Raw genomic sequence first — 95,016 nt, 5'->3', positions numbered from 1 at the left:
TTCATGGCCACGAGCAATTCCCATCGCGCGGCCGGCCGCGCAGTCACCCCCCTTCGCCACAGCGGACGCGCCCTGCGTGGCACCGGAGGTGCCGCCCTCCTCGGCACCGTCCTGCTCGGGTCCGCCTTCGCTGGTGGTGCGGCCCAGGCAGCACCCGCAGCTCCTGCGACCGTGCCGTCCGCGGTCACGCAGGCCGTCGCGCCTGCTGCTCCGGCACCGGCGCAGGCTCTGGACTCCTCCAAGAAGCTCCGCTGGGGATCCCAGGGCGCCTCGGTCGAGCAGCTCCAGTCCGCACTGAACGATGAGGGATCCTCACTCGCCGTCGACGGAAAGTTCGGCCCGCGCACCCACGGCGCGGTGAAGGACTACCAGCAGACCAACGGCCTGCAGGTCGATGGCGTGGTGGGCCCCGAGACGCGCGGCTCCCTGAACGGTTCGGCCTCCCGTGTCGGCGGTGGTGGCGCGTCGGTTCCTGCACCCGCATCCTCCTCCAGCAGCACCGGGCAGGCGATCGTCGACGCCGCACGGACCCAGATGGGTGCCGCCTACTCCTGGGGCTCGAGCAACCCGGGCGTGAGCTTCGACTGCTCCGGCCTGACCCAGTACGCCTACAAGCAGGTCGGCATCGACCTTCCGCGCACCTCCGGCCAGCAGGTCGACGCCGGCACCCAGATCTCCAAGTCCGAGGCCCAGCCCGGCGACCTCGTCGTATGGCCCGGCCACATGGGCATCTACGCCGGCGGCGACAAGGTCGTCGATGCAGGCCGCTCCCCCGGCGCCGTCACCGAGCGCACCATCTGGGGCAACCCCACCTTCGTCTCCTTCCGCTGAGCCCAGCGACTACCGCGGCGCGCACCCCACCATCGCGTGGGGTGCGCGCCATTTTGTCACTCTCCCCTGCAGTCAGGAGGCGATCGGATCCGTAGGCGTTACGTGTGCAGGGGACGTTCGGATTCACCTCGATGCACGGACGGGCTCTCCAGTTGGATCGTGGCATGCTCAAACGCCACAGGGAAGTGCGTCCTGACGCAGACATGGACCTCTTCGAGGATCTGCAGTGCGTGGGCCGATTCGAAGCACTCCTCCCCGACGACGACGTGCGCCGAGAAGATCGGCAGATTGCTCCCGATCGCAGAGGCGTGCAGGTCGTGGACATCCTGGACGTGGTCGAGCGCAAGGATGTGCTCACGCACCTGATCGAGATCCACACCCTTCGGGGTGTACTCCATGAGAATCCGCAGCGTCTCGGCCATGATGCGGAACGCGCGGGGCACGATCAACGCGGCGATGAACAAACCGGCCAGTGCATCGGCCTGCTGGAACCCGGTCACCTGGATCACGATCGCGGCCGTGATCACTCCGAGCGAACCGAGAGCGTCATTGAGGACCTCGAGGAACGCGGCACGCATGTTCAGGCTCGAATCCTTGCCTCCGGCGAGGATGAGGATCGCGACGATGTTCGCGGTCAACCCGATCACTCCGAACACGAGCAGCTGCCCCGAGGGGACCTCTGGAGGGTCGGACAGTCGGGAGATGCCCTCGACGGCGGTATACGTGCCGACCACGATCAGAAGTGTCGCTTGGGCCAGTGCCGCCAGAACCTCGATTCGAGCAAACCCCCAGGTGCGGCTGCTGCTCGCGGGACGCAGCATCATTGTCGCCGCGATCAGCGCGACCAACAGTCCGGAGGCGTCGACGAGGGCGTGCGCCGTGTCCGTGAGCAGGGCAAGACTGCCGGTGACGACGCTCCCTACCGCTTGTGCGAGCACGATGACGGAGGTGATCGCGAAGGCGATGGCGAGTCGCGTTCGGGCGGTGCTCGACCCGTTGCCGCCGTGCGAGTGGTCGTGTCCTGAGCTCATCAGAGGTCCCCGTCCTCAAGGTTCTCGTGGTTGCGGTGGTTCTTCAGGGACAGTGTCGTCCCGGAGGTGTCGAGCAGATCGTCCGCCACCTCGAGCAGGTCCTTCAGTCGGGACAGATCGGCGAGGGCGAACCAGGATGCGCGGCCTTCGGGGCGTGCGGTGACCAGGCCGCAGTCGCGCAGGCACGAGAGATGCTTGCTGACGGTCGACTGGGCAAGGTGCATGTGTTCGACAAGGTCGCGGACCCGGTGCTCACCTGTCGAGAGGTGCTGGAGGAGAGCCAAGCGTGTGGGTTCGGCGAGAGCATGGAAGAGCGCGGCATGACTGTCTGCCACCTCGAACTGGGGCACGGCTAAGATCGTATCAATCGTCACATGGCGATGATATCGCTCTTTGGGGTTCTGTAAAGGGGTGGGGAGGGACGAGTCGATCCTGGGAGATGAGCGAAGGGGTCGCTCGTGGCACGTCGCTACACTCGATGTGCCCCGGTCACGGGGACAAAACGGCCCGCACGAGGGGCCACCCGAGGAGGAGAATTTCATGAGGACGGACACGACTGCTGCTCGCGGAACCACCGGGACGGCGGTGCGGATCATGCTGGCAAGCCTGGTCGGGCTGCTCGCCGCCGTGCTGATGCCGATGGCGGTGCCAGCGCTGTTGCCCGCAGCATCGGCGCACGACACCCTGATCTCCTCGAGCCCGGCAGCCGGCGAGAGCTTCGAGCAGGCTCCCCAGATGCTTGAGCTCACCTACAGCGATGAGGTTCTCAACCTCTCTCCGGTCGTGCGACTGACCACCTCCGCCGGCGAGGAGATCTTCACCGAAACGCCCACCGTGTCCGGCAGCACGGCCACGATCGATCTGCCGCCGCTGCCCGCCGATGACTACCAGGTCTTGTGGCGTGTCGTCTCCTCGGACGGCCACCCGATCGAAGGCACGGTCGACTTCACCGTCACAGTCGGTGCCGAGCCCACGGCCGCAGCAGATTCTGGAGCGGTGGAGCCGACGGAGAGCGAGGAGCCGACCGCCGGGACGGACGAACCGAGCACGGAAGCCACCGCTGTCGAGCAGGCAGAGGCTCCGCAGAGTGAGGGCGGCCTGCCCCTCGGCATGATCGTCGGCGGCCTCGCCCTGCTCCTGCTGCTCGCCGTCATCGGCGCGATCATCGTCCGCCTGCGCCGCAGCCCCGGTCACGGCACCGACTGACCCGCCTCACGACCTGGCCACCAGCAACCCGCTGAGGGAGAAGTCGTCATGAAGGGTCGGGTCGAGGGGCTGAGCGAGCTCGCTGCCGCGCCTCAGCGTCACGACCGGCCGAGAGACCTTCGCTGCGTCGGCGTGAACGCACGATCAGTGCGCCGTGCAGGACCGCCAGCACCAGCACCATCGCCAGCAGCATCCAACCACCGAGTCGTTGATCGCCGAGCGCATCGGCACCCCAGGTCCGCCCCATGACCGCGAACCAGTCGGGCTCCACGACGGGGATCACCAGCACCAGCAGAACCGCCAACGCAGCAAGGATGCCGGTCCCCACAGCCAGGGCCGCCCAGCGCTCCACCCCAGCGACCGTGCCACCGCCCAGCGCCCTGCCCTGGAACGGCAGCGCCACAGCAGCACCGAACACCAGGACAGCTGTGAGGACGACCAGTCGGCCGGGCGCGGTATGCAATCCTGCACCGAGAGCCGGTGTCAGGTAGATCGCTGCGAATCCTGCCGCGCCGAGCAGTGCCAACACCGCCGGATGCGCAAGCCACTGACCCACGCGAGAGCCGGGCCTCCAGTCGACGAGCTCGCGCAGACCCGCAGAACCATCCGACCGAGGAGAGATCCGTTCCCGCACGAGGTCACCGAAACGACCGGCGACCAGCAGAGGCACTGCCACCAGAGCAAGCAGAGCATGCTGACCCAAGTGCACGGAGAACTGCACCGGCGCATACACGCCCGGTGCTCCGCTCGTCACCCAGAAGATGACCGCACACCCTGCGACCCACGCCAGCGTCCTGCCCACGGGCCAGGGACGCGCACCCGTGCCCGTCACAGGGCGGCGCATCCTCACCCAGAGGTAGATGACAACGAGACCGAGGGCAAGCACCATTCCGGCGACGTCCACACGCCAGGCCGTCAGCAGCGTCGTCAGCTCAGGCGGAGCGGGCAGGGGGTAGTCGGTCAGCGCCTCAGCCGTCGAGGCGACCGGTTCGGGCTCGTCCGGCACCGGAGGCGCCGTGTTCGACAGCGCGGCACCGAGTCCGGTCGCCGCGGCGATCAGGAAGACTTCCCCCGCGGCGAGCCACAGGAAATCTCTCCGGCGATCCGAGGCGCGCAACCGGACCAGCACCCGTCGGCGCTGCCACCAGCCCGCGCCACCCAACAGCACCAGCAGCACCGTCTTCAGCACGAGCATCCACCCGTACGCCGTGGTCACGAGGTCCAAAGGCGCGGAGAGCCGGACCAGGGCAGAGGCGATACCGCTGGCGGCCAACGCCCCATAACAAGCAAGCGCCAGGACGCTGAACCGTTCGGCGGCATCCGTGAGCCGTGCTCCGAGCCGCCCCGCGAGCAGCACGAGCAGCGCCAGGCCGCCGAGCCACACTCCGGCAGCCACGAGGTGCACGATCATCGCGCTCGTGGCCGCTTCGTGAGAGGTCTGCCCCGCGGCATGCCCCGTCATCGACTTCGTCACCAACGTCGCGAACATCAGGCTCAGCGCGATCAGGAGCCCCGTGCGAGACCTCACGACGATCAGCATCGTCGAGGCGACAGCGACGAACACCGCGCCAGCGAGCTGGTACTGACCGAGCTCGAGCCGGGTGATGTACATCAGGAGGTCGGAGCCGAAGCGCGGAGAGAAGGGTGCCTGGCCCGCCGCCAGGGCGTAGCCGAGGACCATCCGGACGACCAGCAGCATCGACCACACCATTGCCAGACCCATGCCGATGTCGAGTGCTCGCTCGTACGCCGGATGAAACCGAGACACGGTAGCGCGATCCTGATCAGCCTCCGAAGCGGATGGCCCCGTACGGCGGGGCAGCACGACGAGCGCCAGCACGAGGCACGCCACGGTGGCGGCACCGACCACATCACCGAGGGCATCGACGATCGGCAATCCCCACCGCACCACCGGGCCGGCATCGACGAGCTCCATCGAGATCGGAGCTCCCGCCATAGCGGCCGCGATCACCGTCCACAGCAGAGCCCACGGCGCCGCAGCACCTATGACGAGGACCCTGGTGCGCGTCGAGGTCACCAGGTCGCCCCGCAGCGCATCCCGGCAACCGCAGCGCGGACCGGCGAGTCGATCGACTCGGCGCCGTTGTCTGCCATTCTGTTCGCCGCACGGGAAGCCCCCCGGCGCGCACCGATCATCAACATGCTGTCCAGTCTCCCGTTCACCGTTGCGCCAGTTGCTCCACTAGCCCTGGTCAGACTAGCCAGCAAACGGCGCGCCCTGGAACTCAGACTCGGTCATCATGAGCAAGCCCTCCCCGTTGAACGGCGGGAGTTCGACAGGGCTCAGGTCCGGTCCACGCTCAGACGATGCCGACGTGACGAAGTGTCGCGAGCCCAGGATCCGAGACTGATCTGTCGAGCCCGGGACCTGTGTTCGCTTCGGCTGAGTCAGAGGCCGAAGGCTCCGCCGCTGACGAGGATGACGATGCCGAGGCCGATGAGAACGATGGGGAAGAGGATGTGCTCCCAGCGTTCGAGGGCTTCGGCGATCGGTGGCCGGGTGGCGACGAATCTGGCCAGTACCACCAGGACAGCGACGAGTGCGAGAAAGACGATGCAGTAAGCGACCACTGCGAGAGGCTCCACGCTCAGGAAGACCGGGGTGTAGACACCGATGTTGTCACCGCCGTTGGCAAGGGTGACGCCTGCGACGGTCCACACGCCGACCTTCTTGCCGGCAACCTTGGCGTCGTCGTCATCGTCGTCATCGTCTCCGCGCCATGCCTGCCACGCGGCCCAGAGGCCGAGGCCCAGAGGGATGAGTCCGAAATACGGGATGGCTGCCGAGGGCAGGAACGCTCCGGCGCCGATGGTCACCAGGACCGCGGCACCGAGGATGCCGGCGAACCCGAGGTACTGCCCGACCAGAATGCGGGCGGTGGTGCCGCGCTGGCCCGCACCTCGGGCGAAGAAGAGGGAGAGCACGATGATGTCGTCGATGTTGGTCGCTACGAACAGGCCGATCGCCTGCAGGACGGAGGCGAGGATCATGCGCCCTCCCCTGCTGCATCGCATCCGGGAACGGAGCAGGCGGAATCGACGCACGGAGCGTGCTCGTCCACCGCGAGGGTGGCATCGACCAGTGCTGTCAGAGCCTGCGCCAGGTGGGAATCGGCAATCTCATACCGTGTCCGACGACCCTCGGGCTCGGCGACCACGATCCCGCAGTCCCGAAGGCACGCAAGGTGATTGGACACGTTGGGGCGCGTCAGATCCAGATCTCGGGCCAGTTCCGCCGGGTAAGTGGGCCCATCGAGCAGAGTCAGGATGATCCGGGATCGGGTGGGGTCGGCCAGTGCGCGACCCAGGCGGTTCATCACGTCGAGACGAGAAGCAATAGTCAGCATGCACTGAACTATACATCCACTACTGAACAGATTCTCCCAGGTGCTCGGGGTCAGTTCGCGGCCTGGGTGAGGTCGCTCAGGAGCGCGCGGACGCGAGTCTCGATGTCGTCGCGTACCAGGCGCATGCGATCCATCCCTTCGATGGCGCGCTGGGAGGGTTCATCCGTGTGCCAGGTGGTCACCTGAACGGTCAGGCCCTCGACGGGTTCGATGACGACTTCGCTACCGTGACGCCTCGGCACGGTGAGCCCAGCACGGCTCAGACGTAGCGGCAGACCTGGTCGGGGCCGCAGCTTTCGGGGTGGATGGGGATGGCCGCCTCGCGCAGCTCGGTGACGGTTTCGCGCAGGGCGCTCAGTCTGCGCAGCTGGTGCTCGATGTCCACCAGGCGTTGGTCGAGCAGGTCGCGGACGTGTGCGCAGGGGGCCTGTCCGCCGTCGCGGATCTCGAGCACCTGCCGGATCTGGGCCAGCGTGAGCCCGGCGGCCTGGCCGCGGTGTATGAAGTCCAGCCGAGTGAGCGCCTCGGGGCTGTAATCCCGGTATCCCGCCGGCGTCCGGTCCGGGGCCGGCAGCAGCCCCTGGGCTTCATAGAACCGCAGCGCTTTGGTGCTGGTGCCCCCCGCTGCGGCGAGTTCACCGATCCTCATGGCTACCTCCTTTCGGAGTCACTGACGAACCCAGGCTTGACCTTCCCCTGGACTGGAAGGTCCATTCTGCTCTCAGAATGACGTTTCGCCCAGCCAGGCTGAAGGGGTATCTGCGATGAACCAGCCAGTGGACCTTGCGGTGATCGGTTCGGGTGGGGCGGCGTTCTCGGCCGCGATCCGAGCCCGGAACCTGGGCAAGTCGGTGGTGATGATCGAGCGTGGCCCGGTCGGTGGGACCTGCGTGAACATCGGCTGTGTGCCGTCCAAGGCGTTGCTTGCCGCCGCCGAGGCCCGGCACGCGGCCACCGATGCCCCCGGCCGGTTCCCCGGCATCACCACCGGGACCGGCCCGGTGAACATGCCGGCCCTGATCCAGTCCAAGAAGTCGCTGGTGGAGGGCCTGCGATCGGACAAGTACGTCGATCTCGCTGCTTCCTACGACTGGCCCATCCGGCCGGGCGTGGCCTCTTTCACCGGAACCCCGGAGGCCCCGATGCTGCAGGTCACCGGCCCGGACGGGAACGCCGAGGTGATCGAGGCGAAGCATTACCTGCTCGCCACCGGAGCCCACCCCTGGATCCCGGACCTCCCAGGGCTGGAGCAGGTCGACTACCTGACCTCGACCACCGCGATGGAACTCACCGAGGTCCCCGAGTCCCTGTTGGTCCTCGGTGGCGGGTACGTCGCCCTGGAACTGGCCCAGCTCTTCGCCCGGCTCGGCTCGACGGTGACCATGCTGGTTCGCTCCCGGCTGGCCTCCGCCGAGGAACCCGAGGCAAACCAGGTGCTGGCATCGGTCTTCGCCGACGAGGGCATCACGGTGCTCCGCCATGCTCAGCTTGCCACGATCAGCCAGGACGAGGCGACCGGTGAGGTGACCGTCACCGCGACCGTCGAAGGCCGGACCGGCCAGTTCCGCGCCCATCGGGCGCTGGTGGCACTGGGCCGCCGTCCGGTCACCGACGCACTGCACCTGGAGACGGTCCAGGTCCATACCGGTCCGAGCGGGGAGATCGTCGTCGACGATTCACTGGCCACAGCCAACCCGCGCATTTGGGCCGCCGGAGACGTGACCGGGCACCCGGAGTTCGTCTACGTCGCCGCCCACCACGGGGCAATAGCCATCGACAACGCCTTCACCGGGGCGGGACGGACGGTCGACTACGCCCACCTGCCCCGGGTCACGTTCACCAGCCCGGCCATCGGCGCGGTCGGGATGACCGAGACACAGGCCCTGGCGGCCGGCTACCGCTGCAACTGCCGCGTGCTGCCGCTGGATCACGTGCCCCGTGCCCTGGCCAATCGGGACACCCGCGGATTCATCAAGGTCGTCATCGATGACGACACCGGCCGCATCCTCGGCCTCACCGCCGTCACCAAGGACGCCGGAGAACTTGCCGCCGCCGGCGTCTTCCCTCTCGAGGGACGCCAGACCTATCGGGACGTCGCCGCGATGTGGGCGCCCTATCTGACCATGGCCGAAGGCATCAAGCTCGCCTGCCAGTCCTTCACCACCGACCCTTCCCAACTGTCCTGTTGCGCCTGATCCGGCCACGCGATGGTCCCCGCGGGGCCTACCCCGTGACCATGAACCGGGGGTGGGCCCCTTCCCCGGCTCCCGATGGATCGCCCCGCTCTTCGGCACCGTCATGTACGTCTGGGGTGGCCGTCCCTTCCTCACCGGCGCCGTCTCCGAGATCCGTTCCCGTCAGCCCGGGATGATGCTGCTGATCTGGCTCGCGATCACGGTCGCGTTCATCGCCTCCTGGGGAGCCACCCTCGGGATCCTCGACCACCAGCTGGAATTCTGGTGGGAGCTCGCCCTGCTGATCGTGATCATGCTGCTCGGCCACTGGGTCGAGATGCGCTCCCTCGCCCAGACCACGTCCGCACTCGACTCCCTGGCCGTGACGCCCCCGATGGCGTTCACATCGAGCTTGGACAGGCCCTCGCCGTCTCAGAGCACCTATGCCGTCGACGTGGCGAAGGATCTCGACCGGGAGCAGCGCGCCGGGACCGGACCAGCCGACAGGTGATCAGGCTGGCACGACCGTGATCAGGCCGGCAGGACCGTGATCAGGCGCGGGTGACGGTGGTCGTGACCGGGGTCGGGTTCTGGAAGATGTCGAGCACCGGGCAATGGGCGTCGACGGCCTCGCGCAGCTTCTCGTATCGCTCGCTGGACTCCGGGCCCGAGAGCTCGATATCGAGCCTCACCGCGGAGAACCCGGCGCGCACGGACTCGTCGGCACCGAAGAGTCGCGCCGCGTCCAGATCGGCTTCGGCCCTGATGACGATCTCATCGAAAGGAATGCCGAGCTGCTGCGCGTAGAGGCGATAGACGACGACCTGGCAACCGACCAGCGCGCCGAGCGCGTACTCGACCGGGCTGGCGCCTAGATCATCGCCAGCCAGAGCTGCGGGCTCGTCGACGACGAAGGAGTGCTTGCCGGCACGCACAGTCGTTGCCACTGAACCTGCGCCTGCACCCTCGACCGCGTAGGACAGATGCGCCTTCGAGCGATCGGCAGCCATGCGCTCGGCCCACGCGCTTGCCGCACTCGTGAGGAGAGCGGCGCGATCTTCGGCGGAGATGTCGGGGACGACGGACTGGATGCTTGCCGTGGTGGTCATGACGGCGACGATAGAAGCGCCTGCCGCCGGTACCAAGACCTGCGAAACCTTCCGTCATCGGGTGTCATGTGGTGCCATGAGCACCTCTGCACAGGAGCAGCCGGTAGTCACCGCACCCGGTCCCGCGGGGGAACCCACGCCGAGCTGTTCCTGGAGACGGGTGGTGCGCGGCGCGCGTCATCCACGCCCAGCGCCCACCGAGGACGAACAGGCCCGTAGGCTCGCCGTGGGCATGACCGTGACGGTTCACTTCGAGGAGGCCGACGATGGGCAGTGAGTCCGTGGGCAGAGAGTCAGTGGGCAGTGAGTCGATGGGCAGTGACCACGACCCCCTGGCTGCCTATCTGGCCCAGCACGCGACGCGGGCGCTCGAGGGCCTGCGGCATCTCGATGCTGCACCGTCGGTCGAGTTGGTCCATGACACCCGCACCTCGCTGCGCCGGCTCCGCGCGACCGTGCGCACGTTCCCACAGTCCTTCCCCGACCTCGTCGCCGATGATGCGGACCTGCAGTGGGTCGCTCTCGGTTTCGGCGCCGTCCGTGACACCGACGTGCTCGCCGAGCTGCTGCTGCCCCTGGCGGAGTCACTCAGCACCATCACCGCTGCGGCACCGTCCAGCGAACAGCACGCACTGGCCGCGGCCCTCACCTCCGCCCGCGAGCGGGCGCTCACGGACCTCGCTGTGCACGCCGAGGAAGCACGCTGGACGCGGGCCGTCGGCCAGCTCGAGCGGTGGAGCGGAGCGCCACCATCGCTCGTGACGCCCGCGACAGAGGACACGCTGCGACGCGCCCGCGACACGGTCAGGGGCCGGCTCTCCGCCGCGGACGGGCAGCCGACTGCCCTGCACTTGGCGCGCAAGGCCGCCAAGCGCTGGCGCTATGCGGCGGAGCTGCTCGCCCCGGTGGAGCCTGCCGCCCAGCAGCATCTCGAGGAGGCGCAGCAGGTGCAGGAGGTGCTCGGGGAGCTGCAGGACACCATGATCGGCACCGAGTTCCTGGACGGACTGCAGGATCCCGGCATGAGCGGCATCGGCGCCCTCAGAGGGCGCCTGCTGGACGCGCTGAATGCCTCCCGGTCACAGCTGGTGGCCCGCGCCGAGTCGCTGCTCTGACCGTCGGCACACCGCGGCCGCATGGATCCCTCAGTCGTCCCCTGAGCGCAGCGCGCGCCGCTTGACCTGCACCTGTGCCAGGCGCGTCATGATCTCCTGATGCCGTTCGGCATCCCGCGGATCCGTGCGCTGCAGGCGCTGCTTGAGCACCGAGTACTCGCGGGTGATCGACAGCTCGGAGAGTCGGTCCAGCAGGGAGCCGGCGAGCTTGCGCAGATCCTCCTCGTCCCGGGCCGGCAGGTCGAGGTTCGCGATCTCGACGATCATCGGCCGGATGGTCTCGCCGGCGATCTCGAGGACCTGCTCGAGGTAGCGGGCGGCGTGCAGCTCCCCGGCGACGGCATCGAGCAGGGTGCCGGCGGCGAGCATCACGTCCCACACCCCCTGCAGCGTGGGCACGTGGAAGGAGTCGTCCGGGAGCGAGGCCACCTTCTCGGGGTCCAGCAGCTGCGGTGCCTGGAGCATCACCGCGAGCGACTGCGTCTCGACCTGTCCGACGGGGTCGCGGGGGTTGACCGCATCGGCCAGGCGCGCGGCCGGCAGGGCCTGCGCGGTGCCGTCGGCCCCGGATCCTCGCTCGCCTGGGCGTTCGGGGGCGGGCACCGGTTCCTCGGCCCGGTGGCCGCCGCGTCCTTCGCTGCGGGCCGCGTCATGCACGGCGCGCAGCACGGTGCGCTCCTCCATCCCGAGCCAGCCCGAGAGGCGACGCGCATATTCGGGACGCATCGCGCGGTCCCGGATCTGAGCCACCACCGGTGCGGCCATCCGCAGGGCGGTGACCTGGCCCTCGACGGTGTCGAGGTCCACCTGGGAGATCGCCGAGCGGATCGCGAACTCGAACAGGGGTCGACGCTTCGCGATGAGGTCCCGCACCGCCTGGTCGCCCTGCTGGATCCGCAGCTCGCAGGGGTCCATCCCGCCGGCCTCGACCGCGACGTAGGTCTGGGCCACGAAGCGCTGGTCCTCCTCGAAGGCGCGCAGCGCCGCCTTCTGCCCGGCGGCGTCGCCGTCGAAGGTGAAGATGACCTCGCCGGCCAGGCCCCGGCCGTCGGTGTTCAGCCTCAGCCCGGCCGAGGCGTTGGAGTCCCCCATCACCCGGCGCACGATCTTCACGTGCTCGGAGCCGAAGGCGGTGCCGCAGGAGGCGACGGCGGTCCTGACGCCCGCGAGGTGGGCGGCCATCACATCGGTGTAGCCCTCGACGACCACCACCTGATGCTGGGAGGAGATCTCCTTGCGGGCGATGTCCAGGCCGTAGAGGACATTGGACTTGTGGTAGATCGCGGTCTCGGGTGTGTTGAGGTACTTGGGGCCCTTGTCGGACTCCAGCAGTTTGCGGGCGCCGAAGCCGATGGTGTTGCCGGTGATGTCGCGGATCGGCCACACCAGTCGGCCGCGGAAACGGTCGTAGACGCCGCGCTGCCCCTCGGACACCAGCCCGCTCGCGACGAGCTCGGCCTCGGTGAAGCCCCGGGAGCGCAGCACTCCGGTGAGCGAGTCCCAGCCCTCGGGGGCGAAGCCCACGCCGAAGTGGGCGGCGGCCTCCTGGTCGAAGCCGCGTTCGGTGAGGAACCTGCGGCCCACCTCCGCCGAGGGGGTGCCGAGCTGCTCGCGGTAGTACTCCTCGGCGATGGAGTGGGCATCCAGCAGCCGGCGCCGGGTCCCGAAGTCGGGCCGGTCCGCGCTGCCGCCGCCGCTGTCCTCGTAGTGCAGCTGCACCCCGTAGCGGCCGGCCAGCATCTCGACCGCCTCGACGAAGCTGAGATGGCTGATCTTCTGCACGAAGGAGATCACGTCCCCGCCCTCGCCGCAGCCGAAGCAGTGCCAGTGGCCCAGCTGCGGGCGGATGTTGAACGACGGGGTCTTCTCGTCGTGGAAGGGGCACAGCCCCTTCATGGAGCCGATCCCGCCGGTGCGCAGCGTGACGTGCTCGGCGACGACCTCGTCCAGGCGGGAGCGCTCCCGCACCAGTTCCACGTCAGCGCGCCGGATCAGTCCCTGGGCCACCAGCTCAGAGCTCCGATCCGAGGCCGGGCAGCGGGGTGTCCGCGGCGGTGATGTGCGTGAGGTCCCGGTCGAAGAGCACCGCGTGGAGACGGCGCGCGGTGACGTCGGTGTAGGACGCGATCTGGTCCACGACCACCCGGCGTCGCACGTCATCGTCCGTCGCGCTCTGCCACAGCTCGGCGAACAGCGGGCTGAGGTGCTGGGTGCCGGTGTTCCAGAGCCGCGAGAACAGATCGCGGATGATCTCCTCCTGGGCCTCGTACACCGGTCGCTGCGAGGCGGAGGACATCACGTACGCCGCAGCCAGGCCCTTGAGCACGGCGATCTCGAGGTGGGTCTGTTCGGGCACCACCATCTCCCCTGCGTACCGCGACATGGCGTCCTGGCCATGGGTGGCGCGGGTGGCGGAGATCGCGGAGCGGGTGAAACGGCCGATCAGCTGGCTGGTCATGTCCTTCAGCGCGGCGGCGGAGCGCATCGAACCGTCGAAGGTGGGCATCCAGGAGGGCTCTGCCTCGAGCCGCATGAGGGCCTCATCGAGCGCGTCGAGGGACTCGCCGGGCATGTACCAGTCCTGGACCACGTACAGCGCGGCAGCTCGTTCCATCGGGTCCTGCAGGCCTTTGAGGTCCAGGGTCAGGCCGGTGATGGCGTCCTCGATGTCGTGCACCGAGTAGGCGACGTCATCGGCGAGGTCCATCACCTGTGCCTCGAAGCACTGCCTGCCGGGGACCGCTCCTTCGCGGGCCCAGGTGTAGACGTCGAGATCGTCCGCGTAGGCACCGAACTTCACCGAGCTCGGGTCGGGGCCCTGGCCGCGCGTCCACGGATATTTGATCGCCGCGTCGACGCTGGCCCGGGTGAGGTTCAGGCCATAGGGACGGTCCTCCCCCACGACCTTCGGCTCGAGCCGGGTGAGCAGGCGGAGGGTCTGCGCATTGCCCTCGAAGCCGCCGAAGTCCGCGGCGAGCTCGTCGAGGACCTTCTCGCCGTTGTGCCCGAAGGGCGGGTGGCCGAGGTCGTGGGAGAGGCATGCGGCGTCGACGATGTCGGGGTCGCAGCCGAGCTCCGCACCGATGTCGCGGCCCACCTGGGCGACCTCGAGCGAATGGGTGAGGCGGGTGCGCACGAAGTCGTTCGACCCGGCGCCGAGCACCTGGGTCTTGGCGCCGAGCCGGCGCAGCGCGGAGGAGTGCAGCACGCGGGCGCGGTCACGCTGGAAGGGTGTACGGGCCTGCGACTTCGGGGGCTCGGGGACCCACCGTTCGAGGTCGGGTGCCGAATAGCCGGCCGGAGGCGGGGTGGTCATGCGGTCATCCTCCCGAGGTGTCGAGCTCGGCCTCGTGGAGGCGGGCGGCGTGCTCGGTGCTGAGCTCACGGGAGGTCATCCAGCCGTCGGGGACGTGGGCCTTCTTCGGCGTGCCGGCCCGGCCGCGCGGCCCCTCGACCGCAGCGCCCGGATAGGGGCTCGTCAGGTCCAGCTCGGCGAGCTTGGCATCGAGATCGGCGAGGGACTCCATGGTCGCCAGCCGGTGGCGCATCTCCCCACCGACGGGATAGCCCTTGAAGTACCAGGCCACGTGCTTGCGCAGATCTCGCAGGGCCCGGCCCTCGTCCTCGTAGAACTCGATCAGCAGCTCCGCGTGGCGGCGCAGGATCATGGCCACGTCACCGAGGGAGGGCTGGACCCGGTCGGGCCTGCCGGCGAAGCCTGCGGCGAGGTCGGCGAACAGCCAGGGGCGTCCCTGGCAGCCGCGGCCCACCACCACTCCGTCGCAGCCCGTCTGGTCCATCATCTCGATCGCGTCCTCGGCGGACCAGATGTCGCCGTTGCCGAGCACGGGGATGTCGGTGATCAGCTCCTTGAGCTCGGTGATCGCCTCCCAGCGGGCGGTGCCGGAATAGTGCTGGACGACGGTGCGGCCGTGCAGCGCGATCGCCGCTGCGCCGACCTCCTGGGCGATCAGCCCGGCGTCGCGGAAGGTCTGGTGCTCGTCATCGATGCCGATGCGGGTCTTGACGGTGACGGGCACTTCGGGGCCGGCGGCCTCGACCGCAGCGGTGACGATGCGGGTGAACAGCTCCGTCTTCCAGGGCAGCACGCCGCCCCCGCCGCGGCGGGTCACCTTGGGGACCGGGCAGCCGAAGTTCAGGTCGATGTGGTCGGCGAGGTCCCGCTCGCGGATCATCTCGACCGCGCGGCGCACGGTGGCGGGGTCCACGCCGTACAGCTGCACCGAGCGCGGGGTCTCCCGCTCCCCCATCGTCACCAGGCGCCAGGACTCCTTGTGGCCCTCCACGAGCGCGCGGGTGGTGACCATCTCGCCGACGAACAGCCCACCATCGTCCTGGCTGTGCAGCGCGCCGAACTCACGGCACAGCAGCCGGAAAGCCATGTTGGTGATCCCTGCCATCGGTGCGAGCACGACGGGGGTGTCGATCGTGTGCGGGCCGATGGTGAGGGTGCGACGGGGCCCCGGCACGGCAGCCGACGTGGCGGTCGCGACAGGGTCGCTCAGGCGGGGCGAGGTCTCAACAGTGGTCATCGACTCGATTGTCCCATCTCGCCCAGTCAGGCGGGAGTCACGACAGGGGTGATGTGCATCGAGGCCCGAAGCGAGGAAAGGGGAGGAGCGGTCCAGGAGCTTGGTCCCTGTGCGACCCCGCCCGGTCGCGAGACAATGGAGGCAACGGCGCATCGCCCTTCTCCCCCGCGCCGTCCCGGCCCTCGTCGCAGGAGGCGTGAGATGTCCACATCCGCAGCAGCAGCCCACCGAGCGCCCCGCATCGGCTTCGTCACCCAGGTCGACCACACCGGGATCCATGCCGAGGGCGCGGCCGTGACAAGTTCCGGGATGGAGGAGGGCATCGAGCTCTTCCTCACCGCCGAGGATCTCGGCTACGACACCGGCTACGTGCGCGTGCGCCATCTGCAGGACGCGCTGTCCTCGCCGCTGCTGTTCCTCGCCGCGGTGGGTCAGCGCACCCGCCGGATCCAGCTCGGCACCGCGGTGATCCCGCTGCGCTTCGAGAATGCGGGCCGCCTGGCCGAGGACCTCGCCTCTGCGGATCTCCTCACCGGAGGTCGGCTCCGTCCCGGGATCAGCTCCGGCTACTCGGCGCATGACGCGATGTACGCGCGTGCCTTCGGCGCTCTCCGCGATGATCGCGCCGACCACGTGGACCGGGTCCTGCACGATCTGGTCTCTCTGCTGGACGGCGAGATCGTGGCCGGCGCCGACTCCCACATCGAAGGGGTCGACCCCGGTGCACCGCTGCGGATGCAGCCCCGGGTCCCGTCCCTGCGCAATCGGCTCGCCTACGGCGCGGCAGGTCCGCAGCGGGCGGAGATGGCCGGGCAGCTGGGTCTCCAGCTGCAGCTGGCGACGATGGTCCCGGACGACGGCTCGGGCCGTTCCTTCGAGGAGCTCCAACTGGAGGTGCTGACCGCCTACCGGGAGGCCTCACGAGCTGCCGGCTTCGGTGACGGCACGGTGATGGTCAGCCGCCAGATGGTCCCGGTGCGCAGCGACGCGGAGCTGGAGCGCTATGTGACCCTCCTCCCCCGGGAGCGCACCGCGGATCCACGGATCGTCGGCGAGCACCACGGCCAGGAGATCGGCGGGCACGACGCGGTGTTCAGCGAGGTGGTCCTGGACGAGCCGGCAGCGGTCGCGAGGAAGCTCTGGGAGGACCCGGTGGTGCAGGCGGCCGACGAGCTCGCGCTGGCGCTGCCCCCGGGCGCGCCGCTGGTCGATCAGCAGTCGCTGCTGAGCACCTTCGCCCGCCTGGTGATCCCGCAGCTGCAGATGGTGCTGGGCCGTCGTGGGGCGAGACCGGATCGGACCTGACCTGCGCTCCGCCTGAACCACGCGGGCCAACGCCTGCGCCCCGGCATCCGGGGCGCAGGCGACCGGCTCAGGCGCCGAGCAGACGCGCTGCGAGGTAGGACTCGACCTGGTCCAGCGCCACCCGCTCCTGCGCCATCGAGTCGCGCTCGCGGATGGTCACGGACTGGTCCTCGGCGGTCTCGAAGTCCACCGTGATGCAGAACGGCGTGCCGATCTCGTCCTGGCGACGGTAGCGGCGACCGATGGCCTGGGTGACGTCCATCTCGACGTTCCAGTGCTTGCGCAGCTGGTCGGCGAGCTGGGTGGCCCGCGGGACCAGGTCCTCGCTCTTGGACAGCGGGAGCACCGCGACCTTGACCGGAGCCAGGCGCGGGTCGAGCTTGAGCACGGTGCGCTTGTCGACGCCGCCCTTGGCGTTGGGTGCCTCGTCCTCGCTGTATGCATCCACCAGGAACGCCATCATGGCGCGGGTGAGGCCGAAGGAGGGCTCGATGACGTACGGCGTGTAGCGCTCGTTCGCCGCCTGGTCGAAGTACTGCATCTTCGTGCCGGAGCCGTCGGTGTGCGCGCCGAGGTCGAAGTCGGTGCGGTTGGCGATGCCCATCAGCTCGCCCCACTCGCTGCCCTGGAACCCGAAGCGGTACTCGAGATCGATGGTGCCGGTGCTGTAGTGGGCGCGCTCGTCCTCGGGCACATCGAAGCGGCGCAGGTTCTCCGCGTCGATGCCCAGATCGATGAACCAGTCCCAGCAGGCCTCGACCCACTCCTTGAACTGCTGATCGGCCTCCGCCGGCGGGGTGAAGTACTCGATCTCCATCTGCTCGAACTCACGGGTGCGGAAGATGAAGTTGCCGGGGGTGATCTCGTTGCGGAACGACTTGCCGACCTGGCCGATGCCGAAGGGCGGCTTCTGGCGGGTGGCGGTGACCACGTTGAGGAAGTTCACGAAGATGCCCTGCGCGGTCTCGGGACGCAGGTAGAAAAGGCCCGCCTCGTTGTCGACGGCGCCGAGATACGTCTTCACCAGGCCCGAGAACTGCTGCGGCTCGGTGAACTCGCCACGGGTGCCGCAGTTGGGGCAGGCGATCTCCGCCATGCCGCCTTCGGGGGCACGGCCCTTCTTCTCCTCGAAGGCTTCCAGCAGATGGTCCTCACGGAACCGGTTGTGGCAGCTCTTGCACTCCACCAGCGGGTCGGTGAAGGTCTCGACGTGGCCGGAGGCCTCCCAGACCTGCCTGGGCAGGATGATCGAGGAGTCCAGGCCCACCATGTCGCCGCGGGACTGGACGAACGTGCGCCACCACTGCCGCTTGATGTTCTCCTTGAGCTCCACGCCCAGCGGTCCGTAGTCCCATGCGGAGCGGGTACCGCCGTAGATCTCACCGGCCGGGAACACGAAGCCGCGCTTCTTGGCGAGTGCGATGACGTTGTCCAGCGTGCTGGCAGGGGCCTTGGCCACGGGGATACTCCTGGTGACGGGGTGTGTCGGAACCGCCCCAGCATAGTCACCTCTCGCGCTGTGACGGTCCCCACGCGAGGGCACCTGAGCGGGCGATCGACTTGCGCACCGCCAGATCCGTTGTGAGAATGATTGTCATGTCGCTTCAGCTCCGCCCCTCTCGGCGCTCCCTGCTCACCCTCACCGGCCTCGGCGTCGGCGCCGCCCTCCTCGGGGCATGCGGGAGCGAGGGTGGCGCGGCCGACGGGAAACTGTCGGTCGTGACCTCGGCCTATCCTCTCGCCTACCTGGTCACCAGGGTCGGCGGGGAGCACGTCGCGCTGGAGGACCTCTCCTCTCCGGGCGTTGACGCGCACGGTTTGGAGCTCTCGATCAAGCAGGTCATGGCCATGGAGAAGGCCGACCTGGTGGTGCAGATCCCCGATTTCCAGAGTGCGGTGGACGACGCCATCGCATCCCACCGCGAGGGCAATGTGCTCGACATCTCCACTGCGATCGACCTGCTTCCGGTCGGTGCCGAAAGCGCCCATGAGGAGCACGACGATGCGGACCACGAGGGCGAGACCGAGGAGGAGCACGCCGACCACGCCTCCGACGGCGGCGGCTCCCACGACGGTCACGAACATGGCCCGAACGATCCCCATTTCTGGCACGACCCGTTGCGCATGGCCGACCTCGCAGACGCGATCGCCGCCCACCTGGGAGAGCTCTCCCCGGAGAGCTCACAGAGCTTCACCGACGCGGCGGGCGTCCTGCGCAGCGAGCTCGAGGAGCTCGACGCCGAGCTCGCGGAGTCCTTCGGCGCAGTGAGCGGCGAGAGGCCCTTCATCACCAGCCATGCCGCGTACGCCTACCTGGCGGAGCGCTACGAGCTCCACCAGATCGGCATCTCCGGTGTCGATCCGGAGACGGAGCCCTCCCCCCAGCGTCTGCTCGCCCTCGAGGGAGTCGTGGCGGAGGAGGACGTGAGCACGATCTTCTTCGAGTCCTCCGCCTCCCCCAAGGTCGCCCAGACCCTCGCGAAGAACTTGGGCATCGAGAGCGCGGAGCTCGACAATCTCGAGACCCAGCAGTCCGAGGACGCGGACTATCCTCGCGTCATGCGAGACAACTGCACTGCCCTGGTCGCGAGCTGGGCGTGAGCGGCGACACCGCCCCTGACCTCGGCACTGACCCGGCCGACGGCGCCACCCGCGCCGGCGACCTCGAGCCCGCCAGTGAGGTCGCCCCCGTCATCGAGGTCACCGCGGCCTCCGTCAGCCGTGGCGGACAGCGCGTGCTCCACGACGTCGACCTCCGCATCGTCCCCGGTGAGCTGGTGGCGCTGCTGGGCGCCAACGGCTCCGGCAAGTCGACCCTCCTGCGAGCGGCGGTGGGGATCCTGCCACTGGAGACCGGCTCAGCGCGGCTTTTCGGAGCGCCTGTGCAGCGCAGCCTTGCCCATGACCGTCTCGGCTATGTGCCGCAGGACTCCACGGAGGCGGGGTCCATCCCCGCGACCGCACAGGAGACCGTCGCCAGCGGGCTGCTGGGTGCCCGGTCATGGTGGCCCAGCCGCCGTGATCCCCGAGTCCTGAAGGCCCTCGAGCAGGTCGGGATGTCCGATCTGGCCGGTCGCCCCATCACCCGGATGTCCGGTGGGCAGCGACGCCGCGTGATGATCGCCCGTGCTCTGGTGCGCAGCCCCGAGCTGCTGGTGCTCGACGAGCCCTTCTCCGGGGTCGATCTGCCCACCCAGGACCTCATCTCCCAGCTCTTCCGCGAGCTGTCCGCCGCCGGCACCTCGATCCTGGTGGTCCTCCACGAGACCGGTCCGCTCACCGGCGACATCCATCGCGCCGTCGTCCTCGACCACGGCCATGTGGTGCATAACGGCCCGGTCGAGGACCGCCCGCACCTCCATCCCGGGCATGGGCATCCCGAGGATGCCGCCCCGATCGACCAGTGCCTCGGCCAGGAGATGAACCCCCTGTGATCTCGCCCCTCGACATCCTCGCCTCCGACCTGCTGCGCTACCCGCTGATCATCGCGGTGCTCATCGGGCTCACCGCCCCCGTGGTGGGCACCTATCTGGTCCAGAAGCGGCTCTCCCTCCTCGGTGACGGGCTCGGTCACGTCGCCCTCACCGGTGTGGCCGTCGGCTGGCTGGTGGGGGCCTGGCTCACCGCGTCGCCGGCGGACCTGCTGGCGATCCCCGGCGCCCTGGCGGCCTCGGTGATCGGTGCCCTGCTGATCGAATACGTCCGCGAGGTCAGCCACACCAGCCGTGATGTGGCGCTGGCGATCCTGTTCTACGGCGGTATCGCCGGCGGCGTGGTGATCATCCAGCTCGCTGGAGGCACCTCCCAGAACCTGATGGGATATCTCTTCGGCTCACTGTCCACCGTCACCGCCCCGGACACCGTGATCTCGCTGGTGCTCGCGGTGCTGGTGCTGGCGATCGGGGTGGGGCTCTCCGGTCTGCTCGCCGCGGTCACGGCGGACGAGGAGTTCGCGCGAGCCTCCGGGCTGCCGGTGCGCGTCGTGAACGTGCTGATCGCGGTGATGGCCGCGCTGACCGTCACCCTGTCGATGCGGATCGTCGGCGCGCTGATGGTCTCCGCGCTGATGATCATCCCCGTCGCCGCTGCCCAGCATCTGGTGGTCGGCTTCACCCGCACCATGCGCACCGCGATGGTGATCGCCGTGGTCTGCTCGCTGGGCGGCCTGCTGATCACCGTGTACGTCGATCTGCCGCCGGGCGGCGTGATCGTGCTGCTGACCGTCGCCGCGTACATCCTCGGCCTCCTGTTCCGAGCGCTGCGGCCCGCACGACCGATCTCTGCGCTCGGAGGCCCCGGCCCCGGGCGGGCGCGGGCCCTGCCGCTCGCCGCACGTGCAACGCCCCACGACTGATAGAAGTCCTGCTCGCAGTAAAGGAGAATGTCGGCATGCAACGGAACACCCGCCAGCGAACCGCGATCCTCGAGACGCTCTCGCGGCAGGACGACTTCCGCAGCGCTCAGCAGATCCATGAGCAGATGAAGGCCGACGGCGAGACCGTGGGGCTGGCCACCGTGTACCGGAACCTCCAGGCCCTCTCGCGCTCCGGCCGGCTCGACGTGCTGGTGGCGGGGGACGGCGAGTCGCAGTACCGCCAGTGCGCGGACACCGGGCACCACCATCACCTGGTCTGCCGGGAGTGCGGCCGCACCGTCGAGTTCCTCGCCCCGAAGCTCGAGAGTGCGATGACCGCGATCGCCCACGAGCACGGCTTCACCGATGTGGACCACACGCTCGAGGTGTTCGGGCTCTGCGCGGACCACACAGGGCAATCGGTCGGGCCCGACGAGGACCTCGACGACGACCCGGACGACGAGGATGAGGGCCGCGCACGATGATGGAGTGGGTCGGGAACCTGCCACTGCTGCCTGCAGTGGCATTCCTGTACGTGGTGATCTGGTGCCGCGCAGGTGCCACGTACCTGATCGGGCGCGGCGCCCGGAAAGCCGCGGATCGCGGCCGCATCGCCGCCTTCCTGGACTCGCCGAGCGTCGTCCGCGCCACGGGTCTGGTCAACCGCTGGGGCGCTCCGGTGGTCGCACTGAGCTTCCTCACCGTCGGCTTCCAGACGGCCGCGAACGCCGCGGCGGGCCTCACCGGCATGCCGGCCAAGCGGTATCTCCCCGCTCTTGCGGTCGGGGGGCTCGCCTGGGCCTTCATCTACGCGACCGTGGGCCTGGTGGCGTTCATGGCCTGGTTCGAGCTGTTCGTCGTCTCCCCCTGGGGCGCCGTCGCGGTGCTCGCGCTGGTCGTGGCGCTGGTCGGCGTGCTGCTGCGGCACAGGCGACGTACCGGCGGCGTGAGCGCGGCGCACCCTGGGCCGGAGGCCGCAGAGACCTCGTCCACCACCCACGACGCGCACCGCTGAGCCCTTCCGGTCGGGCGCCCGGGCTCGCTCAGCCCGGTGCGACCTCGTGCCCCGGGGCGTCGATCGCGCCGCCGTAGCGGCGGTCCCGCCGCGCGTACTCGGTGATCGCCCGCCAGAGCACCCGGCGGTCCACATCCGGCCACAGCTCGGGCACGAAGACCAGCTCGGCGTAGGCGGCCTGCCAGAGCAGGAAGTTCGAGGTGCGCTGCTCGCCGCTGGTGCGCAGGAACAGGTCGACGTCCGGCATATCGGGATCGTCGAGGTGGCGTGCGAAGCTCTTGGCGGTGATGCCCCGGCTGCTGAGGCGGCCGGCATGGACCTCCTCGGCGATCTCCCGGACCGCGTCGATGATCTCGGCCCGCCCGCCGTAGTTCACGCACATGTAGAGCGTCATCCGGGTGTTCTCCCGGGTCAGCTGCTCCGCCTCACGCAGCTCCTTGATGACGCTCCCCCACAGCCGCTGCTCGCGACCGATCCACACGATCCGCACCCCCCAGGAGTTCAGGGTGTCGCGCTGGCGGCGCAGCACGGAACGGGAGAAGCCCATCAGGAAGCGGACCTCCTCCGGGGAGCGCTTCCAGTTCTCCGTGGAGAAGGCGTAGGCGCTCAGATGCGTCACGCCGATCTGCAGCGCACCGGCGACCACGTCCAGCAGCGCGGCCTCCCCGGCCTCGTGCCCGGCGGTGCGAGGCAGGCCCTGCTGGTTCGCCCAGCGTCCGTTGCCGTCCATGACCACCGCGACATGGGCGGGAATGGTGGGGTCGGGCAGCTGCGGGGGCCGCGCACCGCTGGGATGCGGGAAAGGCTCCTGGTACCCGTGACGGGCAGCACCGGGCATGAGGTCCTCCTGGATCGATCGTGGCGAGCGATGGGGGTCGGGCGCGTGGTCAGCGCTCGACATAGTGCAGGGAGCGCACGGAGCGCTCGAGGTGCCAGGTCACCGTGTCGGTGATCAGACGGCCCGCCTCCTGCATGACGGACTCCTCGCTCTGCAGCACATTCTCCCAGTCCCCGGCGAGCAGGAAGATCAGCTGCTCGATCGTGGACTGCCGCACCGCGACCGCCCCCGGCCGACGGCAGGGTGTGCAGACCAGGCCACCCGCGCGGATGTCATAGGCGTGGTGGGGGCCCTCCGCACCGCAGGAGGCACAGACCCTCAGCTCCGGTGCCCAGCCCGAGACGGCGAGGGTGCGCAGCAGGAAGGAGTCCAGCACCAGCGGCGGTGCGAGCCGGCCCTCCCCCATCGCCCGCAGGGCCCCGACCAGCATCAGGAAGCCGCGCTGGTGGGGATCGACCATCTCGTCGGTGAGCCGGTCCGTCGTCTCGAGCATCGCGCTGGCAGCGGTGAAGCGGCCGTAATCGGCGCTGATGCCCACGGCGAAGGCCTCGATGGTGACCACCTGGGTCACCGTGTGCAGGGACTTGCCGGCATGCAGCTGGACGTCGACGAGGTTGAAGGGCTCGAGCCGGGCCCCGAAGCGGCTGCCGGTGCGGCGCACGCCCTTGGCGACCGCCCGGACCTTGCCGTGGCGCCGGGTGAGCAGCGTGATGATGCGATCGGCCTCACCCAGGGGGTGGGTGCGCAGGACGATCGCATCGTCACGGTAGAGCTTCTGCTGCATGGTCCTTCGAGCCTACGGCGAGAGCGGCTCCCGGCACCGCAGGCGGGCCCGGTGTCGAGCAGGAGCTCGCTCACGCCTCCGGCCCGCTCCACCGCAGTCATCCCGCAGCCGCTGGCCCCACCGAGTGGTCGGATGCGCGGGTCCGGGCAGCGTGGCACGGCATGATGGGCATCATCGACCGCCGCACCGCCACTTTCGCGGTGCACGACGAGGAAGGAGGCGCCATGGGGATCTTCTCGATGCTGCGCCATGACGAGTCGGCCAGGAGCACTGCTCGCGAGGCGATGAAGGAGGCCCGGCGCGGTGACCGGTCACCGCAGGATGGGGCCCTCGAGCGGGTGGTGACGCTGATCCGCGACGTGGGCCTGGACGGGAAGCTCGCCTATTCCTCGGCCGCGGACATCGCCCGTCACGCCCAGCGCGGGCGGGGGAAGCGCCGCCCGCAGGTCGCGGTGCGCCGTCTCGTGCGCCGCCATCGCTGGGGCGTGACCGCGGGCGGTTTCGTCACCGGTCTCGGCGGCTTCGTGACCCTCCCGATCCTGCTGCCCACGAACGTGGTCGAGTTCTACGTCCAGGCCACCCGCATGGTGGGGGCGATCGCGGCGGTGCGCGGCTATGACCTCGAGGATGAGGAGGTCCGGGTGCGGGTGCTCGCGGCGCTGCTCGGCGAGGAGTCCGGGGACGTGCTGAAGAACGTCGGCCTCGGGCCGATCGCCGGGGTCGCCACGCGCGGCCTCGCCAAGCGCCTGCCGACGACTCCGCAGTCGGAGCTCGCCGGTGCCATCGGCGGCCGCCTGCTGCGCCGCTTCGGGCTGCGCTCCGCACGCCTGTTCGGCAAGGCGATCCCGGGGCTGGGTGCCGTGCTCGGCGCGCTCGCCGACCGCTCGCAGCTGAACAAGATCGCGGCTGCCGCGAAGAAGAGCTTCCCGCCGGTGGCCTGATACGGGTCTTCGTCGCCCTCCGTCCCTCCCCCACGGCGCTCGAGCATCTGGACTCGGCGCTCGAGGAGGTGCGGGCGGGCGCGGGCCGTGCGCTGCGCTGGGGTGATCCCTCCCAGTGGCATCTGACTCTCGCCTTCCGGGCAGATCTGCCCGGTGGGGCGCTCGAGGACACGACCCGGGAGCTCGGCCGGATCGCAGCTCGGCACCGGCCGATGCCGCTCCAGCTGAGCGGTGCGGGGATGTTCAGCGCCCGCACGCTGTGGATCGGCGTGGGCGGCGCGACGGAGGCCTTGGGCGCACTGCTGGGCGAGGAGCTGCTCGAGGGCGAGAGCCGCGAACGGCGCAGAGCTCACCTGACGGTCGCCCGGGTCTCGGCCCGCGCTCCTCGGCCGCGCCGCCGTCGCCGGGGCGAGGAACCGCCGCCGGATCCGACGCAGCTGCTGCTGGCAGAGACGGTCCGAGCGCTGTCGGTCTATCGCGGGCCGACCTGGGAGGTGACGGAGCTCGAGCTGATCGAGTCGCAGCTGGGGCAGGGTCGGTCCGGAGGCCCCCGCCACGAGGTGCTGGCCACGCTGCCGCTGGGCTGACGTCACGTGCCCGCGGTCGACGCAGCTACTGCGAGGCGAGGAGAGCGCAAGGTCGTCATGGCCCCGCTCAACGCGGGACGGCGATGCTCACCTCCATGCGCGGCTGCACGAGCGAGACGTCGTCGCCGGGGGCGACCCAGCCCGTGGCGAGCGTCGGATCGAAGCTCGTCTCGCGCAGCATCAGCTCCGCCCCAGCAGGCACGGTCACGGTCATGCGCACGGCCTGACCGGCACGGACGCCATGGACCGTGACCCGCTCGAGCCCCTCCGCGGACTCCACCGCCACGCCGTCCACGGCGACGGCGGTGAGCAGACCGCCGCTCGCTTCGAGAGTGAGCGCGGACGCGTCCCTCGGGGCCTCGATCGAGATCTCCTGCGGCGCCTCGGCGGAGCCCTGCACGCTCACAGCCGGCACGGCGAGGTCCGAGGTCGCCGACGCCCCATCGAGTGCCCGGCCCCAGTCGGTGCTGCCCGAGACCTCCCAGGTGGTCTCTCCGGTGCCGCCATCGACATGCGCGACGACGCGCTCCTGGGTCGGTTCCGGCGACGCCAGGGTCCACGCAGTTCCACCGATCGCGAGCCCGAGCGCGAGCACCGCAGGCAGCACCGGGAGCAGGAGTCGATGGGGCCGACGGGCCGGGCGGGCACCAGGCGCGGAGTGCGCACGGCCACGGTGTTCGGCGGCGCGGCGGGAGAGCCGGCCATCAGCCCGACCGGTGGGCAGGTCACCGGAACGAGCCTGAAAGCTGCCGAGCAGCAGCGGGCCCGCGGCGCCGAGCCCGATCAGGGCGGTCCCGGCCAGTCCCCCGGCTGCCGAGGCGATGCCGAACTCGGCCAGCGCCGAGAGCTGGATGCCCAGCATCCAACCCGTCGGAAGCACGGCGAGCACACGCGCCACCAGGCCGGTAACCGGCGGCAGCAGCGCGGCGAGCAGAGTGCCGAGAGCAGCGATCGTGGCGGGCAGGATCATCGAGCTGCCGAGTGTGGGCGAGGAGACCCCGAGCACCGCCAGCAGCGTCGTGACCACGAGCGCAGCTCCGAGCAGAACGGCGGCGCGCGAGATCAGCAGCCGGGCCACCACCCAGCCGGCCGTCACCACCGCGGCCGCGGCGAGCATCTCCGCGAGGAGGAAGAGCTCGGCCCGCACAGGTTCACCCATGCTCTGGGAGAGCATCTCGGGAGTCGCCGCAGCGGTGGCCGACCAGAGCTGGAACGCGGCGAGCACCCCGCCGACGAGAACCAGCAGCCCCACCACCGCCCCCACGACAGCACCGGGGAGCGTGACCTCCATGCGGCGGCGTCGCACGAGCATCGCGGCGAGCACGGCCAGCGGTGCCAGCAGGCCGAGCACCGTCATCACCAGCGGCGGCACCTGCACCACTCCCCAGGGCGCGGTGGTCTGCACCGGATGCTCGTCCGCACGGTCCTGGAGGGCGCCGAGATCCCGGTCGCCGAGATCTCGGGTCAGGGCCAGGGTCAGCTCGCCGTAGTGCTGGAGGGTGCCGTCATCCAGATGCGCGGCATCGTCCTGGGCGGAGTGATAGGCCCAGGCCTCGTCGATGATCGCCATGTCCATCCCCCACCAGCCGGCGTCCCGGTAGGAGCTGAAGTCGGTGTAGTTGGGGATGATCCCGAACAGGGCGTCGGTGAAGGATTCGAACTCGGGGCTCGGTGACGAGCCGATCACGGCGTGCATCGGCCCGCTCGCCCGGGTCACCAGCGGCCGGCCGGAGATGCCGCGCGCCTCATGGTTCAGCACCACCACCGGCGCGGTGAGCTCCTGGCCCGGGCCGGCCAGGTACGCATCGGATCCCAGCAGGCCCCGCTCCTCGCCATCGACCAGCAGGATCACCAGGTCATTGCGCAGGGTCTCCGGGCCCAGCGCCCGGGCCGTCTCGAGGATCACGGCGAGGCCCACCCCGGCGTCGGCCGCGCCGGGCGCGCCGGGGACCGAGTCGATGTGGGAGGCGAGCACCACGGTGCCGGTGGGGTCGGTGCCGGGCCGGGTGGCGACGAGATTGCGGACGTACCCCGCCGAGGCCTCGCCGTCGAGGACGCGCGTGCCGATCCCCTCCTGGGTCTCGATCTCGAAGCCGAGTGCGCTCAGCTGCGCGGCGAGCTCCTCATGGGCGCTGTCGTTCTCGGCCGAGCCCATCGGCCGCGACACCGCGACCACAGGAGCGACGGAGGCCGCGGCGCGTTCGGCGCTGAAGACGTCCTCGGGCGCCGCAGCGTCACGTGGCGCCGTCACACCGCGGAAGGCGAAGCCCGCGACCGCCACGGCCAGCAGCACCAGCAGCAGCACCGCGGCATGCCGGCGAGGGGCGGGCCCAGCAATGATGGCGTGATCCGGAGCAGTCGTCATGGGACGGTTCTACCCTGTCCCGGACCCCGACGCTGCCCCCGGACGGAGGAGATGCACGATCGTGTCGGGCCGGGTTCAGGACGGGAACGTCTCCAGCCCCTCGAGGCCGGAGAGGGATCCAGCCGCCTCGAGCAGCGCTGCACGGAAGGCGAGCAGCGAGGGGTGCGCGGCCGCCCCCGCCCGGGCCGCGGTGTACAGGGAACGATGGGGATCCCCCGGCAGCCGCACCACCCGTGTGCCCCCGAGATGCTCGGAGGCGATGATCCCGGGGACGAAGGCCACCGCATGCCCCGTGCGCACGAGGTGCACCTGGAGCAGCGGGTCGGGGGTGGTGAAGCTGATGCGAGGCTCGAGCCCGGCCTGGCGCAGATACGTCCGCGCCCAGAGCCCGGTGCGGCTGCCCGAGGGGTCCAGCGCCCACGGTGCGTCGACCAGGTCCGCGAGGGTGCGGGCGTCGGCCCAGGAACCGGAGTCCGGAAGCACCAGCAGGAGCGGATCGCGCAGCAGCGCCTCTCGGTCGGTGCCGCGCCGCACCACCCGCTGACCCCCGGGATAGTCCTCGCCGAGGATCACGTCGAAGCGATGCGCGAGCAGCCCCTCATAGGCCGACTCCACCTCCTGCTGCGCCATCTCCAGATGGAGGTCGGGGTGCTGCTGCGCGAGCACGCTCACAGCTGCCGGGGCGAGCGCGATCATCGGGGTCTGGAAGGACGCCACCCGCAGCAGTCCGCCGGCCTCTCCCTGGGCCCATGCGAGCTCGGCTTCCGCCGTCTCCAGCAGTCCCAGCATCTCCTCCGCCCGGCGGGCCAGTCGCACCCCGGCGTCGGTGAGCACGACCCGTCGGCCGACCTGCTGGAAGAGGGTGGTCTTCGTCTCCCGTTCAAGGTGGGAGAGCTGCTGGGAGACGGCCGACGGGGACATCGAATGGGCTCCGGCGACCGCCGTCATCGTCTCCAGCCTGCGCAGTTCGTGCAGCAGGAACAGTCGGTGCAGGTTCAGCACGGACACTCCTCCGATCGTGAAGTTCCGCTTCACGGTACAGGTCGGAAACATTCGCTGGACCTGGCGGGACCACGGTGGGCACAGTGGAGGCGTGAGAACCTCGTCCGCTCCCGCTCCCGCTCCCGCTCCTGTCCCCCGGGCCACCGCCGCGCCGACCCCGTCGGCCCCCTCCCGCGGGGTGCCCCTGACGCCGGTGCTGTTCATCCTCGGCTCCTGCTTCTCGCTGCAGTTCGGGGCGGCGCTCGCGACTCAGCTGTTCCCCGCGATCGGCTCCTGGGGCACCACCGCGCTGCGCCTGGGCATCGCAGCGATCGTCCTGCTGGTGATCGTCCGCCCGAAGGTCCACCGCTTCACCCGCCAGCAGTGGATCGCGGTGATCATCTTCGGTGTGGTGATCGGTGCGATGAACGGCGCCTTCTACGCCTCGATCGAGCGGATCCCGCTGGGTACAGCGGTCGCGATCGAGTTCCTCGGACCGCTGACCGTCGCCGCGGTGCTCTCGACGCGCCGCACCGACCTGCTGTGGGTGCTGCTGGCCCTCGGCGGAGTGGGGCTGTTCGGCGTGGAGTCCTTCACCGGCGCGGCGTCCCTGGACCTCCTCGGCGTGCTCTTCGCCCTCGTCGCCGCCGTGTTCTGGGGCCTGTACGTGCTCTCCAGCGCGAAGGTGGGGCAGCTGGTCCCCGGGCAGGACGGCCTCGCCGTCGCGATGGCTGTCGGTGCCCTCGCCATCCTGCCGCTCGGCGCCGAGGGCGCTGTCACGGGTGTGATGGACCTGCGCCTGCTCGGCCTCGCAGCGGGCACCGCGCTGCTCGCCTCCGTGCTGCCGTACACCCTCGAGCTCGCGGCGCTGCGGCGCCTGCCCCGGCACGTCTTCGGGATCATGCTGAGCCTCGAGCCGGTGGTCGCGCTGCTCGCCGGCGTGCTGCTGATCGGCCAGGACGCGACGCCGCTGCGGATCACCGCCGCCGTGCTGGTGGTCGCCGCGAGCGCCGGAGTCACGCTCACCGCACGCAGCACCTCGCCGGATCAGCCGCAGCCCGCCGATGAGTCGCCCGGCTGGGACCTGCCCACGCCCACTCACGCGACGCTCACCGGTGAGATGCCGATGCTCACCGAGGAGGAGCTGCGGGAGTACGAGGCTCGGGACTCGTCAGGCGATGGCGCCCCCGAGGCAGCACCGCGCAGTTGACCACCGGCCTGTCGGCGGCGCCTCCCACGCCGCCGCGGCGCTGGTGCGCGGTGACCCCGACCCCGTCCCACACCCACCCGAACGCGAATGTGCGCTGTGCTTCCAAGAGTGGAAGCACAGCGCACATTCGCGTCAGCTCGGGCCCGGGGGTCGGAGGTGGGGCGGGGGCTCAGGCGCGGGCGCGGTGCGACCGGTTCAGCGCCGAGGTGATCGCCTCGAGGGAGGCACGGGTGATCGAGCCGTCGATGCCCACACCCCAGAAGATCCGGTCGCCGATCTCGCATTCGATGTAGGAGGCGGCCAGGGAGTCGTCACCCTCGGTGAGGGCGTGCTCGGCGTAGTCGAGGATGCGCACATCGATCTTCCGCTCGGCGAGAGCCTTGACGAAGCCGTCCAGCGGGCCGTTGCCGATCCCGGTGACCTGGTGCTCCTCGCCATCGACCACGAGAGTGGCCGTGATGCGATCCGAACCTTCGCCGGTCGACTCCTGGTGCACATCGCGGAAGCCGTAATGGCCCCACTGCCGCGCCTCGTCGTGTGAGGGCAGGTACTCGTCGGTGAAGACGTCCCAGAGCTTCTCGGGGCTGACCTCGCCGCCGTCGGAGTCGGTGCGCTGCTGGACGATGCCGGAGAACTCGATCTGCAGGCGCCGCGGCAGGTCCAGGCCGTGCTCGGTGCGCAGCAGGTAGGCCATCCCGCCCTTGCCGGACTGCGAGTTCACGCGGATCACCGCTTCGTAGGAGCGGCCCACATCCATCGGGTCGATGGGCAGGTAGGGGACCCGCCACACCAGATCATCGACGTCCTTGCCGGCCTGCTCGGCGTCCACCTGCATGCGCTCCAGACCCTTCTTGATGGCGTCCTGATGGGAGCCGGAGAAGGCGGTGAACACGAGGTCGCCGCCGTAGGGGCTGCGCTCGGGCACCGGCATCTGGTTGCAGTGCTCGACGGTGCGGCGCACCTCGCCGAGGTCGGAGAAGTCGATCTGCGGGTCGATGCCCTGGCTGAACAGGTTCAGGCCCAGGGTCACCAGATCCACGTTGCCGGTGCGCTCGCCGTTGCCGAAGAGGCAGCCCTCGATGCGGTCCGCGCCGGCGAGGTAGCCGAGCTCTGCGGCGGCGACCCCGGTCCCGCGGTCGTTGTGCGGGTGCAGCGAGAGCACGAGCGAGTCCCGACGGTCCAGGTGCCGATGCATCCACTCGATCGAGTCGGCGTACACGTTCGGTGTCGCCATCTCCACCGTCGCCGGCAGGTTGACGATCATCTTGTTCTGGGGTGTGGGCTGGAAGACCTCGATCACGGCATTGCACACTCGCAGCGCGTACTCGAGCTCGGTCCCGGTATAGGACTCCGGGGAGTACTGGTAGGTGATCTGCGTGTCCGGGATGGTCTCCTCGTACTTCCTGCACAGCAGCGCACCCTGCACGGCGATGTCGAGGACCGCGTCCTCGTCGGCGCGGAAGACCACGTCGCGCTGGACCACGGAGGTGGAGTTGTAGAGGTGGACCACCGCGCGCTTCGCTCCGGCGATCGCCTGGTAGGTGCGCTCGATGAGGTGCTCGCGCGACTGCGTGAGGACCTGGATGGAGACGTCCTCCGGGATGCGGTCCTCCTCGATGAGGGCCCGCACGAAATCGAAGTCGGTCTTGGAGGCGGAGGGGAATCCGACCTCGATCTCCTTGTAGCCCATCTGGACCAGCAGCTCGAACATCCGCAGCTTGCGCTCGGCGTTCATCGGGTCGATGAGGGCCTGGTTGCCGTCGCGCAGATCGACCGCGCACCAGCGGGGGGCGCGGGTGATGCGGCGGGCGGGCCAGGTGCGGTCCGGCAGGTCGACCTGGATCTGCTCGTGGAAGGGCAGGTACTTGTGGGTCGGCATGCCCGACGGCTGCTGGGGTGCGTCGCCGGCGGGGCCGACGACGGGGGCCGCGGGGTCGCCCTCTGCGGCAACGGGGAGGGTGATCGTGGAGTCAGTCATCTGGAGGTCCTTCTCGCTGGGGTACCGGTCGCCGGACAGCACGTCAGCCGCGGCGGGTTCCCGGCGGTTCAGGACCCGTCGCGGCGGCGAAGCAGAAGCAGCGATCCACGCATGGGCGCCACGTTAGCACCGTCCGCCTGGCGGTTCGGCGCCTCTCACCATACGAACACCGGTCAGATCCGCCCGCGTCGCTCCGAGCGTCCCAGCGCAGAGCGGTGCGGTGCGGTGCAGGCAGTGCAGTGCATTGCCCTGCCGGCGCTGCCTCAGAACCCGAGGCGTCCCAGCTGCTTGGGGTCGCGCTGCCATTCCTTGGCGACCTTGACCCGCAGGTCCAGATGCACCTTGCGGCCGATGAGGTGGTTGATCTCCGCACGGGCCTGGGAGCCGACCTCCTTCAGGCGTGAGCCGCCCTTGCCGATGATGATGCCCTTCTGGCTGTCGCGCTCGACGAACAGGGACGCGCGGACCACGAGTCGTCCGGTGCCGGCTTCGACGGGGGTGAAGGCATCGCCGTCGGGGTCCACCTCGACCACCTCTTCGATGACGACTGCGATCGAGTGCGGGAGCTCGTCGCGGACGCCCTCCAGCGCCGCCTCGCGGATCAGCTCGGAGATGCGGTCATCGCGTGACTCCTCGGTGAGCTGGTCGTCCGGGTACAGCTGCGGGCCCTCGGGGAGCTGGCGGGTGATCACCTCGAGCAGCACGTCGATCTGCTCGCCCTTGACGGCGGAGATCGGCACGATCTCGTCGAAGTCCATCATCTGGTCCACGGCCATGAGGTGCTCGGCCAGACGGTCCCGCGTCACCAGGTCGGTCTTGGTGACGACGGCGATGACGCGCGGTCCCCGTCGGCCGGTGCGCAGCTCGACCAGGTCCTCGCAGATGAAGCGGTCGCCGGGGCCGATCTTCTGGTCGGCGGGAAGGCAGAAGCCCACCACATCCACCTCGCTAAGGGTGTCGCGCACCAGGTCGTTCAGCCGCTCGCCGAGCAGGGTGCGGGGACGGTGCACGCCGGGGGTGTCCACCAGGATGATCTGCGCGTCCTCCTGGGTGACGATCCCGCGGATGGCGCGGCGGGTGGTCTGCGGCTTGCTGGACGTGATCGCGACCTTCTCACCGACCAGGGCATTGGTCAGCGTGGACTTCCCGACGTTGGGCCGGCCCACCAGGGCGACGAAGCCGGAGCGGTGCGTGGGCCCTGCGGTGGGCGCTGCAGCGGAGCTCGCGGCGGGGTCCTCGGCGATATCTGGGCGGGGATCCTGGTCAGCGGTCATTGTCGTCCTCCTGGTCGGTGTCTTGGTGGTCCTCGTCCTGCGGGGCTCGGCGCACCAGCACGGTGGAGAGCCGCTTGCGTCGGCCGGCGGTCCTCTCCCCCTCGAGCTCGAGCCCGAGCGCGATGGCCTGGGAGCCGGGGATCGGCACCCGCCCGGTCGCCTTGGCCAGCAGACCGCCCACGCTGTCGATGTCGTCGTCGTCGAGCTCGAGGTCGAACAGATCCCCGACCTCCGAGAGGCCGGCCCGGGCGGGGACCCGGTAGCGGCCCTCGCCGATGTCCTGGATCTCCGGTTCCGCACGATCGTGCTCGTCGGCGATCTCGCCCACGATCTCCTCGAGGATGTCCTCGATGGTCACGATGCCTGCCACCCCTCCGTACTCGTCGACAAGCACTGTGATGTGCACATGGCTGGTCTGCATCTGCGCGAGCACCTCGTCGGCCGCGACGAACTCCGGGGCGAAGCGCGCCGCGCGCATGATCTCGTGCACCGGTCGCTCGGGACTCGCGTCCCAGGGCGAATGGATCGTCCGCATCACGTCCTTGACGTACAGCATCCCGCGGAGATCGTCGACGCTGTCACCGATCACCGGGATGCGGGAGTAGCCGGAGCGCACGAACAGCCGCATCGCCGTCTCCGCGCTGGATTCCGCGCTGAGGGTGACCATGTCGGGACGCGGGACCATCAGCTCTCGCACCATGGTCTCGCGCAGCTCGAAGACGCCCTGGATCATGTCCCGTTCACCGTCGCGCACGTGCTCGTCCTCGAGCGCTCGGTCCACATTCTTGCGTGCCTTCTCGGCACCGTCCTCGGGCTTCTCCTGACCGCCGGAGCGGGCCGCGAGCGAGGCGCCGACGCTGGTCAGCGCCCCGGCGGGAACCCACAGCACTCCCCGCACCAGCGTGACCAGCCAGCGGTTGGAGATCAGCACGGACTCGGGGCGGCTGCGACCGATGGTCCGCGGCGAGATCGCGAGCACGATCAGCACCAGCAGCCCGGCGACGACCACGGTCGCGATCCCCGGCAGCAGAAGGCCCGTGTGGCCCTGATGGTCGCGGATAGCCACGGTCACCCCTGCCACGGAGGCGACCATCACCGTCTCGGCGAGCATCCGGCCCAGCGATACGGAGGCCAGGGTGCGAGCGGCGTCCTCGCGGTGGGCGAGCACCCGCGCCCGCACGGGCTCGGGACGGGAGGACAGCGCCTTCTCCAGCACGCCGCGCGAGACGGACAGCTGGGCGGCATCGACCGCCGTGAGCATAGCGGCCACCACCCCGGAGAGCACGATCAGCGGGATCAGGACGAGCAGGGCGAGGGTCAGCACTGGACCAGCCCGGGCCTGGGTTGCGGACGTGTCATCAGGGGGCGATCAGCGCGCCGGCCGCGAGGCGAGGAACGTGAGCAGGAGCTTGCGCTGGAGGTCGAACATCACGGTGCGTTCATCATCCTCCATATGGTCGTAGCCCAGCAGGTGCAGGATCGAGTGCACGGTCAGCAGCAGCATCTCCTCGACGGCGCTGTGGCCCGCCTCCGCGGCCTGCTTGGTGGCGACCGTCGGGCACAGCACCACATCTCCGAGCAGCCCCTCGGGGGCCGGGTGCTCGGGGGTGCCGGGGATGAGCTCATCCATCGGGAAGCTCATCACGTCGGTGGGGCCAGGCAGGTCCAGCCACTGCACGTGGAGCTTCTCCATCGCGTCCTCGTCGACGAACAGGATCGACATCTCGGTGGCGGGATGCAGGTGCATCGCCTCGAACACGAAGCGGGAGAGGTCGACGAACTCTCGCTCGTCCACGACCGCCGTGGTCTCGTTGCGGATCTCGATGGTCATGCTCAGTGTCCCTTGCTCGTGCGGTGGCGGAGGTCGCGGGCGCCCCCGGGCTGGATCTCCCAGCGCCCATAGGCGTCGACGATCTCGCTGACCAGGCTGTGGCGCACCACGTCCCGGGAGGAGAGGCGGCAGAAGGAGATGTCCTCGATGCCCGAGAGCACCTGTTCGACGACTCGCAGGCCGCTCTTCTGACCGCCTGGGAGGTCGACCTGGGTCACGTCACCGGTGATCACCATGGTGGAGTTGAAGCCGAGCCTGGTCAGGAACATCTTCATCTGCTCAGGGGTGGTGTTCTGGGCTTCGTCGAGGATGATGAAGGCGTCGTTCAGGGTGCGGCCGCGCATATAGGCCAGCGGCGCGACCTCGATGGTGCCGGCGCTCATCAGGCGCGGGATCGACTCCGGGTCCAGCATGTCGTGCAGCGCGTCGTAGAGCGGGCGCAGGTACGGGTCGATCTTCTCGTTCAGGCTCCCCGGCAGGAAGCCGAGCCGCTCCCCCGCCTCGACGGCAGGGCGGGTGAGGATGATGCGGTCCACCTGCTTGCTCAGCAGCTTCTGCACCGCCATCGCGACGGCGAGATAGGTCTTGCCGGTGCCCGCAGGACCGATCCCGAAGGTGATGGTCGAGGACTCGATCGCCTCGATGTATGTCTTCTGACCCATCGTCTTGGGACGGATGGTGCGGCCGCGGGAGGAGAGGATCGTGCGGGAGAGGACCTGCTCGAGCTTCTTCCCGTTCGCGCGCTCATCGCCGTAGAGGTTCGCGGCGCGCTGCACCGCCTCGGCGGTGACGGCCTGGCCGGTGCCGGCCAGCTCGATGATCGAGCGGATGATCTGCTCGCCGCGCCGCAGCGCCTCCTGCGTGCCGCGCAGCGTCACCTGGTGGCCCCGCACGTGCACGTCGGTGTCGGGGATCGCATCCTCGAGCGCCGCCAGGGCCTGATCGTTCTCTCCGAGCACCTGGAAGGGGCTGAGGTGATCGGGGATCGTCAGCTTCCGCTCACGCACCTCGGGAGGGTGCCCGGGTACCGGTTCGAGGGCGTCTGTCACAGTTCTCCTTCTGCGAGCTTCCCGCCTGCCAGGACGTGCGCGTGCACGTGGAAGACGGTCTGGCCGGCGCTCGCACCGGTGTTGAAGATCAGTCGGAAGTCGCCATCGCCCTGGTCTGCGGCCACCTGGGCTGCGACCTGCGCCGTGTGGGCGAGCAGCGACGGATCCTCGACGAGCTCGGTCACGTCGCGACGATGTTCCCGCGGCACCACCAGCACATGCACGGGGGCCTGCGGATGCAGATCCTTGAAGGCGATCACCTGATCGTCCTCGTGGACCCGTTCGGAGGGGATCTCCCCAGCGACGATCCTGCAGAAGACGCAGTCCGGATCATGACGCTGTGTGACGTGCTCGGTGCGGCTGTTTCCCATGCTGGGGAGTCTACGGGAGCGAGGAAGGCCACCTCGGATTGAGGAACATCCCGGATGTATGAGAAGTTTTAATCACTATGACGAAACTTGGAATCATCCTCGCCAGCGCACGTCCGAACCGCGTGGGCGACCACGTCGCCCGCTGGGTCCATGACGCCATCCCCGCCGGGGTCGACGTGGACCTGATCGACCTGCGCGAGGTGGCGCTGCCGGCCTTCGACGGCACCAGCAGCCCCAAGCAGGGCCTGCCCAAGGAGACGGACCACGCCCTCGCCTGGGGAGCCCGGATCGACGCTCTCGATGCCCTGGTGATCCTCACCCCGCAGTACAACGGCTCCTACCCCGGAGCCCTGAAGAACGCGATCGACTTCCTCTATGAGGAGTGGAGCGGCCTGCCCACCGTCCTGGTCGGCTATGGCTGGGGCTCCGCCGGCGAGGTGCTGCCGCTGCTGGAGACCCTGATGACCCGCCTCGGCGCCGACGTGGTCGGCTCGATCGGCCTGGGCTTCCGCGAGGACCTCTCCGTCGAGGGCGAGCTGTTCGTCGCCGAGGAGAAGACCGCGGCGCTCGGCGAGCATCTCACCGCGATCTCCCAGCGAGCGCTCTCGAACGTCGGCTGACCGTCTTCCCGGGCGTGCCGGGTGAGCCGGGCGCCCCTAGCCCACAGTGCCTTCCCGAGCCGTCCGGACACACCGGGTGACCAGCGCCGAGAGCACCGATTCCTTGCATATCCGGCAGGAATCAGTGTTCTCGGCGTTCTGCTGCCGGCGCGGCGACGAGGTCGAGCCAGGGCAGCGGGTGGGCGCAGCAGACGCGCTGGGCAGCTCAGCCCCAGCGACCCAGCAGCGCGCTGAGCACGGCGATCGCGGCGGGGCCGGCGGTCGAGGAGCGCAGCACCTCGGGGCCGAGCAGCACGGAGCGGGCACCCGTCTCGCGCAGCTGAGCGAGCTCCTCGGGATCGATGCCGCCCTCAGGGCCGACGATCACGAGGATCTCCTCGAGACCGTCCTCGCTCGCGGCGCGCAGATCCTCGGCGAGGCTCATCACTCCCACGGACTCCTGCTCGTGCAGCACCAGCACCAGCATCCCGTCGGCCACTCGTCCTCGCAGGTCGGCGACCAGCTGCGAGGTGGTCACGGGCTCCCCGACCGCGGGAATCCCGGGCCGGCGGCACTGCTTGACCGCCGCGCGCACGGTCGACTCCCACTTGGCGCGACCCTTGCGCAGCTTCTCCCCGCGCCAGACGGACACCGAGCGGCGCGCGATCCAGGGCACGACTCGGTCGATCCCGAGCTCGGTGGCCGATTCCACAGCCTGCTCGTCGCGCCCGCCGGTGGCCAGCGCCTGCACCAGGGTCAGCCGGGGCAGGCGCTGCACGGCGGGCGAGGGGTCCGCGAGCAGGCGCAGGTCCAGCGCCTCCTTGCGGGCGGCGGTCACCTCGGCGAGGACCTGACGGCCGGGGGCGTCGGTAAGCAGCACCTGCTCCCCCACCCCGATCCGCGCCACCTTCGCGGCGTGCCGGCCCTCGTCGCCCGCCAGCACGAGGGCATCGCCCATGACGACGGCGGCGAGGGCGTCGTCGAGGATCAGGAAGCCCGGAGGCGTGGTGGGCATCAGGTGCTCTCCCGTCGGCTCAGAACTCGCGCAGGCGCTCGCGGAGCTTCGCGAACGGGCCGTGACCCTTGCTGCGGCGCGTCGTCTCGTCGCCGCGCAGGGCGGCGAGCTGCTGGAGCAGGTCCCGCTCCTCGTCGCTGAGCGAGGTGGGGACATCCACATCGAGCACCACCCGGATGTCGCCGCGGCGCTCGCGGCGCAGCGGGGTGACGCCCAGTCCCTTCAGGACGATCTCCTCACCGGGCTGCGAGCCGGGGCGGACATCGAGATCCTGGGAGCCGTCGAAGGTCTCCAGCAGGATGGTCGCGCCGAGCGCGGCGGTGGTCATGGGGACCGCGATCGTGGTCACCAGGTCGTCGCCGGAGCGTTCGAACATCTCATGATCGGAGACGGACAGCTCGACGAAGAGATCGCCGGACGGCCCGCCCGCCTCGCCGGTCTCGCCTTCGCCGCGCAGCTGGATCCGGGTGCCGTTCTCGACACCGGAGGGGATCCGCACGGTCACCGTGCGCTCGGAGGCGGTGCGGCCGTGACCGGAGCAGCCGGAGCAGGGGCTCTCGATGACATCGCCGTGGCCGTCGCAGGTGGGGCAGGGCGCCATGGTGACCATCTGGCCCAGCAGCGACTGCGCGACCCGCTGGACGTGGCCGGAGCCGTTGCAGGCGGTGCAGCGGGTGGGGCTGGTGCCCGGCTCGCAGCAGGAGCCTGAGCAGCGCTCGCACAGCACCGCGGTGCGGAAGGAGACCTTCTCCTCGGTGCCGAAGACCACATCACGCAGGTCGATCTTCACGCGGCGCAGCACATCTCCGCCGCGGCGCTGGCGGGGCACGGGGCCCTGGTTGCGGCCGCGCATGCCGGAGGCGCCGGCGAACATGTCGAAGATGTCGTTGAAGTCGAAGCCAGCCCCGCCACCGCCGCCGGGGAAGCCACCCATGCCCGGGCCGCCGCCCATGTCGTACTGACGACGCTTGTCCGCGTTGGAGAGCGTCTCGTAGGCCTGGGAGACCCGTTTGAACTTCTCGGCCGCCTCCGGATCCGGGTTCACATCCGGGTGGAGCGTGCGGGCGAGCTTGCGGTATGCCTTCTTGATCTCTTCGGTCGATGCCTCGCGGGAGACGCCGAGGAGGTCGTAGTAATCGTCGTTCACTGCAGTGGGGTCCTTACCGGGGAGTCGGTGCCGCGAGCCGAGGGCACGGGGCGTCGAGAGGCATGGGAGGCGGGGCGGGTGTGAGACCGCCGAGCCCGCCCGAGGCTATTCGAGAAAGCGGGAGACGTAGCGGGCGATGGCCTGGACGGTGGAGATGCCGGTGACGTAATCCATCCGGCTGGGTCCCAGGATCGCGACATGCGAGCCGACACCGTATCCGGCGCCGACGACCGCGGCCTGATGCAGCGCCCGGTCCTGGAGCTCGGTGCCGATGCGCACCTCGACGGCACCCGGCGAGGCGTGCATCTCGGTGAACAGTCGCAGCAGCACCAGCTGCTCCTCGAGCACGTCCAGCAACGGCTCGACGTCCCGGGCGAAGTCCTCGGCCGAGCGTGCGATGTTGGCGGTGCCGGCCATCATGATCCGGCCCTCGGCCCTGGTCGCCGCGAGCGCGGCGAGGGCTTCGGAGACCTCGGCGGCCGCCGGGCGCTCCGGAGGCGTGAGCGCCTCGAGGAACTCGGCAAGCGGCGCGGCGAGATCGGTGACCTCGCGGCCGGCGACGACCCGGTTCAGCTGATCGCGCAGCACGGTGTAGTACTCGGTGGGCTTGCCGGCATTGATCGGCACGGTGCGCTGGTCCACCCGCCCGGACTCGGTGATCAGCACCACCAGCAGCAGGGAGTCGGCGACCTTGACCAGCTCGACATGGCGGATCCGGGCCTGCCTGCGCGCCGGGTACTGCACCATCGCGACCTGCTGGGTCAGCTGCGCGAGCACCCGCACAGTCCGGGCCAGCAGCTCCTCGACGTCGCCGGAGTCCTCGAGCAGGGCGCGGATCGCTCGCCGTTCAGGGGCGGAGAGCGGCTTGATCGTGGCGACGTGGTCGACGAAGGTGCGATAGCCCTTGTCAGTGGGGACGCGACCCGCAGAGGTGTGGGGCTGATGGATCAGCCCCTCCTCCTCGAGCAGGGACATGTCGTTGCGCACCGTCGCGGCGGAGACGCCGAGCTCGTGACGCTCCAGGAGCGACTTGGAGCCGACGGGCTCGCGGGTGGAGACGTAGTCCTCGACGATCGCGCCGAGGATCTGGAGCTTGCGGGCGTCCGTCTCGCTCACCTCCTGCGCTGCGTGCTTCCATCGTTGCTGTCTCGATTGGCACTCTCTCATGCCAGGTGCCAATCCTACGCGTCCCGGCGCGCTGCGCGGGGAGGTGTTCGCCACGGGTGTACGGTGTCGCGCGTGCCTGCTGACTTCCCCGACCGGTACGGCCGCGACGTGCTCTCCTCCGGTCCGCCCGCCCATCATCGTCGCCCTCCTGCGGCCCGCGAGGTCCCCGCTCAGCGGGGTCTGGTCGCCGAGGAGGCCTCCACCGGATTCACCGGCGCGGTGACGCGGGTGGAGAAGATCGCCGGGGAGCTGATCGTCGAGCTCGAGGACGGCCGCGGGGTGCGCCGCACCTTCCCGCTGGGCCCGGGCTTCATGATCGACGGCAGGCCCGTGGTGCTCACCCGCGCCATCGCGAGGACCGCGGCACCGAGCCGCACCCGCTCCGCCTCCGGCTCCATCTACGTCGCGGGGGCGAAGGCGCGCACCGCCCGCGCCTCGCGGATCTGGGTCGAGGGCACCCACGACGCCGAGCTGGTGCAGAAGGTGTGGGGACACGATTTGCGCATCGAGGGCATCGTCGTCGAGCAGCTCGAGGGAGCCGACAACCTCGCCGAGCGCGTGCGCGAGTTCGGGCCCTCCCCCGGGCGCCGACTCGGGATCCTCGTGGACCACCTCGTGAAGGGCTCGAAGGAGTCCCGGATCGCCGCCGAGGTGATGGCGCTGCCCGGCGCCCGCGGCAATGTCACGGTGCTCGGCCACCCGTACGTCGACGTCTGGCAGGCGGTCAAGCCTGCCCGGGTGGGCCTCACCGCCTGGCCGCACATCCCCAAGGGCACCGATATCAAGGTCGGCTCCCTCGCCGCGCTCGGCTGGCCCCATGCGGATAAGTCAGACATCGGGCTGGGCTGGAAGCGCATCCTGTCGACCGTCCGCTCCTATGCCGACGTCGAGCCGACGCTCTCGGGCCGCATCGAGGAGCTCATCGACTTCGTGACGGTCGATCACGCCTGACCCGGGGGATATCCCCCGCGCGATGCGGCGGCACGCCACGCCGACGCCGCCGGATCGGCTCTATAGGCTTTTCGCATGAGCCCGTCGCCGGCCAGAGAACCGGCCCGTCACGAAGAAGGAACCATGAGCCAGACTCCGCATCCGCACGATCCGTTCGGCACCGAGCCGGGTACCCCCGCCGAGCAGGCCGCCCCCACCTCGGATCCCGCCCTGCATCCGCACGACCCCTTCGCCTACGGTCCCGACGCCTCCCGCGCACCGTCGGCACAGAGCGCGGGCAAGCCCGCGACGCAGGCCCCCCACCTCGCAGCACCGGCTCCCGCTCCTGCCGGCCACAGCGCCTACCAGGCACCGGGTGCTGCACCCTACGGCGCCCCCGGTGGGGCGCCGGGCGGAGAGCAGCCCGACCAGCCGATGCCCGGCACCAAGGGCGTCCATGAAGGACCGCTCTCCGGTCAGCCGCTGAGCCGCTCCGACTCACGCATGTGGGGAATGTTCTCGCAGCTCGCGGTGGTCCTCGGGCACGTGGTCAGCTGGGGTTTCCTCGGCTGGGTCGGCCCGCTGATCATCTTCGTGATGTACAAGGACCGCGACCGCTTCGTGCGCTTCCACGCCGCGGAGGCCCTGAACGGTGCGATCGCCGTGGTGATCGCGCAGATCGCCCTGACCATCGCGGTCACGATCTTCGGAGCGCTCTCCTTCGGAATCGGCTGGGCGCTGTACCCGCTGGTCGGACTGCCGGCCCTGCTGCAGCTGATCTTCTCGATCATCGGCGCGGTCAAGGCCAACCAGGGTGAGTACTGGAACTACCCGTTCAACATCCGCCTGGTGAAGTGACGCTCTCGGCGCCTTCTGCGTCGTGACCACAAGAGCCCCCCGGGATCCCAGGATCCCGGGGGCTCTTGTGCTGCCTTCACATCCAGTTCACGCCGTCGACCTCGAACTCGCGCCTCCGATAGGCGATCATCCGCCGCAGCAGCTCGGTGGGCACCGGCGTCGTATAGGGCAGTCTGACGCTCCCCTTGCCGGTCTCGTAGCCGGCGAGCTCTTCGGCGAAGGCCTCCCGGGTGCTCGGGGTGACGGTGAAGTTCGCATGCCGGCGGTGAGCGCTGCAGACGAACAGGATCGTGCCGCGCGGGTGCAGGTACGCCGGTGAACCCCATTTGAGGGCCTCGCTCGCCTCGGGCACAGCATCCTGCGCCAGCGCCCGCAGTTCACGCATCCGGGCAGCAGCCGGCTCGTCCAGCGCCGCGATGTACTCGTCGGTCGTGGTGGGCTTCGCTGACGGTGCCATCCCCGCAGTCTGCCCGCAGAGGCCTCAGGGCACCAGGTCGCGGATCACGGCATCGGCCAGCAGCCGTCCCTGGCGAGTCAGGACAGCCCGGCCGCCGGCGAGGGCGTCGGCGTCCAGGTGCCCGCGCTCACGGTGCACCGCGAGCATCGCCCGCTTCTCCTCGGGGACCACCTCCACGGCGAGCCCGTCGGCGATCCGGAGTTCGAGCATGATCCGCTCGACCAGCCGGTCCTCGGCGGCGACCTGCTCAGCGTCGGCCACCGGCATCTCACCCTCCGCGAGCATCCGCGCATAGCGGCTGGGGTGCTTGACGTTCCAGGAGCGCAGCCCGTCACGGTGACGGTGTGCACCGGGGCCGATCCCCCACCAGTCGGTGCCGCGCCAGTAGGCGAGGTTGTGGCGGGAGCGCTGGGCCTCGGTGCGGGCCCAGTTGGAGACTTCGTACCAGGACAGGCCGTCAGCGCGCGCGAGGTCGTCGACCAGCTCGTACTTGTCGGCCATGTCGTCCGGGTCCGGGGCCTCGAGCTCGCCGCGGCGCAGCTGCCGGGCCATCGCGGTGTTGCCCTCGATGATCAGCGAGTACGCCGACATATGGTCGACCCCGCAGGCCAGTGCGGCTTTCACCGAGGTCTCGACATCGGTGAGGGTCTCCCCCGGGGTGCCGTAGATGAGGTCGAGGCTGACGTCGAGCCCTGCCTCCTTCGCCCAGGCCACAGCCTGGGGCACCTTCTCGGGGTCGTGGGTCCGGTCGAGCGTCGCGAGCACCGAGGGCACGGCGGACTGCATGCCGAGGGAGACGCGGGTGATGCCCCCGTCGGCGAGGCGGGACAACGAGGCGCGGGTGACGGAGTCCGGGTTCGCCTCGGTGGTGATCTCCGCGTCCGGGGCCAGGGGGATCAGAGTGCGCAGATGCTCGAGCATCCGGACCAGGTCGTCGGCCGGCAGCAGCGTCGGGGTGCCGCCGCCGAAGAAGACGGTCGAGACCTGCTCGTAGTCGTAACCGGCAGCGCGGTCCGCGGCAAGGGTCAGATCCATCTCCCGCATCGCGTTGTCCGCATACTCCGCCTGGGAGCCGCCGCCGCCGAGCTCGGTCGCGGTGTAGGTGTTGAAATCGCAGTACCCGCAGCGCACGGCGCAGAAGGGCACGTGGACGTAGACGGACAGCGGGTTCACAGGCCCATCCCCAATCCCAGCCCGCGCCCGGTGGAGCGCAGCCGGTCAGGGAAATCGGCGCCCTGATCAGCGCGTCGCAGCACGTTCTGGGCACTGTCCACGAGCGTGTCGTACAGCACGGTCTCGCTCTCCAGCGCCCAGTCCAGCAGCGCACGGGACTGGTCTGCGCTCAGTCCGCGGAAGGCATCGCCGATGGTGACCCCATGCGCGGGACGGTGGAGCACCTCGATCGCGTCACCGGCGGAGGTCTCCCCCTCCACCAGCACCCGGAAATAGGCGCCGCAGCGGCCCTCGGCAGTGAAGTGGCGACCCCAGCGGCGGTCACCGATCCAGGCGGAGAACGTGCCACAGGGGTTGCGGGGGCAGGTCGCTTCGAGCTCGGCGGTGCCGATCCGCCAGCGCTCACCGATCACCGTCTCGTCGGTGTCCTGGCCGGTGGTCACGAGGTTCTCCCCGAAGGACCCGTCGGGCAGCTCGAGCTCGCGAGCGGCGGCGTGCGCCTCGCGCGTCTCCCGGGCGAAGGCGTAGACGGCTTTGAAGATCCCGCCGTGATGCTCGCGGTCTCCCTGCACGTCGCCGAGCACCCCGTGGGTGAGCAGTCGCACCGGCCCGTCCGCGGGCCGCTTGTCGATGCCGCTCATCAGTCCGCTCGCCGCGACGGGGAAGAGCTGGGCGACGGTGCAGACCGCCGCGATGCGTCCGGTCTCCATGCTCACTTCTTCTTGCTGTCCTTGGGCATGTCGCCCTCGTCGGAGGAGAGCGCGGCGATGAAGGCCTCCTGCGGGACCTCGACGGACCCGATGTTCTTCATGCGCTTCTTGCCCTCCTTCTGCTTCTCCAGCAGCTTGCGCTTACGGGAGATGTCGCCGCCGTAGCACTTGGACAGCACGTCCTTGCGCATGGCGCGGATGTTCTCGCGGGCGATGATGCGGGAGCCGATGGCGGCCTGGATCGGCACCTCGAACTGCTGGCGCGGGATGAGCTTCTTGAGCTTCCCGGCCATCTCCACACCGTAGTTGTAGGCCTTGTCGCGGTGCACGATCGCGCTGAAGGCATCGACCGGCTCGGCCTGCAGGAGCATGTCGACCTTCACCAGATCGGCGACCTGGGAGCCGGAGACGTCATAGTCCAGCGAGGCGTAGCCGCGGGTCTTGGACTTCAGCTGGTCGAAGAAGTCGAAGACGATCTCCGCGAGCGGCAGGGTGTAGCGCAGCTCGACCCGATCCTCGCTGAGATAGTCCATGCCGCCGAGGACCCCGCGCTTGGACTGGCACAGCTCCATCACGGCGCCGATGAACTCGCTGGGCACCAGGATGGTGGCCCTGGTGATCGGCTCGCTGATCTCGCGGACCTTGCCGACGGGGAAGTCGGAGGGGTTCAGCACCTCGACCTCGCTGCCGTCCTCCATCACGACCTGGTAGACGACCGAGGGAGCGGTCGCGATCAGGTCGAGGTTGAACTCCCGCTCGAGCCGCTCCCGGATGATCTCCAGGTGCAGCAGCCCCAGGAAGCCGACCCGGAACCCGAAGCCGAGCGCGGTGGAGGTCTCCGGCTCATAGAGCAGCGCGGCGTCGTTGAGCTTGAGCTTGTCGAGCGCGTCGCGCAGCACCGGGTAGTCGGAGCCGTCGATCGGGAACAGGCCGGAGTACACCATCGGCTTGGGGTCCGAATAGCCCTCGAGAGCTTCGGTCGCCCCGCGGATGGAGGTGGTGATGGTGTCGCCGACCTTCGACTGGCGCACGTCCTTCACGCCGGTGATGAGGTACCCGACCTCGCCGGGGCCGATGCCCTGGGTGGGATGCGGCTCCGGAGAGCTCACGCCGATCTCGAGCAGTTCGTGGTGGGCGCCGGTGGACATCATGTCGATGCGGTCCCGCGCCTTCAACGAGCCGTCGATCACCCGGATGTAGGTGACCACGCCGCGGTAGGTGTCGTACACGGAGTCGAAGATCATCGCGCGGCAGGGGGCCTCGGGGTCGCCCTGCGGCGACGGGAGGGTCCGCACCACGTGGTCCAGGAGCTCCTCGACACCGAAGCCGGTCTTGCCGGAGACGCGCAGCACGTCATCGGGGTCCACCCCGACGAGCTGTCCGATCTCGGCGGCGTACTTCTCGGGATCCGCGCCGGGCAGGTCGATCTTGTTCAGCACCGGGATGATGGTGAGGTCGTTCTCCATCGCCAGGTACAGGTTCGCGAGGGTCTGCGCCTCGATGCCCTGGGCGGCGTCGACCAGCAGGATCGCGCCTTCGCACGCGGCCAGCGAGCGGGAGACCTCGTAGGTGAAGTCCACATGCCCCGGGGTGTCGATCATGTTCAGGGCGTAGTTCACGCCGTCGACCTGCCAGGGCATGCGCACGGCCTGGCTCTTCACGGTGATGCCGCGCTCGCGCTCGATGTCCATCCGGTCGAGGTACTGGGCGCGCATCGCGCGGGAGTCGACGACCCCGGTGATCTGCAGCATGCGGTCGGCCAGCGTGGACTTGCCGTGGTCGATGTGCGCGATGATGCAGAAGTTGCGGAGCCGCTCCTGGGGGGTCGAGGCGGGAAGGATGTCCCGCGCCTCGTCGGCAGCGATGCTCGGGGTCACCGGCTTACGTCCTCTCGTCGATGGCGGGCCGGGCGCTCGCGCGCCGGGCATCGGCCCATCGTCTCATGGGGAACGCTCCCGGCCCTGCTCCCGCGCTGCTCCCGGACAGAGGTCACAGGGGTGGCCCACCGGGGATCGCAGAGGGAGCTGCGCGCTCCCTCAGTGCGCCGGGTGGAAGTACGTCGTCCCCAGCGCCCGGGTGACGGCGCCGGTGACCATCTGCAGCTGCTCCATCTCCTCGTCGAAGTTCTCGACGATGTCGTCCAGGGAACGAAAGCGCAGGCTCGCCAGGGCGCGGCCGACGATCCTGCGGGCGGGCTCGGCGGCGCCCAGCCGGTCGAAGCTGTTGCCGTGCAGCTTCGCGAGGGTCTCGAGCGCCTCGTCGATCTCGCCGAGGCAGTGCACGGCCGAGCGGGGGAAGATCGAGTCCAGCAGCAGGAACTCGATCGACCGTGCGGAGCGGACCCGGCCGCGGTAGGAGCGGATATATGCTTCGTGCGCGCTGCACGAGCGCAGCAGCGTCACCGTCGCCGCGGAGGAGGAGTCCTCCAGGTCGTGGTCCTGCAGGTTGCGGGCCAGCATGTCGACCCGCTCGAGCAGCTGCCCGATCCGCAGGAACAGCCACGCCTCGTCACGCGTCATCGAGGCGTCCACCAGCCCGTTCACCACCGCGCAGCGGTCCTTGGCGAACTGGAAGGCGCCATGCATGCGGGAGGGACGGACGCCGCGCGGCAGGCCCAGGGTCGTGGTGTTCAGCGACTCCCACACCTCGGTCGAGAGCACCTCGCGCACGCCCCGGGCGTTCTCCCGGGCGGTGAACAGCGCACCCGCCACAGAGGACGGATTCGCACGGTCGGTGAGCAGCCGGTCCAGCACCCGCTGCACGCTGTGATCGGACTCGTCGGTCTGCTCGACCCCGAAGATCTGGTAGACGTCGCGGCAGGCCTCGGCGAAGTCCTCCGGGGTGTCCTCGGTGATCGACTGCAGCTTCACGTCGAGGATGCGTGCCGTCTGGTCCGCGCGTTCGACGTACCTGCCGATCCAGAACATCGCGTCGGCGATCCTACTGAGCATCATGGGGTGTCTCCTCGACGTCGATGATCGGAATCGCGGAGGTCACCGGGTCGGGCTCGGGTGCCCGTTCCTCGGCCTGCTCCTCGCGCGGGTCCTCGAACTCGTCGTAGCTGTCGTCCATGGGATCCTCGATCCCCTCGTCCTCCTGGGCCTGGGCCTGGGCCTGCGCCGCAGGCCCCGCGGCCGCGTCCCGCTCGGGGGCGAGCACCCAGGTGTCCTTCGAGCCGCCGCCGCGGGAGGAGTTCACGATCATCTCGCCGCGGGGCAGGGCCACCCTGGTGAGGCCGCCGGGCAGCACCCAGACGTCATCGCCGCTGTTCAGCGCGAAGGGACGGAGGTCCACATGGCGAGGCTCGGGTCCCTCCTCGACGAGGGTGGGGATGGTGGAGAGCTGGACCACGGGCTGGGCGATCCAGCCACGGGGATCCGCGATCAGCCGCTCCCGCAGCGCCTCGAGCTCCTTCCGAGAGGCGGCGGGACCGATCACGATGCCCTTGCCCCCGGAGCCGTCGACCGGCTTGACCACCAGCTCGTCGAGCCGATCGAGCACCTCAGCCAGGGAGTCGGGCTCCTCGAGCCGCCAGGTGTCGACGTTGGGCAGGATCGGCTCCTCGGAGAGGTAGTAGCGGATCAGGTCGGGCACATAGGTGTAGGTGAGCTTGTCGTCCCCGATCCCGTTGCCGATGGCGTTGGCGACCACCACGTTGCCGGCGAGGATCGCGCGCACCAGGCCCGGGACCCCGAGCGCGGAATCGGGCCGGAACACCTCCGGGTCCAGGAAGTCGTCGTCGGTGCGCTTGTAGATCACGTCCACGCGGCGCAGCCCGGCGGTGGTGCGCATGTAGATGCGCTCGCCCCGCTCGACGAGGTCCGAGGCTTCGACCAGATCAACCCCCATGGTGCGGGCCAGCAGGGAGTGCTCGAAGTAGGCGCTGTTGTAGCGGCCGGGGGTGAGGACCACGACGGTGGTCTCCTCCCCTGCGGTGTCCGGGGCGGCGGCCTGCAGCGCCGAGAGCAGCCGGCCCGGGTATTCGCCGACCCGCCGCACCGGCCGGTCCGCGAACAGCTCGGGGAAGCCCTGAGCCATCGCGCGCCGGTTCGAGAGCACGTAGCTGACGCCGCTGGGGGTGCGCACGTTGTCCTCGAGCACCCGGAAGTCGCCGGCTCCGTCCCGCACCAGATCGATCCCGGAGATGTGGATCCGCACGCCGTTGGGCGGCGAGTAGCCGCGCATCGCGTCGACCACATAGGTGGAGGAGGTGACCAGCTCCGCGGGGATCACCCCGTCGGCGATCGCGGCCTGGTCGTTGTAGAGGTCGTCGAGGAACCGTTCGAGCGCACGCACCCGCTGGCCGACCCCGGCCGAGACCCGGGTCCACTCCTCGGCGGCCACCACCCGCGGGATCGCATCGATCGGGAAGGGACGCTCCTCCCCCGCGTAGTCGAAGGTGATGCCCTGATCGAGGTAGCTGCGGGCCAGGGAGTCGGACCGGCTGCGGAATTCTTCCGTGCCGAGCCCGGACAGGGCGTCGTGCAGCGCCTGATAGGTGGGGTGCACCGTCCCGTCAGGGGCGAACATCTCATCGCCGCCGGAGCCGGTCCGCGCACTGTGGAACAGCGGGGAAGCAGACATGCCTACCATTCTCACATCGACCCCCTCCTCTGTGGCGCACTCCCCCCAGGAAGCGAGAACCTGATGTCCCTGGTCTCCCGACTGACCTCCCTCCTGCGTTCCGCGGCTCGCAGCCCCGCCGTCCGACGAGGAGCCCGCTCGCTGAGCCGGGCGGCGGTCCAGGCGGTGAAGGAGCAGCGGTCCGACACGAGTGGGCACGGTGCTGGAAGGGCTGCCGGAAAGGCTGCTGGAAGGGCCGCCGCCGGCGCGGACAGCGCCCGCGCGCTCGCCGACCGCCGCGGAGCCACGCCCCTCACCCTCGAGTACGCCCCGCGCCAGGACGGCCATCCGGATCCGGGCGAGGTGGTCTGGGCCTGGGTGCCCTATGAAGAGGACCTCTCCCAGGGCAAGGACCGTCCGGTGCTGGTCATCGCCGAAGAGCCGGCCGCGACGGGTGGGTCCGACGGAACCGGCGAGGTGCTGGTGGCGCTCATGCTCACCTCCCGTGATCGTGCCGACGTCGGCGAGGTCACCACCGATCAGCACGGTGCGACCTGGGTGGACATCGGCAGCGGCGAGTGGGACCGGGAGGGACGGGCCTCCGAGGTGCGGGCCGACCGGCTGCTGCGCCTGGCACCCGGTGAGGTGCGCCGTGCGGGCGGGAGGCTGGACCGCGCCCGCTACGATCGAGTCTCCGCGGCGGTCCGGACGGTGCACGGATGGCGATGAGCTGACCGGATCCCCCGAGAGACACGCCGCACATCGGGTACGCCCGGGGGCGTTGCTCTGGTAATGTCTTGCCCCGTATGTGTGACATACCGTTCGGTGTGCGCATGATAGTCCCGCCGTGTCAGGGGCGACGATTCGTGCGACCCGGGCGAGTACCCGTGGCAGCGACCCGGTACCGACGTCTCAGGCGAATCCCCACCGCCGTCCCTGTCGGCTCCGATCCTCGGCCGTCGCGGAAGATCCACCGCAGCAGCACAAGAGAAGAGTCTTCGTGGCAAACATCAAGTCCCAGATCAAGCGGAACAAGACGAACGAAAAGGCGCGCCTTCGCAATCGCGCCGTCAAGTCCGAACTCCGCACCTACACCCGCAAGGTGAAGGCCGCCGTCTCCACCGGTGACGCAGAGGTTGCCGGCGAGGCGCTCAAGACCGCCTCGCGCAAGCTCGACAAGGCCGTCTCCAAGGGCGTCATCCACCAGAACCAGGCCGCGAACCGCAAGTCCGGTCTCGCGAAGCTGGTCGCCGCGGTGAGCGCCTGAGCATCACCCGCTCGCGTCTGTGACGAGCCCCCGCACACCACGATGGTGTGCGGGGCCTCGTCGTCTCGGAGGATGCTGTTCAGCCGGCGCGACGGGCGCGGCAGATCCCCATCACCATCCTCTGCACGGACCAGCGAGGATCGCGTCCCGCACCCTTGACCTCATGATCCGCACGGGCGATGGCCTCCAGGGCTCGAGCCAGGGAGCGATCGTTCCAGTTCCTCGCCTCACGCGAGAGGTTGCGCGCCATCCAGTCCGGCATCCCCAGGGTGCGGGCACTGGCGCCGGGCGCGCTGACCTTCGCCAGGGAGCGCATCTTCGAGGCGATCGCGGCGACGATCGGCACCGGATCGGCGCCGGCCAGCTGGGCCTGCTGGAGCAGCTGGAGTGCCTCCTGCTCGCGGCCGGCGATCGCGGCATCGGCGACGGCGAAGGCGGTGGACTCCACCCGGCCGGCGGTCAGCGCGTGCACCTCCGCGAGGGTCACCTGGATGGCCTGCTCGCCGGGGTCGGCGGTGGTGTCCTCGATGAGCTGATGGCTGATGGCGGCGAGCTCGGCGAGGTCGGTGCCGAAGGCGTCCACCAGGGCGACCAGTGCCTCGGGCTGGATGCGGCGCTGGGCACGGGCGAACTCGGCGGCGACGAAGGTCTGCTTGTCTCCGGCTCGTTTGACGGGGCTCGCATCCACGCGCGGCACCCCGGCCTTCTTGAGCGTGTCCAACAGCTTCTTGCCGCGGTTGCCGCCGCGGTGGACGAGCACCACAGTGACGTCCTGCTCAGGGGACTTCACGTAGTCGAGCAGCTCGGCGACCAGGGCGTCCGGTGCGGCCTGCAGCTCGGGGACGACGACGAAGCGGGGCTCGCCGAAGAGCGACGGGCTGGTCACCTGGGTGAGGGCGCCGGGACCGAGCGCGTCACCGGAGAGGTCATGGACCGCGACCGAAGGATCCGCCTCGCGGGCCATGCCGCGCAGTCGCTGGACAGCACGATCGGCGATCAGGGTCTCGGTGCCATGGACCAGCACGATCGGTGCGAGGGCGACGCTGTGCCACTCGACATCGCTCACGGGGGCTCCTGACTGCTGGGAAGGGACTGGTCGATCCTATCGGGCCGGGCCGACGCTGCGAGGCGGCGACTGCTGATCGACCGGCAGCACCACAGTGCCGTGGACGTCGGTCCGCAGCACCTGCGCACCGATCTGGTCCAGCAGCGTCAGGAGCTCCTCGGTGGGGTGCCCGAAGCTGTTCTCCTGTCCCACCGGCACCAGGGCGAGGTCGGGGTCCAGCTGATGGTAGAGCGCGGCGTGCTGGAAGCGGGATCCATGATGCGCGACCTTCACGATCTCCGCCGGACCGGGGGTGAGCGCGGCGAGCTCCGCCTGCGCCGCGGGTTCCAGATCGCCGAGCGCGACCAGGCGGGTGCCGTCCGCCCAGAGCACCTCGAGCGCGAGCGAGCAGTCGTTGGCCGCGTCTCCCTCCCCCGACCCCTGTTCCGCGACGTTCGCCCGCAGCGCATCCTCGGCGGAACCCGGCCACAGCACCCGCAGGAAGAGGCCCGGCCGCTGCCAGGTCTCCCCGGTGGAGGCTGCGGCCGCGGGCGCTCCCGGCACGACGTCGCGGGCGGCCTCCGGCAGCGGGCATATCCATTGCTGGGCAGGTTCACGTTGCCCGGTGAGCGCTTCCCGACCGCCGGTGTGGTCGCGGTGGGGATGGGTGAGCACCAGCAGATCGATCCGGTTCACCTGCAGGCGATCCAGGCACTGGCGCAGCGCGGCGGGGTCGGGGCCGGTGTCGATGAGCACTGTGGGTGCGTCCCTGGCTGCGGCCTGAGGGCGCAGCACCAGCGCATCCCCCTGGCCCACGGCGCACATCGCGAGGCTCCAGTCCGGGGCGGTCCCGAACGGCAGCAGCCGGCCGATCCCCGGGGCGAGGACCACGACCAGCAGTGCGGCCATCACCCAACGCACCAGGGGGAAGCGGCGGGCTGCCAGGGCGATCGCGGCCACCAGCAGCACGGCGATCGTGAGCAGAACCCCGGTGGCACCCTCGGGCACGGTGATGCGCGAGCCCGGAAGAGCATCGGCGGTGCGGGCGATCAGGAGCACGAGGTGCGTCCCACCCGCTGCGGCGGTATACAGGACCGCTGCCGCGGGCGGCCAGAGCACCCCGACCACCAGGGCGAGCAGTCCGATCACGGTCGCCGGGCCCACCAGCGGGCCGACGATCATGTTCACCGGCACCGCCCAGAGCGAGATCTCCGGGGTGAGCAGGATCAGCAGCGGGGTGCAGGCGAGCTGGGCGACCAGCGGCACCGCGAGCACCAGCGCGGCGGTGCGGCCCAGGCGGCCCCCGGTGAGCTCGGACAGGGCGGTGGCCAGCGGCGGGGCGGCCACCAGGATCGCGGCGGTCGCGAGGGCGGAGAGCAGGAAACCGACGGAGGCGGCGGTGACGGGGTCGAGCACCGACCACAGGGCCACGGTGAGTGCGAGCGCCGCGACCGGGGAGGCGCGCACACCGGCGAAGCGAGCGGCGAGCAGCGGAGCGGCCATGGTCGCGGCCCGCTGGACGCTGGGCTCGTCCCCGACCAGCCACACATAGCCCACCATCACGATGGCGCCGGCGAGCAGGCGGGGCCGGCGGCGCACCCCGGCCAGCAGCAGTGGGATCAGCACTGCGGCGAGCACGAGGGCGATATTCGCTCCGGAGACCGCGACCAGGTGGGAGATACCGGCCCGGCGCATGATCCCCTCGGTGCGCTCGCTCATGCCGCTGGTGTCACCGGTGGTCATGCCGCGCACCAGCGCGGCCTCGTCGGCCGGGAGATGCGAGGTGGCCTCCCGCGCCAGCTCCCGCAAGGAGTGACGGGCGGACTGCGCCCGGCCGGTCATCCCCGGCACCGGCACAGCCGTCACCTCGGTGGCACGCAGGATCACCAGGGACCCGCTGATCGTGACGGTGCCACGCAGCTGGGCAGCATCGCCGTCCCGTACCCGCGCCATGCCCTTCTCCCCCTCGCCGGAGGCGCGCACCAGCAGCGGCAGCGACGCGGGCAGAGCTGCCTCCTCACGCCCGATGCGGGCGGGGCCGCGGACGGTCCGTGCTCGCATCTGCAACCCGTCACGGGACCATTCCGGGCCGCTGGCGGGGGCGGCGGGGTCCGCAGCGGCGACCACGGTCAGCTCCACGATCAGTCCCTGGGCGGCGGCCTCCTCGAACAGCTCGTCAGTGGTGCCATGGCGCTGAAGGGCCGGGAACAGGAGCACCCCGGCCAGCACCACGATGCCCAGATGGGCGAAGATCCCACTCGCGGTGCGGGTGCCGCCGCTGACCGTGATCACGGTCAGTCCCAGCGTCACCAGCACGGCGCACCCGGCGACGGCGGCCGCGGTGCCGACGGTCACGCCGAGCACCGCGAGGGCCCAGATGCAGGTGGCGGCGGGGAGCAGCCGCAGATCGGCCCGGGTCATGTGGTCGCCCGGTCGCGGATCTCCTCCAGGGTCGATGGGCCGATCCCGGAGACCTCGAGCAGGCCGTCGACGCTGGTGAAGGGCCCGTTCTTCTCCCGATGCTCGACGATCCGCTGGGCGATCGCGGGTCCCACCCCAGGCAGCTCCTCGAGCTCCGCAGCGCTCGCGGTGTTCAGATCGATCACGCCCGGGGAGCCCGCAGCGGGTGCATCCCCTGCCTCGGAGGCTCCGGGACCTGCCGCTGCGGGATCCGCCGCTCTCGGCTCCTCCCCCGGGACGGGCAGATGGATCTGCTCGCCATCACCCACCGGCCGGGCGAGATTCACGGCGGACAGATCGGCATCGTCGGTGGGCCCGCCGGCGGCCTGCAGCGCATCGTCGACCCTCGCCCCCGCGGGCAGCTGCACCACCCCGGGCGCGGCCACCGCCCCGGAGACATGGACCACGAGCTCGGACCCGGCGGCAGGGGGTTCCCCGGCTGCGGCGGCAGGAGCGTCATCCGGGGTGTGCTCCGCCTGCGCTGAGGACGGACCGTCCCCGTCGGCCGTTCCTCCCTCGGTTTCCTCCGGCTGCACCAGCACGGTCGGCTCCGCCTCGAGCGGCACCGCAGAACCCGTCCCGGAGAGGTGGATGACGCCGACCCCGATCAGCACCAGCACCGCGATCCCCACCAGCGCCGAGGGGGACGGTGCGGGCATCGAGAGCCGGCGACGCGGCGTCTCGGCAGTGTGGTCGCGGCGCTCGATCAGCGCCTGACCGGTGCGGCGGTGCGTCCCGGCGCGGCGCTGCGTCGGCCCGTCGGATCCGGTGTGTGCTCCCATGCCCGCGAACCTAGGTGGCCAGGCCCCACCCCGCCAGGCACCGCCCGGCTATGGGGACGCGGAGCCCCTGTGGAGGAACGGTCACGTGAGCTCAGCCTCAGAGGCCGAGCATCGTCAGCCACTGCTGGCGGAACACGAGCGCGATCACGACGATCACGAGCAGGTACCACAGCAGGGTCGCCACCACCCAGTGGCGCAGCACCTTCGCGAGCGGCGTCGACAGTCGCAGGTCGCCGCTCTCGATGGTGCGGGCGAGGGTCGCGAAGAACATGGGGGCCGTGACGGTCCAGACCACCATGCACCAGGGGCACAGCGCTCTGATCAGGAAGATCGCGGAGATCGCCAGGAAATGCACGTATCCGAAGGCGAAGGTCATCCCGCCCAGACGGGCCCAGCGGATCCAGGTGGGCAGCACCGCGCCGGAGGCCATCAGCGCACCGAGGACGCCCATGATCGCGAAGCCGCCCAGCCCGATCGCCATGTTGGGGATCCCCAGTGCCGAGGACTGCCAGGTCATCATCACGCTGCCGCAGGAGATGAAGGGGTTCACGTCGCAGGACAGGGTGCCGCCGGGGTTCGCGAGGAGGAACTCCTTGCCGACCTGCAGCTCGAGGGCGGCGATCCAGCCGACGAGACCGCCGATCAGGAGCACCAGGCCGGTGAGCCGCTGACCGGCCCGACTCTTCGCGGAGCGCTCCGCGGCCAGCTCCGCATCGATCTCGGCGAGCAGCGTCGCGTCGTCCTCCGCGGGGTCTGCGGGGTCCGTGGTGGGGTTCTCTTTCATGGCAGGACCGTGCTCTTCCGTGCGAGGGATCAGGTCTTCAGGTCTGCGGGTTCTCAGGCGACCGGGTGCTCGCGGAACCAGGCGGCGAGGTGCGCGTTGCCCTCGTCGATGCTCACCCGCGGGGTCCACTGCAGGCGGGCGCGGGTGCGGCGCTGGTCGAACCAGTGCGCGGTGGACATCTGCTCGGCGAGGAATTCGGTCATCGGCGGTTCGTCGTGTCCGGGCCTCTTCTCCCAGATCCGCTCGATCACCCGACCGGCGAAGCGGGCCGCGGAGCCGGGGACCTTGAGGGTAGGTGCCGGGACTCCGGCAGCCTCGCACCAGCCGGCGAACACATCGCGCACGGTGCGGGGTTCACCGTTGGAGACCACGAAGCTCTCCCCGTGCACATCCTGGATGCGGTCATGCGCGGCGACGATCGCCTCGGCGGCGTTGGTGACATAGGTGGTGTCGATCAGGGCCATGCCCTGGTCCAGCAGCGGCAGCCGGCCGCTGCGGGCACGATCCACGATTCTGCCCACCAGCTGGGTGTCGCCGGGGCCCCACACGATGTGCGGACGCACGGAGGTGACCAGGAGCCCGTCGGTGCCGTCGGCACCCATGGCCAGCAGCTCTGCGGCGGCCTTGGTCCGGGCGTAGCTGCCGCGGGCGCGGGTCGGGTCTGCGAGGGTCGCATCGAGGCCCACGATCGCGCGGCCCAGATGCGCGACCGACGGCGAGGACACGTTCACCAGTGCTCCCCCACCGTTCGCGCGCAGCGCGTCGACCACGTGGCGGGTCCCCTCGATGTTGATCGCGCGGTACTCGCTCTCCGGGCCGGAGATGGACACCTTCGCGGCGAGGTGGATCACCGCGTCGGCGCCGCTGACCGCGCGGCGCACGTCCTCCGCCTCGGTGAGCGATCCGCACACGTCCTCGACGCCGTCGATCCCGGCAGGACGGCGCTGGAAGGCGCGCACGGTGGCGCCGCGATCCCGCAGTGCGGTCGCGACCGCTCCCCCCAGCATCCCGGAGGCCCCGGTGACCAAGATCGTGGGCGCGCTCACAGGGCGTCCGCCTTCTCGCCCTGCAGGGTCTGCTCGGACCAGCGGGACAGGGCCGCACGGTCGATCTTCGAGTTGTGGCGGATATCCGTCGGCAGCGCGCGGGTGGTGAACACCGCGACGACCTCGGCGCCGGAGCGCTCCCGCACCGCGCGGCGCACCGCCTCCTGCAGGGACGGCTGGGCGGGGTGGGGCCGGCCGGCCTTGCCGGGACGGTAGCCGTCCTCGGTCTCGAGGATCACCACCACCTGCTGGGTGCCGCGGGGGCCCACGACGGCCGCGCCGGCGCGGCGCACCGTCGGCACCGACTCGGCGGCGTCCTCGACCTGGACCGGGGTGAACAGGCCGTCGGCCGTGGCCAGCACATGATCCGCGCGGCCCTCGACCCACAGCCGCCCTTCGGCGTCGAGGTGGCCGACGTCGCCTGTGGCGTGCCAGCCGGTGAAGCGCATCGAGGTGTGAGTGGTGCCCCAGAGCATCAGGTAGCGGTCCCGCACGTGCGGCCCGCGCACCAGGATCTCTCCCACGTCACCGGCTTCGCGGGTGATCTCCCCGGTGGTGCGTCCCAGCTCGTCCATCACGGCGATCGCGATCTCGACCCGGGGCACGGGGCGGCCGACGCAGACGCCGGAGCCCTCGCCCGCCGCGTCGATGCCCTCGAGGTCGATCGCGGCCACGGCGAGGCATTCGGTCATGCCGTAGGGCGTCAGCGCGCGCGCACTCGGCATCAGGTCGCGCAGCTCGCGCAGCAGGTGCGCAGGGATCGGGGCGCCGGCGGAGAAGAAGCTCGCGGCGCGGGCCATCGCGGCGCGGCCGTCCGCGTCGAGCTGGTCGGCGGTGCTCAGGATGTTCCGCAGCGCGGCCGGGGCCGTGAACACGGCCGGCTCGCCGAGGGCGTCGATCGCCTCGGCCAGCGCCGGGGCGGTCAGCTCGCCGGGCCGGGTGATGTCCATGTCCGGCACCACCGTCGGCGCACCGAGCGCCGGGCCCAGCAGCGCGAAGGTCGCGAAACCGGCGACCAGACCGCGCTCGGGGGCCAGCTGCAGGGTGTCCCCCACCGCGGTGAACATCGCACCGAGCTGGCGGTGGGTGAGCACCGCACCCTTGGCGGGGCCGGTGGAGCCGGAGGTGAACAGGATCGCGGCATCGGCCTCCGGGGCAGGCCAGGCGGCGTCCAGCGGGGCGCCGAGCTCACGCTGCAGCGACCCCGAGCGGGCGAGCTCGGCGATCGAGGTCTCCACGCCGAGGGCCACCCGGTCCACGGTGGGCAGCTGCTCGACGGAGAGCCGGCGACCGGGCCAGCCCAGGGCGCGGGCGCCGACGAGCGCCTTCTTGATGCCGATGAACCAGTCGGGATGGGAGCCGATCGTGGCCCGGGTGAGACCGGGCAGGCCCAGCCCGGCGTCGGCCACCACGGCGACGGCGCCGATGCGGAAGCAGGCGTAGAGCACGCCGGTCAGATCTGCGCCGGGGGTGATCAGCAGGCTCACCCGGTCGCCGGGGCGCACCCCATGACCGAGCAGGCCGGCGGCGATGTCGTCGACCCGGCGGTTCAGCAGGGACCAGGAGATCTCCCGCCGCTCGCCGTCCTCGCCGCCCAGTTCCACCACGGCGGGGCGGTGGGCGTGGCGGGGGTCGCCGGCGAGCTCGGCGATGGGCGCTCCGATGTGCCGCTCGGGAGCAGGCTCGGCGTAGGAGGAGACGGCGCGCCAGGCGGGCGCCTCGGTGCGGGGCTCCTCAGCAGTGCCGAAGTTCGTCTCGAGCCAGTCCGCGACCAGTCCGGCGACGTCTGCGTCCTCCCACACCAGGTGGGAGGCCTTCTCGAAGCGGTGCACGTCCGCATGCGGGACCCGCTGGATGAGGTCGCGCAGGAAGCGGTCGTGGAAGGTGATGTCCCGCGGGCCCCAGGCGAGCAGGGTGGGGACGTTCAGCTCCTGGATCCCGGCGGCGACCCGCTCGAGGGTGGGCCGGGAGGGGTGGTTCGCGGCTGCCGGGATGTCGGCGACGAACTGGTCGATGCCGAGGCGGCGCGAGCGACCGCGATACGGGGCGAGATAGGCATCCTGGACCTCGCGCGGCAGCGCCGGCTTCGAGAGCGCGAGAGTGGTGCGCAGGAAGGTGTCGGTCACGGACGTCGAGGGAGTGCGGAACCACGGCGCGGTGGCGAGCTGCAGCGCCTTGGGGAGCGCCTCCTCGAGCTGCTGGTGGACACCGGTGTTGGTGAGGATCATCCCGACCACGTCGTGGCGGTTGTCCAGTGCCCAGCCGGCGGAGATCAGGCCGCCCCAGTCATGGCCGACGGTCACCACCGGGCCGCGCAGGGACAGCGCGTCGGTGAGCAGGGACAGGTCCGTGATGCGGTCCTGGTAACGGCGCTTCATGCCGGTCCGCTCGGACCAGCCCATCTCCAGCTGGTCGACCGCGATCAGGCGCCAGGGGATGTCCGCACGCACCAGCGAGCGGAACAGGAAGGAGTAGGTGGGGTTGCCGTGGACAGCCAGCAGGGTGCCGCGCGGCGTGATCCCGCGCTCCGCGAGCAGCGGACCGGAGTCCAGCAGGTGCCAGCGACGCTGCTCGCCGGAATGGTCGCGCACCTGGAGGATGCGGCTGAGCCGGGGATCCACGCCGGGCATCGCCGGGATCGCAGGGATCTCGTCGGAAGAAGCGCGTCGACGCCCTGTGCTGCCGGTGGTGTTCACCACTGGACCTCCATCATCGCCGTGTTCAGACCTGAGCCGACACCCATCAGCAGCACGCGCTGCCCTCGCTCGATGTCGTTCTGCACGTGCGCGAGCGTCATCGGCACCGCTTCGGCGGCGACATTTCCCCAGTCCCCGAGGGTCATCGGGATGCGATCCATCCCCACGCCGGTGATCTTCGAGAAGTTCCGGATGTACACCGTGGAGACCTGGTGCGGGATCACGAGATCGAGCGTCTTGAAGTCGTACCCCGCCGCATTGGCGCCCTTCCAGGTGTCCAGGATGAGCTGGATGCCGTTCTCGAGCAGGCCGGCGGAGTCGGTGCGCATGTCCTGCATGTCGGCCACGCACAGCTCGTGGTGCTCGGTTCCGGCCCGGGCCTGGGTGTGCTTCAGGCGGTGGCCCTCGGGATGCTCGTCGGCCGGGCCGAGGACGGCGGCGGCGGCGCCCGATCCCAGGGTCAGCGAGGCGAACTGGTTGTTGAAGTCCGCGCGGGTGGAGGTCTTCGCGTTGAGTCGCTCCACCGTGCCGCGCTGCACTTCCTCGACGTCCTCTGCGCCGACGACCAGGGCGTACTTGATCTGCCCCGAATCGATCATGGCCGACGCCATCGTCATCGCGTTGACGAAGCCGAGGCAGGCGTTGGTGATGTCGAAGTTCATCGCACTGGTGGGCAGGCCCAGCGAGTGGTGGATCCCGGTGGACACCGCCGGCTCGAGGTGCTGGCGGGAGACGGACGCATTGATGAGCAGGCCGACCTGGTCGCGCATGATCCCGGCCCTGGCCATGGCGCGCTCGGCGGCGAGCACCACGCCCTGCTTCCAGCCGTTCTCGGTGTCGCGCCACCAGCGGCGCTCATAGACCCCGGCGACCCGCTGCAGCACGCCCTTGGGCAGGCGCAGCCGCTTGCGTGCCGGCGTGAGCATCTCGTCGATCTCGTCCGAGGTGACCGTGACCTGCGGAAGGCTCATCTCGATCGCGAGCAGGCTGGTGTTCCTGTGGACGATCCCTGTGTTCCCGTTCCCCATCAGCGTGCGCTACCTCGTCCGTCTGTGTGTGTCGTTGCCAGATCGTGTCATTCTCCCACCCATGCCTGGGGAGACGCTCAAGGGGTGGCCGATCCCACGTCGCCCTCGTTCCTGTCCTCCAGCAGATGCCCGAGGTGGTGGCGGGCGAAGGCGAGGCTCTGTCGAAGGGTGCGCTCGCGGATCTCCGGCTTGTTGCTGGTGGTCACCTCGAGCAGCACTGATCCTTCCCAGCCACGGTTGGCCAGTCGTCGCAGCACCTCGGCGCAGGGCTGGTTGCCCTCGCCGGGCGCGAGGTGCTCGTCCTTCGTCGAATTGCCGGAGCCGTCGGCGAGATGCAGATGGGTGAGCCGGTCGCCGAGCCGCTCGATCATCTCCAGCGCGTCATCGCCGGCGGTCGCGGCATGCGAGAGGTCGACGGTGACGTGGGCATAGTCCTCGTCGGTGGGGTCGTGGTCGGGCAGATAGTTCAGCAGCTCCCGCACCCCGAGCCGCCACGGGTACATGTTCTCCACCGCGATCGCGATCCCGTGCTCCTCCTCGAGCGCGGCGACCCCCTCGACGAAGCCTTTCGCATACTTCCCCTGCCATCGGAAGGGAGGGTGCGCCACGATCGTGGGCACCTCGAGCTCCTTCGCGATCTCGATCGTGCGCTCGATCTTCACCCAGGCGTCCCGGCCCCACAGGCCCTGCAGGAGGAACAGGGTGGGCGCATGGAGGGAGAGGATCGGCTGCTCGTACCGCTCGGAGTACTCGCGCAGGAGCATCGGGTCCTGGCTGTCCTTCGGATAGGAGACCATCACCTCCATCCCGTCGTACCCGATCTCGTGCGCGAGCCGGAATCCCTCCTCGACCCCGGCAGGGAACACCGAGGAGGTGGACAGGCCCACCGGGATCCGGCGCTGCGGGTCCTGGTCGCTGCGAGGGTCACCCGCCGTGAGCCGCTTGGACAGCTTCTCGCGGGCGGTGCGCTGGGCGGTGCTGGGCCGGGTGTAGGGCTTACGGGCCTTGCCCGGCGAAGCGTCCGTCGACGTACGGTCCTGGCGTGGGCTCACGGCATCTCCTCGGGGCTGAGCGGGCCTCGTCAGTATGCAACAGCGGGCGCGCCTAGACTCCTCAGCATGCCTGTTCGAGATCTCACCGCCCAGGACTTCGTCACCTACAAGACGATGAGCGCCGGCGCCTTCGGAGGGTCCTACGATCCCTCCTCCGCGACCGCCCGGCAGGACTTCTCCCCTGGTGAGACCGCGATCGGCATCGATGCGTCCGGGCTGCCGGGCGGTCTGGACGGGGTCCTCGCTGCAGGCGCCCGGATCCGCCATGACCAGATCACCCTGGGCGGAGGCCTGGCGCGCTGCGGCGGCGTCGCCGGTCTCGTCGTCCACCCCGCCCATCGCGGCGACGGGCTGTTCAGGACGCTGCTCACCGCGGTGATCGCCCGCTGCGATGCGGAGAGCCTCCCGGTCTCGATGCTCTATCCCTCCCATCCCGCGCTCTACCGCCGGTACGGCTACCAGGTGGTCGCGCGGGGTCAGTCGCTGATCGTGCCGCTGGTGGAGCTGCAGCGGATCCCTGCCGTGCCGGACCGGCGCCTGGTCCCGGTCACGGCGGCCACGATGCCCCGCCTGCGGGAGCTCTACCACCGCCTGAGCTCGGGCGACAACGCGATGCTCCGCCGCGAGCCGCCGCTGTTCGCCGAGGGCCTGCCCGGTGCGGGCTGGTCCGCGCTGCTGCTCCAGGACGGGTCCGGCACCGATCACGGCTACCTGTCCTGGACCCGGCACGGCCAGGACCCCCGCGGCGTCGGCCTCGACGTGCACGAGCTGATGGGCCACACCCGTTCCGATCGGCTGGCCCTGCTGCGCTCCCTGGGTTCCTGGTCCACGGTCACGGAGCTGGTCCGGCTGCGGGTGCGCACCGAGGACCCCGTGCTCGATGTGCTCCCCGGCGCCGGGACCCGCCCCAGCCCGGAGCCGGTGCCGCTGGTGATGATGCGGGTGATCGACACCGCCGCGACCCTCCGCGCCCGCCGCGCACCGGAGCAGCTGGGCGGCCGCATCCGCCTGGTGGTCGAGGACGGGACTGTCCCTGCGGGCACCTGTCGCGCCGCCGGCACCTTCCTGGTCTCCGCGGACAGCGGCACGATCGCGGCGGAGCCGGAGAGTGCCGGGGCGGAGGTCCTCGGCACCGTACGGCTCGACATCCATGCCGCGTCCCTGCTGCTGATGGGCGGGCGTTCCCTCGCTGATGCCCGTCGCCTCGACCTCACCGCAGCGGCCGACCCGGCCGCCGAGACCTTCCTGGATGCTCTGCTGGCCGGTCCGCGGCCGAGCGTCATGGACGCCTTCTGATCCCGACATCGAACTCCGGAGCACCCGCATGGCCAAGCTGCATTTCAAGTACGGAGCGATGAACTCCGGGAAGTCCGACACCCTGATCAAGACCGCCTACAACTACGACGAGCGCGGACTGGCCACGCTCACCGTGAAGCCCGCGCTCGACACCAAGGGCGAGGACTGGGTGGTGGCCCGCGGCGGCGCCAGGCGCCTGGTCGATGTGCTCGCCGCCGCCGGTGATGATGTGCGCGCGAGGGTCAATGCGACGGCCGACGAGCGCGGGCTGCGCCCGCTGCACTGCGTGCTGGTGGACGAGGCGCAGTTCCTCGAGCCCTCGCAGATCGACGACCTGTTCAAGATCGCCAAGCAGGACGGCATCTCGGTGATCTGCTACGGGCTGCGCGCAGACTTCCGCACCGCGATGTTCCCCGGTGCGAGCCGGCTCTTCGAGCTCGCCGACAACATCGAGAAGCTGCCCACCATGTGCCGCTGCGGTTCGCAGGCCGAGTTCAACTGCCGCATGGTCGACGGCCGCTTCGTCTTCGAAGGGGAGCAGGTCGCGATCGACGGTGCGGAGGTGACCTATATGTCGCTGTGCGGGCCCTGCTTCATGCAGGAGCAGGAACGCGCCGGCGTCACCGTCCTGGGGTGACACCGGCGCGTTCGGGAACTGCGCTGCTAGGCGGTCGAACTGCTCAGGAGCTGAGCGGCTTGTCCTCGCCCACCTCGGCGTCGCCGCCGGCATGGGTGCTGGTGGAGCTCTCGTCGCCGCTCCTGTGATCTTCACGAGCGCTGCCGATCCGCTCCTTGGCGCTGCCGGCCGCGCCGGCGACCGCGCCCTGGACGTTCGAGGCGACCTCGGGGGCCTTCTCCTTGACCGCACCGGCGGTGTCATGGGCGACCTTGCTCGCGGTGTCCTTCGCCTGCGCGGCACGTCGCTGCACCTCAGGATCGTCGGCCACGTGGCGTGCGGTGCGCTCGAGCGACTCATAGGGTCCGCGACCCGCGCGGGATCCGACCACGAAGCCGATCGCGAGTCCGGCCAGGAAAATGAACTTCTTCATCACTGCCTCCAGCATCGTCCGGTGTCTGTGTCACGCATCGTGCCACAGGAGGCGCGTCGGGAAAGGACTTCACCGACCGAGCGGTCCACAGCGGCTCCGTGTGCGCGCCTGTCCTCAGGCCTGACGCGCTCGTCCCACTTCGGTTCCCTTTCGGTCACAGAACCTCCACGTCCGGGTCGTCGCAGGCTCTCCGGCCGCCACCGCGAGGACCTACGATCGGAGGACCGCAACGCCGCCGTGATCAGTGAACGAGAAGGAGACTTCGTTGTCCCCCGTGCCCCCCTCGCAGTCCCCGCTCGACGACTCCCCCACCACCTCGTTGACCGTGGACGAGGTCGCCGCGCAGGTCCACAGCTGGGTGCACGCCGCGGCACTCCGCCCAGTGCCAGGACCTGCGCAGATGCTCTCCGATCTGCTGCGGGATCCGAAGGGCCTGGACTTCACCCTCGCCTTCGTCGACCGTGTGATCCGCCCTGAGGATCCGCACGCCGCGGCAGTGGAGCTGCGCCGCCTCGCCCAGGACCCGCCGGCCTTCCTGCCGGCGCCGCTGCGCCGGGTGCTGGGGCTCGGCGGCGCCGCCTCCTCCCTCGCTCCGGGCGTCGTGGTGCCCACCGCTCAGGCCGCGATGCGCCGCATGGTCGGCCACCTCATCCTCGATGCCCGTCCCCGCCAGCTGGGCGCCTCGATCGCGCGCCTCACCGCCGACGGCACGGAGCTCAACATCAACCTGCTCGGGGAGGCGGTGCTCGGCGCGCAGGAGGCCTCCCGCCGGATGCAGGGGCTGCGCGAGCTGGTGGCCCGCGAGGACGTCGACTACGTCTCGATCAAGGTCTCCTCGCTGGTGGACCATCTGCCGCTGTGGGCCGCCGCCGAGACGGTCGACCACACGGTCGAGACACTGCTTCCCCTCTACCTCGACGCCGCCCGCCGGGAGCAGCCCACCTTCCTGAACATGGACATGGAGGAGTACCGGGATCTCGAGCTGACCCTGCAGGTCTTCGAGAAGCTCCTGGACCGGCCCGAGCTCGAGCACCTCCACGCGGGCATCGTGCTGCAGGCCTACCTGCCCGATGCGCCCACGGCGATGGCCCGCGTGCGACGCTTCGCCGAGCGGCGGGTGGCGGCCGGGGGCGCGCCGATCAAGGTGCGCCTGGTCAAGGGCGCGAACCTGGCGATGGAGCAGGTCGAGGCCGCGGTGCACGGTTGGACGCAGGCACCGCTGCTGTCGAAGGAGGAGACCGACGCGCAGTACAAGCGGATGCTGCTCGAGGCGCTGCATCCCCGCCGCCTGACGGCGGTCCATCTGGGCATCGCCGGCCACAACCTCTTCGACGTCGCCTTCGCGCACCTGCTGATGCGCGAGCGCGGCATCGGTGCCGGTCCCGGCCACGGCGTCGAGTTCGAGATGCTCGCCGGGATGGCGCCCGGGCAGCAGGCCGTGGTGCGCGAGGCCACCGGCACCATGCGGCTGTACGTGCCGATCGTGCACCCGCGCCACTTCGACGTCGCCGTCTCCTACCTGGTGCGCCGTCTGGAGGAGAACGCGTCCTCGCAGAACTTCCTCTCCGCCGCCTTCGAGCTGGACACCTCCGAGGAGCTCTTCGAGCGGGAGCGGCAGCGGTTCACCGGCGCCCTGGATCGGGCGCTGCGGGAGATCTCCCTGCCCACCCATCGCGACCAGGACCGCATCGCAGAGGTCGCAGGCAGCCGGGGCCGGCTGCAGCTGAGCGCCCCCGGTCTGCCGGCGGTGCCTGGTGCCTTCCGCAACACGCCCGACACCGACCTTTCGACCCCCGCGAACCAGCAGTGGGCCGCGCAGATCACCCATCGCATCCGCGGCTCCGAGCTCGGCCAGGACGAGGCGCGCACCGCGCGGCTGACCACCGTGGACGCCGTCGAGGCGACCGTCTCCCGCGCCCTGGCGGCACAGCCCGCCTGGGCCGGGCTCGGCGTGGAGAAGCGCGCCGGGATCCTGCGCAGGGTGGCGGGCACCCTCGCCGCGCATCGGGCCGAGCTGCTCGAGGTGATGGCGGCGGAGACCGGCAAGACCCTCGAGCAGGGCGATCCTGAGGTCAGCGAAGCGATCGACTTCGCGCTCTACTACGCCGAGCAGGCCGAGCAGCTCGCCCGGCAGGACGGTCTGCAGGGCACGCCCCGCCCGCTGACGCTGATCACTCCGCCCTGGAACTTCCCGGTCGCGATCCCCACCGGCGGGGCGCTCGCCGCGCTCGTGACCGGGAGCAGCGTGATCATGAAGCCCGCTCCCCAGGCTCGTCGCTGCGGCGCACTCGTGGGGCGACTGCTCCATGAGGCCGGTGTCCCCCGGGACGTCTTCACTCTGGTCGACGTACCGGAGGACGAGGTGGGCCGGGCCCTGATCTCGGACCCGCGGATCGATCAGCTGATCCTCACCGGTGCCTCGGACACCGCGGCGCTGTTCGCCTCCTGGCGACCCGAGCTGCGGATCCTCGCTGAGACCAGCGGGAAGAACTCGATCATCGTCACCCCGCAGGCGGACCTCGACCTGGCGGCCCGAGATGTCGCAGCGAGCGCGTTCGGCCACGCCGGGCAGAAGTGCTCCGCCGCCTCTCTCGTGATCACGGTCGGCTCGGTGACCCTCTCGCGACGCTTCACCGCGCAGCTCGCCGACGCGGTGCTCAGCCTCCATGTGGGTCGGCCCACCGACCCGACCGCGCAGATGGGCCCCGTGGTCGAGGCTCCCGGGGAGAAGCTCCGCTCGGGGCTGACCGAGCTCGCGGACGGTGAGGCCTGGCTCTCACGCCCGCGCCAGCTGGACGACTCCGGCACCCTGTTCTCCCCAGGCGTGCGCACCGGGGTCGAGGAGGGTTCCGCCTTCCACCTCACCGAGTACTTCGGGCCGGTGCTCGGGGTCATCCACGCCGAGACCCTCGAGGAGGCGGTGCGGATCCAGAACGGCACCGCCTTCGGGCTCACCGCCGGGCTCCATTCGCTCGAGCCCGCCGAGGTCGCCTGGTGGACGGAGCACGTCGAGGCCGGGAACCTCTACGTGAACCGGGGCATCACCGGGGCGATCGTGGAACGGCAGCCCTTCGGCGGCTGGAAGCGCTCGGCCATCGGCCAGACCGCGAAGGCGGGCGGGCCGAACTATCTGGTCCACCTCATGGACTGGGCCGACGACGCCGGCGCTCCCGATGTGCTCTCCGACCCGGAGACCTGGCTCGCCTCGGCACGGCACAGCGATCGCGAGCACTTCTCGAGCACCTTCGCTCCCCGCGACGTGCAGGAGGTGCACGGGGAGATCAACGTGCTGCGCTACCTGCCGCTCCCGGTGATGATCCGCGCCGCCTCCGGCATCTCCCCGCAGGAGCTCGAGCGGGTGCTGCACGCCGCAGCGACCGTCGGCGCCGAGGTGGAAGTCTCCGTCGCGGACCACGAGCTGGTCTCGATCGCCGAAGCGGCGGGTGCCGCGGTCACGCTCGAGGACAGCGTCGCCTTCGCAGGCCGCATCCCCGCCCTCACCCAGACCCGAATCCGTCTGATCGGCGAGCCCGACGCGGCGCTGCGCCGGGCGATCGCGGAGCGCATCGAGGTGGCGCTGTTCACCGGAGTGGTGGTCTCCAGCGGACGGATCGAGATGCTCCCCTTCGTGCACGAGCAGGCGATCAGCGCCACGGATCACCGCTACGGCAACCCGCTGCCCCACCCGCTGGATCTCACCGGCGGCCAGGGCTGGGCCCGCGGCCCGCGCTGAGCCCCGCCCCAGCACGCGGCTCGCGCCGATTCGACCCCCTCCGGCCCCGGCACGCGTCGAGATCGACGTTCGGTACAGATTGCGCCAAGCATCCTGGTCCGTTCGTCGATCTCGGTGCTTCGGCAGCGCGCCGGAAGCGATTCTGCACGACGGCCGTGGTCACGCCGACACCGTCCATCCCTGCCGAAGAAGGGCGTCGCGGACCCGGTCCACGGCCTTGCGACAGCCGTACTGGAGGTCCTCAGCCGTGGTGCGCACCTCGACCCATCCTGCCCGGGCCCGCCGCTCGCCCCGGGCGATGTCTCTCGCCTGCTGCTGCGGAGTGAGATGAGTGGGCCCGTCGTGCTCCAGCGCAACGCGCCACGTCGCCCAGTGCAGATCGGGCTGGCCGAGATCGATCCGAGCCCCGAGCCTGTCGACTCCACCGACCGGGCGCACATTCGCCAGCGGTTCCGGGAGCCCGGCCCTGACCGGGGCGAGTCGCAGCGTGGTCTCGGCGGGTGAATCGCTGTCGCGACGCACCTGTGCCACCGCCGCCTCGAGCAGCTCCTCGAGGCGCGCATAGGGGACCGACCGCCCCTCGTACTCCGGCCGCGGCTGGCGGACCAGGTGATCTCCGATCGCGACGAGCCCCTCGAGGCGAAGCACCCCGGAGAGGTCGATGAGGGTGCGGATCCGCCTCGTGACCTGCACTGCCGGCTGATGATCCAGCGACATCGGGGTGGTCTCGAGATGACTCCACCGCACCAGCGCGGACCCCCGCCGTGGCGGTGCCGAGGACGCCAGATGGATCCGGATGTCCACCGTGCGGCCCCCGGGCCGATGCACAGATCTCCCGTTCACGCGTCGCGAGGGGAGCGGGACGGAGACCACCTCATCCGCCAGGACTCCAGGCAGCGGGATGCCCCAGAGCCGTGCGGCGGTGAGACCCGCTGCGAAGGTGCCTCGATCCCGCCGACAGAACGCGGCGACGATGTCCACCTCGGTGATCGGCCGCACCGCCAGTGCCCACTGTCCCCGGTCCAGCGACGCTCCACAACCTGCAGGTCAGCGGCAGGACGTGACGGACCCTCCACAGGGAGAGTGCACTGATGCCGCTGATCGTGAGGCTCAACGCTCACCGAGGACCCGGTGCTCATCGAGATCGACGTTCGGTACAACTTCGCTGAGCGAATGTGTTCCGAACGTCGATCTCGCGGCAGGATCCGGAGGGGTCAGCCAGCCGTGGCGGTGCCGACGCGGGCCCCTTCGGGGACCTCGCCGCCCTCTTCGCCGAGCACGGCGTCCCCGACCACGGAGACGTCGGCGCCGAAGGTCCAGTCGCCCTGCACGTCCAGGCTGCTGGCCTCCTTGAGGGAGGGCACGCCGTGCGGGAAGCGCGGCTCGAAGTCCTGGATCAGCTTGTAGGCGCCAGCCTGCAGCGACACCGCCGGCACCGTGTCGACCTGCTGCACGAGCGCGGCCCGTTCGTCGAGGGCGTAGGCGTCCGAGCGCACCAGCAGCAGATCGCTGGTCGCCTTGACCGGCAGGAAGCGGTCGCGGCCGACGACGATCGCGGTCGCACCGTCGAACACCTCGATGGCCGCGCCCATCGCGGATTCGATCTGGAAGACGGGGGTGGTGGTCTTGTCCGCCGGGTTCACGGTCTTCTCGTTGCGGATCAGGGGCAGGCCCATGATGCCGCCGCGCTCCTCGAGCACCGCGGCCATCTGCTCGAGGTCGAACCAGAGGTTGTTGGTGTGGAAGAACGGATGGCGATGCTCATCGGTGAAGTAGTCCATCTCCTCCTCCGGGGTCTGCGCGGTGTCGCGCAGGATCAGCCGGCCGTCGGACTTCCGCACCGCGAGGTGACCGCCCTTGCGATCGGCGGGGGTTCGACGGCACAGCTCGGCGGCGTAGGGCGCGCCGGTCGAGGCGAACCAGGAGGCGATCACGGGGCTCGGCACGGTGCCGAGGTTGTCGGAGTTCGAGACGGAGGCGTATTTGAAGCCGGCGTCCAGCAGCTGCTGGAGCAGGCCGGAGGTCTGCAGCGCGGTGTAGATGTCGCCGTGGCCGGGCGGGCACCACTCGAGCGAGGGGTCCGCCTCCCAGTCCACGGGGGTGAGATCGTCCTTGCGGAGCTTGGGCTCCTTGTTCTGCAGGAAGTCCAGGGGCAGATCGCCAACAGGCAGATCGGGATGCTTCGCGAGCACCTCGAGGGTGTCCTCGCGGGTGCGGAAGGAGTTCATGAAGATCAGCGGCAGGCGGGAGCCGGTGCCGCGGCGCGCGGCGAGGACCTGCTCGACGATGATGTCGAGGAAGCTCTTGCCATCGCGCACGGGCAGCAGCGACTTCGCCTGGTCCAGGCCCATCGAGGTGCCGAGCCCGCCGTTGAGGTTGATGATCGCCAGCTGGTCGAAGACCTGCTTGGCGTGACCGACGTCGATCTTCACGTCCTCGAGCAGGGGCGGGTCGAGGTACGGCTCGATCGTGTCCTCCGGGATGGTGCCCGTGACGCCCTGTGCGAGCTGCTCGTAATAGTGGGAGAAGACGTCGATCGCGGTCTGTGCGACCCCTTCGTCGGCCATCTTCTGCTGCGCGGCGGCGAGTCCTTCTTTGCTCATGGGCCCAGGGTATCGGGACGGACAGTCGGTGCGCGCCGTACGCAGCCGAGGGGCGCAGACGTGCAGACTGCCCTCGTGGCTCTCGGCCGCCCTGTTCGAGCCTCTCGACGACTCCTCACGGCATGTCCGCGGCGCTGCCCGCTGCGGCTGGCAGGCCGTGCTCCACGTCGATGGACGCCGACCAGACCACGGCCTCCTCCGCACTCTCGTCGGAGGGACGCCCCGCCTCCCCTAGAATCGACTGCTATGAGCACAGTCCTGTCCGCGGTCGCCTGGCCGTATGCCAATGGTCCCCGCCATATCGGTCATGTCGCCGGCTTCGGCGTCCCCTCCGATGTCTTCTCCCGCTACATGCGGATGGCCGGCCACGACGTGCTCATGGTCTCGGGCACCGACGAGCACGGCACCCCGATCCTGGTCGCCGCCGACTCCGAGGGCATCAGCGCCCGCGAGCTCGCCGACCGCAACAACCGCCTGATCGTCAAGGACCTGGTGGCGCTGGGACTGTCCTACGACCTGTTCACGCGCACCACCACCCGCAACCACTACCAGGTGGTGCAGGACATGTTCGTCACGGTGCGGGACAACGGCTACATGGTCGAGCAGGTCACCTCCGGCGCGATCTCCCCCTCCACCGGCCGCACCCTGCCGGACCGCTACATCGAGGGCACCTGCCCGATCTGCGGCGCCGGCGGCGCGCGGGGCGACCAGTGCGACAGCTGCGGCAATCAGCTGGACCCCACGGATCTCATCGACCCCGTCTCGCGCATCAACGGCGAGACCCCGCAGTTCATCGAGACCTCTCACTGGTTCCTCGACCTGCCGGCCCTGGCCGGGGAGCTGGGCCGCTGGCTCGACGAGCGCGAGGCCACCGGACTCTGGCGCCCGAACGTCATCCGCTTCAGCCAGAACATCCTCGAGGACATCCGACCGCGGGCGATGACCCGCGACATCGATTGGGGCATCCCCGTGCCCGGCTGGGAGGACCAGCCGAACAAGCGCCTGTACGTCTGGTTCGACGCCGTGATCGGCTATCTCTCCGCCTCGATCGAGTGGGCGCGACGCTCGGGCGATCCCGAGGCCTGGCGGAAGTGGTGGAACGACCCCGAGACCCTCGCCTACTACTTCATGGGCAAGGACAACATCGTCTTCCATTCCCAGATCTGGCCGGCCGAGATGCTCGCCCAGAACGGGCAGGGCGACAAGGGCGGCGCGCCGGGGAAGTTCGGCGAGCTGAAGCTGCCCACCGAGGTGGTCTCCAGCGAGTTCCTCACGATGGAGGGGAAGAAGTTCTCCTCCTCCAAGGGGATCGTCATCTACGTCCGGGATGTGCTCGAGCGCTACCAGCCCGATGCCCTGCGCTACTTCATCTCCGCGGCGGGCCCGGAGCATCAGGATGCGGACTTCACGTGGGTCGATTTCGTCTCCCGCACCAACAACGAGCTGGTGGCCGGCTGGGGCAACCTGGTCAACCGCACCGCGGCGATGATCGCGAAGAACGTCGGCGAGATCCCGGCCCAGGGTGATCTCGAGGAGATCGACACGGCGCTGCTGGACCAGATCCGGGAGGGCTTCACGACCGTCGGCGGTCTCATCGAGGCACACCGTCAGCGCGCGGCGATCGCCGAGATCATGCGGCTGGTGGGCGAGGCGAATGCCTACGTCTCCCGCACCGAGCCCTTCAAGCTGAAGGCGGAGGATCAGCGCCCCCGCCTGCTCACCGTGCTGCATGTGCTCGCCCAGGCCGTCACCGACCTGAACACGATGCTGGCTCCCTTCCTGCCGCAGTCCGCCAATGCGGTCGAGAAGGCTCTCGGCGGTGCGCGGCAGATCGCACCGATGCCGCGCATCGACGAGGTCGAGGATCTCGACGGCGGGCCCGGCTACCCGATCATCACCGGCGACTACACGGACGTGCCCGCCTGGGGGCACCATCCCGTCGGCGTCGGCCAGCGGGTCGTCAAGCCCACCCCGATCTTCGTCAAGCTCGACCCGGCCACGGCCGCGGAGGAGCTCGAGCGCCTCGAGGCCGCTGCCGAGGCCTGAGCAGAGTCCCGTCCCGGAACTGCGGACTCCAGCCCGCCGGCAGGAGTGCTCCAGGAGGCGACCGGCCGCTCGCGGAATCGGGTCCGGCAGCATCCTGGGATGCTGCGGATCCTGGACTCCTGCGCCGGCGAGGTGCGCCGCGCCCGCTGACTCGCAAGGGACCGCCTCCCGAGGGGCTACTGTGGGCCACCTCATATCCTCGGAAGGGAGGCGACGCACATGTCCACGCCCGCAGCACGAGCCGGCGAACCGGCACCGTCCCAGAGCCTGAACCCCAAGGTCGTCGTGATCAGCGTGGCCGCTGCCGTCGGCGGCTTCCTGTTCGGCTTCGACACCTCGGTCATCAACGGCGCCGTCAACGCCCTGTCCGACGAGTTCTCGCTCGGTGCCGGCCTGACCGGTTTCGCCGTCTCCTCCGCCCTGCTCGGCTGCGCCGTCGGCGCCTGGTTCGCCGGCACCCTCTCGAACCGCTACGGCCGCATCCCGGTGATGGTGATCGCGGCGACCCTGTTCTTCATCTCCGCGATCGGCTCCGGGCTGGCCTTCGGCGTCTGGGACCTGATCATCTGGCGCGTGGTCGGCGGTCTCGGCGTCGGTGCCGCGAGCGTCATCGCACCGGCCTACATCGCGGAGGTCGCCCCCGCGAGGTTCCGTGGTCGGCTCGGCTCGCTGCAGCAGCTCGCGATCGTGCTCGGCATCTTCGTCGCCCTGCTGTCCAACGCCCTCATCGCGAACACCGCCGGTGGCGCGGCGGAGTCGTTCTGGTTCGGGGTCGCCGCCTGGCGGTGGATGTTCATGATCGAGGCGCTGCCGGCCGCGATCTACGGGATCATGGCGCTGTTCCTGCCGGAGTCCCCGCGCTACCTGATCGGCAAGGGCGAGCTGGACCGCGCCTCGAAGGTGCTCTACGACTTCACCGGCGAGCTCGACGTGAACCTCAAGATCGAGCAGATCCGCAAGACGCTCGAGCGGGAGAGAAAGGAGAGCCTGCGGGATCTCCTCGGCGGTCGGTTCGGGCTGAAGCCGATCGTCTGGCTGGGCATCCTGCTGTCGCTGTTCCAGCAGCTGGTGGGCATCAACGTCATCTTCTACTACTCGACCACGCTGTGGCAGTCCGTCGGCTTCGATGAGTCCCAGGCGCTGCTGACCAGCACCATCACCTCGGTGATGAACATCGTCGCGACGATCATCGCGATCCTGCTGGTGGACAGGGTGGGCAGGCGCCTGATGCTGCTGGTGGGCTCGGCCGGGATGGCCGTGTCGCTGGGACTGATGGCCCTCGCCTTCTCCTTCGGGGAGGTTGCCGCCGGCACCGAGACCATCACCCTGCCGGATCCGTGGTCCACCGTCGCCCTGATCTCCGCGAACGCCTTCGTGATGTTCTTCGGTACCACCTGGGGTCCGCTGGTGTGGGTGCTGCTGGGAGAGATCTTCCCCAACAAGATCCGTGCCTCCGCGCTCGCGGTCGCGGCGGCGGCGCAGTGGGGCGCGAACTGGGCCGTCTCGGCGTCCTTCCCGGCCCTGTCGAACATCGGACTGACCTTCGCCTACGGCATCTATGCGGCCTTCGCGCTGCTGAGCCTGGTCTTCGTGTTCCTCTGGGTGCCGGAGACGAAGGACCGCGAGCTGGAGGACATGGACACCCTGGAGCTGGGGCGTCTCCGCAAGGGCGACGGCTGAGCCGCCCGGTCGCTCACACTCCGCATTCCGGCTGATCTCCTACCGACTCGTTCCTCGTCAGTACGTCGCTCAGCCCTCCAGGGTGGCCCGCGCCGCGGCGGCGATGTGCGCGGCATCGATACCGGCCCAGTCCAGCAGCTCTGCGGGCGTGCCGGAGCCGGGCACCCCGTCGACCGCGAGGTGCTTGAGGTGCAGGTCGGTGATCGGCTCGGCGGCCAGCGCCGCGAGCACTGCGGCACCCAGACCGCCCTCGGCGTGGTGGTCCTCGGCCACGACGATGCGCCCGCCGGTCGCCGCGACGGCCTCGCGCAGGCCCTCGGCGTCGATCGGCTTGAGGGAGTAGACGTCGATCACCCGCGCCTTGATCCCCTGCTCGGCGAGGATGTCCGCGGCGGCCAGCGCCTCATGGAGCGTCACCCCGGCGCCGACCAGCGTGACGGCATCCTCCGGGGAGCTGCGCAGGGTCTTCGAACCGCCGACGGGGAAGGACTCCCCGGCGCCGTAGAGCACGGGGTACTCCCCGCGGGTGGTGCGCAGATAGCTCACTCCGGAGAGGTCCGCCATCTCGACCACCAGCGCCGCGGCGGAGGTCGCGTCGCTGGGGTAGAGCACCGTCGAGCCCTGGGTGGCGGCGATCATCGCGAGGTCCTCCAGCCCCATCTGAGAGGGCCCGTCGGCGCCGATCTCGACGCCCGCGTGGGAGCCGACCAGCCGCAGGTCGACCCGGGAGACCGGGGCCATACGGAGGAAGTCCGCGGCGCGGGTGAGGAAGGCGGCGAAGGTCGAGGCATAGGCGAGATAGCCGCGGGTCGAGAGCCCGGTGGCCGCGGCGACCATCTGCTGCTCGGCGATGAACATCTCGAAGAAGCGCTCTGGGTGGGCCTCGACGAAGTCGGCGACCCCGGTGGAGTTCGAGACCTCGCCGTCCAGCGCGACCACCCGCGGATCGACCTGAGCGAGGGCCACCAGCGCCGGGCCGTAGGCCTTCCGGGTCGCAACCTCCTCCCCCTTCTCGAAGACGGGCAGCTCGACCGGGCCGCGCGCGGCCCTCTCGGCGCGCTCGACCACGGGCGGCATCGGTCCCCGCACCTGCAGGGACCGCTCGCCGCCGAGCGCGGCGATCGCCTCCACGGACTTCTCCTCGGGCATCGGCTTGCCGTGCCAGCCGCTCTCGTCCTCGACGCCGGGGATTCCCTTGCCCTTGATCGTGCGGGCGAGGATCACCAGGGGGCGGTCCAGCTCGCCGTCGGCCTGCGCGAGCGCGCCCTCGATCTGGTCGATGTCGTGCCCGTCGATGATCACGGCGCGGGCACCGAAGGCCTCGACCCGGGCGGCGTAGGTGTCCAGGTCCCAGCCCAGCGCCGTCTCCCCGCGCTGGCCGAGCCGGTTCACGTCCACGATCGTGACCAGGTTGGTCAGCTGATAGTGCGAGGCGGTGGCGAGGGCCTCCCACATGGATCCCTCGGCGAGCTCGCTGTCCCCGGTGAGGACCCAGACGCGATACGGGGCCTGCTCGAGATGCTTGCCGGCGAGTGCGATGCCGACCCCGTCGGGCAGCCCCTGCCCCAGCGAGCCGGTGGCCACATCGACCCAGGGCAGCACCGGGGTGGGGTGGCCCTCGAGCCGCTGGCCGAAGCGGCGATAGCCCTCCATCAGCTCCTGGTCGCTGACGACCCCGGCGGCTCGGTAGACCGAGTACAGGAGCGGGGACGCGTGGCCCTTGGAGAAGATCAGGTGGTCGTTGCCGGGGTTCTCGGGTGCATCCCAGTCGTAGCGCAGGTGGCGCGACATCAGAGTGGCCAGCAGGTCTGCGGCGGAGAGGCTGGAGGTGGGGTGGCCGGACCCGGCGCTGGTCGAGGCGCGGATCGAGTCGACGCGCAGCTGGGCGGCGAGCTCCGGGACCTGGTCGAGAGCGAATCCTTCGTGCTGAGACGTAGTCATCATGGTTCCACCGTAGGAGCCCGCCGCCGTACCCGGCAATCAGGGGCGACCGAGCGGTCGAGGATCAGCGGTCGACGATCAGAGATCGAAGACCCGAAGCACCACCGCATGTGCGCTCCCGGAGGCCGCTCCCCCCTCGGCGAGGATCGCGGGGATGAACTCCTCGGGCCGCGGATGGTCCTCGACGTGTGCGAGATACGCCTCATGGGCGCGCAGTGAGTCCACCGCCGCCTGCACCTGCGCGGCGTCGACGGCCTTGGCATGGGTCGGTGCGGGATGCCCAGCCACCAGCAGCGCGCGGGCGCTCCACGGCGCGAGCCCCTCGACCTCACCCAGCTCCCGGAACACCCAGGGGTTCGCGGCATCGCGGGTGCCGTCGGCCGCGGCCAGCCCGGCGACCCGATGGTCGACCTGATTGAGGCCTCCGTAGGCCTCCACCTCGAAGTTCGCGGTGAGCACCAGGTCAGGCCGCACCTGCCGCACCACGCGGGCGATGTCTCGGCGGAACCCGAGGGAGCCCTCGAGCATGCCGTCCGGGTGGTCCAGATAGCGCAGGTCGGAGACACCGACGATCTCGCAGGCCCGGCGCTGCTCCCGCTCGCGCAGCGGGCCGACGACCGCCGGATCCTGCGCCATCCCGGCCTCGCCGCGGGTGAGCAGGAGATAGCTGACCTCGATCCCTGCAGCGGTCCACGCGGCGACGGCGGCGGACGCACCGTACTCCATGTCGTCGGGGTGGGCGACGATGCACAGCACGCGCCGCACCCCGTCCTCGGACAGTGGGGGCAGGGCAGCATCGGTAGAGGTCATACCACCCACCCTAGGCGGGCTGGCGCATGGTGGCGAGATCCTTGACCAGGCGCGACACGGCGGCACGGCCCGCGCGGTTGGCCCCGATGGTCGACGCGCCGGGGCCGTAGCCGATCAGGTGGATCCGGGGATCGTCCGCCACGGCGGTGCCGTCCATGGTGATGCCGCCGCGAGGGTTGTGCAGCGACAGCGGCCGCAGATGACGCAGCTCGTGCCGGAATCCGGTGGCCCACAGCAGCACATCCAGCGGAGTGCGGGTGCCGTCGCTCTCCTGCACCCCTTCCGGGGTGAGGGCGGTGAACATCGGCCGACGCGCAAGGATCCCGCGCCGCTGCGCGTCCCGCAGCTCCGGGGTCCAGGCCAGTCCCGTCGCGGAGACGACGCTGCGCACGGGCAGCCCCTGCCGCACCCGCTCGGTCACCCCGGCGATGACCTCGCGTCCCACCTCCTCGGTGAAGGGGCGGTCTGCGAGGACGGGCTCCCGGCGCGTGTACCAGAAGGTCTCCGCCACCTCGGGGATCTCGAGCAGATGGCCCAGCGCGCTGATGCCGCCGCCGATGATCCCGACCCGCTGCCCGGCGAAGTCCTCGGCGCTGCGGTAGTCGGCGGTGTGCAGCTGGCGGCCGCGGAAGCTCGCCGCCCCGGGATAGGCGGGCCGGAACGGCCGGGTCCAGGTGCCGGTCGCGTTGAACACGGCGCGCGTCCGCACCGGGGCCCGCCGCATGCCATCAGCTCCGACGGAGTGCACCAGCAGCGGGAGCTGCCCGCCGGCATCAGGAGCCGCCGACTGATCATCCTCCACCAGCGTCACCCGCACCGGACGCTGGATCGGCACGTCGAAGCGCCGCTCGAAGTCCTCGAAATAGGCCGGCACGGCCAGGTTCGAGGGCAGGTGCCCGGCCGCCTCGACGACGGGCATGCCCGGCAGCTCACGGATCCCGTTCACCGTCGCCATCGTGAGGCTGTCCCAGCGGTGGCGCCAGGCCCCGCCGGCGCCCTCCTCCGCATCGAGGATCACGACCTCCAGCCCGCCTCGGCGCAGCAGGTGATAGGCGGCGGACAGCCCCGCTTGTCCGGCACCGATCACCACCACATCCACGGTGCGCGCTGAGCTCTCCATACCGGGCACAACCGCACCCGCTCACGGGTTCTTCCCCGAGGCGACGGGAGTCACGCCGTCGCCGGCACCGCTGTGCTCACCTCACGGGCAGCCTCGAGCCCCCGCACGAGATCCGCCCACAGATCCTCGAGGTCCTCGAGCCCGACGCTGAGCCGCACGGTCCCCGGCCTGACGCCGCACGCCGAGCGCTGACCCTCGCTCAGATGCGAATGGGTGGTGGTCCCGGGGTGACAGACCAGCGAGCGCGCATCGCCGATGTTGACCGCGATCGTCCACAGCGAGAGCGCATCGCAGAAGGCCGCGGCCGCCGCCTCTCCCCCGGCGAGCTCGAGAGAGAACACCCCGGAGGTGCCCCGCGGGAAGTCCCGCTGCGCGAGGTGCGCATCCGGGCGGCCCGGGATGCTGGAGTGCTCGACCGTGCTCACACCCGGCAGCCCGTGCAACCGGCCCGCCAGGGCTGCGGCATCCGTGCTGACCTTCCGCATCCGCAGGTCGAGGGTCTCCATGCCGACCAGGATCTGCTGGGCGCTCGCAGCGGGCAGGGTGGTGCCGAAGTCGGTGACGTACTTGGCCCGTGCATAGGCCAGCAGCCCGGAACCCCCGCGCCGGTACTCGTCGGCGAAGGTCACGCCGAAGCGCCGGTTCGGGGCGGTGAGCCGCTGCCAGCGCTCGGGTCGTCGGCGTGGATCGAAGCGGCCGGTGTCCACGATCAGCCCGGCGATGGTGGTCCCGTGCCCGCACAGGTACTTGGTGGCGGAATGGACCACCAGATCAGCACCGTGCTCCCGGGGCCGATAGAGAGCAGGGCTCGCGAGCGTCGAGTCGACGACCACGGGGACATCATGCGCGTGGGCGATGTCGGTGAGCGCCGAGAGGTCCACGAGCTGGGCACCGGGGTTCGCGATGGATTCCACGATCGCCGCCCGGGTGCGATCCGTGAAGGCGGCCTCCCACGCCTCGAGGTCCCACGGATCCGCCACCGTGCAGGTGACGCCGAAGTCGGCGAGGGTGTCATCGAGGAGCTCGGTGGTCCCTCCGTAGAGCAGCGAGGAGGCGACCACGTGCCCGCCGGGGGCGGCCAGCGCACACAGCGCGATCGTGGTCGCGGATTGGCCCGAGGCGACGGCGATCGCGCCGATCCCCTGCTCCAGAGCACTGATCCGCTGCTCGAGCACCGCGGTGGTGGGGTTCCCGGAGCGGGAGTAGGCGAAGCCTTCGGTGCGTCGCTCGAACAGCGCCTTGAGCGAGGAGTGGGAGGTCTGGGCGTAGGCGCTCGAGGTGTAGACGGGCGGAGTCAGCGCGCGGTGGCCGTCGGCGGCGGGGCCCCATCCCGCGTGGATCGCTGCCGTGCTCATGACGCCTCCTCGAGGTCTCCGGTGTTCACCGGATCATCGTCGGACGGCGCGGGGACGGCGCGCGAGCTCTATGACGGAATGTGGCCCCCGTCGAGCGCTGTGCCATCCACTGCCCAGACCCCTGAGCTGCCCCGACGATGGGAGCCCAACAGGTGCGTGTCGACCACACCCAGCGCCTCCATCAGCGCAAACATGGTGGTGGGGCCGACGAATCGGAACCCGCGGCGTTTGAGCTCCTTCGCGAGCGCCACCGATTCATCGCTCGTGGTGGGGACCTCCGCCTTGGTGCGGGGACGCGGAGTGCGGGCGGGCCGGTAGGACCACACCAGATCCGCGAGCGTGGTCCCCGGTCCCCGCTCGTCCCGCAGCGCGATCGTCGCGCGGGCATTGGAGAGGGTCGCCTCGATCTTCCCGCGGTGCCGGATGATTCCCGCATCCTCCAGCAGTCGCTCGACATCCTCGGGCCCGAAGCTCGCGACGGCGTCGACGTCGAAGCCTGCGAAGGCCCGCCGGAACCCCTCCCGACGGCGCAGGATCGTGGCCCAGCTCAACCCGGACTGGAAGCTTTCGAGCGCGAGCCGTTCGAAGACGCCGCGCTCGTCGCGCACCGGCATGCCCCACTCGGTGTCGTAGTAGAGGCGCAGGTCGTCGTGCGTGGACGCCCAGGCAGGGCGGGCCAGTTCGTCCGCGCCGATGATGAGGTCCATGGGGGCACCCGGCCTCAGTCGTCGATCCTGCCGACCGGCTCGCGCTTCTCGGCCTGGAACTGGTCCTCGATCCGCCCCAGGGCCCAGTAGGCGGAGATCGAGATCTGCTCGCGCGGGATGCCGTACTCCTTCACCAGCACCCTGCGGAGCCGCTTGGTGATGCCTCGCTCGACGTGGCAGAACACCTGCAGGCCCTCGTGGTCGCTGAGCTCGAGCGCGGCGACCGCATCGACCAGCAGCTCACGCTCTCCGATCAGCCAGCTCAGCTCCACCCCGGCGGGGTGCTCGAGCGTGAGGCGGTCCTCCTCGCTGTCCAGCTGGATCAGCACCGTGCCGACCGCGCCGGGATCCATCACCTCGAGGGCGGCGGCGATCGCGGGCACGGCGGCGTGGTCCCCGATGATCAGGTGGCGACGGGTCTCGGGCAGCGGGGTGTAGCCGCCGCCGGCGCCGGACATGGCGATGAGCTCCCCCGGCTGCGCCTCATCGGCCCAGCGGGCGGCGACGCCGCTGTCCTCCCCGTCGCCGTGGAGGACCACGTCGAGCTCGAGGCGCTGGTTCTCGTCATCCCAGCGACGCACGGTGTAGGTGCGCCGCGCCGGCATCAGCTCAGGGCTCTGCTCCCGCAGCGCGTCCATGTCATAGGGGGGCTGCAGGCCGGAGGCGGGATCCGCGATGAGCAGCTTGACGTAGGCATCGGCGTGCTCGTTGCGGTTCAGCGCGGCATAGCCCTCACCGCCGAGGGTGAGACGCAGCAGGCGCGGCGAGATGCGGGTTTTGCTCAGCACCTCCAGCACGGCCTGGGTCTTCTGGCGGCGCGCGGGGGCCGGCGATTCGGTAGTGGTCAGCATCTGGCCGAGTTTACGCTACGCAACGCTTACGTAAATAAACGGGTGGGAGCACGCCCCTCCTCTAGGCTGGGCAGATGAGCACACAGCCCCTGCCCGAGGTCGACGCGGTCGTGGTGGGTTCAGGGCCCAACGGCCTCGCCGCCGCCGTCACCCTCGCCCGAGCCGGGCTCTCGGTGCAGGTGCTCGAGTCCCAGCCGACGATCGGTGGCGGCGCCCGCACCCTCGATCTGGGCCTGGCGACCGGGATCGTGCACGACATCTGCTCCGCCGCGCATCCCCTCGCCCTGGCGAGCCCCTTCTTCGAGGCCTTCGACGTCCGCGCCCGCGGGGTCCGGGCGGTCGCACCGACCGCCTCCTATGCCCAGCCGCTGGACGATCAGCCTGCGGCGATCGCCTGGCACGACCTCGAGCGGACCGCGGACGGCCTCGGCGTCGACGGCCCCGCCTGGCGGGCCACCGTCGGCACCCTCGCCCGCCATCAGGACCTGGTGGTCGAACTCTCCCTCGGGGACAAGCGCTCGATCCCCCCGGCGCTGCTGACCCCCCGAACCCTTCTGGCAGCGCCCGTCTTCGGCGCCCTGATGGGACTCCAGGGCACCGCGGCGTGGGATCTCCCCTTCCGCACCGAACGGGCCCGCGCCCTGCTGGGCGGCGTGTCCGCGCATGCCATGGGCACGATGCCCTCGCTCGCGCTGTCGGCGACCGCGGGGCTGCTCAGCGCGATCGGCCATGGGGTCGGCTGGCCGATCCCCGTCGGCGGCTCGCAGTCGATCATCGATGTCCTGGTGGAGGACCTGCGTGCCCACGGCGGGCAGATCCTCACCGGGCATCATGTGCGCAGCTGGCGCGATGTGCCGCCCGCTCGCGCGGTGCTGCTGGACACCCCGGCGGGCGCCGCAGCGGACATCCTCGCCAACCGGCTGCCGGCCTCGCTCGAACGGGCGCTGCGCCGCTTCCCCCACGGCGATGCCGCGGCGAAGGTGGACTTCGTGCTCTCCGGCCCGGTGCCCTGGCGGGATCCGGAGGTGGGCGAGGCGGGGACCCAGCACCTCGGCGGCACCCGCGCACAGATGGCGCACGCCGAGGCCCAGGTCGCCGCCGGGCGCGTGCCCGAGCATCCGGTGACGCTGGTCAGCGATCCGTCCGTCGCAGACCCCTCCAGGAGCCACGACGGTCTGCGACCGCTCTGGGCCTATGCCCACATGCCTGCCGGGGACACCACCGACCCCACGGAGCTGGTGACTCGTCAGATCGAGCGCTTCGCACCCGGTTTCCGTGACCTGATCGTCGCCTCCCAGGGGATCCCGGCCTCGCAGATGGTCCTCCACAACCCCGCGCTCGTCGGCGGCGACATCTCCATGGGTCGGGTCACCATGGCCAGGATGATCGCCCGCCCCACCGCGCGCCCGGATCCCTACCGCCTGGCGGAGACCGGCTGGTACCTGTGCTCCCAGGCGACGCCTCCGGGACCGGGGGTGCACGGCATGTCCGGCTGGCACGCCGCACGCCGGGTCCTCGCCCGCGAGTTCGGCATCCGGGAGCTGCCGGATCTCTCCCCGTCACCGGGCGACTGACGTATCACACCGCTCGCCGTCCGTGTTGATTTGCGTCACCGCATGTCACAGGATGGCTCACCGTGAATTCTTCAGACGGTCCAGCACTCGCTCCCACCCCTGCGCGGGCGGATCCGCACAACCCCACCGGCCGCAGCTTCCTGGGCCAGCCTGGGCCGCTGGCGAACCTGTTCAGCGTCGAGCTGTGGGAGCGCTTCAGCTTCTACGGGATGCAGGGCATCCTCGCGATCTACATGTACTTCTCCGCCACGCAGGGCGGGCTGGGGATCGACGAGACCGTCGCACTCGGCATCGTGGGCGCCTATGGCGGCTCGGTGTACCTCTTCTCGATCCTCGGCGCACTGGTCTCCGACCGGCTGCTGGGCCCGGAGAAGACCCTCTTCGGCAGCGCCGTGATGATCATGCTGGGGCACATCGCCCTGGCGGTGCTGCCCGGGGTCCCCGGCCTGATCACGGGCCTGCTGCTGGTGGGCGTCGGCTCGGGCGGGCTGAAGTCCACCGCCGCGACCCTCGTCGGCTCGCTCTACTCCCGTGATGATCCGCGCCGCGACGCAGGCTTCTCGATCTACTACATGGGCATCAACATCGGCGGTCTGCTGGGCCCGCTGATCACCGGCTTCGCCCAGCAGCTGTGGGGCTTCCACCTGGGCTTCGCCCTCGCAGCCGTGGGCATGGCCGTGGGCCTGATCCAATACGCGCTGACCCGCAAGGGGCTGCCGGAGAGCGTCCACACCGTCCCCGATCCGCTGCCGCGCTCGCAGTACCCGCTGTGGGCCGGGATCGCCGTCGCCACCGTGGCGCTCGTGCTGGTGCTGGTCCTCACGGGGGCGCTGAACGCCGGGAACCTCGCCACGGTCGTCGCGGGCCTCGCCGTGGTCGGCGCACTCGTCATCTTCGCCCTGCTGCTCACCTCGAAGAAGCTCGACGCCGACGAGCACTCCCGGGTGCTCGCCTTCATCCCCCTGTTCATCGGCACCGCCGCATTCTTCGCACTGTTCCAGCAGCAGTTCACCGTGATCACCCTGTACTCGGACACCCGCCTGGATCGCGAGATCTTCGGCTGGGAGATGCCGATCTCGTGGGTGCAGTCCTTCAACCCGTTCTTCATCATCGCGCTGGCCCCGGTGCTGGCGGCCCTCTGGACGAAGCTCGGCCCGCGCCAGCCCTCCACCCCGCGGAAGTTCGGCGTGGGCATCATCCTGATGGGCACCGCCTTCCTGCTGTTCCTGCCGATGGCCTCGGTCGTGAAGGTGCCGGTGATGTGGATCGCGATGATCATGCTGGTCGCCACCGTCGGCGAGCTGTGGCTCTCCCCGGTCGGCCTCTCGCTCGCCACCAAGCTCGCGCCGCGCGCCTACCCGGTGATGATGATGGCCCTGTACAACCTCTCGGTCGCGCTGGGCACCTCGCTCTCCGGGTCGCTCGCGACCTTCTACTCGGCCGAGAACGAGGTCGCGTACTTCGGTGCGCTGGGTGCGGTCACGATCGGGATCGGCCTGATCATGCTGCTGATCGCCAAGCCCGTGGGCACCGCGATGCGCGGCGTGCGCTGAGCTCCGCTAGACCCCGACCACGGGCAGCAGGACGCCGATCTCATCACAGACGATGCCCAGAGCCCCCGCTGCCCTCAGCAGCAGCCGGGCGCTGGGATCGTTCCAGCCCTTGAGCAGACCGAGGGCCAGGAAGAGGACGAAGCAGAGCACCGCGAGCGCGCCGACGCTGTTCAGCATCGCTCCCGCCTCTCCGCTGATCGCGAGCGAGAGTTCGACCAAGGAGCTACTTGTCGTCGCGCAGCAGTGCCACCGCCGCCACGAGCAGCGCCTCCGAGCCCGTGAACAGGTCCTGCTCCTGGTCGAGCGCACCGAGCGCCGCCAGCGCCTCGAGGTCATGCCTCACCCGGAACCATCGTGCGATCTCCTCGTGATCCTCGCGCATCGCCGGGTCCGCGCTGCGGAGGTCCTTCATCCGCAGCCCGCCCTCGCGGCAGGCGACCATCAGTGCGGCCAGCGTGTCCGGCATCCCGCGGAAGCCGCCGTCCTCGACATCGCGGGCATCCCTCCCCAGCAGCAGCGCGGTGAGCACCGCGTGGCCGAACTCGACGAACCCCGTCGGATCCTCCGGTGCGGTGACGAAGGGGACCGGCCCGCGCTCGCGGTGCACCCGGCCGCCACTGGCCTCGAGCCAGCCGCCATCACGCAGGGTGACCCAGGGGCCGACGATCTGAGGGTGGTCCCACATGCTGCGGACGCTGCGAACGCTGTGCGCGAACTCGGACCGCGCCAGCAGCGTCGCGGTGTCCACCCGTCCGAGTGCACCGGTGGCGGTGAGCGGCCGCCCCGGGCCGATGAACTCCAGCAGGGCGACGGCGCAGCGCACGAAGCTGTTGGCCGCATAGACCTCGGCATCCTGCTCGAGCTCGAGGGACATCAGCGCCTCGCGAGAGGCGGACGGCTCGGGCAGGAACCACGGAGAGCCGGGCTCCGTCGTCGGCTCCTCCGACTGCTCGTCCTCCACGGCTCTCAGCGCGGCGAGGCGGTCGTAGGGCCGTGCCGGAGCATCGAGCCGACCGGTCTCGCTCAGAGCGACGCGCTCCTCGTCGGCCAGCGAGTTGTACCAGTGCATATAGGCCGCGAGCTCCTGCTCGTCCTCGAGATCGATGCCGAGGTTCATCCCATAGCCGAGGATGTTGGTGGAGAAGGAGCGGCGGGTGGGGTCATCAGCGGCCTCGAGAGCCGCGAACTCGAGCTCGGTGAGCACCGCGGGCATCGCCCCGACGTTCGACGAATCGATGTGCCAGCGCCCCGTCTCCCGCAGATAGGTGAAGAACCTCTTGAGCGTGGGCACCATGTCCATCACCTGCTCCCGCGGCTGGATCACGGTGCGGGGGACCACCTCGGTGAGCAGCGCGGCGACGAGCTCCTCGGTCCAGTACCCGGGATCGGAGCTGTCCATCTGATCCGCCTTGAGCCGCAGCAGGGTCTCGAGCGTGCGGACCTCGTCGATGGCCGGAGCATCGTCGTCAGCGGTGATCCGCCAGGTCCCGTACTCCGACAGCACCAGCTCCCGCTCGCGCTGCTGTGCCTGCTGCTCGTCCGTCATCCCTCCAGCATGACGCCCCGAGCGTCCGCGTGCCAGCAGGTTCTCGGGGAGCGGAGGAGCGCCATCGACCGGCATCGCCGCCGGGGTCGGCTATGCGGCCCTGTTCGGACTGCTGGGCCGCCGTTCGCTCAGCGGCTATCTGGCGCAGTCGGTGGTGTTCGGCTCGCTGCCGGCTGCGTGGGGCCTCGGGCTCGGGGCACATCTGTCCAGCTGGTCCATCATGGTGATCGCCGTCGCGACCTGGCTGGTGACTCTCGCAGGCGCTGTGGTGCTCGAGCGTCACGGAATGCGCGGCCCGGCCGAGGTGCTGCTGCGACGCCTGAGCTATCGCCGTCGTCGACCTGCCGACACAGGGGCTCCGCGCACCGGGAGTTCCTCCACTGTGCAGGCCCCGGTCACCTCGGCGGCACATGGGAGCGGAAGAATTTCCTGGAAACCGGATGCTGAGGCGGCGATACTGCAGATGCTCGGCCCACGAGCTCCTCCCGCGCGTCCGGGCCGCAGCACCCTGCGGCGCCCGACGGAAGGAGGTGTGCGATGCCCCAGGTCAAGGTCTACAACCTCGGCTACGACCCCGAGACCGGGATCGGCGAGCTGCTGCACACCACGAGCGTGCGCCACTGCTTCGGGATGATCCGGCGTGAGGTCGCGAACCCGGTCGAGCTCGCGATCGTCCAGGACAGGATCATTCCCACCGCCCTCGAACTGACCCGCGAGCTGAGCGGGGCCTGGGTCGAGGGCGCCGGGCAGCGCTCGATCGGCTTCTCCTACCGGGCGGTCCATGAGCGAGATCGCTGGACCTGCGCATACTGCAGTCGGCGCGTGTCCAAGACCCCGTCCTGCGAAGGCCTGCTGGCCACGGTCGACCACATCCTCCCGGTCTCCCGCGGAGGCCCGTCGTCCTGGACCAATCTGGTCTGTGCCTGTAAGGAGTGCAACAACCGCAAAGCGGACCGCACCCCGATCGAAGCCGGTATGCCGCTGCTCGTGCGCGCCTATGACCCGGCTCTCGCCCAGAGGCTGCTCGGGGGTGTGCGCCGGTTCCCCCTGCTGCTCAGCAGGTGACCATCACCAGGCGTGATGCGACAACGTGAGCATCGCCGCACTCGCTCTCAACAGCAGATATCTCATCTGTGAGTTACGGTCGCTGGATGACTGAGAATGAGGACTACCTGGCACGGATCGGCACCCTGATCCGTGACGCCCGTCAGCACTCCGGCCTCACCCAGGCCCAGCTCGCCGCCGAGCTCGGCACGAGCCAGAGCGCCGTGAACCGCATCGAGAAGGGCCAGCAGAACCTCACGCTGGAGACCATCTCGAAGATCGGTTCGGCGCTCGACTCGGAACTCGTCGGCCTCGGCACCTCCGGGGCCAGCCACCTGCGCGTGCAGGGCGAGACCACCCTCTCCGGTGCGATCGACGTGAAGTCGTCGAAGAACGCGGGCGTGGCACTGCTGTGCGCGTCACTGCTGAACACGGGGACCACGGTGCTGCGCAAGGTCGCGCGCATCGAGGAGGTCAACCGGTTGCTCGAGGTGCTCACCTCGATCGGCGTGAAGGCCACCTGGCTCAACACGGACAACGACCTCGAGCTGCGCGTCCCAGCGACTCTGGACCTCTCCTCGATCGATGCCGACGCCGCCCGCCGCACCCGCTCGATCATCATGTTCCTGGGCCCGCTGCTGCATCGCGCCGGGAAGTTCCAGCTCCCCTACGCCGGAGGCTGCGATCTGGGCACGCGCACGGTCGAGCCGCATATGACGGCGCTGCGTCACTTCGGCCTCGAGGTGGTGGCCACCGATCATCACTACCAGGCGAGCACCGCCACCGGCACCGGTCCCCGTCGGCCGATCGTGCTCACCGAGCGCGGCGACACCGTCACCGAGAACGCACTCCTGGCCGCGGCGCTGTACGACGGCGAGACCGTCATCCGCAATGCGAGCCCGAACTACATGGTCCAGGACCTCTGCTTCTTCCTCGAGAAGCTCGGCGTCACGATCGAGGGCATCGGCACCACCACTCTGCGCGTGCAGGGGAAGTCCGCGATTTCGACCGACGTGGACTACGCGCCGAGCGAGGACCCGATCGAGGCGATGAGCCTCATCTCCGCGGCGATCGTCACGCGATCCAGCATCACGGTGCGCCGGGTCCCGATCGAGTTCATGGAGATCGAGCTCGCGCTGCTCGAGGAGATGGGCCTGCAGTACGACCGCTCCGACGAGTACCTGGCGGAGAACGGCAAGACCCGTCTGGTGGACATCACCACTCATCCTTCGGATCTGAAGGCGCCGATCGACAAGATCCATCCCATGCCCTTCCCCGGTCTGAACATCGACAACCTCCCGTTCTTCGCGGTGATCGCCGCGACGGCCGAGGGCCAGACCCTGCTTCACGACTGGGTGTACGAGAACCGCGCCATCTACCTCACCGAGCTCACCAAGCTCGGCGCGAACGTGAAGCTGATGGATCCACACCGCGTGCTCATCGAGGGCCCGACTCGTTGGAGCGGTGCGGAGCTGGTGTGCCCGCCCGCGCTGCGCCCGGCCGTGGTGATCCTGCTGGCGATGCTCGCCGCGAAGGGCACCTCGGTGCTCCGGAACGTCTACGTCATCAACCGAGGCTACGAGGATCTCGCGGCGCGGCTGAACAGGCTGGGTGCACGGATCGAGACCTTCCGGGACATCTGAGCACGGTGCGGCCACCACCCCCGGGCCTGGGCTCGGGCTAGAAGGGTGGTTCGGTCTCGTGGTGGGTGGGGCCGGGTGGGATGATGCGGCGTCCGCGGTGTCTGGCCCATGCGGCACGGCGGTCTTCCGCGGCGCGTTCCTGCCGGGGCCTGGTCTTCTCTTCGGCGTGGAGCCGGACAGCGTCCTCGTGGGCGCGTTGGTAGGTCCGCCAGTCCCGTTCGAGGGTCCGGGCCAGGCGTGGGGTGACCAGGTCGGTGTCCTCCCTGGCCCGTAGCCGGATGTCCCGTCCGATATCCCACACCGTCTCCAACGGCCCGGCTGTCGTGGTCCCGTCCCCGTGGGCGGGGTCATCGGCGGGGTCCCGGGCGGGGTCGATCAGTCCGGCGGTCTTCTGCTTGTGGTGGAGCCAGCAGAGGCGGTGGAGGTTCCACAGACTGGTCTGCCCACCCTGGCCTGGGTGGTCGTGGTCGTATTCGATGATGTGGTCATCTTCGGCCGCGAGGACCGTCGCCCGGACACAGCCCGGCACCGCACAGACGGGGTGGCGCAGCCGCAGCTGCAGCCGCATCTGCGCGGTCGGGGTGTAGGTCTCCGCAGTGACGGGCAGGTAGGCGCCGGTGATCGGATCGGTCAGGATCCGCTGCCACGTGCTCTCTCCCGCAGCGAGTTCTCGGGCGAGCTGTGCGGGCAGGGGCGTCATCCCGTCCAGCATCGCGGGTGCGTCACTGTGACCCATCAGGGTCAGCGCCGGGACGGTGACCAGGATCTTGTAAGGCCGGGATGTCTCCTGGACCGGGTCGATATCCAGGACCGAGTGGGTCAAGATCGCATATCTGAGGGTCCGCAACGACAGAGCGGTGCCCCGCTCGGCGAGGTCACGATCGATATCGAACGGCAGCGGCCCCTCGACCCCGGCCTCGAGCGCATGGCGCTGAGCTCTTTGGACCGTACGTGCCGCGACGTCGAGGCGGTGGGCGAGGGCCTGGATCTCCGGGATCGGTCCCGTCACCATCAGTGACGCGGTCCCCGTGTCGGTATCGACCCCCACGATCTCCACATTCCGTGACTGGGACGGCGGGGCAGGGAGGCTCCCGGCGGTCGCGAGAGCCACCGCGAGCCGGACATGCTTCTCGAACGTGTCCTGCGAGACCGACGGGATCTCGATGCCGGCCATGTGCGCATCCACGTCCCTCGCCTGGTCCTCGGTGAGGCGGCGGGTGTGGCGGATGAGGTAGTGATGCCACTGCTCGGGCAGTTCCCCGCGGCGCAGGTACGTGAACGTCACCGGCATCCACTGGACCGCCAGGTGCGCGTCACGGACCTGCGCATGGGCCTGGGGGTAGGTGCAGCGCAGCCCCGCGGCGACCTTCAACGCGGTGATGTCGGCGTCATCCAGCAGGCCCTGTACTTCGGGATCCTCCCGAAAGAAGGTGGAGAGCTGACGGAGCTGATGCGCCCGCAGACTCGCCCGGAACCGCATCGTGCGATGCAGATCCAGCACTCGGCCCGCGTCAAGACTCCCGGGGGTCGCTTCCTCGATGATGCACTCCTCATCCAGCACCCGCCGCGCCCGCACCGACCACGCAGGCAACCCCTCCGGCGCAGTCCCCGGCATGGCAGGCGAACCGGGTTCCGTCGCAGCACCGGGATCGGCCGGGTCCTCCGAGCCGGCAGCGGCGGCATCGCGGTCGGCCGGGGCCTCGGCGGCGCGGCTGTCCTCACGCGCAGGGATGCCTGCCAGCGGTTCGCCCGCTGCGTCCGCGTCATCGGACGCGAATTGGTCCTCCTCGAACTCACCCACCGACACCCCTCCCCTCACCCGCCAGCATCTCCAAGAACCGCTTCTGCGATATCCCTCAATACTAATTCCCACGCTCTGTCTACTGAAGGGTCAGCACGAAATGGGGATGAATCTGTGGATAACCCACGAGTGTGGAGGAACGGTTGCCAAGCACCGCACTACGAAGCAGCGAAATACCGGGTAGAACCGGTGGCACCCGTCAGAAGGACCAGCGAAAAGGGTCCGCACCTGCGGCGGCAGGCCCCGCGGGAGCTGCTCACCGCAAACGGGTCCGGCATTGACGATAGTGAATTTCGGCGGGCCGCGGGAGAAATGCTGGCTTGTCAATACGCGCCATGAATATGTGGATAACTTGTACTGGGGAGGAATGGTGCGCCGACATCGAACATGGCCAGCGTGGCAGACGTGGCAGACGTGGCAGACGTGGCAGACGTGGCCGACATGGCCGACATGGCCGACGTACCGGAGGCATCCGATGTGCCCCACACGCCGATGGGCGCACGGGCACAGTTCGCCGCGCGGCGCCGGAGGCCGGGGGGACCAAGCGTCAGGGGCACGCCAGGTGACCGATCTCGGTCAGCGCGAGCCCATGGCTACGCGATGCTCCCCCACCGTGCCTGTGCGTGCACCCGCACCAGGATCTGCTTCGCCGCGACATCCGCGCCCGCCAGCAGCGGTGACGCCACTCCGGGGGTGGCGCCGATCGCGGAGCCGGGCTGGGTGGAGGCCGCGGGGATCCCGAGCACGACCACGGACTCATCCACCGAGCCATCGGCCGCGACGAGGTTGTGCCCACCGAGCGCCTCCTCGGAGATCTCGGCCCGGGTGGCCTCCATGCTGTGGGTATGCACACCGTCCACGGCATGCACGCGGGCACGGCCCGAGTCGAGCAGCGAGCGCAGCAGCGGATCGCTGGTCTGGGGGATCTTCCCCTTGGACATCCGGGTCTCCAGCAGCACGGAGGAGGTGACCACGCGACCGGTGATCGGGGAGGCGGCCCGGAAGAGTCCTGCGCTCTCGTCGGCCTCGATCACCATCTCGGGCCCGATCAGCTCCACCACCCCAGCCTCGATCAGGGCGAGCACGAGGCGCACCCGCTCGGCGGGCGGTCCGGATGCCAGGGCGAGGGAGTCTCCGTCGAACCAACCGAGCACATCCCGGGCGAGGGACTCGCCGGTGAAGGCGCCGTGCCTGGTGAGCCGGCCGACGCGTCCACGCAGGGCCCCCATGGCCCCGTTGACCGCGGCACGCGGGTGCTGCCAGGGATCGGACATGGAGCCCAGCTCGTCGGTGATCAGCCGCCGCACCAGCTGCGCCCAGCTCCTCTCCCCGACCGGTTCGCCATGGGTGGGGCGGTGCAGTTCGTCGAGGGTCCAGGTCCACCGCGGATCGGAGACGGCCCCTGAGAGCACAGCGTCGACCTCCTCCTGCGTGTCGGCGATGTCCAGGTGGGCGAGCCAATCTCCGGCGACCGCGCCGGGTGCGAACTCGATGAGGGCCTCGAGGTAGACGCGGGCGAACTCGCGGGCGAGCACCGGCCAGACCTCGCTCCGGAAGTCGACATCGGAGCGCTCGGTCAGTGCATCGAACCATTCCGCGCTCGCCCAGCGCGGCGCGAAGGGACGCACGGAGCGGCCGCCGTCGGGCTTGGAACGGTAGGGGACGCCGCGCCGCGACCCGACCACCAGCTGCGGTTCGAGACCGCTGGGGCGATAGCGCAGACGTCCGCGGTCGTCTCCCTCGACGGGCTCGAGCTCTCCACCCCATTCGGCGACGAGCTGTCCGATCACGTCGAAGAAGTTCGCCCCCAGACCCCGCACCAGCACTCTCTCGCCGGCGGGCAGGCCGGTGTACGAGCGCTCTGCGGGCATGCCGGGCTCGACATAGCGCAGCGCGAAGCGATCGGCGAAGTCGGCCAGGGCGGTGACGTCGTGGCTGCGCTGCGATTGGACCATCCCCTGAGCGAGCACCACGGTGGGTGCGGCCAGCCGCTGCCCGTCCTGGAGGATCACGACGGTCTCCTCCCCCACCCGATCGAGATCGACCGCGAGGCCCACCATCTCGGTGACCTCGACGGCGCCGGTGGCGATCGCGGCATCGAGCTGGTCGCGGAAGTACACGCCCTGCAGGCGCCGACTGGGGAAGCTCGCCCCGGTGAGCTCCGAGACCTCCTCGAGCACCCACTCCCCCACCGGGTGGCCGCCGTCGGCGCGGACGCGGCGAGCCCAGTCCACCAGATCGGGCCCGGGAGCGGCCGGGCCGCTCATCCGGGTGGAGTCGTCGGGATGCACGGTCGTGGCGTCGGCCTGGGTGTTGTTCAGGTACTGCGCGGGCTGGTCGATCAGCCAGGTGGCGCCGGGGCCGACGGCCAGCGCGTCGACGACCGCCAGGCGCACGGGTCCGGTGCCCGCGGTGATGACGCGGGCCGCGGTGCGCAGCACGGTCGCCACGCCCCGCGGCCCACCGCCGACGATCACCGCATCGAAGTGGTCCGGCACAGGGGTTCTCATCGGACGGCGGCGGGGATCCGGTCGGGCTCGTCGAGCCGACTGCCGGTGCGGGTGAAGCCGGCCGCATCGACCCGTGGGCGCACCTCGACGGAGTCCTCGCGCTCGGACACCTCGACGTCGACCTCGTAGACGGAGCGCAGGATCGGACCCTGCAGGGCCTGCGCCGGCGTGCCGTCGGCGACGAGGTGGCCGCCGTGCAGCACGATCACCTGATCGCAGTAGCGGGCGGCGTGGTTGAGGTCATGGATCGCGATCAGGGCGCTGATCCCTTCCTCGCGGGTGATCTGCCGCACCAGCTGGAGGGTCTCGATCTGGTAGCGCAGGTCCAGGGCGGAGGTCGGCTCGTCCAGCAGCAGGACGCGGGGATCCTGGGCGAGGGCGCGGGCGATCATGGCGCGCTGCGCCTGCCCCCCGGAGAGCTCGGACATCGACTGCTCGGCGATGTCGCTCAGGCCCATCCGCACGATCGCGTCCTCGACCTTCGCGCGGTCCGCCGCGCCGGGGCCGATGCCGAAGTGCGGGGTGCGACCCAGCATCACGGCCTCGCGCACGGTGAGGTCGAAGGGGGCGTCGCCCGCCTGCGGCACATAGGCGACGAGCCGGGCCAGCTCGCGGCGACCGAGGCTCGCGATGTCACGGCCCTCCACGGCGATGCGGCCGTGCTTGGCACGGTGGACCCCGGCGAGAGCTTTGACCATGGTGGACTTGCCGGAGCCGTTCGGGCCCAGCAGTGCGCAGAACGCCCCGGCGGCGACCTCGAAGGAGACGTCCTCGAGAATCCGGCGGGTGCCGTAGGAGAAGGAGAGGTCGGAGACGGAGAGGCTCACTTCAGGGTGTTCCTTCGCGTGAGGATGAGATAGATGAACACGGGGCCGCCGATGAAGGCGGCCACGATGCCGACGGGCACCACCGCCGGGGCGATCACGGTGCGGCCCACGGCGTCGGCGACCAGCAGCAGCATCCCGCCGGACAGCGCCGCGAAGGGGAGCAGGTGGCGGTGGTCGGCGCCGATCGCGAGCCGCGCGATGTGCGGGCCGACGAGGCCCACGAAGCCGATGATCCCGCAGAAGGAGACCACGACCGCGGCGAGGACGACCGACAGGGCGATCAGTCCGATCCGCACCGGGCCGACGTTGACGCCGAAGCTGCGGGCGGCATCGTCCCCGGCGAAGGCGATCGCGTTGAGGTCCCGGGAGAAGAACAGCGTCACCGGGATGGCGATCACGGTGAACGTGCCGAAGATCAGCACGTCGGTCCAGGTCGCGTCGTTCACCGAGCCGAAGGTCCAGCGGATGATGGCCTGCAGGGTGTTCTCGTTGGCGGTGAACTGGAGGGCCGAGGTGAGCGCCTCGAAGATCTGGGTCATTGCGATGCCGAGCAGCAGCAGGGTGGCCACGGCCATCCGGCGGGCGGTGGCGATGCCGAGCACCACGGCGGAGACGGTCAGCGCCATGATCATGGCGCCGGCGATGGTCGCCCACACCGGAAGCTGGTTGGTGCCGGCCAGGGTGATCACGAGCGCCGCACCGAAGGCCGCGGCCGGGGAGACGCCCAGGGTGAACGGACTGACCAGCGGGTTCCGCAGCAGGCCCTGCATGAGCACGCCGGAGACCGACAGCGCGGCACCGGCGGCGAAGGCGAGCAGCACCCGCGGCAGCCGCAGCTGGGTGATGACGGCATAGGAGGGGGCGAAGTCGGCGCTGATGGTGCCGCCGACGATGCTCACCTGGAGGGAGCGCAGCACGTCGCCGAAGCCCACCCCGGCGGTGCCGATGGTGACCGAGGTGATCAGGGCGAGGGCGGAGACCACGACGCCGATCGCGAGGACGAGGGCTTTGCGCAGCTCGCGGCTGCGGGCCGGGCCAGCCGGCGCCGGGGCCGGGGCCGGGGCGGGCCGCGTCTGAAGCGTCGCGGTCATGCCTGGGGCCCCTGGACGTAGTCGGCCGGGTCGCTCAGCTCGGTGTTCTGGAACTCGGTGACCCAACGCAGGAGGTACTCCTCGGGCGCGACGCCGTCCATCGCCTCGGGGTGCAGCCAGCTGCCGAGGTAGAGGGCCCCGATCGACTTGCCCAGCGCGCTGGTGGCCCAGCCGTTGGCGATCGCGACCCGGCCCTCGGCCACCGCGCCCAGCCCGGCCCAGCCGGGGCGGCCGGCGAGATCCTCGCGCAGGGCCTCGAAGCGGTCGACGGGCTCGGCGGAGGGCTCGAACTCGTGCATCACGAACTGCGGGTCGCGCAGCACCACCTCGGAGGGGTCGACGGTCAGCTCCTCCTGGGCATCGCCCCCGGCGGCGTCATCGAAGATGTTGGAGCCGCCGGCCGCCTCGATCATGGCATGGAAGCCGGAACCGGGCAGGGTGGTCAGATACGGCTCGACCGTCTCGAAGTACACCGTGACCGGCTCCACGTCGGCCAGGTTCTCCTCGAAGATGCCCGCGATCTCGGCGCGGAAGTCGAGGACCGCCTGGGCGCCGTCGGCGAGTCCGAAGACCTGACCGAGCAGCGTGAGGGTCGTATCGACCACCTCGGTGTCCCAGGCGGTGGCGATCACGACGGGGATGTCGAAGGCGGAGAGCTGCTCGAGCGCCTCCTGCCAGACGGCGTTGCGCGGGAGGATCACGACGTCGGGGCGGAGCTCGGCGATGGCCTCGTAGTTGAGCTGGTCCAGACCTTCGGCGATCACCTGGTCCTCGGCGAGCTCGAGATAGGGCAGACGGTCCAGGGAGGCGCGGTCCACGCCGACGACTCGATCGCCGGCGCCGATGGCGCGCACGAACTCGTTGGAGTAGCTGTTGACGACGACGGCGGTCTGCGCGGGGCCGGGCAGGACCACCTCGCGGTCCTGGTCGTCGACGACGGTGAGCTGCTCGGTGGTGTCGGCCTGTCCCTCGACGGTGACCTCACCGCAGGCGGCGAGACCGAGGATGGGGAGGGTGGCGAGAGCGGTGCCGAGCAGGGTGCGGCGACGCAGGGAGGAGGCGGTGGTCATAGGTCCTTCTTCGGGGTGTTTCAGACGGAGTCGGGAAGTGAGGGGTCGCCGAGGCTGAGCATGAGGCGGTTCGCCCAGGCGAAGAAGCCGGCGGCGGTGAGCAGGTCGGTGATCTCG

The 95,016-nt window shown here is 70.2% G+C and carries 83 protein-coding genes and 2 pseudogenes (1 of these 85 only partly in view); 29 read left to right on the top strand and 56 right to left on the bottom strand.

The features are described from left to right. The first annotated feature begins 3 nt into the window (after positions 1-3). Entirely contained in the window at positions 4-831 is an 828-nt protein-coding gene (locus Q0937_RS12460) for a C40 family peptidase (protein ID WP_299304069.1), read from the top strand. A 98-nt stretch (positions 832-929) separates the two neighbouring features. Here Q0937_RS12460 and Q0937_RS12455 read toward each other — a convergent pair whose 3' ends face one another. Both Q0937_RS12455 and Q0937_RS12450 read right to left on the bottom strand, forming a co-directional pair. Then, positions 930-1,862 carry a cation diffusion facilitator family transporter gene (locus tag Q0937_RS12455; RefSeq protein ID WP_299304062.1) on the bottom strand — a complete coding sequence of 311 codons (933 nt, stop codon included), beginning with the start codon at positions 1,860-1,862 and terminating at the stop codon, positions 930-932. After that, positions 1,862-2,212 (bottom strand): helix-turn-helix transcriptional regulator, encoded by a 351-nt coding sequence (locus tag Q0937_RS12450; protein ID WP_299304061.1) that lies wholly within the window; start codon positions 2,210-2,212, stop codon positions 1,862-1,864. The genes Q0937_RS12455 and Q0937_RS12450 overlap by 1 nt, the downstream gene beginning before the upstream one ends. A gap of 190 nt (positions 2,213-2,402) precedes the next feature. Between Q0937_RS12450 and Q0937_RS12445 the strand changes: the two genes are divergently transcribed. Beyond that, a complete protein-coding gene (locus tag Q0937_RS12445) occupies positions 2,403-3,068 on the top strand; it encodes a copper resistance CopC family protein (protein WP_299304060.1) in 666 nt (221 codons plus the stop codon). 46 nt (positions 3,069-3,114) lie between these two features. Here the strand turns inward: Q0937_RS12445 and Q0937_RS12440 are convergent, their stop codons facing one another. The 5 genes and pseudogenes from Q0937_RS12440 to Q0937_RS12420 all read right to left on the bottom strand — a co-directional run bounded on the left by Q0937_RS12440 (position 3,115) and on the right by Q0937_RS12420 (position 7,085). Then, the gene (locus Q0937_RS12440) at positions 3,115-5,106 is read right to left on the bottom strand and encodes a cytochrome c oxidase assembly protein (protein WP_299304058.1); all 1,992 of its coding nucleotides are present in this window, start codon (positions 5,104-5,106) and stop codon (positions 3,115-3,117) included. Between the two features lie 371 nt (positions 5,107-5,477). Then, a complete protein-coding gene (locus Q0937_RS12435; protein WP_299304056.1) occupies positions 5,478-6,080 on the bottom strand; it encodes a cadmium resistance transporter in 603 nt (200 codons plus the stop codon). Continuing rightward, positions 6,077-6,436: a helix-turn-helix transcriptional regulator gene (locus Q0937_RS12430; protein WP_299304054.1), complete on the bottom strand. Its 360-nt coding sequence runs from the start codon at positions 6,434-6,436 to the stop codon at positions 6,077-6,079. The genes Q0937_RS12435 and Q0937_RS12430 overlap by 4 nt, the downstream gene beginning before the upstream one ends. Positions 6,437-6,486: 50 nt before the next feature. Then, positions 6,487-6,651: pseudogene (locus Q0937_RS12425) on the bottom strand (low molecular weight phosphatase family protein); the annotation flags it as partial. Between the two features lie 44 nt (positions 6,652-6,695). Further along, positions 6,696-7,085, bottom strand: a complete 390-nt coding sequence (locus Q0937_RS12420; protein ID WP_299304052.1) for a heavy metal-responsive transcriptional regulator — start codon at positions 7,083-7,085, stop codon at positions 6,696-6,698. 115 nt (positions 7,086-7,200) lie between these two features. Here Q0937_RS12420 and merA point away from each other — a divergent pair, with 115 nt between their 5' ends. Both merA and Q0937_RS12410 read left to right on the top strand, forming a co-directional pair. Beyond that, positions 7,201-8,631, top strand: a complete 1,431-nt coding sequence (gene merA, locus Q0937_RS12415; RefSeq protein ID WP_299304050.1) for a mercury(II) reductase — start codon at positions 7,201-7,203, stop codon at positions 8,629-8,631. 52 nt (positions 8,632-8,683) lie between these two features. Further along, positions 8,684-8,992: pseudogene (locus Q0937_RS12410) on the top strand (heavy metal translocating P-type ATPase); the annotation flags it as partial. Positions 8,993-9,161: 169 nt separating this feature from the next. Here the strand turns inward: Q0937_RS12410 and Q0937_RS12405 are convergent. Beyond that, positions 9,162-9,719, bottom strand: a complete 558-nt coding sequence (locus tag Q0937_RS12405) for an OsmC family protein (RefSeq protein WP_299304048.1) — start codon at positions 9,717-9,719, stop codon at positions 9,162-9,164. A gap of 266 nt (positions 9,720-9,985) precedes the next feature. On the opposite strand from Q0937_RS12405, the gene Q0937_RS12400 reads away from it, so the two are divergent. Continuing rightward, on the top strand, positions 9,986-10,834 hold the full coding sequence (locus Q0937_RS12400) for a CHAD domain-containing protein (protein ID WP_299304046.1): 849 nt from the start codon (positions 9,986-9,988) through the stop codon (positions 10,832-10,834). A 30-nt stretch (positions 10,835-10,864) separates the two neighbouring features. On the opposite strand, the gene dnaG is transcribed toward Q0937_RS12400, so the two are convergent. From dnaG to dusB, 3 genes are read right to left on the bottom strand one after another with little or no spacing between them, the layout of a single operon-like run. Beyond that, complete coding sequence (dnaG, locus tag Q0937_RS12395) at positions 10,865-12,841, bottom strand: DNA primase (RefSeq protein WP_299304044.1); 1,977 nt, start codon at positions 12,839-12,841, stop codon at positions 10,865-10,867. Between the two features lie 4 nt (positions 12,842-12,845). Beyond that, entirely contained in the window at positions 12,846-14,150 is a 1,305-nt protein-coding gene (locus tag Q0937_RS12390; protein ID WP_299304043.1) for a deoxyguanosinetriphosphate triphosphohydrolase, read from the bottom strand. Positions 14,151-14,154: 4 nt separating this feature from the next. Further along, on the bottom strand, positions 14,155-15,387 hold the full coding sequence (gene dusB / locus Q0937_RS12385; protein WP_299304041.1) for a tRNA dihydrouridine synthase DusB: 1,233 nt from the start codon (positions 15,385-15,387) through the stop codon (positions 14,155-14,157). Between the two features lie 201 nt (positions 15,388-15,588). On the opposite strand from dusB, the gene Q0937_RS12380 reads away from it, so the two are divergent. Continuing rightward, positions 15,589-16,692, top strand: a complete 1,104-nt coding sequence (locus Q0937_RS12380) for an LLM class flavin-dependent oxidoreductase (RefSeq protein WP_299304039.1) — start codon at positions 15,589-15,591, stop codon at positions 16,690-16,692. Positions 16,693-16,759: 67 nt separating this feature from the next. On the opposite strand, the gene Q0937_RS12375 is transcribed toward Q0937_RS12380, so the two are convergent. Then, positions 16,760-18,151, bottom strand: a complete 1,392-nt coding sequence (locus tag Q0937_RS12375; protein WP_299304037.1) for a glycine--tRNA ligase — start codon at positions 18,149-18,151, stop codon at positions 16,760-16,762. A 137-nt stretch (positions 18,152-18,288) separates the two neighbouring features. Between Q0937_RS12375 and Q0937_RS12370 the strand changes: the two genes are divergently transcribed. Genes Q0937_RS12370 through Q0937_RS12350 form a run of 5 tightly spaced genes read left to right on the top strand, consistent with a single transcriptional unit; the run spans position 18,289 to position 22,061 of the window. Beyond that, positions 18,289-19,293: a metal ABC transporter substrate-binding protein gene (locus tag Q0937_RS12370; protein WP_299304035.1), complete on the top strand. Its 1,005-nt coding sequence runs from the start codon at positions 18,289-18,291 to the stop codon at positions 19,291-19,293. Next, positions 19,290-20,126 carry a metal ABC transporter ATP-binding protein gene (locus tag Q0937_RS12365; protein WP_299304033.1) on the top strand — a complete coding sequence of 279 codons (837 nt, stop codon included), beginning with the start codon at positions 19,290-19,292 and terminating at the stop codon, positions 20,124-20,126. Before Q0937_RS12370 ends, Q0937_RS12365 begins: the two co-directional genes overlap by 4 nt. Then, positions 20,123-21,046, top strand: coding sequence for a metal ABC transporter permease (locus Q0937_RS12360; RefSeq protein ID WP_299304031.1), 924 nt, complete (start codon positions 20,123-20,125; stop codon positions 21,044-21,046). The genes Q0937_RS12365 and Q0937_RS12360 overlap by 4 nt, the downstream gene beginning before the upstream one ends. Positions 21,047-21,081: 35 nt before the next feature. Next, positions 21,082-21,531, top strand: coding sequence for a Fur family transcriptional regulator (locus tag Q0937_RS12355; RefSeq protein WP_299304029.1), 450 nt, complete (start codon positions 21,082-21,084; stop codon positions 21,529-21,531). Next, complete coding sequence (locus Q0937_RS12350) at positions 21,528-22,061, top strand: DedA family protein (protein ID WP_299304027.1); 534 nt, start codon at positions 21,528-21,530, stop codon at positions 22,059-22,061. The genes Q0937_RS12355 and Q0937_RS12350 overlap by 4 nt, the downstream gene beginning before the upstream one ends. A 28-nt stretch (positions 22,062-22,089) precedes the next feature. On the opposite strand, the gene Q0937_RS12345 is transcribed toward Q0937_RS12350, so the two are convergent. Both Q0937_RS12345 and recO read right to left on the bottom strand, forming a co-directional pair. Further along, positions 22,090-22,899, bottom strand: a complete 810-nt coding sequence (locus Q0937_RS12345; RefSeq protein WP_299304025.1) for an isoprenyl transferase — start codon at positions 22,897-22,899, stop codon at positions 22,090-22,092. 49 nt (positions 22,900-22,948) lie between these two features. After that, entirely contained in the window at positions 22,949-23,683 is a 735-nt protein-coding gene (gene recO, locus Q0937_RS12340) for a DNA repair protein RecO (RefSeq protein WP_299304023.1), read from the bottom strand. 161 nt (positions 23,684-23,844) lie between these two features. Between recO and Q0937_RS12335 the strand changes: the two genes are divergently transcribed. Next, positions 23,845-24,624, top strand: a complete 780-nt coding sequence (locus Q0937_RS12335) for an EcsC family protein (protein ID WP_299304021.1) — start codon at positions 23,845-23,847, stop codon at positions 24,622-24,624. Next, on the top strand, positions 24,621-25,211 hold the full coding sequence (gene thpR, locus Q0937_RS12330; protein ID WP_363323233.1) for an RNA 2',3'-cyclic phosphodiesterase: 591 nt from the start codon (positions 24,621-24,623) through the stop codon (positions 25,209-25,211). The genes Q0937_RS12335 and thpR overlap by 4 nt, the downstream gene beginning before the upstream one ends. 67 nt (positions 25,212-25,278) lie before the next feature. Here the strand turns inward: thpR and Q0937_RS12325 are convergent, their stop codons facing one another. Both Q0937_RS12325 and Q0937_RS12320 read right to left on the bottom strand, forming a co-directional pair. Next, positions 25,279-27,576 carry a M28 family peptidase gene (locus tag Q0937_RS12325; protein WP_299304019.1) on the bottom strand — a complete coding sequence of 766 codons (2,298 nt, stop codon included), beginning with the start codon at positions 27,574-27,576 and terminating at the stop codon, positions 25,279-25,281. Positions 27,577-27,651: 75 nt separating this feature from the next. Further along, positions 27,652-28,578, bottom strand: coding sequence for a LysR family transcriptional regulator (locus tag Q0937_RS12320; RefSeq protein ID WP_299304017.1), 927 nt, complete (start codon positions 28,576-28,578; stop codon positions 27,652-27,654). A gap of 91 nt (positions 28,579-28,669) precedes the next feature. Between Q0937_RS12320 and Q0937_RS12315 the strand changes: the two genes are divergently transcribed. Continuing rightward, positions 28,670-29,767: a DMT family transporter gene (locus Q0937_RS12315; RefSeq protein ID WP_299304015.1), complete on the top strand. Its 1,098-nt coding sequence runs from the start codon at positions 28,670-28,672 to the stop codon at positions 29,765-29,767. A gap of 169 nt (positions 29,768-29,936) precedes the next feature. Here Q0937_RS12315 and leuA read toward each other — a convergent pair whose 3' ends face one another. The 6 genes from leuA to Q0937_RS12285 form a co-directional block, all read right to left on the bottom strand. Next, complete coding sequence (leuA, locus tag Q0937_RS12310) at positions 29,937-31,745, bottom strand: 2-isopropylmalate synthase (protein ID WP_299304013.1); 1,809 nt, start codon at positions 31,743-31,745, stop codon at positions 29,937-29,939. Positions 31,746-32,008: 263 nt separating this feature from the next. Then, complete coding sequence (gene era, locus Q0937_RS12305; protein ID WP_299304011.1) at positions 32,009-33,019, bottom strand: GTPase Era; 1,011 nt, start codon at positions 33,017-33,019, stop codon at positions 32,009-32,011. Continuing rightward, positions 33,009-34,343 (bottom strand): hemolysin family protein, encoded by a 1,335-nt coding sequence (locus Q0937_RS12300; protein WP_299304009.1) that lies wholly within the window; start codon positions 34,341-34,343, stop codon positions 33,009-33,011. The genes era and Q0937_RS12300 overlap by 11 nt, the downstream gene beginning before the upstream one ends. A 45-nt stretch (positions 34,344-34,388) precedes the next feature. Next, positions 34,389-34,850, bottom strand: coding sequence for an rRNA maturation RNase YbeY (gene ybeY / locus Q0937_RS12295; protein ID WP_299304007.1), 462 nt, complete (start codon positions 34,848-34,850; stop codon positions 34,389-34,391). Positions 34,851-34,852: 2 nt separating this feature from the next. Beyond that, a complete protein-coding gene (locus tag Q0937_RS12290) occupies positions 34,853-35,899 on the bottom strand; it encodes a PhoH family protein (protein WP_299304005.1) in 1,047 nt (348 codons plus the stop codon). Next, positions 35,896-36,270 carry a histidine triad nucleotide-binding protein gene (locus tag Q0937_RS12285; RefSeq protein ID WP_299304003.1) on the bottom strand — a complete coding sequence of 125 codons (375 nt, stop codon included), beginning with the start codon at positions 36,268-36,270 and terminating at the stop codon, positions 35,896-35,898. Before Q0937_RS12285 ends, Q0937_RS12290 begins: the two co-directional genes overlap by 4 nt. Positions 36,271-36,347: 77 nt before the next feature. On the opposite strand from Q0937_RS12285, the gene Q0937_RS12280 reads away from it, so the two are divergent. Next, a complete protein-coding gene (locus Q0937_RS12280) occupies positions 36,348-36,890 on the top strand; it encodes an NADPH-dependent FMN reductase (RefSeq protein ID WP_299304001.1) in 543 nt (180 codons plus the stop codon). A gap of 205 nt (positions 36,891-37,095) precedes the next feature. Here the strand turns inward: Q0937_RS12280 and Q0937_RS12275 are convergent, their stop codons facing one another. From Q0937_RS12275 to hrcA, 3 genes are all read right to left on the bottom strand, one after another. Next, the gene (locus Q0937_RS12275) at positions 37,096-37,884 is read right to left on the bottom strand and encodes a 16S rRNA (uracil(1498)-N(3))-methyltransferase (RefSeq protein WP_299303999.1); all 789 of its coding nucleotides are present in this window, start codon (positions 37,882-37,884) and stop codon (positions 37,096-37,098) included. Between the two features lie 19 nt (positions 37,885-37,903). Then, on the bottom strand, positions 37,904-39,031 hold the full coding sequence (dnaJ, locus tag Q0937_RS12270; protein ID WP_299303997.1) for a molecular chaperone DnaJ: 1,128 nt from the start codon (positions 39,029-39,031) through the stop codon (positions 37,904-37,906). Between the two features lie 105 nt (positions 39,032-39,136). Continuing rightward, positions 39,137-40,147 carry a heat-inducible transcriptional repressor HrcA gene (hrcA, locus tag Q0937_RS12265; RefSeq protein WP_299303996.1) on the bottom strand — a complete coding sequence of 337 codons (1,011 nt, stop codon included), beginning with the start codon at positions 40,145-40,147 and terminating at the stop codon, positions 39,137-39,139. A gap of 123 nt (positions 40,148-40,270) precedes the next feature. Here hrcA and Q0937_RS12260 point away from each other — a divergent pair, with 123 nt between their 5' ends. Together Q0937_RS12260 and Q0937_RS12255 are read left to right on the top strand one after the other, a co-directional pair. Beyond that, on the top strand, positions 40,271-41,149 hold the full coding sequence (locus Q0937_RS12260; protein WP_299303993.1) for a DUF3097 domain-containing protein: 879 nt from the start codon (positions 40,271-40,273) through the stop codon (positions 41,147-41,149). Between the two features lie 123 nt (positions 41,150-41,272). Further along, positions 41,273-41,986: a DUF4870 domain-containing protein gene (locus tag Q0937_RS12255; protein ID WP_299303991.1), complete on the top strand. Its 714-nt coding sequence runs from the start codon at positions 41,273-41,275 to the stop codon at positions 41,984-41,986. A 76-nt stretch (positions 41,987-42,062) separates the two neighbouring features. Here Q0937_RS12255 and Q0937_RS12250 read toward each other — a convergent pair whose 3' ends face one another. The 6 genes from Q0937_RS12250 to Q0937_RS12225 all read right to left on the bottom strand — a co-directional run bounded on the left by Q0937_RS12250 (position 42,063) and on the right by Q0937_RS12225 (position 48,910). Then, positions 42,063-42,443 (bottom strand): iron chaperone, encoded by a 381-nt coding sequence (locus Q0937_RS12250; protein ID WP_299303989.1) that lies wholly within the window; start codon positions 42,441-42,443, stop codon positions 42,063-42,065. 24 nt (positions 42,444-42,467) lie between these two features. Next, the gene (gene hemW, locus Q0937_RS12245; protein ID WP_299303987.1) at positions 42,468-43,616 is read right to left on the bottom strand and encodes a radical SAM family heme chaperone HemW; all 1,149 of its coding nucleotides are present in this window, start codon (positions 43,614-43,616) and stop codon (positions 42,468-42,470) included. Then, on the bottom strand, positions 43,613-44,326 hold the full coding sequence (locus tag Q0937_RS12240) for an MOSC domain-containing protein (RefSeq protein ID WP_299303985.1): 714 nt from the start codon (positions 44,324-44,326) through the stop codon (positions 43,613-43,615). The genes hemW and Q0937_RS12240 overlap by 4 nt, the downstream gene beginning before the upstream one ends. A gap of 2 nt (positions 44,327-44,328) precedes the next feature. Then, positions 44,329-46,254 carry a translation elongation factor 4 gene (gene lepA / locus Q0937_RS12235; RefSeq protein WP_299303983.1) on the bottom strand — a complete coding sequence of 642 codons (1,926 nt, stop codon included), beginning with the start codon at positions 46,252-46,254 and terminating at the stop codon, positions 44,329-44,331. Positions 46,255-46,362: 108 nt separating this feature from the next. Continuing rightward, a complete protein-coding gene (locus Q0937_RS12230) occupies positions 46,363-47,280 on the bottom strand; it encodes an alpha-E domain-containing protein (RefSeq protein WP_299303981.1) in 918 nt (305 codons plus the stop codon). Then, positions 47,267-48,910: a circularly permuted type 2 ATP-grasp protein gene (locus tag Q0937_RS12225; RefSeq protein ID WP_299303979.1), complete on the bottom strand. Its 1,644-nt coding sequence runs from the start codon at positions 48,908-48,910 to the stop codon at positions 47,267-47,269. The genes Q0937_RS12230 and Q0937_RS12225 overlap by 14 nt, the downstream gene beginning before the upstream one ends. 63 nt (positions 48,911-48,973) lie before the next feature. On the opposite strand from Q0937_RS12225, the gene Q0937_RS12220 reads away from it, so the two are divergent. Further along, positions 48,974-49,618: a type II toxin-antitoxin system PemK/MazF family toxin gene (locus tag Q0937_RS12220; RefSeq protein WP_299303977.1), complete on the top strand. Its 645-nt coding sequence runs from the start codon at positions 48,974-48,976 to the stop codon at positions 49,616-49,618. Between the two features lie 271 nt (positions 49,619-49,889). Further along, positions 49,890-50,156: a 30S ribosomal protein S20 gene (rpsT, locus tag Q0937_RS12215; RefSeq protein ID WP_299303975.1), complete on the top strand. Its 267-nt coding sequence runs from the start codon at positions 49,890-49,892 to the stop codon at positions 50,154-50,156. 79 nt (positions 50,157-50,235) lie between these two features. On the opposite strand, the gene holA is transcribed toward rpsT, so the two are convergent. From holA to Q0937_RS12175, 8 genes are all read right to left on the bottom strand, one after another. Next, positions 50,236-51,222 (bottom strand): DNA polymerase III subunit delta, encoded by a 987-nt coding sequence (gene holA / locus Q0937_RS12210; RefSeq protein ID WP_299303973.1) that lies wholly within the window; start codon positions 51,220-51,222, stop codon positions 50,236-50,238. A 36-nt stretch (positions 51,223-51,258) separates the two neighbouring features. Beyond that, positions 51,259-53,622 (bottom strand): ComEC/Rec2 family competence protein, encoded by a 2,364-nt coding sequence (locus Q0937_RS12205; protein WP_299303972.1) that lies wholly within the window; start codon positions 53,620-53,622, stop codon positions 51,259-51,261. Continuing rightward, positions 53,619-54,443, bottom strand: coding sequence for a ComEA family DNA-binding protein (locus Q0937_RS12200; protein WP_299303970.1), 825 nt, complete (start codon positions 54,441-54,443; stop codon positions 53,619-53,621). Before Q0937_RS12200 ends, Q0937_RS12205 begins: the two co-directional genes overlap by 4 nt. A gap of 97 nt (positions 54,444-54,540) precedes the next feature. Next, the gene (locus Q0937_RS12195) at positions 54,541-55,227 is read right to left on the bottom strand and encodes a vitamin K epoxide reductase family protein (RefSeq protein WP_299303968.1); all 687 of its coding nucleotides are present in this window, start codon (positions 55,225-55,227) and stop codon (positions 54,541-54,543) included. A gap of 53 nt (positions 55,228-55,280) precedes the next feature. Further along, a complete protein-coding gene (locus Q0937_RS12190) occupies positions 55,281-56,273 on the bottom strand; it encodes an NAD(P)-dependent oxidoreductase (protein WP_299303966.1) in 993 nt (330 codons plus the stop codon). After that, complete coding sequence (locus Q0937_RS12185; RefSeq protein ID WP_299303964.1) at positions 56,270-58,972, bottom strand: alpha/beta fold hydrolase; 2,703 nt, start codon at positions 58,970-58,972, stop codon at positions 56,270-56,272. Before Q0937_RS12185 ends, Q0937_RS12190 begins: the two co-directional genes overlap by 4 nt. Continuing rightward, the gene (locus Q0937_RS12180) at positions 58,966-59,997 is read right to left on the bottom strand and encodes a 3-oxoacyl-ACP synthase III (RefSeq protein ID WP_299303962.1); all 1,032 of its coding nucleotides are present in this window, start codon (positions 59,995-59,997) and stop codon (positions 58,966-58,968) included. The genes Q0937_RS12185 and Q0937_RS12180 overlap by 7 nt, the downstream gene beginning before the upstream one ends. A 77-nt stretch (positions 59,998-60,074) precedes the next feature. Then, entirely contained in the window at positions 60,075-61,049 is a 975-nt protein-coding gene (locus tag Q0937_RS12175) for a sugar phosphate isomerase/epimerase (protein WP_299303960.1), read from the bottom strand. A gap of 66 nt (positions 61,050-61,115) precedes the next feature. Between Q0937_RS12175 and Q0937_RS12170 the strand changes: the two genes are divergently transcribed. Next, a complete protein-coding gene (locus tag Q0937_RS12170; protein ID WP_299303958.1) occupies positions 61,116-62,345 on the top strand; it encodes an enhanced intracellular survival protein Eis in 1,230 nt (409 codons plus the stop codon). A 28-nt stretch (positions 62,346-62,373) separates the two neighbouring features. Further along, positions 62,374-62,982: a thymidine kinase gene (locus Q0937_RS12165; RefSeq protein WP_299303956.1), complete on the top strand. Its 609-nt coding sequence runs from the start codon at positions 62,374-62,376 to the stop codon at positions 62,980-62,982. Between the two features lie 43 nt (positions 62,983-63,025). Here Q0937_RS12165 and Q0937_RS12160 read toward each other — a convergent pair whose 3' ends face one another. Further along, positions 63,026-63,394 carry a hypothetical protein gene (locus tag Q0937_RS12160; RefSeq protein WP_299303954.1) on the bottom strand — a complete coding sequence of 123 codons (369 nt, stop codon included), beginning with the start codon at positions 63,392-63,394 and terminating at the stop codon, positions 63,026-63,028. 274 nt (positions 63,395-63,668) lie between these two features. On the opposite strand from Q0937_RS12160, the gene Q0937_RS12155 reads away from it, so the two are divergent. Further along, positions 63,669-67,127, top strand: coding sequence for a bifunctional proline dehydrogenase/L-glutamate gamma-semialdehyde dehydrogenase (locus tag Q0937_RS12155; RefSeq protein ID WP_299304067.1), 3,459 nt, complete (start codon positions 63,669-63,671; stop codon positions 67,125-67,127). A 159-nt stretch (positions 67,128-67,286) separates the two neighbouring features. Here Q0937_RS12155 and Q0937_RS12150 read toward each other — a convergent pair whose 3' ends face one another. Beyond that, positions 67,287-68,126, bottom strand: a complete 840-nt coding sequence (locus Q0937_RS12150; protein WP_299303953.1) for a hypothetical protein — start codon at positions 68,124-68,126, stop codon at positions 67,287-67,289. A 215-nt stretch (positions 68,127-68,341) separates the two neighbouring features. Further along, positions 68,342-69,730, bottom strand: a complete 1,389-nt coding sequence (locus tag Q0937_RS12145; RefSeq protein ID WP_299303951.1) for a UTP--glucose-1-phosphate uridylyltransferase — start codon at positions 69,728-69,730, stop codon at positions 68,342-68,344. Between the two features lie 246 nt (positions 69,731-69,976). Here Q0937_RS12145 and metG point away from each other — a divergent pair, with 246 nt between their 5' ends. Further along, positions 69,977-71,776, top strand: coding sequence for a methionine--tRNA ligase (gene metG, locus Q0937_RS12140; protein WP_299303949.1), 1,800 nt, complete (start codon positions 69,977-69,979; stop codon positions 71,774-71,776). A gap of 219 nt (positions 71,777-71,995) precedes the next feature. Further along, positions 71,996-73,456 (top strand): sugar porter family MFS transporter, encoded by a 1,461-nt coding sequence (locus Q0937_RS12135; protein WP_299303947.1) that lies wholly within the window; start codon positions 71,996-71,998, stop codon positions 73,454-73,456. A 69-nt stretch (positions 73,457-73,525) separates the two neighbouring features. Here Q0937_RS12135 and Q0937_RS12130 read toward each other — a convergent pair whose 3' ends face one another. The 6 genes from Q0937_RS12130 to Q0937_RS12105 all read right to left on the bottom strand — a co-directional run bounded on the left by Q0937_RS12130 (position 73,526) and on the right by Q0937_RS12105 (position 80,240). Continuing rightward, positions 73,526-75,400 carry a transketolase gene (locus tag Q0937_RS12130; RefSeq protein WP_299303945.1) on the bottom strand — a complete coding sequence of 625 codons (1,875 nt, stop codon included), beginning with the start codon at positions 75,398-75,400 and terminating at the stop codon, positions 73,526-73,528. Between the two features lie 75 nt (positions 75,401-75,475). After that, positions 75,476-76,207: a PIG-L deacetylase family protein gene (locus Q0937_RS12125; RefSeq protein WP_299303943.1), complete on the bottom strand. Its 732-nt coding sequence runs from the start codon at positions 76,205-76,207 to the stop codon at positions 75,476-75,478. 10 nt (positions 76,208-76,217) lie between these two features. Further along, positions 76,218-77,327 (bottom strand): FAD-dependent oxidoreductase, encoded by a 1,110-nt coding sequence (locus Q0937_RS12120; RefSeq protein ID WP_299303941.1) that lies wholly within the window; start codon positions 77,325-77,327, stop codon positions 76,218-76,220. Between the two features lie 50 nt (positions 77,328-77,377). Next, positions 77,378-78,682 carry an O-acetylhomoserine aminocarboxypropyltransferase/cysteine synthase family protein gene (locus Q0937_RS12115; RefSeq protein WP_299303940.1) on the bottom strand — a complete coding sequence of 435 codons (1,305 nt, stop codon included), beginning with the start codon at positions 78,680-78,682 and terminating at the stop codon, positions 77,378-77,380. A 68-nt stretch (positions 78,683-78,750) separates the two neighbouring features. Further along, complete coding sequence (locus Q0937_RS12110) at positions 78,751-79,389, bottom strand: DNA-3-methyladenine glycosylase I (protein ID WP_299303938.1); 639 nt, start codon at positions 79,387-79,389, stop codon at positions 78,751-78,753. 14 nt (positions 79,390-79,403) lie between these two features. Further along, entirely contained in the window at positions 79,404-80,240 is an 837-nt protein-coding gene (locus tag Q0937_RS12105; protein ID WP_299303936.1) for a siderophore-interacting protein, read from the bottom strand. 74 nt (positions 80,241-80,314) lie between these two features. Between Q0937_RS12105 and Q0937_RS12100 the strand changes: the two genes are divergently transcribed. Further along, positions 80,315-81,814 carry an NAD(P)/FAD-dependent oxidoreductase gene (locus Q0937_RS12100; protein WP_299303934.1) on the top strand — a complete coding sequence of 500 codons (1,500 nt, stop codon included), beginning with the start codon at positions 80,315-80,317 and terminating at the stop codon, positions 81,812-81,814. Positions 81,815-81,876: 62 nt separating this feature from the next. Continuing rightward, the gene (locus Q0937_RS12095) at positions 81,877-83,367 is read left to right on the top strand and encodes a peptide MFS transporter (RefSeq protein WP_299303932.1); all 1,491 of its coding nucleotides are present in this window, start codon (positions 81,877-81,879) and stop codon (positions 83,365-83,367) included. Positions 83,368-83,373: 6 nt separating this feature from the next. On the opposite strand, the gene Q0937_RS12090 is transcribed toward Q0937_RS12095, so the two are convergent. Beyond that, on the bottom strand, positions 83,374-83,586 hold the full coding sequence (locus Q0937_RS12090; protein ID WP_299303930.1) for a hypothetical protein: 213 nt from the start codon (positions 83,584-83,586) through the stop codon (positions 83,374-83,376). A gap of 4 nt (positions 83,587-83,590) precedes the next feature. Then, a complete protein-coding gene (locus Q0937_RS12085) occupies positions 83,591-84,913 on the bottom strand; it encodes a hypothetical protein (RefSeq protein ID WP_299303928.1) in 1,323 nt (440 codons plus the stop codon). Between the two features lie 73 nt (positions 84,914-84,986). Between Q0937_RS12085 and Q0937_RS12080 the strand changes: the two genes are divergently transcribed. The 3 genes from Q0937_RS12080 to Q0937_RS12070 all read left to right on the top strand — a co-directional run bounded on the left by Q0937_RS12080 (position 84,987) and on the right by Q0937_RS12070 (position 87,600). After that, a complete protein-coding gene (locus Q0937_RS12080) occupies positions 84,987-85,547 on the top strand; it encodes a DUF418 domain-containing protein (RefSeq protein WP_363323232.1) in 561 nt (186 codons plus the stop codon). Further along, a complete protein-coding gene (locus Q0937_RS12075; RefSeq protein WP_299303926.1) occupies positions 85,451-85,978 on the top strand; it encodes an HNH endonuclease in 528 nt (175 codons plus the stop codon). Before Q0937_RS12080 ends, Q0937_RS12075 begins: the two co-directional genes overlap by 97 nt. Before the next feature lie 86 nt (positions 85,979-86,064). Beyond that, positions 86,065-87,600, top strand: coding sequence for a UDP-N-acetylglucosamine 1-carboxyvinyltransferase (locus Q0937_RS12070; protein ID WP_299303925.1), 1,536 nt, complete (start codon positions 86,065-86,067; stop codon positions 87,598-87,600). A 37-nt stretch (positions 87,601-87,637) separates the two neighbouring features. Here Q0937_RS12070 and Q0937_RS12065 read toward each other — a convergent pair whose 3' ends face one another. The 6 genes from Q0937_RS12065 to Q0937_RS12040 all read right to left on the bottom strand — a co-directional run. Continuing rightward, positions 87,638-89,401, bottom strand: a complete 1,764-nt coding sequence (locus Q0937_RS12065; protein WP_299303923.1) for an HNH endonuclease signature motif containing protein — start codon at positions 89,399-89,401, stop codon at positions 87,638-87,640. A 593-nt stretch (positions 89,402-89,994) separates the two neighbouring features. Next, the gene (locus tag Q0937_RS12060) at positions 89,995-91,911 is read right to left on the bottom strand and encodes an FAD/NAD(P)-binding protein (protein WP_299303921.1); all 1,917 of its coding nucleotides are present in this window, start codon (positions 91,909-91,911) and stop codon (positions 89,995-89,997) included. Then, positions 91,908-92,738, bottom strand: coding sequence for an ABC transporter ATP-binding protein (locus tag Q0937_RS12055; RefSeq protein WP_299303919.1), 831 nt, complete (start codon positions 92,736-92,738; stop codon positions 91,908-91,910). The genes Q0937_RS12060 and Q0937_RS12055 overlap by 4 nt, the downstream gene beginning before the upstream one ends. Beyond that, positions 92,735-93,829: an iron ABC transporter permease gene (locus tag Q0937_RS12050; RefSeq protein WP_299303917.1), complete on the bottom strand. Its 1,095-nt coding sequence runs from the start codon at positions 93,827-93,829 to the stop codon at positions 92,735-92,737. Before Q0937_RS12050 ends, Q0937_RS12055 begins: the two co-directional genes overlap by 4 nt. Beyond that, positions 93,826-94,899 carry an ABC transporter substrate-binding protein gene (locus Q0937_RS12045; RefSeq protein ID WP_299303915.1) on the bottom strand — a complete coding sequence of 358 codons (1,074 nt, stop codon included), beginning with the start codon at positions 94,897-94,899 and terminating at the stop codon, positions 93,826-93,828. The genes Q0937_RS12050 and Q0937_RS12045 overlap by 4 nt, the downstream gene beginning before the upstream one ends. Positions 94,900-94,919: 20 nt before the next feature. Continuing rightward, a protein-coding gene (locus tag Q0937_RS12040) for a peroxidase-related enzyme (RefSeq protein ID WP_299303913.1) crosses the window boundary here: on the bottom strand, positions 94,920-95,016 show its final stretch. The gene runs 1,085 nt beyond the window's last position; the window shows 97 of its 1,182 coding nt (coding positions 1,086-1,182); the start codon falls outside the window, past its right edge — the gene reads right to left on this strand; the stop codon is at positions 94,920-94,922.

The sequence above is a fragment of the uncultured Brachybacterium sp. genome, assembly GCF_947500705.1.
Lineage (GTDB): Bacteria > Actinomycetota > Actinomycetes > Actinomycetales > Dermabacteraceae > Brachybacterium.
The sequence above is the reverse complement of the archived record's forward strand: the minus strand, read 5'-3'. Positions and strand labels throughout refer to the sequence as shown.

Coding starts and splice junctions, on each gene's coding strand:
- Q0937_RS12120 (WP_299303941.1), bottom strand. CDS start 77,327: ATGGAGAGCTCAGCGCGCACCGTGGATGTGGTGGTGATCGGTGCCGGA.
- Q0937_RS12200 (WP_299303970.1), bottom strand. CDS start 54,443: ATGGGAGCACACACCGGATCCGACGGGCCGACGCAGCGCCGCGCCGGG.
- Q0937_RS12205 (WP_299303972.1), bottom strand. CDS start 53,622: ATGACCCGGGCCGATCTGCGGCTGCTCCCCGCCGCCACCTGCATCTGG.
- Q0937_RS12345 (WP_299304025.1), bottom strand. CDS start 22,899: ATGCCCGGTGCTGCCCGTCACGGGTACCAGGAGCCTTTCCCGCATCCC.
- Q0937_RS12370 (WP_299304035.1), top strand. CDS start 18,289: ATGTCGCTTCAGCTCCGCCCCTCTCGGCGCTCCCTGCTCACCCTCACC.
- lepA (WP_299303983.1), bottom strand. CDS start 46,254: ATGCCCGGCGCGCGAGCGCCCGGCCCGCCATCGACGAGAGGACGTAAG.
- Q0937_RS12050 (WP_299303917.1), bottom strand. CDS start 93,829: ATGACCGCGACGCTTCAGACGCGGCCCGCCCCGGCCCCGGCCCCGGCG.
- Q0937_RS12070 (WP_299303925.1), top strand. CDS start 86,065: ATGACTGAGAATGAGGACTACCTGGCACGGATCGGCACCCTGATCCGT.
- Q0937_RS12100 (WP_299303934.1), top strand. CDS start 80,315: ATGAGCACACAGCCCCTGCCCGAGGTCGACGCGGTCGTGGTGGGTTCA.
- Q0937_RS12075 (WP_299303926.1), top strand. CDS start 85,451: ATGCCCCAGGTCAAGGTCTACAACCTCGGCTACGACCCCGAGACCGGG.
- Q0937_RS12325 (WP_299304019.1), bottom strand. CDS start 27,576: ATGACGACTGCTCCGGATCACGCCATCATTGCTGGGCCCGCCCCTCGC.
- Q0937_RS12250 (WP_299303989.1), bottom strand. CDS start 42,443: ATGGCACCGTCAGCGAAGCCCACCACGACCGACGAGTACATCGCGGCG.
- Q0937_RS12275 (WP_299303999.1), bottom strand. CDS start 37,884: ATGCCCACCACGCCTCCGGGCTTCCTGATCCTCGACGACGCCCTCGCC.
- Q0937_RS12105 (WP_299303936.1), bottom strand. CDS start 80,240: ATGCTGACCACTACCGAATCGCCGGCCCCCGCGCGCCGCCAGAAGACC.
- Q0937_RS12420 (WP_299304052.1), bottom strand. CDS start 7,085: ATGAGGATCGGTGAACTCGCCGCAGCGGGGGGCACCAGCACCAAAGCG.
- Q0937_RS12240 (WP_299303985.1), bottom strand. CDS start 44,326: ATGGAGACCGGACGCATCGCGGCGGTCTGCACCGTCGCCCAGCTCTTC.
- Q0937_RS12220 (WP_299303977.1), top strand. CDS start 48,974: ATGTCCCTGGTCTCCCGACTGACCTCCCTCCTGCGTTCCGCGGCTCGC.
- Q0937_RS12355 (WP_299304029.1), top strand. CDS start 21,082: ATGCAACGGAACACCCGCCAGCGAACCGCGATCCTCGAGACGCTCTCG.
- Q0937_RS12145 (WP_299303951.1), bottom strand. CDS start 69,730: ATGAGCAAAGAAGGACTCGCCGCCGCGCAGCAGAAGATGGCCGACGAA.
- Q0937_RS12280 (WP_299304001.1), top strand. CDS start 36,348: ATGACGAAACTTGGAATCATCCTCGCCAGCGCACGTCCGAACCGCGTG.
- Q0937_RS12060 (WP_299303921.1), bottom strand. CDS start 91,911: ATGAGAACCCCTGTGCCGGACCACTTCGATGCGGTGATCGTCGGCGGT.
- Q0937_RS12460 (WP_299304069.1), top strand. CDS start 4: ATGGCCACGAGCAATTCCCATCGCGCGGCCGGCCGCGCAGTCACCCCC.
- recO (WP_299304023.1), bottom strand. CDS start 23,683: ATGCAGCAGAAGCTCTACCGTGACGATGCGATCGTCCTGCGCACCCAC.
- Q0937_RS12110 (WP_299303938.1), bottom strand. CDS start 79,389: ATGGACCTCATCATCGGCGCGGACGAACTGGCCCGCCCTGCCTGGGCG.
- Q0937_RS12165 (WP_299303956.1), top strand. CDS start 62,374: ATGGCCAAGCTGCATTTCAAGTACGGAGCGATGAACTCCGGGAAGTCC.
- era (WP_299304011.1), bottom strand. CDS start 33,019: ATGACCGCTGACCAGGATCCCCGCCCAGATATCGCCGAGGACCCCGCC.
- Q0937_RS12180 (WP_299303962.1), bottom strand. CDS start 59,997: ATGGGGAACGGGAACACAGGGATCGTCCACAGGAACACCAGCCTGCTC.
- Q0937_RS12115 (WP_299303940.1), bottom strand. CDS start 78,682: ATGAGCACGGCAGCGATCCACGCGGGATGGGGCCCCGCCGCCGACGGC.
- Q0937_RS12230 (WP_299303981.1), bottom strand. CDS start 47,280: ATGATGCTCAGTAGGATCGCCGACGCGATGTTCTGGATCGGCAGGTAC.
- Q0937_RS12405 (WP_299304048.1), bottom strand. CDS start 9,719: ATGACCACCACGGCAAGCATCCAGTCCGTCGTCCCCGACATCTCCGCC.
- Q0937_RS12125 (WP_299303943.1), bottom strand. CDS start 76,207: ATGACCTCTACCGATGCTGCCCTGCCCCCACTGTCCGAGGACGGGGTG.
- Q0937_RS12045 (WP_299303915.1), bottom strand. CDS start 94,899: ATGACCACCGCCTCCTCCCTGCGTCGCCGCACCCTGCTCGGCACCGCT.
- Q0937_RS12160 (WP_299303954.1), bottom strand. CDS start 63,394: ATGAAGAAGTTCATTTTCCTGGCCGGACTCGCGATCGGCTTCGTGGTC.
- Q0937_RS12380 (WP_299304039.1), top strand. CDS start 15,589: ATGTCCACATCCGCAGCAGCAGCCCACCGAGCGCCCCGCATCGGCTTC.
- metG (WP_299303949.1), top strand. CDS start 69,977: ATGAGCACAGTCCTGTCCGCGGTCGCCTGGCCGTATGCCAATGGTCCC.
- Q0937_RS12130 (WP_299303945.1), bottom strand. CDS start 75,400: ATGATGACTACGTCTCAGCACGAAGGATTCGCTCTCGACCAGGTCCCG.
- Q0937_RS12285 (WP_299304003.1), bottom strand. CDS start 36,270: ATGGGAAACAGCCGCACCGAGCACGTCACACAGCGTCATGATCCGGAC.
- ybeY (WP_299304007.1), bottom strand. CDS start 34,850: ATGACCATCGAGATCCGCAACGAGACCACGGCGGTCGTGGACGAGCGA.
- Q0937_RS12170 (WP_299303958.1), top strand. CDS start 61,116: ATGCCTGTTCGAGATCTCACCGCCCAGGACTTCGTCACCTACAAGACG.
- Q0937_RS12225 (WP_299303979.1), bottom strand. CDS start 48,910: ATGTCTGCTTCCCCGCTGTTCCACAGTGCGCGGACCGGCTCCGGCGGC.
- Q0937_RS12435 (WP_299304056.1), bottom strand. CDS start 6,080: ATGATCCTCGCCTCCGTCCTGCAGGCGATCGGCCTGTTCGTAGCGACC.
- Q0937_RS12335 (WP_299304021.1), top strand. CDS start 23,845: ATGATGGGCATCATCGACCGCCGCACCGCCACTTTCGCGGTGCACGAC.
- Q0937_RS12430 (WP_299304054.1), bottom strand. CDS start 6,436: ATGCTGACTATTGCTTCTCGTCTCGACGTGATGAACCGCCTGGGTCGC.
- Q0937_RS12390 (WP_299304043.1), bottom strand. CDS start 14,150: ATGACCACCCCGCCTCCGGCCGGCTATTCGGCACCCGACCTCGAACGG.
- Q0937_RS12350 (WP_299304027.1), top strand. CDS start 21,528: ATGATGGAGTGGGTCGGGAACCTGCCACTGCTGCCTGCAGTGGCATTC.
- Q0937_RS12135 (WP_299303947.1), top strand. CDS start 71,996: ATGTCCACGCCCGCAGCACGAGCCGGCGAACCGGCACCGTCCCAGAGC.
- Q0937_RS12455 (WP_299304062.1), bottom strand. CDS start 1,862: ATGAGCTCAGGACACGACCACTCGCACGGCGGCAACGGGTCGAGCACC.
- dusB (WP_299304041.1), bottom strand. CDS start 15,387: ATGACCACTGTTGAGACCTCGCCCCGCCTGAGCGACCCTGTCGCGACC.
- Q0937_RS12255 (WP_299303991.1), top strand. CDS start 41,273: ATGAGCCAGACTCCGCATCCGCACGATCCGTTCGGCACCGAGCCGGGT.
- Q0937_RS12085 (WP_299303928.1), bottom strand. CDS start 84,913: ATGACGGACGAGCAGCAGGCACAGCAGCGCGAGCGGGAGCTGGTGCTG.
- Q0937_RS12445 (WP_299304060.1), top strand. CDS start 2,403: ATGAGGACGGACACGACTGCTGCTCGCGGAACCACCGGGACGGCGGTG.
- Q0937_RS12400 (WP_299304046.1), top strand. CDS start 9,986: ATGGGCAGTGAGTCCGTGGGCAGAGAGTCAGTGGGCAGTGAGTCGATG.
- Q0937_RS12195 (WP_299303968.1), bottom strand. CDS start 55,227: ATGAAAGAGAACCCCACCACGGACCCCGCAGACCCCGCGGAGGACGAC.
- merA (WP_299304050.1), top strand. CDS start 7,201: ATGAACCAGCCAGTGGACCTTGCGGTGATCGGTTCGGGTGGGGCGGCG.
- leuA (WP_299304013.1), bottom strand. CDS start 31,745: ATGACTGACTCCACGATCACCCTCCCCGTTGCCGCAGAGGGCGACCCC.